Annotated in this window: 104 protein-coding genes and 2 pseudogenes (2 of these 106 running past the window's edge); 47 read left to right on the top strand and 59 right to left on the bottom strand. The window is 70.6% G+C overall.

Annotation, left to right across the window (positions count from 1 at the left end):
- Positions 1 to 275, top strand: partial view of a bifunctional GNAT family N-acetyltransferase/acetate--CoA ligase family protein gene (locus CLT74_RS14495; protein WP_099847019.1) — the 3' end only. It extends 2284 nt beyond the left edge of the window; the window shows 275 of its 2559 coding nt (coding positions 2285-2559); its start codon lies beyond the left edge, outside the window; it ends in the stop codon at positions 273 to 275.
- A 12-nt stretch (positions 276 to 287) separates the two neighbouring features.
- Here CLT74_RS14495 and CLT74_RS14490 read toward each other — a convergent pair whose 3' ends face one another.
- The 4 genes from CLT74_RS14490 to sigB form a co-directional block, all read right to left on the bottom strand.
- On the bottom strand, positions 288 to 695 hold the full coding sequence (locus CLT74_RS14490) for a VOC family protein (protein ID WP_099847018.1): 408 nt from the start codon (positions 693 to 695) through the stop codon (positions 288 to 290).
- A complete protein-coding gene (locus CLT74_RS14485; protein ID WP_099847017.1) occupies positions 692 to 1183 on the bottom strand; it encodes an SRPBCC family protein in 492 nt (163 codons plus the stop codon). The genes CLT74_RS14490 and CLT74_RS14485 overlap by 4 nt, the downstream gene beginning before the upstream one ends.
- The gene (locus tag CLT74_RS14480) at positions 1180 to 1548 is read right to left on the bottom strand and encodes a metalloregulator ArsR/SmtB family transcription factor (RefSeq protein ID WP_099847016.1); all 369 of its coding nucleotides are present in this window, start codon (positions 1546 to 1548) and stop codon (positions 1180 to 1182) included. Before CLT74_RS14480 ends, CLT74_RS14485 begins: the two co-directional genes overlap by 4 nt.
- A gap of 118 nt (positions 1549 to 1666) precedes the next feature.
- Positions 1667 to 2677, bottom strand: coding sequence for an RNA polymerase sigma factor SigB (gene sigB, locus CLT74_RS14475; RefSeq protein WP_486582308.1), 1011 nt, complete (start codon positions 2675 to 2677; stop codon positions 1667 to 1669).
- Positions 2678 to 2924: 247 nt separating this feature from the next.
- Between sigB and CLT74_RS14470 the strand changes: the two genes are divergently transcribed.
- Positions 2925 to 3713, top strand: coding sequence for a sporulation protein (locus CLT74_RS14470; RefSeq protein ID WP_099852001.1), 789 nt, complete (start codon positions 2925 to 2927; stop codon positions 3711 to 3713).
- Positions 3714 to 3737: 24 nt separating this feature from the next.
- Here the strand turns inward: CLT74_RS14470 and CLT74_RS14465 are convergent, their stop codons facing one another.
- The 5 genes from CLT74_RS14465 to CLT74_RS14445 all read right to left on the bottom strand — a co-directional run bounded on the left by CLT74_RS14465 (position 3738) and on the right by CLT74_RS14445 (position 7100).
- On the bottom strand, positions 3738 to 4178 hold the full coding sequence (locus tag CLT74_RS14465; protein ID WP_099847015.1) for an SRPBCC family protein: 441 nt from the start codon (positions 4176 to 4178) through the stop codon (positions 3738 to 3740).
- Between the two features lie 86 nt (positions 4179 to 4264).
- Positions 4265 to 4603, bottom strand: coding sequence for a metalloregulator ArsR/SmtB family transcription factor (locus CLT74_RS14460; protein WP_099847014.1), 339 nt, complete (start codon positions 4601 to 4603; stop codon positions 4265 to 4267).
- Positions 4600 to 5064: an SRPBCC family protein gene (locus CLT74_RS14455; RefSeq protein ID WP_099847013.1), complete on the bottom strand. Its 465-nt coding sequence runs from the start codon at positions 5062 to 5064 to the stop codon at positions 4600 to 4602. Before CLT74_RS14455 ends, CLT74_RS14460 begins: the two co-directional genes overlap by 4 nt.
- A gap of 76 nt (positions 5065 to 5140) precedes the next feature.
- Positions 5141 to 5563, bottom strand: a complete 423-nt coding sequence (gene dtd, locus CLT74_RS14450; RefSeq protein ID WP_099847012.1) for a D-aminoacyl-tRNA deacylase — start codon at positions 5561 to 5563, stop codon at positions 5141 to 5143.
- A gap of 52 nt (positions 5564 to 5615) precedes the next feature.
- Complete coding sequence (locus CLT74_RS14445) at positions 5616 to 7100, bottom strand: DUF7782 domain-containing protein (protein WP_199172384.1); 1485 nt, start codon at positions 7098 to 7100, stop codon at positions 5616 to 5618.
- A gap of 176 nt (positions 7101 to 7276) precedes the next feature.
- Here CLT74_RS14445 and CLT74_RS14440 point away from each other — a divergent pair, with 176 nt between their 5' ends.
- Positions 7277 to 8497 carry a S8 family peptidase gene (locus tag CLT74_RS14440; RefSeq protein ID WP_099847011.1) on the top strand — a complete coding sequence of 407 codons (1221 nt, stop codon included), beginning with the start codon at positions 7277 to 7279 and terminating at the stop codon, positions 8495 to 8497.
- Positions 8498 to 8598: 101 nt separating this feature from the next.
- Here CLT74_RS14440 and CLT74_RS14435 read toward each other — a convergent pair whose 3' ends face one another.
- From CLT74_RS14435 to CLT74_RS14425, 3 genes are all read right to left on the bottom strand, one after another.
- Positions 8599 to 9672, bottom strand: a complete 1074-nt coding sequence (locus CLT74_RS14435) for an ABC transporter ATP-binding protein (RefSeq protein WP_099847010.1) — start codon at positions 9670 to 9672, stop codon at positions 8599 to 8601.
- Between the two features lie 76 nt (positions 9673 to 9748).
- Positions 9749 to 11290 carry an ABC transporter permease gene (locus tag CLT74_RS14430; protein ID WP_099847009.1) on the bottom strand — a complete coding sequence of 514 codons (1542 nt, stop codon included), beginning with the start codon at positions 11288 to 11290 and terminating at the stop codon, positions 9749 to 9751.
- Positions 11291 to 11355: 65 nt separating this feature from the next.
- Complete coding sequence (locus CLT74_RS14425; RefSeq protein WP_099847008.1) at positions 11356 to 12411, bottom strand: iron ABC transporter substrate-binding protein; 1056 nt, start codon at positions 12409 to 12411, stop codon at positions 11356 to 11358.
- A gap of 118 nt (positions 12412 to 12529) precedes the next feature.
- Here CLT74_RS14425 and CLT74_RS14420 point away from each other — a divergent pair, with 118 nt between their 5' ends.
- Entirely contained in the window at positions 12530 to 13111 is a 582-nt protein-coding gene (locus CLT74_RS14420; protein WP_099847007.1) for an HhH-GPD-type base excision DNA repair protein, read from the top strand.
- Positions 13112 to 13145: 34 nt separating this feature from the next.
- On the top strand, positions 13146 to 14372 hold the full coding sequence (locus tag CLT74_RS14415) for a low temperature requirement protein A (RefSeq protein WP_099847006.1): 1227 nt from the start codon (positions 13146 to 13148) through the stop codon (positions 14370 to 14372).
- Positions 14373 to 14441: 69 nt separating this feature from the next.
- Here the strand turns inward: CLT74_RS14415 and CLT74_RS14410 are convergent, their stop codons facing one another.
- Positions 14442 to 14753 (bottom strand): hypothetical protein, encoded by a 312-nt coding sequence (locus CLT74_RS14410; RefSeq protein WP_099847005.1) that lies wholly within the window; start codon positions 14751 to 14753, stop codon positions 14442 to 14444.
- A 2-nt stretch (positions 14754 to 14755) separates the two neighbouring features.
- Positions 14756 to 15055, bottom strand: a complete 300-nt coding sequence (locus CLT74_RS14405; protein ID WP_099847004.1) for a hypothetical protein — start codon at positions 15053 to 15055, stop codon at positions 14756 to 14758.
- Between the two features lie 110 nt (positions 15056 to 15165).
- Here CLT74_RS14405 and CLT74_RS14400 point away from each other — a divergent pair, with 110 nt between their 5' ends.
- Positions 15166 to 15528, top strand: coding sequence for a DUF3099 domain-containing protein (locus tag CLT74_RS14400; protein ID WP_099851995.1), 363 nt, complete (start codon positions 15166 to 15168; stop codon positions 15526 to 15528).
- Between the two features lie 15 nt (positions 15529 to 15543).
- On the opposite strand, the gene CLT74_RS14395 is transcribed toward CLT74_RS14400, so the two are convergent.
- Both CLT74_RS14395 and CLT74_RS14390 read right to left on the bottom strand, forming a co-directional pair.
- Positions 15544 to 16446: a PfkB family carbohydrate kinase gene (locus tag CLT74_RS14395; protein WP_099851993.1), complete on the bottom strand. Its 903-nt coding sequence runs from the start codon at positions 16444 to 16446 to the stop codon at positions 15544 to 15546.
- 26 nt (positions 16447 to 16472) lie between these two features.
- Positions 16473 to 17408 (bottom strand): pseudouridine-5'-phosphate glycosidase, encoded by a 936-nt coding sequence (locus tag CLT74_RS14390; protein ID WP_099847003.1) that lies wholly within the window; start codon positions 17406 to 17408, stop codon positions 16473 to 16475.
- A gap of 88 nt (positions 17409 to 17496) precedes the next feature.
- Between CLT74_RS14390 and CLT74_RS14385 the strand changes: the two genes are divergently transcribed.
- From CLT74_RS14385 to CLT74_RS14375, 3 genes are all read left to right on the top strand, one after another.
- The gene (locus tag CLT74_RS14385; protein WP_099847002.1) at positions 17497 to 17715 is read left to right on the top strand and encodes a DUF3039 domain-containing protein; all 219 of its coding nucleotides are present in this window, start codon (positions 17497 to 17499) and stop codon (positions 17713 to 17715) included.
- Positions 17716 to 17755: 40 nt separating this feature from the next.
- The gene (locus CLT74_RS14380; protein WP_099847001.1) at positions 17756 to 18409 is read left to right on the top strand and encodes a trimeric intracellular cation channel family protein; all 654 of its coding nucleotides are present in this window, start codon (positions 17756 to 17758) and stop codon (positions 18407 to 18409) included.
- A gap of 192 nt (positions 18410 to 18601) precedes the next feature.
- Complete coding sequence (locus CLT74_RS14375) at positions 18602 to 20332, top strand: DEAD/DEAH box helicase (RefSeq protein WP_099847000.1); 1731 nt, start codon at positions 18602 to 18604, stop codon at positions 20330 to 20332.
- A 218-nt stretch (positions 20333 to 20550) separates the two neighbouring features.
- On the opposite strand, the gene CLT74_RS14370 is transcribed toward CLT74_RS14375, so the two are convergent.
- Together CLT74_RS14370 and CLT74_RS14365 are read right to left on the bottom strand one after the other, a co-directional pair.
- Positions 20551 to 20784: a DUF7455 domain-containing protein gene (locus CLT74_RS14370; protein WP_099846999.1), complete on the bottom strand. Its 234-nt coding sequence runs from the start codon at positions 20782 to 20784 to the stop codon at positions 20551 to 20553.
- Between the two features lie 244 nt (positions 20785 to 21028).
- Positions 21029 to 22630 carry an RNA polymerase sigma factor gene (locus tag CLT74_RS14365; RefSeq protein ID WP_099851991.1) on the bottom strand — a complete coding sequence of 534 codons (1602 nt, stop codon included), beginning with the start codon at positions 22628 to 22630 and terminating at the stop codon, positions 21029 to 21031.
- Positions 22631 to 22916: 286 nt separating this feature from the next.
- On the opposite strand from CLT74_RS14365, the gene CLT74_RS14360 reads away from it, so the two are divergent.
- Positions 22917 to 23738, top strand: coding sequence for an inositol monophosphatase family protein (locus CLT74_RS14360; protein ID WP_099846998.1), 822 nt, complete (start codon positions 22917 to 22919; stop codon positions 23736 to 23738).
- A gap of 223 nt (positions 23739 to 23961) precedes the next feature.
- On the opposite strand, the gene CLT74_RS14355 is transcribed toward CLT74_RS14360, so the two are convergent.
- Positions 23962 to 24477, bottom strand: a complete 516-nt coding sequence (locus tag CLT74_RS14355) for a LytR C-terminal domain-containing protein (RefSeq protein ID WP_199172383.1) — start codon at positions 24475 to 24477, stop codon at positions 23962 to 23964.
- Positions 24478 to 24904: 427 nt separating this feature from the next.
- On the opposite strand from CLT74_RS14355, the gene CLT74_RS14350 reads away from it, so the two are divergent.
- Together CLT74_RS14350 and CLT74_RS14345 are read left to right on the top strand one after the other, a co-directional pair.
- Positions 24905 to 25201, top strand: a complete 297-nt coding sequence (locus CLT74_RS14350; protein WP_007075406.1) for a DUF4193 domain-containing protein — start codon at positions 24905 to 24907, stop codon at positions 25199 to 25201.
- Positions 25202 to 25344: 143 nt separating this feature from the next.
- Positions 25345 to 26142, top strand: coding sequence for a hypothetical protein (locus CLT74_RS14345; protein WP_099846996.1), 798 nt, complete (start codon positions 25345 to 25347; stop codon positions 26140 to 26142).
- Between the two features lie 21 nt (positions 26143 to 26163).
- Here CLT74_RS14345 and CLT74_RS14340 read toward each other — a convergent pair whose 3' ends face one another.
- Positions 26164 to 26655: a DUF3093 domain-containing protein gene (locus tag CLT74_RS14340; RefSeq protein ID WP_199172188.1), complete on the bottom strand. Its 492-nt coding sequence runs from the start codon at positions 26653 to 26655 to the stop codon at positions 26164 to 26166.
- A gap of 86 nt (positions 26656 to 26741) precedes the next feature.
- Here CLT74_RS14340 and dut point away from each other — a divergent pair, with 86 nt between their 5' ends.
- The 4 genes from dut (at position 26742) to CLT74_RS14320 (ending at position 29260) form a co-directional block, all read left to right on the top strand.
- On the top strand, positions 26742 to 27269 hold the full coding sequence (dut, locus tag CLT74_RS14335) for a dUTP diphosphatase (RefSeq protein ID WP_099846995.1): 528 nt from the start codon (positions 26742 to 26744) through the stop codon (positions 27267 to 27269).
- Positions 27266 to 27952, top strand: a complete 687-nt coding sequence (locus tag CLT74_RS14330; RefSeq protein WP_099846994.1) for a DUF3710 domain-containing protein — start codon at positions 27266 to 27268, stop codon at positions 27950 to 27952. The genes dut and CLT74_RS14330 overlap by 4 nt, the downstream gene beginning before the upstream one ends.
- Before the next feature lie 173 nt (positions 27953 to 28125).
- Positions 28126 to 28506 carry an OB-fold nucleic acid binding domain-containing protein gene (locus tag CLT74_RS14325; RefSeq protein WP_099851986.1) on the top strand — a complete coding sequence of 127 codons (381 nt, stop codon included), beginning with the start codon at positions 28126 to 28128 and terminating at the stop codon, positions 28504 to 28506.
- A gap of 31 nt (positions 28507 to 28537) precedes the next feature.
- A complete protein-coding gene (locus CLT74_RS14320; protein WP_099846993.1) occupies positions 28538 to 29260 on the top strand; it encodes a DUF3159 domain-containing protein in 723 nt (240 codons plus the stop codon).
- An 80-nt stretch (positions 29261 to 29340) separates the two neighbouring features.
- On the opposite strand, the gene CLT74_RS14315 is transcribed toward CLT74_RS14320, so the two are convergent.
- Positions 29341 to 30030: a potassium channel family protein gene (locus tag CLT74_RS14315; RefSeq protein ID WP_199172187.1), complete on the bottom strand. Its 690-nt coding sequence runs from the start codon at positions 30028 to 30030 to the stop codon at positions 29341 to 29343.
- Between the two features lie 2 nt (positions 30031 to 30032).
- On the bottom strand, positions 30033 to 30695 hold the full coding sequence (locus CLT74_RS14310) for a potassium channel family protein (RefSeq protein WP_099846991.1): 663 nt from the start codon (positions 30693 to 30695) through the stop codon (positions 30033 to 30035).
- Positions 30696 to 30847: 152 nt separating this feature from the next.
- Between CLT74_RS14310 and CLT74_RS14305 the strand changes: the two genes are divergently transcribed.
- The 3 genes from CLT74_RS14305 to dxs all read left to right on the top strand — a co-directional run bounded on the left by CLT74_RS14305 (position 30848) and on the right by dxs (position 36219).
- Complete coding sequence (locus CLT74_RS14305; RefSeq protein WP_099846990.1) at positions 30848 to 32905, top strand: APC family permease; 2058 nt, start codon at positions 30848 to 30850, stop codon at positions 32903 to 32905.
- On the top strand, positions 32902 to 34122 hold the full coding sequence (locus tag CLT74_RS14300) for a TRAM domain-containing protein (protein WP_099846989.1): 1221 nt from the start codon (positions 32902 to 32904) through the stop codon (positions 34120 to 34122). Before CLT74_RS14305 ends, CLT74_RS14300 begins: the two co-directional genes overlap by 4 nt.
- A 150-nt stretch (positions 34123 to 34272) precedes the next feature.
- Complete coding sequence (gene dxs, locus CLT74_RS14295) at positions 34273 to 36219, top strand: 1-deoxy-D-xylulose-5-phosphate synthase (protein ID WP_099846988.1); 1947 nt, start codon at positions 34273 to 34275, stop codon at positions 36217 to 36219.
- A gap of 159 nt (positions 36220 to 36378) precedes the next feature.
- Here the strand turns inward: dxs and CLT74_RS14290 are convergent, their stop codons facing one another.
- Positions 36379 to 37578 carry a hypothetical protein gene (locus CLT74_RS14290; protein WP_099846987.1) on the bottom strand — a complete coding sequence of 400 codons (1200 nt, stop codon included), beginning with the start codon at positions 37576 to 37578 and terminating at the stop codon, positions 36379 to 36381.
- A gap of 298 nt (positions 37579 to 37876) precedes the next feature.
- Between CLT74_RS14290 and CLT74_RS14285 the strand changes: the two genes are divergently transcribed.
- From CLT74_RS14285 to CLT74_RS14250, 8 genes are all read left to right on the top strand, one after another.
- A complete protein-coding gene (locus CLT74_RS14285) occupies positions 37877 to 39853 on the top strand; it encodes a DUF6311 domain-containing protein (protein ID WP_486582730.1) in 1977 nt (658 codons plus the stop codon).
- Positions 39853 to 41673, top strand: coding sequence for a DUF6311 domain-containing protein (locus CLT74_RS14280; protein ID WP_486582307.1), 1821 nt, complete (start codon positions 39853 to 39855; stop codon positions 41671 to 41673). Before CLT74_RS14285 ends, CLT74_RS14280 begins: the two co-directional genes overlap by 1 nt.
- A 44-nt stretch (positions 41674 to 41717) precedes the next feature.
- The gene (locus tag CLT74_RS14275) at positions 41718 to 42383 is read left to right on the top strand and encodes a GntR family transcriptional regulator (RefSeq protein ID WP_099846985.1); all 666 of its coding nucleotides are present in this window, start codon (positions 41718 to 41720) and stop codon (positions 42381 to 42383) included.
- 75 nt (positions 42384 to 42458) lie between these two features.
- Entirely contained in the window at positions 42459 to 44279 is a 1821-nt protein-coding gene (gene atzF / locus CLT74_RS14270) for an allophanate hydrolase (protein ID WP_099846984.1), read from the top strand.
- An 18-nt stretch (positions 44280 to 44297) separates the two neighbouring features.
- On the top strand, positions 44298 to 44987 hold the full coding sequence (gene biuH, locus CLT74_RS14265; RefSeq protein WP_099846983.1) for a biuret amidohydrolase: 690 nt from the start codon (positions 44298 to 44300) through the stop codon (positions 44985 to 44987).
- An 8-nt stretch (positions 44988 to 44995) separates the two neighbouring features.
- Positions 44996 to 45688, top strand: coding sequence for a cysteine hydrolase family protein (locus CLT74_RS14260; RefSeq protein ID WP_099846982.1), 693 nt, complete (start codon positions 44996 to 44998; stop codon positions 45686 to 45688).
- 12 nt (positions 45689 to 45700) lie between these two features.
- Entirely contained in the window at positions 45701 to 47371 is a 1671-nt protein-coding gene (locus CLT74_RS14255) for a regulator (protein WP_099846981.1), read from the top strand.
- 104 nt (positions 47372 to 47475) lie between these two features.
- Entirely contained in the window at positions 47476 to 47880 is a 405-nt protein-coding gene (locus CLT74_RS14250; RefSeq protein WP_099846980.1) for an AtzH-like domain-containing protein, read from the top strand.
- Positions 47881 to 47932: 52 nt separating this feature from the next.
- Here the strand turns inward: CLT74_RS14250 and CLT74_RS14245 are convergent, their stop codons facing one another.
- Both CLT74_RS14245 and CLT74_RS14240 read right to left on the bottom strand, forming a co-directional pair.
- The gene (locus tag CLT74_RS14245; RefSeq protein WP_143697165.1) at positions 47933 to 48514 is read right to left on the bottom strand and encodes a hypothetical protein; all 582 of its coding nucleotides are present in this window, start codon (positions 48512 to 48514) and stop codon (positions 47933 to 47935) included.
- 121 nt (positions 48515 to 48635) lie between these two features.
- Positions 48636 to 50468, bottom strand: coding sequence for a DUF6311 domain-containing protein (locus CLT74_RS14240; protein WP_486582729.1), 1833 nt, complete (start codon positions 50466 to 50468; stop codon positions 48636 to 48638).
- Between the two features lie 85 nt (positions 50469 to 50553).
- On the opposite strand from CLT74_RS14240, the gene CLT74_RS14235 reads away from it, so the two are divergent.
- The 4 genes from CLT74_RS14235 (at position 50554) to CLT74_RS14215 (ending at position 54780) form a co-directional block, all read left to right on the top strand.
- Positions 50554 to 51849: an outer membrane protein assembly factor BamB family protein gene (locus CLT74_RS14235; protein ID WP_099846977.1), complete on the top strand. Its 1296-nt coding sequence runs from the start codon at positions 50554 to 50556 to the stop codon at positions 51847 to 51849.
- Positions 51850 to 51934: 85 nt separating this feature from the next.
- Positions 51935 to 52603, top strand: coding sequence for a response regulator transcription factor (locus CLT74_RS14230; protein ID WP_099846976.1), 669 nt, complete (start codon positions 51935 to 51937; stop codon positions 52601 to 52603).
- Between the two features lie 44 nt (positions 52604 to 52647).
- Positions 52648 to 53790, top strand: a complete 1143-nt coding sequence (locus tag CLT74_RS14225; RefSeq protein WP_099851984.1) for a sensor histidine kinase — start codon at positions 52648 to 52650, stop codon at positions 53788 to 53790.
- A gap of 576 nt (positions 53791 to 54366) precedes the next feature.
- Positions 54367 to 54780, top strand: a complete 414-nt coding sequence (locus CLT74_RS14215; RefSeq protein ID WP_099846974.1) for a VOC family protein — start codon at positions 54367 to 54369, stop codon at positions 54778 to 54780.
- A gap of 66 nt (positions 54781 to 54846) precedes the next feature.
- Here the strand turns inward: CLT74_RS14215 and CLT74_RS14210 are convergent, their stop codons facing one another.
- Positions 54847 to 55716, bottom strand: coding sequence for an aldo/keto reductase family oxidoreductase (locus CLT74_RS14210; RefSeq protein WP_099846973.1), 870 nt, complete (start codon positions 55714 to 55716; stop codon positions 54847 to 54849).
- A 139-nt stretch (positions 55717 to 55855) separates the two neighbouring features.
- On the opposite strand from CLT74_RS14210, the gene CLT74_RS14205 reads away from it, so the two are divergent.
- Entirely contained in the window at positions 55856 to 56284 is a 429-nt protein-coding gene (locus CLT74_RS14205) for a winged helix-turn-helix transcriptional regulator (RefSeq protein ID WP_486582728.1), read from the top strand.
- 94 nt (positions 56285 to 56378) lie between these two features.
- Here the strand turns inward: CLT74_RS14205 and CLT74_RS14200 are convergent, their stop codons facing one another.
- The 5 genes and pseudogenes from CLT74_RS14200 to CLT74_RS14180 all read right to left on the bottom strand — a co-directional run bounded on the left by CLT74_RS14200 (position 56379) and on the right by CLT74_RS14180 (position 62509).
- Complete coding sequence (locus CLT74_RS14200; protein ID WP_143697164.1) at positions 56379 to 56774, bottom strand: hypothetical protein; 396 nt, start codon at positions 56772 to 56774, stop codon at positions 56379 to 56381.
- A 99-nt stretch (positions 56775 to 56873) separates the two neighbouring features.
- Positions 56874 to 58940, bottom strand: a complete 2067-nt coding sequence (locus tag CLT74_RS14195; protein WP_099846970.1) for a 3-hydroxyacyl-CoA dehydrogenase NAD-binding domain-containing protein — start codon at positions 58938 to 58940, stop codon at positions 56874 to 56876.
- Positions 58941 to 58990: 50 nt separating this feature from the next.
- Positions 58991 to 60205 carry a thiolase family protein gene (locus CLT74_RS14190; RefSeq protein ID WP_099846969.1) on the bottom strand — a complete coding sequence of 405 codons (1215 nt, stop codon included), beginning with the start codon at positions 60203 to 60205 and terminating at the stop codon, positions 58991 to 58993.
- A gap of 312 nt (positions 60206 to 60517) precedes the next feature.
- Positions 60518 to 61834: pseudogene (locus CLT74_RS14185) on the bottom strand (ribonuclease D); the annotation flags it as partial.
- Positions 61835 to 61936: 102 nt separating this feature from the next.
- Positions 61937 to 62509, bottom strand: a complete 573-nt coding sequence (locus tag CLT74_RS14180; RefSeq protein WP_099846968.1) for a DUF3000 domain-containing protein — start codon at positions 62507 to 62509, stop codon at positions 61937 to 61939.
- Positions 62510 to 62641: 132 nt separating this feature from the next.
- On the opposite strand from CLT74_RS14180, the gene hemE reads away from it, so the two are divergent.
- From hemE to hemQ, 3 genes are read left to right on the top strand one after another with little or no spacing between them, the layout of a single operon-like run.
- The gene (hemE, locus tag CLT74_RS14175; RefSeq protein WP_099846967.1) at positions 62642 to 63739 is read left to right on the top strand and encodes a uroporphyrinogen decarboxylase; all 1098 of its coding nucleotides are present in this window, start codon (positions 62642 to 62644) and stop codon (positions 63737 to 63739) included.
- Between the two features lie 5 nt (positions 63740 to 63744).
- Positions 63745 to 65154, top strand: a complete 1410-nt coding sequence (gene hemG, locus CLT74_RS14170) for a protoporphyrinogen oxidase (RefSeq protein ID WP_099846966.1) — start codon at positions 63745 to 63747, stop codon at positions 65152 to 65154.
- Positions 65151 to 65852: a hydrogen peroxide-dependent heme synthase gene (gene hemQ / locus CLT74_RS14165; protein ID WP_099846965.1), complete on the top strand. Its 702-nt coding sequence runs from the start codon at positions 65151 to 65153 to the stop codon at positions 65850 to 65852. Before hemG ends, hemQ begins: the two co-directional genes overlap by 4 nt.
- Positions 65853 to 65938: 86 nt before the next feature.
- On the opposite strand, the gene CLT74_RS14160 is transcribed toward hemQ, so the two are convergent.
- The 4 genes from CLT74_RS14160 to CLT74_RS14145 all read right to left on the bottom strand — a co-directional run bounded on the left by CLT74_RS14160 (position 65939) and on the right by CLT74_RS14145 (position 69363).
- Positions 65939 to 67036, bottom strand: coding sequence for a lytic polysaccharide monooxygenase (locus CLT74_RS14160; RefSeq protein ID WP_099846964.1), 1098 nt, complete (start codon positions 67034 to 67036; stop codon positions 65939 to 65941).
- A 198-nt stretch (positions 67037 to 67234) separates the two neighbouring features.
- On the bottom strand, positions 67235 to 68329 hold the full coding sequence (locus tag CLT74_RS14155; RefSeq protein WP_099846963.1) for a lytic polysaccharide monooxygenase: 1095 nt from the start codon (positions 68327 to 68329) through the stop codon (positions 67235 to 67237).
- Positions 68330 to 68533: 204 nt separating this feature from the next.
- A complete protein-coding gene (locus CLT74_RS14150; protein WP_099846962.1) occupies positions 68534 to 68974 on the bottom strand; it encodes a GNAT family N-acetyltransferase in 441 nt (146 codons plus the stop codon).
- A gap of 128 nt (positions 68975 to 69102) precedes the next feature.
- Positions 69103 to 69363 carry a Prokaryotic metallothionein gene (locus CLT74_RS14145; protein WP_099851981.1) on the bottom strand — a complete coding sequence of 87 codons (261 nt, stop codon included), beginning with the start codon at positions 69361 to 69363 and terminating at the stop codon, positions 69103 to 69105.
- 152 nt (positions 69364 to 69515) lie between these two features.
- On the opposite strand from CLT74_RS14145, the gene CLT74_RS14140 reads away from it, so the two are divergent.
- A complete protein-coding gene (locus tag CLT74_RS14140; protein WP_099846961.1) occupies positions 69516 to 70265 on the top strand; it encodes a lytic polysaccharide monooxygenase in 750 nt (249 codons plus the stop codon).
- A gap of 86 nt (positions 70266 to 70351) precedes the next feature.
- Positions 70352 to 71059 carry a DUF305 domain-containing protein gene (locus CLT74_RS31360; protein WP_486582306.1) on the top strand — a complete coding sequence of 236 codons (708 nt, stop codon included), beginning with the start codon at positions 70352 to 70354 and terminating at the stop codon, positions 71057 to 71059.
- A 138-nt stretch (positions 71060 to 71197) separates the two neighbouring features.
- Here the strand turns inward: CLT74_RS31360 and msrB are convergent, their stop codons facing one another.
- Positions 71198 to 71608 (bottom strand): peptide-methionine (R)-S-oxide reductase MsrB, encoded by a 411-nt coding sequence (msrB, locus tag CLT74_RS14130; RefSeq protein ID WP_099846960.1) that lies wholly within the window; start codon positions 71606 to 71608, stop codon positions 71198 to 71200.
- A gap of 47 nt (positions 71609 to 71655) precedes the next feature.
- On the opposite strand from msrB, the gene ligD reads away from it, so the two are divergent.
- Positions 71656 to 72681 (top strand): non-homologous end-joining DNA ligase, encoded by a 1026-nt coding sequence (ligD, locus tag CLT74_RS14125; RefSeq protein WP_099846959.1) that lies wholly within the window; start codon positions 71656 to 71658, stop codon positions 72679 to 72681.
- Positions 72682 to 72684: 3 nt separating this feature from the next.
- Here ligD and CLT74_RS14120 read toward each other — a convergent pair whose 3' ends face one another.
- From CLT74_RS14120 to CLT74_RS14110, 3 genes are read right to left on the bottom strand one after another with little or no spacing between them, the layout of a single operon-like run.
- On the bottom strand, positions 72685 to 72978 hold the full coding sequence (locus CLT74_RS14120) for a hypothetical protein (protein ID WP_099846958.1): 294 nt from the start codon (positions 72976 to 72978) through the stop codon (positions 72685 to 72687).
- 58 nt (positions 72979 to 73036) lie between these two features.
- Positions 73037 to 73231, bottom strand: coding sequence for a DUF397 domain-containing protein (locus CLT74_RS14115; protein WP_099846957.1), 195 nt, complete (start codon positions 73229 to 73231; stop codon positions 73037 to 73039).
- The gene (locus tag CLT74_RS14110) at positions 73224 to 74102 is read right to left on the bottom strand and encodes a Scr1 family TA system antitoxin-like transcriptional regulator (RefSeq protein ID WP_099846956.1); all 879 of its coding nucleotides are present in this window, start codon (positions 74100 to 74102) and stop codon (positions 73224 to 73226) included. The genes CLT74_RS14115 and CLT74_RS14110 overlap by 8 nt, the downstream gene beginning before the upstream one ends.
- Positions 74103 to 74491: 389 nt before the next feature.
- Between CLT74_RS14110 and CLT74_RS14100 the strand changes: the two genes are divergently transcribed.
- A complete protein-coding gene (locus CLT74_RS14100; protein WP_143697163.1) occupies positions 74492 to 74776 on the top strand; it encodes a hypothetical protein in 285 nt (94 codons plus the stop codon).
- Here the strand turns inward: CLT74_RS14100 and CLT74_RS14095 are convergent.
- The 3 genes and pseudogenes from CLT74_RS14095 to CLT74_RS14085 all read right to left on the bottom strand — a co-directional run bounded on the left by CLT74_RS14095 (position 74766) and on the right by CLT74_RS14085 (position 76632).
- A pseudogene (locus CLT74_RS14095) lies at positions 74766 to 75217 on the bottom strand (GNAT family N-acetyltransferase). The gene CLT74_RS14100 and the pseudogene CLT74_RS14095 sit on opposite strands and share 11 nt — an antisense overlap.
- Positions 75218 to 75265: 48 nt before the next feature.
- Positions 75266 to 75634 carry a hypothetical protein gene (locus CLT74_RS14090; protein ID WP_099846953.1) on the bottom strand — a complete coding sequence of 123 codons (369 nt, stop codon included), beginning with the start codon at positions 75632 to 75634 and terminating at the stop codon, positions 75266 to 75268.
- Positions 75635 to 75906: 272 nt separating this feature from the next.
- A complete protein-coding gene (locus CLT74_RS14085; RefSeq protein ID WP_099846952.1) occupies positions 75907 to 76632 on the bottom strand; it encodes a DUF899 family protein in 726 nt (241 codons plus the stop codon).
- A 62-nt stretch (positions 76633 to 76694) separates the two neighbouring features.
- On the opposite strand from CLT74_RS14085, the gene CLT74_RS14080 reads away from it, so the two are divergent.
- From CLT74_RS14080 to CLT74_RS14065, 4 genes are all read left to right on the top strand, one after another.
- Entirely contained in the window at positions 76695 to 77366 is a 672-nt protein-coding gene (locus tag CLT74_RS14080) for a transcriptional regulator (protein WP_486582305.1), read from the top strand.
- A gap of 321 nt (positions 77367 to 77687) precedes the next feature.
- Positions 77688 to 81662 (top strand): LamG domain-containing protein, encoded by a 3975-nt coding sequence (locus CLT74_RS14075; RefSeq protein WP_158240269.1) that lies wholly within the window; start codon positions 77688 to 77690, stop codon positions 81660 to 81662.
- Between the two features lie 80 nt (positions 81663 to 81742).
- Positions 81743 to 88408, top strand: coding sequence for a polymorphic toxin-type HINT domain-containing protein (locus tag CLT74_RS14070; RefSeq protein ID WP_099846949.1), 6666 nt, complete (start codon positions 81743 to 81745; stop codon positions 88406 to 88408).
- Between the two features lie 2 nt (positions 88409 to 88410).
- On the top strand, positions 88411 to 88839 hold the full coding sequence (locus CLT74_RS14065) for an SUKH-3 domain-containing protein (RefSeq protein WP_158240268.1): 429 nt from the start codon (positions 88411 to 88413) through the stop codon (positions 88837 to 88839).
- 347 nt (positions 88840 to 89186) lie between these two features.
- On the opposite strand, the gene CLT74_RS14060 is transcribed toward CLT74_RS14065, so the two are convergent.
- Complete coding sequence (locus CLT74_RS14060; RefSeq protein WP_099846947.1) at positions 89187 to 90770, bottom strand: alpha/beta hydrolase; 1584 nt, start codon at positions 90768 to 90770, stop codon at positions 89187 to 89189.
- Between the two features lie 33 nt (positions 90771 to 90803).
- Positions 90804 to 91904: an ATP-dependent DNA ligase gene (locus tag CLT74_RS14055; protein WP_099846946.1), complete on the bottom strand. Its 1101-nt coding sequence runs from the start codon at positions 91902 to 91904 to the stop codon at positions 90804 to 90806.
- Positions 91905 to 92040: 136 nt separating this feature from the next.
- Between CLT74_RS14055 and CLT74_RS14050 the strand changes: the two genes are divergently transcribed.
- The gene (locus CLT74_RS14050) at positions 92041 to 92253 is read left to right on the top strand and encodes a hypothetical protein (RefSeq protein ID WP_099846945.1); all 213 of its coding nucleotides are present in this window, start codon (positions 92041 to 92043) and stop codon (positions 92251 to 92253) included.
- Positions 92254 to 92262: 9 nt separating this feature from the next.
- Here the strand turns inward: CLT74_RS14050 and CLT74_RS14045 are convergent, their stop codons facing one another.
- Positions 92263 to 93180 (bottom strand): DNA-3-methyladenine glycosylase family protein, encoded by a 918-nt coding sequence (locus CLT74_RS14045; RefSeq protein WP_486582304.1) that lies wholly within the window; start codon positions 93178 to 93180, stop codon positions 92263 to 92265.
- A gap of 449 nt (positions 93181 to 93629) precedes the next feature.
- On the opposite strand from CLT74_RS14045, the gene CLT74_RS14040 reads away from it, so the two are divergent.
- Entirely contained in the window at positions 93630 to 95429 is a 1800-nt protein-coding gene (locus CLT74_RS14040; protein ID WP_099846943.1) for a stealth family protein, read from the top strand.
- 108 nt (positions 95430 to 95537) lie between these two features.
- Here the strand turns inward: CLT74_RS14040 and CLT74_RS14035 are convergent, their stop codons facing one another.
- The 11 genes from CLT74_RS14035 to CLT74_RS13985 form a co-directional block, all read right to left on the bottom strand.
- A complete protein-coding gene (locus tag CLT74_RS14035) occupies positions 95538 to 98387 on the bottom strand; it encodes a stealth conserved region 3 domain-containing protein (protein WP_099846942.1) in 2850 nt (949 codons plus the stop codon).
- Positions 98384 to 99052 (bottom strand): hypothetical protein, encoded by a 669-nt coding sequence (locus tag CLT74_RS14030; protein ID WP_143697162.1) that lies wholly within the window; start codon positions 99050 to 99052, stop codon positions 98384 to 98386. Before CLT74_RS14030 ends, CLT74_RS14035 begins: the two co-directional genes overlap by 4 nt.
- 314 nt (positions 99053 to 99366) lie before the next feature.
- Positions 99367 to 100998, bottom strand: coding sequence for a stealth family protein (locus CLT74_RS14025; RefSeq protein ID WP_099851975.1), 1632 nt, complete (start codon positions 100996 to 100998; stop codon positions 99367 to 99369).
- Between the two features lie 573 nt (positions 100999 to 101571).
- Positions 101572 to 102240: a hypothetical protein gene (locus CLT74_RS14020; RefSeq protein ID WP_099846940.1), complete on the bottom strand. Its 669-nt coding sequence runs from the start codon at positions 102238 to 102240 to the stop codon at positions 101572 to 101574.
- A 216-nt stretch (positions 102241 to 102456) separates the two neighbouring features.
- Positions 102457 to 103233 (bottom strand): zf-HC2 domain-containing protein, encoded by a 777-nt coding sequence (locus CLT74_RS14015; protein WP_099846939.1) that lies wholly within the window; start codon positions 103231 to 103233, stop codon positions 102457 to 102459.
- A complete protein-coding gene (locus CLT74_RS14010; RefSeq protein ID WP_099846938.1) occupies positions 103230 to 103922 on the bottom strand; it encodes a sigma-70 family RNA polymerase sigma factor in 693 nt (230 codons plus the stop codon). Before CLT74_RS14010 ends, CLT74_RS14015 begins: the two co-directional genes overlap by 4 nt.
- An 83-nt stretch (positions 103923 to 104005) precedes the next feature.
- On the bottom strand, positions 104006 to 104863 hold the full coding sequence (locus tag CLT74_RS14005; RefSeq protein ID WP_099846937.1) for a fused MFS/spermidine synthase: 858 nt from the start codon (positions 104861 to 104863) through the stop codon (positions 104006 to 104008).
- Positions 104863 to 105831 carry a hypothetical protein gene (locus CLT74_RS14000; protein ID WP_099851972.1) on the bottom strand — a complete coding sequence of 323 codons (969 nt, stop codon included), beginning with the start codon at positions 105829 to 105831 and terminating at the stop codon, positions 104863 to 104865. Before CLT74_RS14000 ends, CLT74_RS14005 begins: the two co-directional genes overlap by 1 nt.
- Positions 105832 to 105856: 25 nt before the next feature.
- Complete coding sequence (locus CLT74_RS13995) at positions 105857 to 108331, bottom strand: AAA family ATPase (protein WP_099846936.1); 2475 nt, start codon at positions 108329 to 108331, stop codon at positions 105857 to 105859.
- A complete protein-coding gene (locus CLT74_RS13990; RefSeq protein WP_099846935.1) occupies positions 108331 to 109479 on the bottom strand; it encodes an exonuclease SbcCD subunit D in 1149 nt (382 codons plus the stop codon). The genes CLT74_RS13995 and CLT74_RS13990 overlap by 1 nt, the downstream gene beginning before the upstream one ends.
- 12 nt (positions 109480 to 109491) lie before the next feature.
- Positions 109492 to 111243 (bottom strand): ATP-binding protein, encoded by a 1752-nt coding sequence (locus CLT74_RS13985; protein ID WP_099846934.1) that lies wholly within the window; start codon positions 111241 to 111243, stop codon positions 109492 to 109494.
- A gap of 226 nt (positions 111244 to 111469) precedes the next feature.
- Here CLT74_RS13985 and CLT74_RS13980 point away from each other — a divergent pair, with 226 nt between their 5' ends.
- Positions 111470 to 113101 carry a hypothetical protein gene (locus tag CLT74_RS13980; RefSeq protein WP_099846933.1) on the top strand — a complete coding sequence of 544 codons (1632 nt, stop codon included), beginning with the start codon at positions 111470 to 111472 and terminating at the stop codon, positions 113099 to 113101.
- 1 nt (position 113102) lies between these two features.
- On the opposite strand, the gene CLT74_RS13975 is transcribed toward CLT74_RS13980, so the two are convergent.
- The 3 genes from CLT74_RS13975 to CLT74_RS13970 form a co-directional block, all read right to left on the bottom strand.
- Positions 113103 to 113519 (bottom strand): DUF7144 family membrane protein, encoded by a 417-nt coding sequence (locus tag CLT74_RS13975; protein ID WP_099846932.1) that lies wholly within the window; start codon positions 113517 to 113519, stop codon positions 113103 to 113105.
- A gap of 1 nt (position 113520) precedes the next feature.
- Positions 113521 to 113673, bottom strand: a complete 153-nt coding sequence (locus CLT74_RS30480; RefSeq protein ID WP_158240267.1) for a hypothetical protein — start codon at positions 113671 to 113673, stop codon at positions 113521 to 113523.
- Between the two features lie 106 nt (positions 113674 to 113779).
- On the bottom strand, positions 113780 to 114526 hold the full coding sequence (locus tag CLT74_RS13970) for a pyrimidine reductase family protein (RefSeq protein WP_099846931.1): 747 nt from the start codon (positions 114524 to 114526) through the stop codon (positions 113780 to 113782).
- Between the two features lie 151 nt (positions 114527 to 114677).
- Between CLT74_RS13970 and CLT74_RS13965 the strand changes: the two genes are divergently transcribed.
- A protein-coding gene (locus CLT74_RS13965; RefSeq protein ID WP_099846930.1) for a plasmid pRiA4b ORF-3 family protein crosses the window boundary here: on the top strand, positions 114678 to 114951 show its 5' portion. 272 nt of this gene lie beyond the right edge of the window; the window shows 274 of its 546 coding nt (coding positions 1-274); the start codon lies at positions 114678 to 114680; the stop codon falls past the right edge of the window.

Raw genomic sequence — 114951 nt, 5'->3', positions numbered from 1 at the left:
TGCCGTTGACCGACCGGGACGCGGCCGAGCTTGTCGACGCGCCCCGGGCGGCCCCGTTGCTCCGTGGTCACCGTGGGGCCGCGCCGGTGGATCGCGCCGCCCTGGCCGACCTGCTGCTGCGGGTCGGCCGCCTCGCCGACGACCAGCCCCGGGTACGGGCGTTGACGCTGAACCCGGTGCTCGCCCGGCCCGACGGTCTGTCCGTGCTGCACGCACACGTCCGCATCGGTTCCGCCGCCGTGTCGCGCCCCGACACCGGGCCGCGTCGGCTGTGACGGGGCAGGCGGTCAGGCCCGGCTGGAGATCTGCTGTACCGCCCAGGAGTTGCCGTCGGGGTCGGCGAAGAAGATAAAACCGACGTTGTCCAGCGGGTCCGGCACCGGACGCGGGTTCTCGCCGAGCACCTGGATCTCGCTCACCTCGACACCGCGTTCGAGCAGTTCGGCGCGGGCCTTGCCCAGGTCGGGCACGACGAGTTGCAGGCCCTTCAGCGACCCCGGCGGCATCTGCGGCACGGCGCCCCTGCCGATGACGATCGAGCAGCCCGAGCCGGGTGGGGTCAGCTGCACGATGCGGACGTCGTCGCTGATCACCGTGTCGTGGTCGACGGCGAATCCGAGCTGGTCGGCGTAGAACGCCTTGGCCCGATCCACGTCGGAGACCGGTACGACCACCACTTCCAGTGTCCAGTTCATTCTTGTTCTCCTGTTCTCATGGCCAGCAGTTCGGCGAGCCGGGTGAAGCTTTCGGTGATCCCACGGACCATCGGGTACCGCAGGGCGGTGTCGCGCCCCTCGGCGGTGGCGTAGCGCAGGGTGGTGGTGACGGTGGTCCGCCCGGCGAGTTCGGTGAACGTGTGGCTGACCAGGGTCTCGCCCGGGTAGGACTGGTCGTCGAAGTGTTCGGTGCAGACGATTCGGTGGGGCGCGTCGACCGTCCGGTAGACCCCGCGCTGGACCATCCGCTGCCCGTCGGGGCCCTGCGACTCGAACCGCCAGCGTCCGCCCACGCGCAGGTCCACCTCGCACCCGACGAGCTGCCAGCCGCGTGCGCCGTACCAGCGGACCAGCAGGTGAGGGCGGGTGAAGGCGGCGAACACGAGCCGCGCCGGGGCGTCGAAGAGCCGACTCAGCACGATCTCCCGATCGCCCGGCGTGTCAACCACCAGATGGTCGTCGATCACGGTGTCGCCCTGTCAGTCGCACCGGTGCCGCGTTGCCCCTCCTCGGCCGAGCGCAGCTCGTCGAGCAGGGCGTCGAGACGCTGGTAGCGCTCGGCCCAGTGGTCGCGGTACGCGGCGAGCCAGGCGGTGGCCTCCCGCAGCGGCGCGGCCTCCAGCCGGCACGGGCGTCGTTGGGCGTCTCGCCCCCGGCTGACCAGCCCGGCACGTTCCAGCACCCGCAGGTGTTTGGAGATGGCCGGCTGACTCATCGCGAAGGGCGCGGCGAGTTCGGTGACGGTGGCCTCGCCGGCCGCGAGCCGGGCCAGAATGGCCCGCCGAGTCGGGTCGGCGAGCGCGGCGAAGGTGGCGTCCAAGTCGGTGAGCACTCTATATAACCTTCCGGTTTGATAACCAAAAGGTTTCTACCGGTTGGGTGCCCGGGTCGTCAAGCGGGACACGCATCGGCCCCGGCGAACCGCCGGGGCCGATGGCCGTACGCTCAGCTCAGCAGGCGTACGCCTCCAGTCGCTGGGCCCGCTCCGGGGCCCGGAGCTTGAGCAGCGTCACCTTCTCGATCTGCCGGATCCGTTCCCGGGAGAGGCCGAACTCCCGGCCGACCTCGTCCAGGGTGCGCTGCCGGCCGTCGTCGAGGCCGAACCGCAGCCGGATCACGGCCTGCTCACGCTGCGAGAGCGTGGCCAGCACGATGCTCACCTCGTTGCGCAGTTCGCCGTGGGTGGCGGCGTCGCCGGGCCCGGCGGCCGGGTCGACGGCGGCGACGAAGTCACCGAGGGCGCTCTCGCCGTCCTCGCCGACAGCCTGGTCCAGACTCACCGGCTCCCGGTCGTACGAGATCAGCTCGATCACCTGGAACTCCGGCACGTCGAGCGCGCGGGCCACCTCGGCGACCGTGGGCTCCCGGCCCAGCGACACCGACAACTCCCGCCGGGCGCGAACCATCCGGTTCACCTGCTCGACCATGTGGACCGGGATGCGGATGGTGCGGGCCTGGTCGGCCATGGCGCGGGTGATGGCCTGGCGGATCCACCAGGTGGCGTAGGTGGAGAACTTGTAGCCCTTGGTGTAGTCGAACTTCTCGACGGCGCGGATGAGGCCGAGGTTGCCTTCCTGGATGAGGTCGAGGAAGGCCATGCCACGGCCGGTGTACCGCTTGGCGATGCTCACCACCAGCCGCAGGTTCGCCTCCAGCAGGTGGTTCTTCGCGGTCCGGCCCTGGCGCGCGACCAGTTCCAGGTCGGCGCGCAGCTCATCGGAGACCGGGATGCAGGTGTTCAGTTTCTCCTCGGCGAACAGGCCGGCCTCGATCCGCTTCGCCAGGTCCACCTCCTGTACGGCGGTGAGCAGCTTCGTCCGACCGATTCCGTTGAGGTATGCCCGGACCAGGTCGGTGGAGACGCCGCGCTCGTCGGTGGCGTCCAGGTCGGTCAGGGTGTCCGCGCCGTGCTCCGCCTCGGTGGCGATGTGCGTCCGGTGCTCCGTCATCTGCTGGGCCATCTCAGTCTCTCCCCGTGTCCACGTCCGTGCCGTGTCCGCCGGCCGGTTACGCCGGTGACAAACAGCTTGGCGGTAGGGGCGTAAAACGGGGGTGAGGCGATCGGGGAACCGACAGTGTCTGAGTGGGCACTCGGTGGCCCGGCGGTTCGGTCGGCTCGGCTTGTCGGCGCCGGTTACCGTGCCAGCGGTCGACCGACAGGTCGGCGTACCCCACCCGGATGCGGGCGATCAAACGACGGAGGCAATCGTGGTCTTCAAACGGCTCATGCAGGCGATGGGAGTCGGTGGCCCCTCGGTGGAGACGGTGCTGTCGAATTCGAACTGCCGGCCGGGCGGCCACCTGGAGGGAAGCATCGCGGTCACCGGCGGCGATCACGCGGTCGACGTGTCCTACGTGGCCCTGGGGCTGCTCACCCGGGTGGAGGTGGAGAGCGGCGACAACGAGTACGCCTCGAACCAGGAGTTCCAGCGCCAGCAGGTCACCGGTCCGTTCCGGCTGGAGGCGGGGCAGCGCTACGACATCCCGTTCCGGTTCGAGGTGCCGTGGGAAACCCCGCTCACCGAGCTGTACGGGCAGCACCTGCACGGGATGACCATGGGTCTGCGTACCGAGCTGGAGGTGGCCCGCGCCGTTGACAAGGGCGACCTGGACGCGGTGGCGGTGCACCCGTTGCCGGCCCAGGAGCGCCTGCTGGAGGCGCTGCTGCGGCTCGGTTTCCGGTTCGCCCGGGCCGACGTGGAGCGCGGGCACATCTACGGCGTGCACCAGACGCTGCCGTTCTACCAGGAGATCGAGTTCTATCCGCCGCCCCAGTACGCGGGCGCGATGAAGCAGTTGGAGGTCACCTTCGTCACCGACCCTCGGCAGGTGCAGGTGGTGCTGGAGTTGGACAAGCGGGGCGGGCTGTTCACCGAGGGCCGCGACGTCTTCGGTCGCTTCGCCGTCGAGCACGCCTCGGCGGCGAACACCGACTGGGCAGCCCAGCTCGACGGCTGGTTGCGTCAGTCGCTCCAACGTCGCGGCCTCTTCGGCTGACATCCGCAGACCCCGCGTCGTACCTCAGTGCCAGTTGCTGATCTGCACGTCGTGCGGCGCGGGCTCACCCTTACCGGTCTCGACAAGCCGCTTGAGGCTCATCAGGTAGGTCGCCCACTTGGTGCTGCAGTGGTACATGAACTCCACCGGCTCCCGCCAACCTTCGTGGCGGAACAGCACGATTGTGAAGTCGCCCTCCCGCTTCAACTCGAACCGGACCTGGGTACCGAGCCACTCCTCGGGACCGTCGACGACCTCCCAGAGCACCAGTTCGGCCGGCCGAGTCTCCAGGACCTTCATGTCGAAGCCGCCGGGTATGAAGCGGAACCGGAGCACTCCGCCGACGTCGCCGTCGCCGTCCGTCTCCTCGGTCCACCAGTTCGCCAGCCCGTCGACAGTGGTCAGGGCGGCGTAGACGTCCTCGGGAGCCGACGTGACGCCGACCCGGTGCAGAATGTTCAGCATCGTGATGCCTCGTCTCTGTTGCTGCCCGGATGCGGGCAGGATGGATCACGCCGCCACGGGACATGGCGGCGAGTGTCGTGGTGGGTTCAGCTCTGCTGGCCGCGCTGGACCGCCTCGGCGATCCGCTTGATCCGACGCAACCGGGCGTCCCAGGTGGCACCGACCGACGACAGCTGCGCGACGGCACGGGCGAGTTGCGCCTCGTCCACCTCGTAGCGACGTTCGCGGCCCGACGGCGTGCCGTGGACCAGCCCGACCCGGCCGAGTACGCCGAGGTGTTTGGCGACCGCCTGCCGGGTGACCGGCAGTTGCTCGCTCAACGTGGTCGCCGTGCCGCCGCCGTCACTGAGCAGCAGGTCGAGCATCCGCCGCCTGGTCGGGTCACCGACTGCGGACCAGAGGTCGTCGTCGACGGTGACGCTCATCGGGTCGACACCAGCCGCGCGACGTATGCCACGAGGCGGGGCAGGAAGTGGTCCCAGCCGCTGACGTGGTCGCGGTAGTGCGCCTCGAGCACGGCCGCCTCCCAGCCCCGCTCCCGGAAACCCGTCTCGGTGAGTCGCAGCAGCGTCCCGGCGCCCGACGGGACCAGTTCGAAGGTCACCAGGAAGGAGTTGGTGGGCGTCGCGACGGCGAGATCGTCGTACGCCCACCGGAACGAGAAGCGCCGGGGCGGGTCGGCCTCCACCACGGTGAGCGGCACGACCTGTGCGTTCGGCGTCGAGCTGTCGCCGAAGGTGACAGTCCCGGTGGCGCCGGGGACCGGCTCGAGATCCGCGTCGTCCGGCCACCACTGCCGCAGATGTTCGGGGGTCGTGACGACCTCGTAGACCACCTCGGGGGTGGCGTCGACGTGGATCTCCCGCTCGATGCTGCCGTACTCCATGCGCTCCTCCAGACATGCAACCGGTGGTTGCGTCTGACTGTAGGGGCTGGCGGGGGATGTGCAACTACTGGTTGCGCTACAGGTCGAGGAGGATCGTGCGGGGGCCGACGTTTACGCTCTCCACCAGCATGTGGGCGCGGAACCGGCCGGTCGCGACGGTGGCGCCACGCTGGCGCAGCGCCCGGATCGTCTCCTCGACAAGCGGTTCCGCCACCTCGGCCGGGGCTGCGGCCGTCCAGCTCGGGCGGCGGCCCTTGCGGGCGTCGCCGTAGAGGGTGAACTGGCTGACCACGAGGATCGGCGCGCCGACCTCCGCCGCCGATCGTTCGTCGTCCAGGATGCGCAGCTCGTGGACCTTGCGGGCCATCGTCCGGGCGATCTCGGCCGTGTCGCTGTGAGTGACTCCGAGCAGCACCAGCAGCCCGTCATCGACCGCGCCGACCACCTCGCCGTCGACGGTCACGCTGGCCCGGCCGACGGTCTGCACCACGGCCCGCATCAGGCGACCACCGGCGCGCGAACGCTTGCCGACGTCGTCGGCACCGGCGGCCTCACGGCTGCACCGGCGCGATGAATCCGCGCTCCACCAGGTGCGCCACGATCGGGCCGGCCGCCTCGGCCAGTTCGTCGACGGCCACGTCGTGCGCGACGGCGAGCAGCGCGAGCTGGTCACGCAGCGGCAACCGCCCGTCGGCCCCGCCCACCAGGGCCAGCACCAGTGGGTCGATCTCCTCGGTCCAGCGCAGCCCGTCCGGCATGGCGAGGACCTGCCGGTCCACCGCCCAACCGTCGGCGCTCATCGTCGCCTCCTGGCGCAGTTGGAGCCCGTCGGCGGCCCGGTAGCGTGCGGCCAGCAGCCCGTCGGTGCCGCGTCCGTGTAGCCAGTCCTGCCGGTCGAACCAGTCGGCGATCCGGTCGCCCATCGGTGGCTGCACCCGCTGGCGCAGATCCTCCACCCGTAGCACCGGGTCGTCGTGCCCGCTGCGGCGTAGCGAGACGATGCCGAAGCCGATCGCCTCCACCTTGTGCGCGTCGAACCAGTCCAGCCAGTCGGCCATCCGCTGCGGGTCGGCGGTCTCCCCGACATCGGTCAGCCACAGGTTCACGTACGCCATCGGGTCGGCGACCTCGCGCTGGATCACCCAGGCGTCCAGGCCGGTGCCGGCGAACCAGCCGGCGACCCGGTCCCCCCAGTCCTCGCCTGTCACATGCACCCAGTTGGCGAGGTACTGCATGGTGCCACCCTCGGTGAGCAGCGTCGGAGCGGCGGCGGCCAGTTCGGCGCCGATCGCGTCGCCGACCCGACCGGAGTCGCGGTAGACGTGGGTGGTGGTGCCCGGCCCGACCACGAAGGGTGGGTTGCTCACCACCAGGTCGAACCGTCGGCCGGCGACCGGGGCCACCAGGTCGCCGTGCAACAGCTCCCAGTCCTGGCCGTTGAGGGCGGCGGTGGTGGCGGCGAAGCGCAGCGCCCGCCGCGACACGTCGGTGGCGGTGACCCGCCGGGCGTGCGTGCCCAGGTGCAGCGCCTGCACGCCCGAACCGGTACCGAGGTCCAGGGCGGTGTCCACCGGCCGACGTACGGCGGCGCCGATCATCGTCTGGGTCGCCCCGCCGATGCCGAGGACGTGCTCGGCGTGCAGCGGGCGGCCGGGGCGAGCGCTGGCCGGCACGTCCGCGAGGACCCACCAGTCGTCGCCGTACGGCTCCAGGTCCAGTCCCATCCGCAGCCCGTCACCGTGCCGTTCGACAAGGCCCGCGTCGAGCGCGTCGGTGAGCGGCAGCGGCGCCAGCGCGGCGGCGACCGCGGCCTCCGGCTCGGTCTGCTCGCAGATGAACACCCGGATCAGGGTGGCCAGGGGATCCCGGTCGGCGGTGGCGCGCAGCGCGGCCCGGAAGTCGTTGCGGGCGACCCCGCCGGTCGCCTGCGGGCCGAGCCGACCCGCGATGCCGTTCGCGGTGAAGTCGGCCCCGGTCAACGCGGTCCGCAGCGCTTCGACGCCGGCGGGGGAGAGCAGCATGTCGTGTCCGTCCACACCGCCATCCTGCCTGGTGACGTCGTGGTTGGAGAGCGCCGCCCGTGACATCGGAAATAGATCGATGAACATCCCTGTCATATTTGTCGATCTAACGCTAGCATCTCTCCAACTCAGTCCAGGGTGCGGACCGCCCGGCCAGAAGCCCGGTCGGCCGCCCAGGTAAGGGAGGCAGCATGTCCTCAGGGTCCACCGCGCGACGGCAGCTCATCCGGGCGCTCGCCGTCGTCGCCACCGCGGCGGCCGTCTCGGCGGCCGGCACCACCGCGGCGGTCGCCGCACCCACCGGCGAGATCCGTGGTGCCGGCGCGTCGAACGCGGTAAGCGGCAGCTACCTCGTCGTCCTGCGGACCGACGCCGTCGGTGCCGCCGGTTCGTCGACGGCTCGTTCCGCAGTTCCGGACCGGGCCAGCGCCCTGGTCAAGCGGTACGGGGGCAGCGTCTCCGACACCTACAGCGCGGCACTCACCGGGTTCGCCGCGAAGATGAACGCGACCCAGGCGGCCCGGCTCGCGGCCAACCCGGCCGTGGCCTACGTGGAGCAGGACCAGGTGGTCACGATCCAGGCGACCCAGACCAACGCGACCTGGGGCCTGGACCGCATCGACCAGCGGAACCGGCCGCTGAGCACCACCTACACCTACCCGAACACCGCCTCGAACGTGCGGGCGTACATCATCGACACCGGTATCCGGACCAGCCACAGCCAGTTCGGCGGTCGGGCCACCTGGGGCACCAACACGGTGGACAGCAACAACACCGACTGCAACGGCCACGGCACCCACGTCGCCGGCACCGTCGGTGGTTCGACCCACGGCGTGGCCAAGGGTGTCCGCCTGGTCGCGGTGAAGGTGCTCAACTGCTCCGGCGGCGGCACCACGACCAGCGTGGTCAACGGGGTGAACTGGGTGACCGCCAACGCGGTGAAGCCGGCCGTGGCGAACATGAGCCTCGGTGGCGGCGCCAGCACCTCCATCGACAACGCGGTGCGCAACTCGATCGCCTCCGGCGTCAGCTACGCGGTCGCGGCGGGCAACTCCAACGCCAACGCCTGCAACTACTCCCCGGCCCGGACCTCGACGGCGATCACCGTCGGCTCGACCACCAGCACCGACGCCCGCTCCTCCTTCTCCAACTACGGCTCCTGCGTGCACATCTTCGCGCCGGGTTCGAGCATCACGTCGACCTGGCACACCAGCAACACCGCGACCAACACGATCAGCGGCACCTCGATGGCCTCGCCGCACGTGGCCGGTGCCGCCGCTCTCGTGCTCGGCGCCAACCCGTCCTACTCGCCGGCCCAGGTCAAGAGCTACCTGATCAACAACGCCACCACCGGCGTGGTGACCAGCCCGGGCAGCGGCTCCCCGAACCGTCTCCTGTTCGTGGTCAACTGACCCTGACGCAAACCGGCGTCAATTGACCCTGACGTGAACCGGCCCGGCGGACCGACATCGATCCGTCGGGCCGCTTCGCGTCGTCAGGGTGTGCGGTGGCCTCAGCCGGCCAGCCGCACCGGGGTGGGCGCCGGCCGGCCGGCCGAGGCGTCGGTGGGGAAGGCCCGGGCCGCGCCGTCCACGCGTACCGTCACCTCGCCGCCCAGGGCCACGGGGGCATCGCCGTCGAGGACCCGGGCGGTGATCCGGGTACCGTCGGGCAGCCCGAGACCGACAAGTGCGTCGTGGCCGTGGAAGTCGTGTCGCAGGACGGTCGCGGTGACCCCGCCTGGACCGGCCGTGAGGCGGACCTGCTCGGGGCGTACCAGCACGGTGACCGGACCGTCGGGCACGGCACCGGTGACCGGCACCAGGCCGAGCGCGGTCCGCGCGACACCCTGCTCGACGTCTGCCGGCAGCAGCACCGCGTCGCCGACGAATTCGGCTACCCAGGGACTGGCCGGCTCGCGGTACACCGTGGCCGGGGCGGCGGCCTGTACCACCCGCCCATCGCAGAGCACCACCACCTGGTCGGCCACCGACAGCGCCTCGCCCTGGTCGTGGGTGACAAGTACGGCTGTCGCGCCATCGGCCCGCAGCGCGTCGCGGACGTCATGGCGCAGCCCGGCGCGCAGGCCCGCGTCGAGGGCGCTGAACGGCTCGTCCAGCAGCACCACCGACGGCCTGGGTGCCAGGGCTCGGGCGACCGCCACCCGCTGTTGCTGCCCGCCGGAGAGCTGGTGCGGCATGCGGGCGCCGAACCCGGCCAGCCCGACCAGTGCCAGCACCTCCGCGATCCGATCGGAACGCCGAGTCGCCCGGTCAAGGCCGTAGCCGACGTTGTCCGCCACGCTCAGGTGCGGGAAGAGGGCGCCCTCCTGGGGCACCACTGCAATGTTGCGCCGGTGCGTCGGCAGGTGCCGCCCGCCGCCCGCCACCAGGGCGCCGTCGATGCGGATTTCCCCGGCGTCCAGCCGCTCGAAACCGGCCAGGCAGCGCAGCAGGGTGGTCTTACCGCAGCCGGACGGGCCGAGCACGGCGGTCAACCGGCCCGACGGTACGCGGAGGTCCACCCCGGCCAGGGCGGTCACCCGGCCGTACCGCTTGATCACGCCACTGACCACGACCTCGCTCATGCCGACTCTCCGCTCCGCCTCGTGCCGGCCTGAGGCACCAGCGCGCCGTGTCGATGATTCGTTCGCCGACGTTCGCTCATTGGTGCACCCACTTCTCCTTGTCGAGCAGACCGCTGCGGGCGACCAGCAGCCAGGTGGGCAGGGCCGAGATCACCACAAGCAACACGGCATAGGGTGCCGCTGCGGCGTACGCGCCGACGGAGGTGCTGGTCCACAACTCGGTCGCCAGGGTGTCCGTCCCGGTGGGACGCAGCAGCAGGGTGGCAGGAAGCTCTTTCATGCCGGTGAGAAACACAAGCGCCGCACCGGCGCCGATGCCCGGCAGAATCAGCGGCAGGGTCACCGTCCGCAGGACCGTCCACGGCCCGCGACCGAGGGAGCGTGCCACCTCCTCCAGCCGGGCGGGGGACTGTGCGGCTGCGCTGGCCACCGCTCCGACCGCAAGTGGCAGGAACAGCGTGGCGTAGGCCAGGGCCAGCAACCACCGCGTCTGATAGAGCGGGTACGCCACGTTGATGCCGAAGAAGATCAGAGAGAGCCCGATGACCACACCGGGCAGCGCGTGACCGAGGTACGCCAACCGGTCCAGCGCGGTCGTCAGTGGGCCCGGCGCACGAGCCGCGAGCAGGCCGAGGGGCAGCGCCAGCAGCATGGTCAACGCAGCACCGGCCAGCGACACGGTCAGGGAGTTCCCGGCGGCGGTGAGCACCTCGGGCAGCGCCCCCGGACGGGACGTGCCGGCGGCGAGTCGCCGCCCCAGGCTGGCCGCCGGCACACCGAGCGCCAGTACGGCGACAACTACCAGGGCTGCCATGGCCGGCCAGCGAGCCGGACCGAGCGACAGCCGGGACGCTGGACGGCGCGCGCCGGAAAGCCGCGCGTACCGGGCGCCGCGACGGCGGGTGGTGGTCTCGCCGCCCAGCAGGAGCACCGTCAGCACGACAAGCACGCCGGAGAGCACGAGCGCTCCGGTGCGGTCGAAGCCCAGATCGAAGGAGACGAAGATGGCCCGGGTGAAGGTGTCCGCACGCAGGATCGAGACCGCGCCGAAGTCGGAGAGCACGTAGAGCGCGACAAGCAACGCCCCGGCGGCGGTGGCCGGCCGGACCTGCCGCAATGTCACGGCGGTGAAGGTACGCCAGCCACTGCGCCCCAGCGACCGGGAGACCTCCTCCTGGGCCGGGTCCGCACCGCGCAGCGCGGCTGCCACCGGCAGCAGCACGTACGGGTAGGAGCAGAGCGTGAGCACCATGGCCGCCGGCCAGAAACCCTCCAGCCGGGGCGCTGTCGAAACCCAGGCGAAGGCGGCGATGTAGGTGGGGACCGCCAGCGGCAGCGCTGCCAGCACGGCGAAGAGTCGCCGTGCGGGCAGGTCGGTGCGAGTGACCAGGAAGGCGGTGCCGACCCCGAGCAGGACGCAGGCGACGGTGACCACGCCGGCCAGGCCGAGGCTGCGCAGGGCGAGTAGACCGACCCGCTCGGTCCAGAGTTCGGCGGCGATCCGGTCCGCACCGGCCTCCGCGGTGCGTACCGCGAGATAGACAAGCGGGATCAGGGCGACGGCCACCGCAGCGGTGGAGGCGGCCAGCAGCGTCGGGCGGGGGGCCAGTCTCCGCAGCCGGCCGGAGACGACCGGCAGGGCCGTCCCGGTGACGGGCGGCCCTGCGGTGGTCGGCGGAGCGGTCAGGGGACCAGCCCCGAGTTCTTGATCATGGTCACGGTGGCGTCCAGCGTGTCCAGGTCGTTCAGGTCGACCTCGGGCACTGACAGGTCGGCCAGCGGCGGCACGTACGCCGGCCCCGGCACACCGCCGATCACCGGGTATTCGAACGTCTGCTCGGCGAAGTAGGTCTGCGACTCCTGCCCGAGCAGGAAGTCCACGAACCGCTGCACGTCCGGGTCGGTGGCGGCGCGATTGAGCACACCGACGCCGGCCACGTTGACAAGCGCGCCGGTGTCGCCGCCGGGGAAGAAGTGCAGCTTGGCCTTGAGCGCTTCCGGAGTGGTGCCCTGTTCCTTGGCGATTTCCCCGAGGTAGTAGTGGTTGACCAGGCCGACGGCGACGGTGCCGCTGTTCACGTCCTCGACGATCTTGCCGTTGCCGTCGCGGATCTGCGGGTCGTTGGCCTGGAGCCCGGCCAGGAACTCCTCGGCCCGGGCGTCACCGTGCTGCACCCGGATCGCGGTGACGAACGCCTGGAAAGAGGCGTTCGTCGGAGCCAGGGCGACCTTTCCCTTCCAGGCCGGATCGACCAGGTCGAAGACGGACTTCGGCAACTGGTCGGCCGGGACCAGGTCTGGGTTGTAGATCAGGACCCGCGCCCGCGCGCTCACGCCGACCCATTGGCCAGTGCCGGCCCGGTAGTTCTGCGGCACCTGCGACGTGGTCGCCTCGGGCAGCGTGCTGAACATGCCGCGCTTGGCGACGGTGCCGAGGGCGCCGGCGTCCTGAGCAAAGAACACGTCGGCCGGAGACTTGTCGCCCTCCTCGACCAACTGGGCGGCGAGCTGCGCGGTGCTGGCGTACCGGGGCTGCACGGCGATGCCGGTCTGCGCGGTGAACTTCTCCAGCAACGGCTTGACCAACTGCTCACTGCGCCCGCTGTAGACGGTGATCTGCTTGTCGCCCTGATCGCCGGAACCGGCTTCGTCTTCCCCGCCGGATCCACAGGCGGCCAGGCCGAGAACGAGCAGGCTGGCGGTGAATAGCGCGCTGGTGGCGCGGCGGTTGCTTGGCACGGTGAACCCCTCTTCCGGTCTGCACGACCGGAGGGAAGTTAGCACAGCCTAACCTCACTTGGACATCGAGTGGGTGGCGGATCACTGTCAACCCTCGACGGACAGGCAGGATGTGGGGATGACGCTCGCACTGCCCATTGACCCGGAGGCGAACCGGCTGCTGACCCGTGATCCGCTGGCCCTGCTGATCGGCATGGTGCTCGACCAGCAGGTCTCGATGGAGAAGGCCTTCTCCTCGCCGTACGTGCTGGCCCAGCGGCTCGGACACGGCCTGGACGCCCGGGAGTTGGCCGGGTTCGATCCGGAGGCCCTGGTGGCGGTCTTCGCCCAACCACCCGCGCTGCACCGGTTCCCCAAGGCGATGGCGGCCCGGGTGCAGGAGGTGTGCCGAATGCTTGTCGAGCGCTACGACGGCGATGCCGCCCGGCTCTGGGCGGACCCCGCCGACGGTCGCGAACTGCTCGGGCGGATCACCGCCCTGCCCGGGTTCGGTCGGCAGAAGGGGCAGATCTTCCTGGCGCTGCTCGGCAAGCGGTTCGGGGTACGACCGCCGGGTTGGCAGGAGGCGGCCGGCGCCTACGGCGATCCGGATGCCCACCGGTCTGTCGCCGATGTCACCGATGCCGAGTCACTGCGCCTGGTACGGGAGTACAAACAGCAGATGAAGGCGGCGGCGAAGGCGAGCGCGGGCCGAGGCTGACCGGGCCGCCTCCGACGATGGCAGGGGGCGGTCGATGGGGCAGCGGGGCGGGGCGCTGCTGCGTGGCGAGACCGGATCGTCACGGGCGACCTTCCTGGAACTCTTCCTCGACCTGGCCTTCGTCTTCGCGCTGACCCGGGTGTCGGTGCGCTTCATCGACGAAATCGAGCACGGGCTGACCGTGCTGGGCTTCCTGGAGACCCTGATCCTGTTCCTCGCCCTGTGGCACGTCTGGACGTTGATCACCTGGGTCACCAGCCGGTACGACCCGGACGCCCTGACGATCCAGTTCGTCGTGGTCGCGACCATGTTCGGCAGCCTGGTGATGGCCGTCACCCTGCCCCGGGCGTTCGAGGAGCGGGCGCTGGCGTTCGTCATGGCCTACCTGGTGACGGTGATCGGCCGCCCGCTGCTGATCGCCGCCGTGCTGGGTCGACATCCGCGCCGTACCGTGCCGTGGCGGCTGGCCGCCTGGGCGGCGGTGTCGGGGGTGCTCTGGCTGGCCGGTGCGCTCGGGCCCGCCGGCCTGCGGCTCGGGCTGTGGGCGCTGGCCATCACCATCGACCTGGCCGGATACCTGCTGGGGTGGCCGGTGCCCGGGCTGGGACGGGCGCCGGTCTCGGCCTGGCGGATCGCCGGCGAGCACATGGCGGAGCGATACCAGCAGATCTTTCTCATTGCGCTGGGCGAGACGATCCTGGTCATCGGGATCACCTACAGCGGCGAGGGATTCGGCTGGCTGGCGGCGGCGGCCTTCACGGTCTCCTTCCTCACCACCGCGCTGCTCTGGCGGATCTACTTCCACCGGGCCGGTCACCTGCTCGTCGAGGCGCTGCGGATGGCCAGCTCGCCCGGTCGGCTCGGCGCGTCCGCCTCCACCACGCACCTGGTCATGGTGCTCGGCGTGCTGCTCACCGGGGTGGGTTACGAGTTGGTCGTCGTGAAGCCGTTCGACCGGGTCGAGCCGGCGTGGCTGATCTTCATCGTCGGAGGGCCGACCCTGTTCCTGCTGGGGCGGGCCCGTTTCGAGTACGAGATCTTCGCCCGGGTCTCCCGCCGACGGGTGCTGACGGTGCTGGCGCTGGTCGGGTCCGCTCCGCTGCTCCTGCTCGGAACGCCGATGCTCGCGCTGTCAGTCGTCGCCGGTGCGTTGGCCGTGATGGCCGTCGTGGACGGGTTGCATGCCCGTCACCAGCCCATGGAACCGTCGGCATCTCCGTTGGGCCGCGCGGAACCCGGTCAGGGCCGCTTCCCGACCTGACCCGCGCGCCTCACGCCCGCCGCGAGGGGCGGCCCGATCGCGGGTCGCCGGGCGCGGTCGGCGATCCCGTCAGGCGGCGCTGGGATGGGCCAGAGAGGCGATGGCCCGCCGGACGTCGGCAAGCGAGACGGTCGCCGAGTCGTCCAGGTCGGCCAGGCCAGCCTCGATCCACTGCCGCATCAGCGTCGTCACGCCGATGCCCCGGGCGTCGGCGGCGGCCCGGACCCGTTCGTACGTCTCCAGCGGCAGCCGGACCGACCGGCTGACCATCGGAGTCTCGGTGTCGGGGGTGGGCAACTCCACCGCCTGGCTCTCGTCGATCAGCTCGGCGATCCGGTCGCCGCCGCTGTGGAACTGCTTGGTCGCGTCGTGACGGTCCATCGTCACCGCCTCCTCGTCTCCGGAGATCTCCGCACGGCCTCGTCGTAGCGTTTGGTCTCGACGTCGCTCAGCTCGCGGGCGGAGAGGACGTCCCAGTCGTTGTCGGCCCCGTCGGCCTCGGCGAGCAGCACGGCCACCCGGCGTCCGTGGGTGGTGGTGGCGTAGACCACCATCACGTCGTCGCCGAGATGGCGGATCACCCGCCGGCCGCTGTGCAGCGCCTCCCAGACTTCCCTCGGCGTGACGTCGTAGACCCGCAGATTGGCCAGCGCCTCGTCGGTGAAGCTGAACCTGCTGCCCACGCGGGGGAGCGTACCACGGGCGTAACACGAATGTCGGCGGTGACGATCCTCGTCGCTCGCCCGGCCAGAGTGACAGGATGGAGGGCGACCCCTCCGGAGGAGGTACCACGGTGAAGCACCAGGCGTACCAGCCGATCCTCATCACCGACGCCGCACGCAGCCAGGACGATCAACTGACCAGCCGGCAGCGGCGTTACGTGGTGATGATGGGCGTCCGCGTCGCCTGCGTGATCGTCGGTGCGGTCCTGGTCGGCGTGGGGGCACCCCTGCTCTGGCTCTGGCTGCCGCTCGTCGCGCTGGGCATGGTGCTCATCCCGTGGCTCGCGGTACTGCTGGCCAACGACCGGCCGCCCAAGGAGCAGCACCGCCTCGCCAACCGCTTCTCGTCGCGCTCGGCCACCGAGGCGGCGCCGCCCCCGATGAGCCTCGCCGCCGAGGAGCGGCCACACAAGATCATCGACGCCGAGCCCTGATCCGTCCGGTGCGGCTCAGGCCGGTCGGGCACCGACCTGCGCCACTGCCGCGGCACCGAGATCGGCGGCCCGGGCCAGGGCCGCGTCGGGTGTCGCCCCGGCCAGCCAGGCACCCAGCAACCCCGCTGCGAAGGCGTCACCCGCCCCGGTCACGTCCCGTACCGCCACCCGATGCGCTGGCGAGGTGACGATCGTGGTGTCCCGGTCGACCCAGACCGCGCCGGCAGCGCCGCGCTTGACCACCACGCGGCGGGCGGCGGCGGTGAGTGCCCTGCCCTGTGCCGCCGGTTCGAGCCCACCGGCCAGCACCGTGGCCTCGTCGACGTTGACCAGCAGCAGGTCGACCTCCCGTACCCAGTCCAGGAAGGCTGCCGGACCGACCGCCCGCAGCGGTGCCGCCGAAGCCGCGTCGACGCTCGTGGTGAGGCCGCGCTGGCGAGCGCCGGCCAACGCCCGCAGGCCGGCCGGTCGGGAGTCCGCGTCCAGCAGGGTGTACCCGGACAGGTGCAGGTGCCTCGCGTCAGGCGTGCCGTCCAGCGCCGCGTCCACGTGCTCGGGAGCCAGCCGTACGTTCGCTCCGCGTTCGGTGACCATCGTGCGTTCGTCGCCGACCGTCAGCACGATCACCGTGCCGGTGGCGGACCCGGCGACCCGCTCGACCGCGCAGTCGACCCCGGCAGCCGTCAACTCGGCCACCCGGTCACGCCCGGCGCCGTCCTCGCCGACCGCGCCCACCAGGGTCACCGGTACGCCCTGGGCGGCCAGCCAGGAGGCGGTGTTGGCCGCCTGCCCGCCCCCGGTGGACCTGATCGCCGCCGGGGTGTCGGAGCCGGGCGCCAACGGGGCGGAGAGCACCGCCACCACGTCGGTGACCACGTCACCGACGACCAGGACGCGGCCGGTGTCGCCTCGACCCACCCCGCCCGACCCGCCGCCGTGCCCGTTCACACCGACGCGGCGGTCCGGCGCTGGGCGGCGGCGACCGCGATCCGGGCGGCCAGGTCGGCGTTGCGCAGGATGATCCGGACGTTTACCGCCAGGCTGGCGCCCTCGGTCGCGGAGTGGAAGTGGGCCAGCAGATACGGCGTGACGGCCTTGCCGCTCACCCCGTCGCGCTCCAGCCGGGCGAGACCATCGGCGAGGGTGCTGTCGTGCAGCTCCGGGTCGAGCTGCTCGTCGGTGGGCAGCGGGTTGGCGACGATCAGCCCGCCATGGTGTGCGCCGTGCTGCTCGCGGGCGGCCAGCACGTCGGCGACCTGCTCGGGGGAGTCGACCGACCAGTCCAGGTCGAATCCGCCGTCGGTGATGAAGAAGCCCGGAAACCGGCGGGTCCGATAGCCGACCACGGCCACCCCGAGGGTCTCCAGCCGCTCCAGGGTGGCGCCCACGTCGAGGATCGACTTCACCCCGGCACAGACCACAGCGATCGGAGTACGCGCCAGGGTGACCAGGTCCGCCGACTCGTCGAAGGTGTGCGCCGCCTCGCGGTGCACCCCGCCCAGCCCGCCGGTGGCGAACACCCCGATGCCCGCCGTGGCCGCCACGGCGCTTGTCGCGGCCACGGTGGTCGCGCCGTCCACGCCGGTCGCGGCGGCTACCGCGAGATCGCGTACGGAGAGCTTGGTCACGCCGTCGGCGGTGGCCAGCCGGGTCAGCTCGGCGTCGTCGAGCCCCACCACGAGTTCACCGGCGACCATGCCGATGGTGGCCGGGGTCGCGCCGGCGTCCCGGACGGCCTGTTCGATCTGCCGGGCCACCCGAAGATTGTCCGGCCGCGGCAGGCCGTGCGAGACGATCGTGCTCTCCAGAGCGACCACGGGACCCTGCTCGCGCAGTGCCCGGGCCACCTCGGTGCCGTAGCGAAGATGAAAGTCGGTCACAATCGCTCACCGTACGCCCGCCACACCTGTCACCTCAGGTGGACCGGGTGAGGGTGACCTGCCAGACTTGTCGGTTGGAGGTGCAGACGTGAATACACAGGTCCTCGAACGTCCCGAGCTCAAGGACGCCGACACCGGTCCGGAGATGTTCCACTACGTCCGGAAGGAAAAGATCGCCGAAAGTGCCGTCATGGGCACCTTCGTCGTGGCGCTGTGCGGGGAGAAGTTTCCGGTGACGAAGACGCCCAAACCGGGTTCGCCGGTCTGCCCGAAGTGCAAGGAGATCTACGACTCGTACCGCGAGTGAAGCCTTCGGCCCGCGTTTGTGGCCGGCGTAACCTGCGGCGGTGACCACCTCCACCGCCCTGCTCCTGGCTGACCTGGCCGGAGTCGCGGTCTTCGCCGCCTCGGGCGCCTCCGCGGCGGTGGCCAAACGGCTCGACCTCTTCGGCGTGGTCTTCGTGGGCTTCGTCGCCTCCCTCGGCGGCGGAATCGTCCGGGACCTGGTCATCGACGAGGTGCCGCCGCTGGCCTTCGCCGACTGGCGCTACGCGGGCACCGCCGCCGTGACCGCTGCGGCGATCTTCTGGCTGCATCCGCAGTTCGCCCGGCTGCGCACCACCGTCCTGGTGCTGGACGCGGCCGGGCTCGGCCTGTTCACCGTCGTGGGCACCCTCAAGGCCCTCGACGCCCAGGTTCCGGCGGTCGGTGCCTGCCTGATCGGCATGATCACCGCGATCGGCGGCGGACTCGTCCGCGACCTGCTCACCGGTGAGATTCCGGTGGTGCTGCGGCGGGAGATCTACGCCGTCGCGTCGCTCGTCGGTTCGATGGTGGTGGTGCTGCTGAACGGCCTCGGCCACACCGGGCCGGTCCCGCTCACCGCCGCCGCCATGCTGGTCTTCGGCATACGCCTGGTGGCCCTGCGGCGGCGCTGGTCGGCGCCGGTGGCGACGGTGCGGCCGCCGCGCACCGACCTGTCGGGGCCGCCGCCGGAGTGAGCCGCCAGTGGCCAACCGCACTGGGACTGGTGTGGCGTCGCGTGGGCAGCACAGCGCGTCCTGGTTATGCTGAGTCGGCCTTCGCGGCTCGGCTGCGCGGAGGCATTTTCGTGGGGTGACGCCGTGCCCCTCGGCCCGGGTCCGCCGGCCTGCGGCCGGGACATCCCCGTGCGGCCGGAGAGGAGCGAACGCGTGGCAGTCCGGACGCCGGCGCTCGAGACGTTTCCGCCCCTGCGTGCCTGGCAGCGCAAGGCTCTGGTGGAGTACCTGCGCCGTCGCGGCGAGGATTTCACTGCGGTCGCCACCCCGGGGGCCGGAAAGACCACGTTCGCCCTGCGGATCGCCGCCGAACTGCTCGCCGACGGCAGCGTCGAGGCGGTCACCGTGGTCGCGCCGACCGAGCACCTGAAAACCCAGTGGGCGGACGCCGCCGCCCGGGTGGGCATTCAGCTCGACGCCGCGTTCCGCAACGCCGACCTGCACTCCTCGGCGGACTTCCACGGTGCGGTGGTCACCTACGCGCAGGTCGGAATGGCGCCGCAGGTGCACCGGCGGCGCACCATGACCCGGCGGACCCTGGTCATCCTCGACGAGATCCACCATGCCGGTGACTCGCGTACCTGGGGTGACGGGGTGAAGGCGGCCTTCGAGCCCGCGGTACGCCGGCTGATGCTGACCGGAACCCCCTTCCGGTCCGACGACAACCCCATCCCGTTCGTCAGCTACGAGCGGGGCGGCGACGGCCTGCTGCGCTCCCGGGCCGACTCGGTGTACGGCTACAGCGACGCGCTGCGCGACGGCGTGGTGCGGCCGGTGCTCTTCCTGGCGTACTCGGGGGAGACCCGGTGGCGGACAAACGCCGGAGAGGAACTGGCGGCCCGGCTGGGTGAGCCGATGACACAGGATCTCGTCGCCCAGGCGTGGCGTACCGCACTGGATCCGGCCGGCGACTGGATGCCGCAGGTGCTGCGGGCCGCCGACGCCCGACTGACAGTGCTGCGGGAGGCGGGCATGCCGGACGCGGGCGGCCTGGTCATCGCCAGCGACCAGCAGGCCGCCCGCTCGTACGCCAAGCTCATCGAGCAGGTGACGGGGGAGCGGGCCGCCGTCGTGCTCTCCGACGACGTGGGCGCCTCGGCCCGGATCGCGACGTTCGCGGCGTCCGAGCAGCGGTGGCTGGTCGCGGTGCGGATGGTGTCCGAAGGCGTCGACATCCCCCGGCTGGCCGTCGGCGTGTACGCGACAAGTGCCAGCACCCCGCTGTACTTCGCGCAGGCGATCGGGCGTTTCGTCCGGGCCCGACGCCCGGGGGAGACCGCGTCGGTCTTCCTGCCCAGCGTGCCGCACCTGCTCGGACTGGCCAGCGAGATGGAGGTCGAGCGGGACCATGTGCTCGGCAAGCCCAAGGACCGGGAGGGCTTCGAAGACGACCTGCTGGACCGGGCACAACGCGATGAGCAGGCCAGCGGGGAGCTGGAGAAGCGCTTCGCCGCGCTGTCCGCCACCGCCGAACTGGACCAGGTGATCTTCGACGGCGCCTCGTTCGGTACGGCGGCCCAGGCCGGCACCCCCGAGGAGGAGGAGTACCTGGGCCTGCCGGGGCTGCTCACCTCGGAACAGGTGGCATCGTTGCTCGCCAAGCGGCAGGCCGATCAGCTCGCCGCCCAGCGGCGTCGGGCGACCGAGCGGCGGACGGAATCCGCAGCCCCCGTCTCCGCTCCGGCGGCACCGATGAGCGCCGCCCAGCGCCGGGTGGCGCTGCGTCGCCAGCTCAACGCCCTGGTCGCGGCCCAGCACCACCGTACCGGCCAGCCCCACGGCAAGATCCACGCCGAGCTGCGCCGCCGCTGCGGCGGCCCCCCCAGCGCCCAGGCCACCATCGAGCAACTAGAAGAACGCATAGCCACAGTCCAAACCCTCTAACCCACCCCCACCCCCACCCCTCCTCCCACCCCACCCCCACCCCACCGGCGCGTCGATCATGAAGTTATTGCGTGGGCAAGCGCTTTCCCGGAGCAATAACTTCATGATCGACGCACATGGGGAGGGGGTGGGGGTGGGAGGAGGGTGGGGGTGTGGAAAGCCGGCCGGAGACATCCTTGGGATGTCTCCGGCCGGCTTTATGTCGGGTTTGCTGGCCCTCAGTTGGCCATCAGGTCAGCGCCGCGCCAGGTGAACTCCGGGTCCGTCGCGTACCGAACCGTGATCTTGACGAGATCCTCGGCGTACTTGTTGGCGTGGTGCCCACAGAACACCAGCTCACTGCCACCCGACAGGGTGATCCGGAGCTTGCCGGCGGCATTGCAGCGGTCGCACCGTTCATCGGCGGCCGGGGGGCTCACCGTCTCGGGCGGCGGCGTGAGGGTCGGGGTCATCGCCTTCCTCCTCTGGTCGTCACCGATGAACACTCTCTTCGGTCTTGGTCACCTATCGTGCAACACCCTTGCGGGGCCTCGCCTTCCCTGTGTGCCCGCGGGGGACCGAGGTCACACATGGCACGGATAGTGTGCCGTGCACCAAGGGTGCCACGTCAACGATCACATTCGTGCAACCACCTGATCACCATCCGGCGTTGTACGCCAGGTGGTCAAACGGGCACGATCAGTTGACGAATGCTGATCAGTCGAGGTAGTCGCGGAGCACCTGCGAACGGGACGGATGCCGGAGCTTGGACATCGTCTTGGACTCGATCTGCCGGATCCGCTCGCGGGTCACGCCGTAGACCTGACCGATCTCGTCCAGGGTACGCGGCTGGCCGTCGGTGAGCCCGAACCGCAGGCGTACCACACCCGCCTCACGCTCGGACAACGTCTGCAGCACCTGCTGGAGCTGGTCCTGGAGCAGGGAGAAGGAGACCGCGTCGACGGCGACCACCGCCTCCGAGTCCTCGATGAAGTCGCCGAGCTGACTGTCACCCTCGTCACCGATGGTCTGGTCGAGCGAGATGGGCTCCCGGGCGTACTGCTGGATCTCCAGCACCTTCTCCGGTGTGATGTCCATCTCCTTGGCCAGTTCCTCCGGCGTGGGCTCACGGCCCAGATCCTGGAGCAGCTCGCGCTGAATCCGGCCCAGCTTGTTGATCACTTCGACCATGTGGACCGGGATGCGGATGGTGCGGGCCTGGTCGGCCATGGCGCGGGTGATGGCCTGGCGGATCCACCAGGTGGCGTAGGTGGAGAACTTGTAGCCCTTGGTGTAGTCGAACTTCTCGACGGCGCGGATGAGGCCGAGGTTGCCTTCCTGGATGAGGTCGAGGAAGGCCATGCCACGGCCGGTGTACCGTTTGGCCAGCGAAACGACCAGACGGAGGTTCGCCTCCAGCAGGTGGTTCTTGGCCCGCTCGCCGTCCCGGGAGATCCACAGCAGGTCGCGCTGCATGTCCCGGACGAGCTTCTCCTCACCCTCGTCGGCGGCCCGCAGACGCTCCGCGGCGTAGAGCCCGGCCTCGATCCGCTTGGCCAGCTCCACCTCCTGCTCGGCGTTGAGCAGCGGCACCTTGCCGATCTGCTTGAGGTACGCCCGGACCGAGTCCGCCGAGGCGGTCAGCTCGGCGTCCCGGCGGGCCTGCTTGAGCGCCTCGGACTCCTCGTCGTCCCACTCGAAGTCGTTGTCGGTGGCGGAGTTCGCCGCGTCGGCGGCGGCGGCCCGGGCCAGCTCCGCCGGCTCCTCGACCACCACGTCCTCGATCTCGGCGGCGAGTTCCTCGGGGTTGACCTCACCCTCGGCGGCCTCACCCTCGGCGGCCTTCGCCGGTTTCGCCGCGCCCGCCGCAGCGGCCACGGTGGCCTTGGTGGCCCGGGTGGACTTCTTGGCCGGCGTGGCGGCCTTGGCGGCCACCTCGGCGGTGGTGCCGGCCGCCTTGCGCGAGGTTGCCTTGCGCGGTGCCGGTGCCGGTGCCTCCTCGGCCGAGGGCGCCTGCTTCGGGGCGGGTGCGGCCGCCTTCTTGGTGGTCTTGGCGGTGGTGGCCCGGGACGCGGGGGTGGCGGACCGGGCGGCGGCGACCCGTCGGCGGGTGCTCGCCGAGCCGTCGACCACGACGGTCACCCCGGCCTCGGAGAGCGCCCGCAGGATCTTCTTGGCCTGGGCCGGAGTCACCTCGGCGGACTCGACGGTGCGCGCGAGCTGGGCCGACGTGAGCTGGCCGCCAGCGCTCTGCGCGTGGGCGATCAGGGTGTCGGTGAGCGAGCGAACGTCGGCGCCGGTCTGGCGGGGTTCTGTCACGAAGACCTTCCGGAGGCGAAGAGCGAGCACGGCCGGTTTTGTCCGACGCAGCGTGGGGCACCGCGCCGGGCGATGTGGTTGAGGAACCCCCGTGTTCCGGGCCGGCCGGCTGTCGGGCGGCCCGTGGCGCGTGGGCAGGGGTGAATTGTAACGCCGTCTGCGGCGATCATCCTGCGCCGCACGGCTGATCGGCGGTCGAGACCGCCGATTCGGTGCGCTTTTGAACTTTGTAAGGATGATACCCGTGCGAAAGCCGGATACCTGGCCGTGCGGGAAGGGACTGATGATGGAGCGCTCGGCGCCGCCACCACCGCAACTGCTGGAGATCGCGATCGGGGTGGCCCGTGACGCGGCGGCCACCGCGTACCGGATGCGTACCGAGGGTGTCTCGGTGGCGGCGACCAAGAGCACCGTCACCGACGTGGTGACCGCGGCCGACCGGGCCGTGGAGCGCCAGATCACCACCGACCTGCGCCGGCTACGACCGGACGACGCCGTCCTGGGCGAGGAGTACGGCGCGGCGACGGGTGGCGACGGCCCCCGACCCCCGGTGCGGTGGATCGTCGACCCGATCGACGGCACCGTCAACTACCTGTACGGCCTGACGCACTGCGCGGTGTCGATCGCCGCAGAGGTGGACGGCGAGGTGGTGGCGGGTGTGGTGCGCAACATCCACACCGGCGAGGAGTGGACCGCGACAGTGGGCGGGGGCGCCTGGCGCGAGGGCCGACGGTTGCGTTGCTCCACCGAGTCCGAGCTCGGCCAGGCGCTTGTGGTCACCGGCTTCGGCTACGACTCCGCCCGCCGGGCCCACCAGGCCCGGGTGCTCACCGAACTGATCTCGCAGGTGCGCGACATCCGCCGCCTCGGCGCCGCCGCCATCGATCTGTGCCTGGTCGCCGAGGGGCGGGCCGACGCCTACTACGAGAAGGGCCTGGCCGCCTGGGACCAGGCCGCCGGGGCACTGGTGGCCACCGAGGCCGGCGTGCGGGTCGGTGGGCTCAAGGGGCTGGACCCGGGCCCGGAGATGGTCATCGCCGCGCCGCCGGCGCTCTTCGACGCGTTGCACGACCGGCTGGCCGCGTTGGACGCCTCCGGCGGCCCCTGACGCCGCCGGGTGCCCGCCAGGGTCCCGGGTGTGGGGCGCGTGCCGTTGGACGCCGGCTGGTGCCCGTCAGGGCCCGGTGCGGGCTGCCCGTCAGGGCCCGGTGCCGGCGAGCTGGCTGGTTCCGCCAGGGCCCGGGGTGGCGGCGCGCCGCTTGGTGTGCGTCCGGGCCGGTACGGCGATGCGCGCGACCCGGGCCGACCGCCGAGCGGTACCGGCCCGACGGTCAGTTGTCGACGGGCAGCGGACAGGAACCCGGAGGGGCGACCGGGGCACCGAGGTCGCCCAGCGACTGGTTGACCTCGGTGATGGTGGCCAGCTGCTGGAAGCTGCTGCCCAGCACCACGTCGACGATGTCGTCCTCGCGCTTGGCGTTGTACTCCAGCTCGGCGTCGCCGAGGAAGTACGCCCGCAGCAGGTGCGCCGAGCCGACCCCCTTCGGGCCGTAGCGCAGGACCGCCACGTCGTCGATCTTCTTCTTCTGGGAGGTTTCCTTCTGCACCTGGAAGTCGCGGTTGCGGAAGTCGCCCCCGACATCGGCGGCCAGCCCGGGACGGTCCGTGCCGTTCACCACGTTGATCTTGACATCCTTGTGGTCCCGCAGGGTGACGTCCGCGCGCGGCCAGTCGTCCGGACAACCCTCGCCGGCACCGGCGCTACCCTGGGTGTCCCTGACCAGGGCCATGACCACGAAAACCAGGGCGACCACCGCCAGCACGCCGACGACAACGAGTGCTCGCACTCGCGCAAAGCTCATCAGGGCACTCCCGGGCAATGGTGGGTGGCAACGGCCGGCGATCGGCCGTCCGCCAGCCGTCGGGTACGCCGCTGAGGTTAACCGGTGTCCGACCGTCGCGTGGAAACAGTCCGACATGCCGGCGCGCCATCGGAGAACGGGGTAGTACTACCCCTATCTTCGTGTCGCCTGAGTCACATTGGGAACAACTTCCCGTGCAGGGGCGTACATCTCAGCCACGAGGGCGGTATACATGCCTCGCCCAAAGGGGGGGTAGGGTTCCGCGCTCGCCGGGGAGATCCTCTGGCGGTCTGGTCCGAGCGGTCGTCGGGTCAGGTGGCCGACACTAGCGGTGGCCGGCCAGCGGAACCGAAACAGCGTCGCCCGGCGTTACAACCGGAAGCGACAACATCGAAATGGGAGAGTGAAACCGATGGCCACCGACTACGACGCCCCGCGCCGCGACGAGGTCGACCTCGGCGAGGACAGCCTGGAAGAGCTCAAGGCCCGGCGTGTCGACTCGCAGTCGGGCGCCGTGGACGTCGACGAGGCCGAAGTGGCTGAGAGCTTCGAGTTGCCCGGCGCCGACCTTGCCGACGAGGAACTGACGGTCAAGGTGCTGCCGATGCAGCAGGACGAGTTCCGCTGCGCCCGGTGCTTCCTGGTGCACCACCGCAGTCAGCTGGCGGTGGAGCGGAACGGCGAGCTGATCTGCCGAGAGTGCGTCTGACCGCAGGGCGACGACCACGACCATGGCGGCGACTCCCGAGTGGAGTCGCCGCCGCCCGGCTCGACGAGCGCCACGCCGCACAACCTGGTTGACTCGTTAGCCATGAGCGAGCGAATCGGCGGGCTCGGCGCCGTGGTGCGGTCATGAGCGAGCACAGCGAGCGTGCCGAGGACGGCCCGGACGAGCTGGGGAAGACGGTCGCGGCCCTGACCGCCGACGAGATCGAGCCGGCGAAACGGCGTCAGCTGCTCGCCCGGCTGGTCGGGCAGGCTCGCGCCCGGGGGATCAGCGACCTGTTCAAGCCGAGGGCCGCGCTGCGCTGGATGGTGGACACGGTCGCGGAGATCGCACCCCACATACCCGTCCGCGACCTGGCCACCCTGCGTCGGCACTTTCCCGGCCTGACCGACGAGGAACTGGCCGATCGGCTGGTCCGCAACGCGTCCCGGGCGACGGCGGGGGTCGGCGCTGCCGGCGGTGGCGCGTCGGCGGTGCAGTGGACGGTCACCCCGAGCCTGCTGTCCGCTCCGGTGCTGCTCGCCGCCGAGACCGTCTCGGTGGTGGCGGTGGAGCTGAAACTGACAGGTGAGCTGCACGAGGTCTACGGGGTACCGCTGCCGCGCGGCGGCACCGAGCGCACGATCGCGTTGGTGCAGGCCTGGGCCAGTCAGCGCGGAGTCAATCCGATGATGCCGGGCGTCGGCGTGGGCGCGGTGCTGGGCACCGCCGCCCGGAACGAGCTGCGGGACACCCTGCTCAAGCGGTTCGGCCGTAACCTGACCACGCTGGGCCCCTTCCTGACCGGAGCCGCGGTGGCGAGCTACCTCAACCGGCGGGCCACCCGGACGTTGGCCGACCATCTTCGTGCCGACCTGCGCCGGCAGCGTCCCGGCCTGCCCGGCGTGCCGCCGGCTCCGCCCGCCCTGCCCGGCTCCTCCTGAGCCCGACGGGTGGCGGTCGGATCAGCGCGCCACGTCCCGCGCGGCCAGCAGGGCCTCGGCCAGCTCGACCGGGTGGCGGGAACTGACCACCCAGAACGGCGTAGGGTCGGCGGGATCGTTCAGGACCACCTGGACGGCACCGGAGATCCACGGTCGTTGGACGACGAACGCCAGCGGATCGGCACCGACACCGAGCACTTCACGCCGGCCCTCGGCGTCCAGCGCGACAGCGTCGGCGACGTACCGGACGGGCAGTCTGGCGTCATCGACCCGTAGCTCTCCATCGGCCACCGCGACCCGGATCCGGCTGAGCCACGCCAGCCCGGCCACGGTGGCCGGCAGCAGCACCGCGAACGGCAGCCAGGCGCGCAGACCTGGCGCGCCCATCCACACCTCCACCGCGAGCAGCGCGGCGGCTGCCAGCCCCGCGAGCCACAACCACCAGGGCAGACGCAGACGCTCGGCGTACGCCGGGGACGCCGAGACGGACGAGGGCGACGGTGATTGGCTCACTCGTGCCAGGGTACGGCGCGGCGGACCCCGGGTACCGGGCAGGATGACAGGGTCACCCCAGCGGATATGGACGAAAGAGGGACATCGTGACCGACGTGCCCGTGCCGGTCCGGCAGCTCGACCCCGAGCTGCCGATGCCGGCGTACGCCCATCCCGGTGACGCCGGTGCCGACCTGCTGGCGGCCACCGACGTGGAGTTGCCACCCGGTGGTCGGGCGCTGGTGCCGACCGGCGTGGCGATCGCGCTGCCGGAGGGGTATGTGGGCCTGGTCCATCCCCGATCGGGGCTCGCCGCCAGACTCGGCGTGACGGTGCTCAACGCGCCCGGTACGGTCGACGCCGGCTACCGGGGTGAGATCCTGGTCAACCTGATCAACCATGATCGGGCCGCGTCGGTGAAGATCTCCCGGGGTGACCGGATCGCGCAGCTTGTTGTGCAGCGGGTGGAACGGGCGATCTTCCAGCCGGTGGCCGAACTACCCGGGTCCGGACGTGGAACCGGCGGGCACGGCTCCACCGGCGGCCACGCCGGGCTGGTGCCGCCGCCGGCCATGGACGGCGCGAACGGACAAGATGGCACCGTGAGTGCGAACAGCGGAGGTTGGACGCAGTGATCTTCTCCCGAAAGCGGGCCGCGGGACGGCACGCCCTTGACGAGCGGGCCACGAACCTGCCCGAGACCGCCGAGGGCGCTCTGCCGACGCCGGTGGAGCCGGCACGTGGGCCGTACGACGTCACCGAGGCGCCGGCCGGGGTGCAGCGGCTCGACCTGGGCAGCCTGCAGATCCCGGCGGTGCCCGAGGTCGAGGTGCGGGTGCAGGCCGACCAGCAGGGGGTGGTCCAGCAGGTCGTGCTGGTGCACGGCCAGAGCGCCCTCCAGCTGGGTGTCTTCGCCGCTCCCCGGTCCGAGGGGATCTGGGACGAGGTGCGCGAGGAGATCCGCCAGTCGCTGTTCGCCGACGGCGCCGCCGCGCAGGAGGTCGAGGGTGAGTACGGCACCGAGTTGCACGCCCGGGTCCGCACCGAGGACGGCCTGACCGATCTACGGTTCGTCGGCGTCGACGGACCCCGCTGGATGGTCCGCGCGGTCTACCAGGGCGCGGCGGCCACCGACCCGGCCGCCGCCGGCCCGCTGGCCCACTGCCTGGACGGGCTGGTGGTCGACCGGGGGGTGGAGGCCAGGCCGGTACGTGAGCCGCTGCCGCTACGGTTGCCGCGCGAGGCGGGCGAGCAGGTGGCGGCGGGGGATCCGGCTGCCGGGCAGGCAGGTGCCGCGTCGGCGCCCGGAGGCCGCTGAGCGCTCCGCGACGGGCGGGTGCCGCCGGGGTCGTCCGGCCGGCCGTACGGGTGCTTCCGACGCGCCGGAAGCACCCGGTCCGGCGTACGCTGACGGGTGCCGTCCCGGCTGTCGTCCAGGGGCGGTGGCTTCCGGTGCCAGCCGGCCGGCGTGGAGAGGGTGACGCGGAGCTCATGACCACCGACGAGGGTCGGGGTTCGCTGCGGCGGATGTTGCGACGGCTGACCGCGAGCGAGGCCGAGATCGAGGCGCAGCAGTTGCAGCGGGAGAGTGCCCGCTGTGGCGCGGTGCCGGTGTTGCAGTGCGGGCGGGGGCAGGTGGTGTCGGTGAGCGGCCGGCTGCGTACCGTCGTCTACACTCCTCGGACGAATCTGCCGGCGCTGGAGGCGGATCTCTACGACGGCAGCGACGTGGTGACCCTTGTCTGGCTCGGCCGACGGCACATCGCCGGCATCGAACCGGGACGGCACCTGACCGCCCGGGGGCGGGTCGCCGTGCGCGATGACCGCAAGGTGATCTACAACCCGTACTACGAGCTGGAGCCGTCGAAGTGAACCTGCGGGCATTGCGGATGGGCGTCGGGCGATGACCACCGGACAGCACCCGGCGACCCAGCCGGAGACCGGCGCGGCGGACGAGGAGCGGCTGCCCACCGTCGCCGAACAGATGGCCGACCAGCTCGGCGGCTGGCGGGGGCTGGCCGAGTCCAGCATCCCGGTGGTGGTCTTCGTGATCGCCAACATCGTCACCGACCTGCGGCCGGCCGTGATCGCCTCGGTGGCGGTGGCGGTGCTGATCGGTGGTCTGCGGCTGGCGCAGCGCCGGCCGGTGCGGCACGCGGTCAACGGACTGTTCGGCATCGGGATCGGCGCCGCCATCGCCTGGCGTACCGGCGACGCGCGCGACTTCTACCTGCCGGGGATCCTCTACGGCATCGGCTACGGCCTGGCCCTGCTGCTCTCGGCGGTGATCCGGCAACCGCTGGTCGGCTGGATCTGGTCGGTGCTGGTGGCCAAGGGCAGCTCCGAGTGGCGCGACGATCCCCTGCTGGTCCGTACCTTCACCCGGCTGACCGTGCTCTGGGGTGTGGTCTGGCTGGCCAAGGTCGGCGTGCAGGCCGGCATCTACCTGGCGGCGCGCCGGTTCGACCAGCTCGGCGACGAGGCGGCCGCCGCCGACATGGAGACCGCGCTCGGGGTGGCGCGGCTGGCCCTGGGCTACCCGCCGTACGTGCTGCTGTTGCTGATCACGGTCTGGACGGTGCGGCGGGTGACCCGCGAGAGCCGGCCGGAGCCGCTGACGACCTGAGCCGTCACCAGCGGTCAGCCGCCCACCGGCCCGCCTCGGCCGGTGCTGTCGCGGTCATTGTCCGGCCGGGGCCGTCACGGTCAGCGTGACTCGCGGGTGCGCTCGACACTGTCCGGGCCGAGCACCACCGCCCGTACCGCGTCCTCCACCTCCGCGGTGCAGACGAAAACCAACTCGTCGCCGGCCTCGAGCGGGTCGTCCGGGCTGGGCACCAGGACCCGCTTGCCGCGCAGGATCGCCACCAGCGCCGAGTCCCGGGGCAGGGGCACCTCACGCAGCGGGTGCCCGACATAGGGCGCGGTCGGCGGCAACGTGATCTCGACCAGGTTCGCCTCACCCTGCCGGAACGTCATCAGACGGACCAGGTCGCCGACTGTCACCGCCTCCTCGACGAGGGCGGCCATCACCCGGGGCTTGCTGACCGCCACGTCCACGCCCCACTGCTCGGTGAACAGCCACTCGTTCTCGGCCCGGTTGACCCGGGCGACCACCCTCGGTACCGCGAACTCGGTCTTGGCCAGCAGCGAGACCACGAGATTGACCTTGTCGTCGCCGGTGGCCGCGACCACCACGTCGCAGCCGGCCAGCTCGGCCTCCTCCAGGCTGGACAGCTCGCAGGCGTCGGCCAGCACCCATTCCGCGTCCGGTACCCGGGCGGGCCGGAGCATCCGGGGCTGCCGCTCGATGAGCATCACCTGGTGGCCGTTCTCGATCAGCTCCTGGGCGATGGAGCGGCCCACGTTGCCGGCACCGGCGATGGCGACCCGCATGATCACTGCCCCCCTTCCGGCGTCGCGGCCACCGAGGTGACCGCCGCCACCATGTCGTCGGTGACCAGCATGAAGACCTGGTCGCCCTCCTGCACCACGCTGGACGCGGTGGGCAGCGTGCCGATCCCGAACCGGATCAGGTACGCCACCCGGGCACCTGTCGCCTCCTCCAGGGTCCGCACCTGGCGGCCGATCCAGTCCTTGTGCACCGGCACCTCGACGATCGAGACGGTGCTTGTCGGATCGCGGAAGATCTCCACGTTGCCCTCGGGCAGCAGGTGCCGCAGCATCCGGTCGGCCGTCCACCGGACGGTGGCCACGGTGGGGATGCCCAGCCGTTCGTAGACCTGCGCTCGGCGCTGGTCGTAGATGCGGGCCGCGACCCGGACCACGCCGAAGGTCTCGCGGGCCAGCCGGGCCGAGATGATGTTGGAGTTGTCGCCGCTGGAGACGGCGGCGAAGGCGTCGGCCCGCTCGATGCCGGCCTGCCGCAGCACGTCGCCGTCGAAGCCCGCCCCGGTGACCGTGACTCCGGCGAAGTCGGGCCGCAGCCGGCGGAAGGCGTCCGCGTCCTGGTCGATCACCGCTACCGAGTGCCCCCGGGACTCCAGGTTGTGCGCCAGGGTCGAGCCGACCCGGCCACAACCCATGATCACGACATGCACGCTGCCTCCCACGGTGCGTACCGCTGCGCCTCGTCGCCTGCGAGCCTGCCACGTCGGGGCTGCGGGCGGGGACCGACGGTACTCCCGCCCCGGACGGGACCGCAGCCGGCCACCCCACGCGCCCACCGACGATGGTCGTACGCTTTGCCGTTGTGGCCCGATCCACCTCCCTGCTGAAGCGGCTGCTCGTCGGCCGGCCGTTCCGGTCCGACCGGCTCAAGCACACCCTCCTGCCGAAGCGCATCGCCCTGCCCGTCTTCGCCTCGGACGCGCTGTCGAGCGTGGCGTACGCGCCGGACGAGATCCTGCTGATGCTCTCCATCGCCGGCGCCTCGGCGTTCGTGTTCTCGCCGTGGGTCGCCCTCGGGGTGGTCGTGGTCATGCTGACCGTGGTGGCCAGCTACCGGCAGAACGTGCACGCCTACCCCTCCGGCGGCGGCGACTACGAGGTGGCCACTGTCAACCTCGGCCCACGTGCCGGGGTGGGGGTGGCCAGCGCGCTGCTTGTCGACTACGTGCTCACCGTCGCCGTGTCGGTCTCCTCCGGGGTGGCCAACCTCGGCTCGGTGATCCCCTTCGTGGCCACCCACAAGGTGCTCATCGCGGTCTCCGCCGTGGTGCTGCTGACCGCTGTCAACCTGCGCGGGATCAAGGAGGCGGGCAACGCGTTCGCCATCCCCACGTACGGCTTCATGATCGTCATCATCGGGATGATCCTCACCGGGCTGGTCCGGATCGTCGTGCTCGGTGAGGACCTGCGGGCCCCCAGCGCCGACCTGGTCATCGCCGCCGAGTGGCACGACACCACCGGCTGGGCGATGGCGTTCCTGCTGTTGCGCAGCTTCTCCTCCGGCTGTGCCGCGCTCACCGGGGTGGAAGCGATCTCCAACGGGGTGCCGGCGTTCAAGGCGCCGAAGAGCCGCAACGCCGCCACCACGCTGCTGATGCTCGGCCTGGTCGCGGTGACGATGCTCGTCGGCATCGTCTGGCTGGCCCGGCTGACCGGGTTGCAGTTCGTCGAGAACCCGACCCTGCAGATCGTCGCCGGCCCGGAGGGGTACGTGCAGAAGACGGTCACCGCACAGCTCGGTGAGACGATCTTCGGGCCGGGTTCGGTGCTGCTGTTCCTGGTCGTCGGGGTGACCGCGACCATCCTGTTCGTGGCCGCCAACACCGCCTTCAGCGGCTTCCCGGTGCTCGGCTCGATCCTCGCCCAGGACCGCTACCTGCCCCGGCAACTGCACACCCGGGGCGACCGGCTCGCCTTCTCCAACGGAATTCTCTTCCTGGCCGGCTTCGCGATCCTGCTGATCATCGGCTTCCAGGCTGAGGTGACTAAGCTCATCCAGCTCTACATCGTCGGTGTCTTCGTCTCGTTCACCCTCTCCCAGGCCGGGATGATCAGGCACTGGAACCGGTTGCTGCGTACCGAGCGGGACCCGCAGGCGCGCCGCCGGATGGTCCGGTCCCGGGCGATCAACACCTTCGGCATGGCGATGACCGCCGTGGTGCTGGTGATCGTGCTGATCACCAAGTTCCTGCTCGGCGCCTGGATCGCGATCGTCGCGATGGGTCTGATCTACGTGTTGATGCTTGCCATCCGGCGGCACTACGACCGGGTGGCCGTCGAACTCGCCCCGGACGACGGACGGCCGGTGCTGCCGGCCCGCAACCACGCCATCGTGCTGGTCAGCAAGCTGCACCAACCCACCCTGCGGGCGGTGGCGTACGCGCAGGCCACCCGGCCGGACACGATCACCGCGGTGACGGTGAACGTCGACGACCACGACACCCGGCAGTTGCAGGCCGACTGGGAGCGGCGGGACGTGCCGATCCCGCTGACCGTGATCGACTCGCCGTACCGGGAGATCACCCGACCGATCCTGAACTACGTGGCCGGGGTCCGCCGGGAGTCGCCGCGCGACGTGGTCACGGTCTTCATCCCCGAGTACGTGGTGGGCCGCTGGTGGGAGAACCTGCTGCACAACCAGAGCGCGCTGCGGCTCAAGGGCCGGCTGCTGTTCGAGCCGGGGGTGATGGTGACGAGCGTGCCGTGGCAGCTCGCCTCCACGGCCGGCAAGGATCTGGACCGGATGGACGCCACGCTCGCCCGTGGGCCGGTGCGTGGCCCCCGGGTGGCCCCGCGCGGCACCCTGCCGCCGGCCCCGCCGCCACCGGAGCTCGAACCGACGGAGGGGGAACCGCGATGAGCGGGCTGGAGGAGGCGGAGCGGGTCGAGCTGACCGTGGCGGCGGTCGCCCCCGGCGGGCACTGCGTGGCCCGGGTGGACGGCCAGGTGGTCTTCGTCCGGCACGCCCTGCCCGGCGAGCGGGTACTTGCCGAGGTGACCGAGGTGCACCGGGGCTTCGTCCGGGCCGACGCGGTGCGCGTGCTGGAGGCGGCCCCGGACCGGGTCGCCCCACCCTGCCCGTACGCCCGACCGGGGCGCTGTGGCGGCTGCGACCTGCAACACGTCGCCCCGGACGCCCAACTGCGCTGGAAGGCCGCGGTGGTCCGGGAGCAGCTCGTCCGCCTCGGCGGGCTGACCGAGGCCGACTGCGACGCGCTGGGCGTACGGGTGACGGCGCTGCCGGGTGGTCCGCTGGGCTGGCGCTCCCGGGTCCGGTACGCGGTCGACGCGGCGGGTCGCGCCGGGCTGCTCAAGCACCGCTCCCACGAGGTGGTGCCGGTCGACCGCTGCCTGATCGCCCATCCGGCCATCCAGGAGCTGCCGGTGCTCGCCGTCACCGGGGCGAACTGGCCGGACGCCGAGGCGGTGGAAACCGTCGCCTCCACCGGCGGGGACGTGGCGGTGACCGCCGTCGCGGCCGGGTCCAATCGCCGGGTCAGTGGCCCGGAACGGGTCCGGGAGCGGGCCGCCGGCCGGGAGTGGGTGCTGCCCACCTCATCGTTCTGGCAGGTCCATCCCGCCGCCGCGGACACCCTCGTCGACGCGGTGCTGGAGCTGACCGACCCCCGACCGGGGGAGCGGGCCTGGGATCTCTACGGCGGTGCCGGCCTGTTCGCCGCCGCGCTGGCCGGTCGGATCGGCGGGACCGGGCGGGTCACGGTGGTCGAGGCGGCCGGTGACGGCGTCGCGGCGGCCCGGGAGAACCTGCGCGACCTGCCCACCGTCGAGGTGGTCGCGGCCCGGGTGGAGACCGCCCTGGCTCGTCGTCGGGTCACCGGCCCGGTCGACGTGGTGGTGCTCGACCCGCCCCGGACCGGGGCCGGGAAGCGGGTGGTACGCGACGTGGTGGCCGCCGGCCCGCGCGCGGTGACGTACGTCGCCTGTGATCCCGCCGCGTTCGCCCGGGACGTACGGGTCTTCGCCGAGCTGGGGTGGCGGCTGGTGGCGCTGCGTGGGTACGACCTGTTTCCGATGACCCGGCACGTGGAGCTGGTCGGGCTGCTGACGCCGGCCTGATCGGCCATCTCCGGCCGGCGTCCTCGACCCGGTCCGTCAACCGGGCGGGCCGCCACGCCGGCTACGGGTGCGGAGCTGACCAGGTACTCAGTCCCGGTGGTCGCCGCGCCCGAGCTGCGGGGTGCGCGAGGGCCGATAGACTCTGCGGTCATGAGTGTTGAAGAGGACACGGCCAACCACGGCCGGCTGCTGGCCACGGTGCACGGTCCCCAGGACGTCAAGCGGATGTCCGCCACCGAACTGGACATCCTCGCCGCGGAGATCCGTGACTTCCTGATCGCCAAGGTGTCGCGTACCGGTGGGCACATCGGGCCCAACCTGGGCGTGGTGGAACTCACCCTGGCCATGCACCGGGTCTTCGACTCTCCCCGGGACCGGCTGCTGTTCGACACCGGCCACCAGGCGTACGTGCACAAGATCGTCACCGGCCGGCAGGGCGGGTTCGACCAGCTGCGCCAGCGGGGCGGGCTCTCCGGCTACCCCAACCAGGCCGAGAGCGAACACGACCTCATCGAGAACTCGCACGCCTCGACCGCCCTGTCGTACGCCGACGGGCTCGCCAAGGCGTACGCGCTGCGCGGCGAGTCCCGCAGCGTCGTCGCCGTGGTGGGCGACGGGGCGCTGACCGGCGGCATGTGCTGGGAGGCGCTCAACAACATCGCCGCCACCGACAACCCGCTCGTCATCGTGGTCAACGACAACGGCCGCTCGTACGCGCCGACGATCGGCGGCCTGGCCCACCACCTCTCGACGCTGCGCCTCAACCCCGGCTACGAGAAGGTCCTGGACGCCGTCAAGGACGCCCTCGGCTCGACTCCGCTCGTCGGCAAGCCGATGTACGAGGTGCTGCACGCGGTCAAGAAGGGCATCAAGGACGCGGTCGCGCCACAGGCGATGTTCGAGGATCTCGGCATCAAGTACGTCGGCCCGGTCGACGGGCACGACATCGCCGCCGTCGAGACGGCGTTGCGGGCGGCGAAGAACTTCGGCGGCCCGGTGATCGTGCACGCGGTGACCCGCAAGGGCTACGGCTACCGCCCCGCCGAGGAGGACGAGGCGGACTGCTTCCACAGCCCCGGCGCCTTCGACGTCACCGACGGCAAGGCCACCGCCGCACCGTCGGTGAAGTGGACCCACGTATTCGCCGACGAGCTTGTCGCGATCGCCGACGAGCGGCCCGACGTGGTGGGCATCACCGCGGCGATGGCCGAGCCGACAGGCATCGCGAAGCTGGCCCGCAAGTACCCGGAGCGCACCTACGACGTGGGCATCGCCGAGCAGCACGCGGCCACCTCGGCGGCCGGCCTGGCGCTCGGTGGGCTGCACCCGGTGGTGGCGGTCTACGCGACCTTCCTCAACCGGGCGTTCGACCAGGTCCTGCTGGACGTGGCGATGCACCGGCTGCCGGTCACCTTCGTGCTCGACCGGGCCGGGATCACCGGCCCCGACGGGCCGAGCCACTACGGCATCTGGGACATGTCGGTCTTCGGGGTGGTGCCGGGCCTGCGGATCGCGGCCCCCCGGGACGCCGCCACGCTGCGCGAGGAGCTGCGCGAGGCGGTCGCCGTCGACGACGGCCCGACGGTGGTCCGCTTCCCGACCGGCGCGGTCGCCGCGGACCTGCCCGCCGTCCGGCGCGTCGGTCCGGTCGACGTGCTGGCGGAGTCGGCACGGACCGACGTGCTGCTGGTCGCGGTGGGTGCCTTCGGCCAGCTCGGCATGGAGGTCGCCGCCCGGGTCGCCGAGCAGGGTTACGGGGTCACCGTGGTGGACCCGCGCTGGGTGCGTCCGATCCCGGCGGAGCTGGTCGAGCTGGCCACCGAGCACCGGCTGGTGGTCACGGTCGAGGACGGCGTACGGTCCGGCGGGGTGGGCGACGCGCTCGCCCAGGCCATGCGCGACGCCGACGTCCGGGTGCCGCTGCGGGACCTGGGCGTGCCGCCCGGGTGGTACCCGCACGGTTCCCGCAACCAGCTCCTGACCGACCTCGGCCTGACCGCTCAGGACGTGGCCCGCGACATCACCGGCTGGATCTCCCGCCTCGACACCGAGCCAGTCGACCCTTCCCCCCTCACCCCCAACCTCCCCCGCACCTAACCAACCTCCCCCTCCCCTCCCCTCCCCGAGCCCTGCGCTGGCCCGCTGCGCCGATCTTGCAGTTGTGGTCGCCGATCCACCCCTTCCACGGCTTTTGCCGGGACGGAAAGTGCAAGATCGCGAGGGAGGGTGGGGTGGGGAGGGGGAGGCCGGGGTCGGTCAGCGGCGGGGGGAGCCGGCGGAGCGGTAGTGGGTCTTCTCGTCGGCGGCGAGGCTGAAGGTCTCGCGGCGCTCGGGAAGCGGGGCCACCACCAGGCCGGGACGGTCGACCAGGCGGGTCGTGTTCGGCGGCACGGACAGCGTGGTGTCCTTGGTGGCGCGCCAGCTCAGCACGACAAGCGGCTGATCCGGTACCGGCAGTTCGTAGACCTGCAACGGGTTCGTCCGGTCGGCGGGGGAGAGCACCACCGGACCGTCGTCGGCGGACCGGTACACCACCGCGCTCATCGTCCCTTCGGCGCTCTCCCAGGTGAGTTGCTCCAACTCGCCCGGCTCGCCACCGTCGAGCGTGAGCTCGCCGAGGGTACGCACGGCGAGTTTCGCCATCGGCCAGGACGCCGGCACCGACTGCGGGACGTCCCGGTCGCCGACGCGTCGGAGGATGCTGCCGAACGGGCCGTCCTCGCCGGCCAGCAGGCAGGTGTCGAGGCCGGTCAGGGCCCGCCGGCCGGAGCCGCTCTCGTCACGGACCAGCGGATAGCGGGGTGCGGTGGTGCCGGTGCCGAGGTCGAGCAGCCGGTCGGTGGCCCGGCCCCGGGGCAGCGACTTGGTGGAGCGCAGCGTCGCGGTGACGGTGACCGCCCGGCACCGGGGTACCGACACCGGATCGGTCAGGCCGTCGGTGGCGGAGAGGGTGCGGCCGTTCGGTCCGGCCAACCGTCGGACCCGTTCGGAGGTCAGGTAGCGCCGCCCGGCGGGGGACTGGACCGGCAGCACGTCGGAGTAGACCAGGTAGCCGGGATCGGTGTACTCGGTGGCGTGACTGACCGTGTACCGTGCGCCGTCACCGGTGAGCTGGAGCAGCCAGGATGCGGCCTCACCGGGTACCGACGCGGCGACCAGGGCCAGCGCCAGGCCGTCCACCTCACCGGAGTAGAGAATCCCGGACGACGGTAGGTGTACCCGGTCGTCCACGGGTGAGCGCCAGTCGCGCACCGCCTCGGTGACGGCGGCCGTCACGGCGCTGTCCTCGGCGAGTGACCCGCGCGGAGGCCACACCGTCAGCGAACCGTCCATGCTGTCGTAGCCGACCCGCAGGTCCCGTGGCTGACGCTCAGCAACCGGCCCGCAGGCAGTGACGGCGATCAGCAGGGTGGACAAGCCGGTGGCGGTCAAGCCGCGCCAACGGGCTGGAGCCACCTGTCACGCCCCCGATCGCATCGCGTCGTCGTGTCGGAGGGCAATAGTACGAGATGTCCCGCCGGCGCTTCGTGTCGCCATACGCTGCGTCGCGCGGTCACCACACCGGCCACAGGGGACACCGCGTTGACTTGGGGCATTTTCCCCACTCGGGTAGACTCCGCCGACTGTGACGCCTGCCGAGACCCGCGCCGCCGCGCTGCCGAGATCCGCCGACGTCGCCGACTCTCCGTCCGAAGCCGTCACCGTGGGTGATGGGGTGCGCGGTGCTGCCGCTACCGCTCGGACCGCCGCCGGCATGAACATCCAGTCAGCGCCCAGCACCGAGGCGCCGACGACCGAGGCATCGACGACCGCGACCGAGGCACCGACGACCGAGGCCCCGGCTCCCGCGACCGAGGCACCGCCTCCCGCGACCGAGGCCCCGGTTCCCGCGAACGGGGTCGGGACGACCCGGCGGCTCGCGGAGACCGGACCGGCCGGCGGTACGCGGGGAGCCGACACCGGCGATGCCGCTCCGGCCCGCCGACGCCGCTTCCGGTGGACGCCTCGCCGTCGGGACCTCGCGATCTTCGGCGGGTTCCTGCTGACCGCGCTCTGGGTGACCAGTCAGATCTGGATGGATCCGGCCGGTCGGGTGGCGTCGCTCTACAGCAGTGACCCGGCCCAGGTGCAGTTCTTCCTCGCCCACTCGGTACGGGTGGTGTTGCACGGGGAGTTCCCGTTCTTCACCGAGCAGTTCAACTACCCCGACGGGGTCAACCTGATGGCCAACACGGCCATCCTCGCCCTGGGCATCCCGATGGTGCCGGTGACCCTGCTCTTCGGGCCGGCGGTGACCTTCGTGCTGCTGGTCACGCTCGGCCTCGCCGGCACCGCCTCGGCCTGGTACTTCGTGTTGTCCCGGCACGTGGTGAACAACCGGCTCGCCGCGGTGGTGGGCGGCTGGTTCTGTGGCTTCTCCCCGGCGATGCTGTCGCACGCCAGTTGGCACCCGAACATCATCAGCCAGTTCCTGCTGCCGTTCATCGTCTGGCGGGTCATGGTGATCACCAGGTCGACCCGGCCGTACCGGGACGGCGCGTTGCTGGCTCTGCTGGTCACCGCCCAGGCGTTCATCAACGAGGAGATTCTGCTCTTCACCGCGATGGGCTGCGGGATCTTCCTGATCGCGGTGGTGGTCCAGCGGCCCGGGCTCTGGTCGGCGTCCTGGCGACCGTTGGCCAAGGCGCTGGCCACCTGCACGGTGGTCGCCGGCTCGCTGCTGGCGTACCCGCTGTACATCCAGTTCGCCGGCCCGATGGCGTACCACGGGCTCAGCGACGCCGTGCGCGACTACGGCAACGACATCGCCGCGTACTTCGCCCCCGGCTCGCCCACCATCGGCGGCAACCAGCGGGCGAACGTCAACCTCGCGCCGAACTACTCCGAGGAGAACGCCTTCTTCGGCTGGAGTCTGGCGCTGATCGCGGTCGGGATCGTGCTCTGGCTCCGGCGGGAGGTGCTGGTCCGGGCGCTCGCCGCGACCGCCGCCTTCTACACCATCCTCTCGCTCGGCGAGCGGATCAGCTGGTGGGACCGGGAGCTGATCGTCGGCCCGTGGGAGTGGCTGGTCCGGCTGCCGCTGCTCGACGCGGTGGTGCCGACCCGGTTCGGCATGATCACCAGCGTGGTGGTGGCGGTCCTGCTGGCCCTGGCCATCGAGCGGACCAGCACGCTGTCCATGGACCGGCGGACGGTGCGTACGCTCACCGTCGCCGGTCTGGTGCTCGCGCTGCTGCCGATCACCCCCATGCCGTTGCCGATGACCTCCCGCCCCCCGGTGCCGGACTTCATCACCTCCGACCGGTGGCGCGCGTACGTCGGGCCGGACCAGACGCTGGTGCCGATCCCGGTGCCGAGCATGGGCAACACCCACGGCATGCGCTGGGCCGCCTCCACGAACCTCGACTTCAAGATCCCCGGCGGCTACTTCCTCGCCCCACGCAACGGCAACACCGGTGACCCGGGCCGCTTCGGGGGACGGCCGAGCGGTGTCGGGAAACTGCTGGAGGAGGTCGCCACCACCGGCCGGACGCCGGAACTGAACGACCGTCAGCGGCGCCGGTCCCTGGACGAGTTGCGGCACTGGCGGGCGGCGATCCTGGTGCTGCCGGTCCGGCAACCGCACTCCGAGCCGCTGCGGCAGACCGTCGAGCAACTGGTCGGCCCGGCCCGGCTCGAACTGGACGTCTGGGTGTGGGACGTACGGTCCCTCACCGACCCCCGGGTCTGATGTCGGTCGGTACTGTCGAGCGGGAAGTCGAGGTCCGCACCGGTCGCCGTTGGCGGCTGCGCCCGCGTACGCCCGACGTGGCGGTGGTGGTCGGCTACCTGGCGCTGGCCAGCTGGCTGACCAGCGGGCAGTGGGCCCGACCGGACCGGCTCTTCCATCAGGCCGGCGACCAGATCCTCTTCGAATGGATGCTGGCCCGGGCCGCCCGCGCCGTGGTCGCCCTGGAGAACCCGCTGTGGAGCGACGCGCTCAACGCGCCCGGCGGGGTGAACCTGATGGCCAACACCTCGGTGCTCGGCCTGGGTGTCCCGCTGGCCCCGGTCACGCTGCTCCTCGGCTCGCAGGTGGCGTTCGAGGTGGCGGTGATCGGGTGCCTCGCCGGCACGGCCACCGCCTGGTACGTGCTGCTGCGCCGCCGCCTCGTCGAGTCCCGGCTGGCCGCCGCGGTCGGTGGGCTGATCTGCGGGTTCGCCCCCGGCATGGTCGCCCAGGCCGGGTCGCACCTGCACATGGCCGCCCAGTTCCTGGTGCCGGTGATCCTGGCGTTGGTGTTCGTGCCCCATCCCGGCGACCCGGGGCGCGCACCGGGCACCTGGTCACAGGTGTGGCGACCCGGCGTCCTGCTCGGTCTCGTCGTGACGTACCAGGTCTTCCTCGGCGAGGAGGTGCTGCTCCTCGTGGCGCTCGCCGCCGGTGTCTTCGTGCTCGGGTACGCCCTCGCCGACCGGGTCACCGCGCGCCGGCTCGCCCCGGTCACGGCCGGCCGGATCGCGGTAGGTGCGGTGGTGGCGGGGGCCCTGCTGGCCTATCCGCTGTGGTTCCAGTTCTTCGGCCCCGGCCACTACCGGGGAATGCCGTTCCACGCGATCGCCTACCAGTTGGACGCCGCCTCGTTCACCGCCACGGCCCGGCAGACCGTCTTCGGCGACCATCGTCTGCCCGCCCTGCTGGCCCCGAACGCCACCGAGGAGAACTCCTTCTTCGGGCCGGGCCTGCTGGTGCTGGCGCTCGTCGTGACGGTGTGGCTGTGGCGTCGCCCGCTGGTCCGGGCGCTCGCCGCCTGCGGGGTGGTGTTCGCGCTGCTCTCGCTCGGTGCCCGGGTACGCCTCGACGGCGCGTTGACGGACCTGCCCGGCCCGTACCGGCTGATCGCCGAGCTGCCGCTGCTCGACCATGTGGTGCCGGCCCGGTTCTCGCTGGTCTGCGTGCCGGTGCTCGGCACCCTGCTGGCCCTCTCGGTGGATCGGGTACGGCGGTGCCCGGCCACCGCTGGGGCATCCTCGGACCCGGTGCCGGTGCGGCTGCTCTGGGCCGGCGCGGTGGCCGCCGCGCTGCTGCCGCTGGTGCCGACACCGATCCGCACCGTGCCGACCTGGCCGGTGCCCGCGTTCGTGGCGGAGGGGACCTGGCGGGCGTACGTGCCGGCCGGTCGGACGCTGGTGTCGGTCCCGCCGGTGACGAACGCGGGCCAGAGCCCGGCGATGCTCTGGTCCGCCCGGACCGGGCTGGCCTTCACCGCCCCGGGTGGCTTCTTCATCGGCCCCCGATCCCCGGACGACCCGGCGGCGCGCTGGGGTGCGCCGGACCGGCCCACCTCGCTGCTGTTGCGTCGGGTGGCCGACACCGGCGAGGTGCCACAGATCAGTGCTGCCGACCGCCGGCAGGCAGTGGCTGACCTGCGGCACTGGCGCGCCGCAGTGGTGGTCCAGGGTGGACTGCACCACGGTGACCCGGTGCGCCGGACGGTCGAGGCGTTGCTCGGCCCGGCCCGGGAGGTCGACGGTGCGCTGGTCTGGGACGTCCGGCCCCTGGTGGGCTGACGCGTCCGGCGAGGGCTGCGGCGGCAGGTGGCACACTCGTCGGGGTGAGCGACGTGGCCGCATCGCCGGCGGAGGGCGAGCTGGAGAGTGTCAGTCTGGTGGAACTCGCCGTCTCCCGGTTGACCCGGGAGATCCTCAGCGGCCGGAGTGATCCTGGTGAACGGCTGGTGGAGGAGCAGCTGACCCGGCGGCTCGGCATCAGCCGGGCGCCGCTGCGCGAGGCGCTGCGGCTGCTGGCGCAGCGGGGGCTTGTCGAACACGTACCCCGGCGGGGGGTCCGGGTCGCCACGCTGTCGGATCGTGACGTACGGGAGCTGTACGAGCTGCGCGACGTGCTGGAACGCTTCGCGGTGCGGTCGGCGATCCCGGTGCAGCGGGGGAGCGACCTGGCCGGGCTGCGGGCGGCGTTGGACCAGATGCGGAAGGCCACCCGGGACGTCGACCGGCTCGCCGTGGCCGAGTCGCACCGGGCGTTCCACGTCGCGCTCGTGGCGTTGGCCGGCAACCGGCAGCTTTCCGCGGTGTACGACTCGATCCTGGTGAAGTTGCAGCTCTACATGGCGATCAACCTGCGCCGCGAGGCAGAGGTGGCGCAGCCGCACGACGGTGTGCACCGGCACGAGCGGCTCTTCGAGGCGGTTGCCGCCGGGGATCCGGAGCTGGTCCTGGCCGTGCTCTCCGAACACGGGGCCCGGTCGTATCTCGGGTAGCGTCACCGGCCGCCCGTCATGCCGTCGTTACGTTCGGCGCTGTTCGCCGTAACAGAACTGTCGACAATCGACAGTATGCCAGAGCGGATCGGATCGATCTCAGAGCTGCGGTGGGCGTACCGCCACGGCGGCCTGACCCCCACCGAACTGGCGGAACGTGTCCTGGCCGGGCTGTCCGGCGCGGACGGCGGACCGGTGTGGATCAGCACCGTACCGGCCGGCCAGTTCCTCGCCCGCGCCGAGCGGCTGGCCGCCACGGCCGACCCCACGACCCTGCCGCTGTACGGAATCCCGTTCGCGGTCAAGGACAACATCGACGTCGCCGGCATGATCACCACGGCCGGCTGCCCCGACTTCGGGTACCTTGCCGCCGAGGACGCGCCGGTGGTACGCCGGTTGCTCGACGCCGGTGCCCTGCTCGTCGGCAAGACCAACCTGGACCAGTTCGCCACCGGGCTGACCGGGGCGCGATCCCCGTACGGAAGCTGCGAGAGCGTCTTCGGTGGTGGGCTGATCTCCGGTGGTTCCAGCTCCGGGTCGGCCGTCGCGGTCGCCGCCGGCCAGGTCAGCTTCGCCCTGGGTACGGACACCGCGGGCTCCGGCCGGGTGCCGGCGGCGCTGAACGGCATCATCGGCCTCAAGCCCAGCCGGGGCCTGCTCAGCACCGCAGGTGTGGTGCCGGCCTGCCGCTCGCTCGACTGCGTCTCGGTCTTCGCCACCGACGTCACGGACACGATGGACGTGCTGCACGCCGCGCGCGGCGTCTCGGCGGCCGACCCGTGGGGGCGTCCGCTGCCGGCGGAGCGGGTCGCGGCCGGCCTGCCCGGGACGCTACGCCTCGGGGTGCCCCGCGCCGAAGACCTGGAGTTCTTCGGCGACGCGGGACAGACGGTCCGGTTCGCAGCGGGCGTGCAGGCGTTGCGCGGTCTGGTCGGCCAGGTCGGTGCGGTGCCGTTGCGGAGTTTCTTCGAGGCGGGAGAGCTGCTCTACCAGGGGCCATGGGTGGCCGAGCGGCTCGCCGCGCTCGATGGCTTCCTGCGGGAACATCCCGAGGCCGTCCTGCCGGTCACCCGGCGCGTGCTGGAGACCGGCCGACGCTACGACGCGATCGACGTCTTCCGGGGCCAGCACCGGTTGCGCGAGTTGCGGGCCCGGGTCGACAAGCTGTGGGGCGAGGTCGACGTGCTCGTGGTGCCGACAGTCGGTACGACCTTCACGCTCGACGAGATCGCCGAGGACCCGATCGGCCGTAACACGACGCTCGGCCGCTACACCCAGTTCGCCAACCTGCTCGACCTGGCGGCGGTGACGGTGCCCAACGGGTTCACCGCCGCCGGCCGGCCGGCGAGCCTGACCCTGCTCGGCCCCGCGTTCAGCGACACCACCCTGGCCCAGCTCGCCACTGCCTTCACCGCCGCGACCCGGCCCACCCCGGAAGCCACCGCGACCCGGCCCACCCCCGATGTCGCGGTGCTCGGGCCGGCGCAGACGCTCATCGCCGTCGTCGGCCGGCATCTGGCCGGCGAGTCCCGCAACGCGGAGCTGACCGAGCGGGGTGCCACCCTCGCCGGTGCCGCACGCACCACGCCGCGCTACCGGCTCTACCGGCTGGAGACAGCCGACGGTGACGGGCTGCCCGGCCTGGTCCGGATCGCCCCCACGGACCCGGACGGCCATCCGATCGAGGTGGAGCTGTGGCGGCTGCCGGTGACTGCCGTCGGCGAGCTGCTGGCCGGGGTACCGGCCCCGCTCTCGCTCGGCTGGGTCCGGTTGCACGACGGGCGGGACGTGCTCGGCTTCCTCTGCGAGGCGTACGCCGTCGGCCCGCCGGCCGAGGACATCAGCGCTGCCGGCGGCTGGCGGGCCTACCGCCGGGCCGCGGCACACCGGAGTTGAAAACCGGAGGAGGAGACGATGGGCAGGATCGGGCCGGTCACGGCGAATCCCTACCCGTGGCCGTACGACGGCTCGGCCGACACCGCGCGAACCGCACTGCTCTGCATCGACTGGCAGACCGACTTCTGCGGCCCGGGCGGCTACGTCGACGCGATGGGCTACGACATCGGCCTCACCCGGGCCGGCCTGCCGGCCACCGCCCGGTTGCTGGATCACGTCCGGTCGCTCGGCATGCTCGTCGTGCACACCCGGGAGGGCCACGACCCCGACCTGTCCGACCTGCCGGCGAACAAGCGTTGGCGCTCGGCGCAGATCGGCGCGGAGATCGGCGCGGCCGGACCGTGCGGGCGAATCCTGATCAAGGGCGAGCCCGGCTGGGAGATCGTGCCCGAGGTCGCGCCGGTGCCCGGTGAGGTGGTCGTCGACAAGCCCGGCAAGGGCGCCTTCTACGCCACGAATCTCGACCTGGTGCTGCGTACCCGGGGTATCACCCACCTGATCCTCACCGGCATCACCACCGACGTCTGCGTGCACACCACCATGCGCGAGGCGAACGACAGGGGCTACGAGTGCCTGATCCTCTCCGACTGCACCGGAGCCACCGACAAGGACAACCACGACGCCGCCCTGCACATGGTGACCATGCAGGGCGGCGTCTTCGGCTGCGTCGCCACCTCCGACGACGTCATCGCCGCCACGACCAGGTGAGGTGAGCCATGTTGACAGTTGCCGCAGCGCGGCCCTTCCCGTACACCTTCGACCTTTCGACCACCGCGCTGCTCGTCATCGACATGCAGCGCGACTTTCTGGAGCCCGGCGGCTTCGGCGAGAGCCTGGGCAACGACGTCAGCCAGCTACGGCGGACCATCGCGCCGCTGACGGCGCTGCTCGCCGGTGCCCGCGCCGCCGGGCTGACGATCGTGCACACCCGGGAGGGGCACCTGCCCGACCTCTCCGACTGCCCACCGGCCAAGCTCAACCGGGGTCTGCCGAGCAAGCGGATCGGCGACCCCGGGCCCAAGGGCCGGATCCTCGTCCGGGGCGAGTACGGCCACGACATCGTCGACGAGCTGTCGCCGCTGCCCGGCGAAGCGGTCATCGACAAGCCGGGCAAGGGCGCCTTCCACGCCACCGGGCTGGACACCCTGCTCGCCCAGCGGAAGATCCGGAGTCTGCTGGTCACCGGGGTCACCACCGAGGTGTGCGTGCACACCACGGTCCGGGAGGCAAACGACCGTGGGTACGAGTGCCTCGTGCTCGCTGACTGCGTCGGGTCCTACTTCCCGGAGTTCCACCGGGTGGGACTCGACATGATCGCCGCCCAGGGCGGCATCTTCGGGTGGGTCGCCGACTCGACGGACGTGCTCGCCGTGCTGCCCACCACCCCCGTGTTGCAACCCTCCTCCTGACCGGGAGCAGCCATGGTCCCCACCAGAACCCCAGCCGTGCCGCTGCCGTACTGGGTGCGCGGCGACACAAACGCGTTCTTCGGTTTCGGCGTCAACGTCCTGGTCAACGTGCTCACCCTGACCGGGCTCTGCCTCTTCGTGGTGAACCTGCCCGAGCGGGAGGTGTTCGGCACGATCCTGCCGGCCCTCGGTATCGCCCTGGTCGCCGGCAACATCTACTACACGCACCTGGCTCGTCGGTTGGCCCGGCGGGAGAACCGCTCCGACGTGACAGCCCTGCCGTACGGGCCGAGCGTGCCGCACATGTTCATCGTCATCTTCGTCATCATGCTGCCCATCTACCTCAGCACCGGTGACGCGGTGCGCGCCTGGGAAGCGGGGCTGGCCTGGGCCTTCATCATCGGCGTGATCGTGCTGATCGGCGCGTTCGTCGGCCCGTACATCCGTCGCTACACGCCGCGTGCGGCGCTGCTCGGCACCCTCGCCGGCATCTCCATCACCTTCATCTCGATGAACCCGGCGGGCCAGATGTGGCGGCTGGCCTGGATCGCCCTGCCGGTCCTGGCGCTGCTGCTGATCGGCCTGCTGACCGACGTGAAGCTGCCGTTCAACTTCCCGATCGGGCTGGCCGCCCTGCTGCTCGGCACGGCGATCGGCTGGCTCGGCGGGGCGATGTCGGTGCCGGACGTCACCTCGGCGGCCCGGGACATCGCGTTCGCCTTCCCCACCTTCCAGCTCGACCTGCTGCTGCGTGGGCTCTCCGACATGGCGCCGCTGCTGGCGACCGCGATCCCGCTGGGTGTCTACAACTTCACCGAGGCGATGACCAACGTGGAGAGCGCGGCCACCGCCGGGGACAACTACAACCTGCGCAGTGTGCTGCTCGCCGACGGGGCCGGCGCGGTCATCGGCTCCGCCCTCGGCTCGCCGTTCCCTCCTGCGGTCTACGTCGGCCACCCGGGTTGGAAGGCGGCCGGTGGGCGTACCGGTTACTCGATGGCGACCGGCATCGTCATCGCACTGCTCTGCTTCCTCGGCATGTTCTCCCTGCTCGGCGCGATCTTCCCGACCGCGGCGATCGTGCCGATCCTGCTCTACATCGGGCTGCTGATCGGTGCCCAGGCGTTCCAGGCGACACCCCGGGCGCACGCCGCGGCGGTGGTCGCGGCCCTGATCCCCAACATCGCGGCGTGGGCCACCGGGCAGATGAACAATGCCCTGGCGGCGGCCGGCACCACCGCCGCCGAGGTGGGCGACGAGGCCCTGGCCGGCGCCGGGGTGGTCTACGACGGCCTGCGCATCCTCGGCGAGGGCGCCATCCTCGCCGGTCTGGTGCTCGGCGCGATCGTCGCCTTCATCATCGACAAACGCTTCGTCCAGGCGGCCATCTTCGCCGCCTCCGGCGCGGTGCTCGCCTTCATCGGCCTGATCCATGGCGAGGAGGTGCAGTGGAACGCCAACGGTCAGGTGGCGCTCGGCTACCTCTTCGTGGCGGTGATCTGCGCGATCTTCGCGCTCGGCAAGTACCCACCCCGGGTGCCCGAGCCGGAGGAGGCCGAACTGGACCGCCTGCACGGCGGCGACTCCGCGACGCCCCCAGCCACGCCGGAAGCCGCCGCCGCACCGGCCGCCAGCGGGGAGCCGACCGGCGGCGAGAAGCGCGAGCCAGCGGTGAACAGCTGAGCCGAAGTCGCCCGGCCGGGCGGCGGTGCGGCGCGCACCCGTCCGCCGCCGCCCGGCCGGGTGCGCCAGACTGCCGCCCCAGCCGTCCAGAAAGGACTCGCCGGATGGAGATCGACCGGACCGACGTGGTCGCCGAGGTGACGGCGGCCTTCGTCGGCTACGAGCAGGCGTTGACGGACGGGGACGCCGATCGGATCTGCGGATACTTCTGGGACTCCGAGGCCACCGTGCGTTTCGGCCTCGCCGACCACCAGTACGGCCTCGACGAGCAGCGCAAGTGGCGGGCCGAACAACCACCACTGCCGCCCGGTCGCCGGCTTGTCGACACGGTGATCACCGCCTTCGGCGCGGACCTCGCGGTCGTCACGACCCGGTTCGGGTACGCCGGTGGCGCCACCACCGGCCGGCAGACCCAGACCTGGGTACGCCTACCGGAGGGCTGGCGCATCGTCACCGCCCACGTCTCCGAGCCGCTGCCCGGCCCGCACCACCCCACCGAGTCGGAATGACGGCTCGCTCAGCCGCCCGTCCCGACCAGCAACTCCGGCACGGCACCCGTCGTCAGCGGTGCGGGGCACCGCCGTCAGCGGATCCGGCAGCCAGGAACGCTCTCGCCCGGTCCGCGTCACGGACGACCGAGACGGCCGCCACCGCGAACGTCCCGGTGATGACGGCGGCGAGGATGACGAAGGCCGGTGCCCACTGGAAGAGGGCCTGCCCGACCTGCGCCACGGCCAGGGCGGCCAGGGGCAGCAGCATCCTGGTCTGATCGACCATCTGCTCCGCGACCCGACGCAGCAGCAGCCGGTCCTCGTCCTGGCGCGGGGCGTCGCCGCGCACCTGCCGAACCAACTGCCGACGGCGGGACCAGCTCTGCGCCCACAGGGGGGAGCTGGCGTTGCGGCGGTGGTAACCGCTGCGTACCAGCCGCCAGAAGCCGGCCACCGAGACGACCAACCCGCCGGCGATGAGCACGGCACCGAGGATTCTCGCCCAGCCCGGCGCGGCACCGCTCCAGAACTCCGAATCCACGGCGACGACACCGGACAGCGCGAGCACCGCGCCCACGACCCAGCAGACGACTACCGCCACAGCCGCCACCAGCAGGTGGCGTCGGCGTCCGCGCCGCACCTGCTGCTCCATCGACCCATCCTGGCCCATGCCGCGCCCCCGTCCACTCTCGACGGTCAATACCCGGGCGGTGGTGCCGGCAATCTCCGAAGTCGGCGGTGCCGGCGCACACCGACGACCCCGCCCGGTCGCGTCACACCCGGTCGCGTACGTCCCAGAGCCAGACGTCGTCGACGCGCTGCGGGTCACCGAGCAGGGCGGTCAGCAGGTCCCGCAGCACCGGCTCGCGGGGATGCGCGCCGAGCACCACCACCGACGCCCGCCAGAAGCGCAGGTCCTCGATGGCCTGCCGGCGGTTCTCGTCGCTGATCTCGGGCAGTGCGCCCGCGTCCATGGTCTGGTAGATGAGGGTGCTGGTGGGCCGGTTCGGCGCGCCGAAGACGCCCTCGCCGTGCTCGTTGGGGCCGATGAAGTACCCGGCCGGGATCGGGAACTCGTGTCCGGTCAGCGCGCTCCACCGCAGCGTGGGCAGGCCGTGCACGTTGCTGGGGATGGGCACCGGCACCAGCGTGCGGCCGTCCGGCACGTACGGTCGCCAGGCGCCGGAGGTGATGAAGGCCGGCGGCGGGTCGACCGGCTCGGCCGGCAGCGGCGTGGGTAGCAGCGGAAGCACGGCGAGGGTGATCGCGGCGTACCCGACGAGGTGCTGCCAGCGGGGTCGCCGCCGGTCGGTCGCGGCGCCCTCCGGAGCGCGCGGCGCCGGCACCGGCGAGCGGTGGCCGGCCACCGCGTCCCAGGCCAACGCCAGCAGTACGCCGAGCGCGGCGGTGGTCACCAGGGTCAGCCGGGTCGGCATCATCATCTCGACAAGCGGCAGATCCGCCGGGATGTACGACCACGGGCCGGCGATGCCGGTCAGCTCGCCGTTGAACCGGATCTCCGGGCCCAACGCGGCGGCCGAGAAGAGCACCACGAGCACGGCCAGGATCCGGGCGACCAACGAGCGGCGGACCAGCAGGACCAGAGCCACCACCGACAGCAGCACCAGCGGCCAGCCGAACCAGGTGTTCTGCTCGGTCATACCGATCGTCGCCTCCACCGCCTCGGTGCCGGCGATGGTGTCGCGGGGGAAGGTTACGAAGGCGACGACGTCCTCGCCCCAACTGTGGAACACCCCGCCCTGGAGCCCCCGGTAGGACTGCGGACCGTTGAACTGGAACCAGATCGGGTAGGCGGTCAACAGCAGCGCCAGCGCCCCGCCGGTGCCGAGCCCCGCCGCGAACGTCCCGGCCCGCGCCCACGCCAGGCGGGGACGCATCGCCGCGTACGCGATCACGATGACCAGGCAGGCCATCGCCGTGAGCAGCAGCATCTCCTCGTTGATGAAGATCTGGTACGCCACCAGCAGCCCCAGCACCAGTCCGTTGCGCCGCCACCGGCCCGGCTCGGTCAGCCGGAACACCCGCACCACGATCAGTGGCAGCAGGAAGTTGGAGACGAAGTTGGGCTGGCCGTTGGCGTGGTGCACGATGCCGGGGGCGAAACCGAGGAACGCGCCACCGACGAAGGCCGCCGCCCGGGAGCGCACCAGGTGCCGCGACAGCATCCAGTACGAGGTGCCGGCGGTGGCGGCCAGCGCCCCGCCGAGGTAGAGCGCATAGACCACCTGGGGGCCGAGCAGCAGGGTGAGCGGCGCCAACGGCAGGGTCACCCCGAGCAGCGAGGTGTTGGCCATCATGTTCACCCCGTCCGGCGCGTTCTGCCGAGCGGTGAAGAGGGGGTTCTCCAGGTGCTGGACCGAGTACGCACCGTGCGCGAAGAGCCACTCGAACCAGCTGTGGTCGGTGGGCAGGTGGGACGAGACCCGGTTGTTCACGTCGGCCCAGTAGTTCAAGCAGACGACGACGCCGAGCAGCACGTAGGCTCCGATGGCCAGTGCGTCGGCGCGCGTCGGCCGCCGCCGGGGACGTGTTGTCGTTGATCGCGTCTCGACGCTCTCGGAGACGGAGTTCAGCGAGGGATTCACCACCGGCGCAGCCACGACGGGCCATCGTACAGGCGGAACCCCGCCCGCCCGCCGCGTGTCTGGTGTGTGTCAGGGGAGGACGAGCGTGACGTTGATCGACCTCGGTGAGCTGACCGAGCTGACCGATCCGCCGGCGCCGCACCGACGTCCCACACCGGCTGCCCGCCGGGTGGCGGTGATGGCGATGGCGCTGGTAGCGCTGCTCACGTTGGCGGGTGCGGCACCGCCGGCCCGGCGGGTCCACGCGATAGTGCCCGCTTTCCTGGGCAGCGACCTGTTCCTCGCCGGGGACCAGATCTTCACAGTCGTTCCGTTGCCCGGGGTCACCGACGGCAGCCAGGAACTCATCGCCTACCCGCGCCCCGACCGGGCCACCACGACACCGCAACGGCTGGTGCCGCAGTGGCGGACACCCGTGCCACCGCAGACCCGGGTCTACCGGGCGCAACCCGTGCCCGACGGCGGGCTCCTGATCGCCACGGCCCGGCGGGACACCGGTACCAGCGAGACCGTACGACTCGACGCGCGTACCGGCGAGGAACGCTGGCGGGTGCCCGGGATCGCGATCATCGAGATGCCCGACCGGGCGCTGCTGCGCACGTACAGCGACAGCACGCCGAACGTGCTCCGGATGATCGACCTGGTGACCGCCCGCGAGCTGTGGTCCATGCCGTTGTCGGCGGCCAACGTCGACCTCCGGCAGCGCGACGACGGTGGGCTCGACGCCATCGTCGTGGCCACGCTCGACGGCGAGGTCCAGGTGATCGACCCGACGTCCGGGACGGTACGACACCGCCTTCCCCCGCCCGCCGACCCCCTGAGCGGCTACCAGCAGGCGTGGGTGGCCGGCGACCTGGTGACAGTGGTGCGCAACTCCAACGAGGTCGTCGCGCTCAGCGTCGACGGTCTGGTCCAGCGCTGGCAGACGACGGTGCCGACGGCCACCTACGTCACCGCCTGCGGACCACTGCTCTGCGCGGGGCTGGCCGGCGGTGGTGTGCAGGTCCTCGACCCGGCCACCGGGGCGGAACGGTGGCGCAGCGAGGAGATCCTCGACATCGCGCTCGTCGGCGAACGCAACGTTCTCGCGGTGGCCCCGAACAACAACGAGATCGTCACGATCGTCCTGGACTCCGGTGCGGTGCTGACCGAGCACGGGTCGTGGAACATGGTCGCCCGCTACGAGTACGCCCCGCAGGTGTTCGCGGTGCGCGCCGTGCCCGAGGTGGGAGTGGTGCTGGCCCGGCTGGACCCGACGGGCGCACCGGCCCGCCGGATCGATGTGCTGCCGGACGCCGGCGGGGACTGCCAGAACCGGGACGACCTCGTCGCCTGCCGCCTGGTCGACGGCGACTTCGGCATCTGGCAACTGCCCGGCTGACCCGTCGCGTCCCCGGCACCCGTCACGGGCGGCTTGGTCGGCGACGTTACGTTGTCGGTGGTCGGCGGGCGGAAAAGGGGCGGGCATGCGGGTACTGGTGGTCGAGGACGAGCGCAACCTCGCCGACGCGATAGCGCGGGGCCTGCGCAAACGCGGCATGGCGGTGGACGTCGCGTACGACGGTGACAGCGGTCACGAGATGGCCTTCGTGACCCGGTACGACGTGGTGGTGCTCGACCGGGACCTGCCTGGCATGCACGGTGACCAGATCTGCGCGGAACTGGCCGCGTCCGGCGCACTGACCCGGGTGCTGATGCTGACCGCCAGCGGCACTGTCGCCGACCGGGTCGAGGGCCTGCAACTCGGTGCCGACGACTACCTGCCCAAGCCGTTCGCCTTCGACGAACTGGTCGCCCGGGTGCAGGCGCTGGGCCGGCGGGCCACCCCGGCGGCACCGCCGGTGCTGGAACTCGCCGACCTGGTGGTCGACCCGGCCCGCCGCACGGCCACCCGGGGCGGGACGACGGTGGAGCTGACGAACAAGGAGTTCGGCGTGCTCTGCGAGCTGCTCAAGGCCCGGGGCGCGGTGGTCTCCAGCGAGGAACTGCTGGAACGCGTCTGGGACGCCAACACCGACCCGTTCACCACAATCGTCCGGGTCACCGTTATGACGCTGCGCCGCAAACTCGGTGACCCGCCGCTCATCGAGACCGTGGTCGGTGCCGGCTACCGGACGGCCGAGGTGGTGGCGTGAGCCGCCCGTCGAACCGGCGGCTGCCCGCGCTGCGGCGGCCCGACCTGCGGCTACGTCCCACGCTGCGGCTGCGACTGACCCTGCTCAACGGCGTGCTGCTGGTCGGCGCCGGAGCGATCCTGGTCCTGCTGGCCTGGCTGCTGGTGCGCGACGCGCTGCGCCCCACCGACGAGCTGCTGCCCGGCACCACGGTGGTGCTCGCCGACGGGAGCACCCTGGAGGCTGCCGCGTGGCAGCAGCGGCTCGTCGAGTCGGCCTCCGGGGAACTGCTGGCCAAGGGGTTGGCCGCGCTGCTCGCGATCGGCATGGTCGGCGTGGTCGGGGCGTACGCCGTCGCCGGGCGCGCGCTGCGTCCACTGCACCAGGTCACCGCCACCGCACGTCGGCTCGGCGAGACCACGCTTGACCAGCGGATCGGCTACTCCGGCGCGAACGACGAGGTGGCCGAGCTGGCCGACACGTTCGACGCCATGCTGGACCGCATCGCCGCCGCGTTCGAGGCGCAGAAACGGTTCGTGGCCAACGCCTCCCACGAGCTGCGTACGCCGCTGGCGGTGATGCGTACCGAGATCGACGTGACGCTCAGCGACGACGAGGCGGACACGGCCGAGTACCGCCGGATGGCGACGGTTGTCCGCGACGCCTCCGAGCGGGCCAACGGGCTTGTCGACGCGTTGCTGGTGCTGGCGCGCAGCGAGGCGCAGACCGGCCAACGGCTCGGTCGGCGCAGCGAGTTCGACCTGGCCGCCGGCACCGTCAACGCGCTCTCCGCCGTACGCCGGGAGGTGGAGCGGATCAAGCTGACCGTCCAGACGTCGCTGGAGCCGGCGCCGGTGGTGGGCGATCCGGGGCTGCTGGACCGGCTGGCCGGCAACCTGATCGAGAACGCGGTCCGCTACAACCACCTGCACGGCCGGCTCTGGGTGCGGACCGGATCGGACGGGCAACGATCCTGGCTGGTGGTCGGCAACACCGGCTTCGAGGTGGACCCGGCCGACGTACCGGGACTGTTCGAGCCCTTCCGGCGGGGCGGCCGGGAGCGGACCGGGGCGCGCGGGTCGGGCCTCGGCCTGTCCATCGTGCGGGCGGTCTGCGGCGCGCACTGCGGCACGGTGACAGCCATCGCGCAGCCCGGTGGCGGCCTGGAGGTGACCGTCAGCCTGCCGGCTGCGGAAGCCGCCCGGTGACAGGTGATCGCCTCAGGTGCGCTGCGGACGCTGCTGAGAGGCCGCCAGGATGCCGCAGGATATTCCGGTGGTCGCCGTCGGACACGAGCCGCTTTTCCGGGAGGCCACCCGCAGTTCGCCAATGGATGACTCTCCGTGCTGCTGACGTTGTGTAGAGCAAAGGGTTGGGACACCACAGGACAGGACAGGCTGGATGGACACGGAAGGTGACGTCCCAGGGTTTGCTGCCCGTGGATCAGGTCCTGACTGGTTGCCCTCGGCGGCGTGGCAATGCGATGATCACGACGTCAGCCCGATCAAGGAGGGGGGTGCGTCGATGTTCACCATGATGCTGTCCGCGCCCCGCCTTGCCGGCTGAAGCTCATCCTCGCGGGGCACCTGTAGCGGGATCGTTGTCCCGTAACTCAGCGGACCAGACACGCCAGTTCTGACTGCCCCGACGTCCGTGCCCGCAGGGCCGCCTCCGACCCCGCCGTGCCGTGCCGCGCCTCTCGTAGGCTCTCCGGTCCCGGCGGCCCGTCGGTCGAAAGCCAGCAGGGCCGTGATGCCGGTGGCGAACACCACGAGGGACGACACATGAGCGCACGGATCCACAACATCGGAATCGACTGTCACGACACGTACGCCCTGGCCGGTTTCTGGGCCCAGGTCTTCGAGTGCCCCCGCCAGCCGGACGACTTCCCGGGTGACCCGGAGGCCATGCTGCTGCCGCCGGGCGGTCCGGAGGTGCTCTTCCTGGCGGTACCCGAGGGCAAGACGGTGAAGAACCGGCTGCACCTCGACCTGGAACCCACCGACCGGACCCGGGACGAGGAGGTCGAGCGGCTGCTCGGCATCGGGGCGCGGCACATCGCCGACCACATCGGGCCGACCGGTGCCGGTTGGGTGGTGCTCGCCGATCCGGAGGGCAACGAGTTCTGCGTACTGCGGAGCGCCGCCGAGAAGGCGGCGGCCCGGCAGGCGGCGGAGGGAACCGTGACGGACGGCTGAGCGGAGCGACGCCGTAACATCGGAGCGGCGGGGTGCCGCCGCTCCGATGTCAGTCCTGCGTACCGGTCAGCGGCCGATGCCGTCCAACGCGGCGATGTCCTCGGCGGACAACGACAGTCCCGCACCGACGATGTTCTCGCGCAGGTGCGCCACCTTCGACGTGCCCGGAATCAGCAGGATGTTCGGTGCGCGCTGCACCAGCCAGGCGAGGGCGACGGACATCGGTGTCGACCCCGCCCGGACGGCGACGGCCGAGAGCGCCTCGGACTGCACAGGCGAGAAGCCACCCAGCGGGAAGAACGGCACGTAGGCGATGCCGTCGGCGGCGAGCTGCTCGATGAGGTAGTCGTCGTGGCGGTGGGCGAGGTTGTACATGTTCTGCACGCACACCACAGGAGCCACGGCCCGGGCCTCGGCGACCTGCTCGGCGGTGACGTTGCTGACGCCGAGGTGACGGATCAGGCCCTCCTGCTGAAGCGCGGCGAGCGTCTCGAACGCCTCGGTGATCGAGCCGGACTGGGGGCCTTCGGCGTCACCCATGCGCATGTTGACCAGATCGAGGGTCTCGACCCCGAGGGATCGCAGATTCTGGTGGACCTGCTCGCGCAGCTCCTCCGGTCGGCGGGCCGTCGGCCAGCCGCCCTGTGCGTCGCGGTTCGCCCCCACCTTCGTGGCGATGACAAGTGACTCCGGGTAGGGATGCAGTGCTTCGCGGATCAGCTCGTTCGTGACCCGCGGTCCGTAGGCGTCGCTCGTGTCGATGTGGGTGATTCCCCGGTCGACCGCTTCGCGCAGCACGGCCAGGGCACCGTCGCGGTCGGCGGGCGGTCCCATCACCCAGGAGCCGGCGAGTTGCATGGCGCCGTACCCGAATCGGGTGACGGTCCGATCGCCGAGTGTCCAGGTGCCGCCGGGAAGAGAGGGAGTAGTGCTCATCGTGTCGCTTTCCTCGCTGGTGACAGGGTGGCGCGTTTCGCTTGCCCACGTCAGTCTTGGAGAGAAACTTTCCAACGGGAAGTAGGCACTCGGAAGTGCGTAACCCACCCAGCAGCAAGAGGGGCGCTCAGTGACGACGATGAAGGCGGCTCAGCGGCAGGCGCAGGCCCGGGAGGAGTACAACGCGTTCCTCGCGGTGTGCCCCAGCCGTCAGCTGCTCGACCGGATCTCGGACAAGTGGGTCGTGCTCATCCTGTGCGCGTTGGGCGGCGACGCCACTCAGCGACCTGACGCGTCGGACGGGCCGAGAGCGATGCGCTACTCCGAGCTTGCCCGCCTGCTGGCCGGCGTCAGCCAGAAGATGCTGACCCAGACGCTGCGAGCGCTGGAGCGGGACGGCCTGCTCACCCGTACCGTGACGCCTACCGTCCCGGTCACCGTCACGTACGAGCTGACCGATCTCGGTCTGTCGCTGCACCGCACGACACGCGAGATGAGGTACTGGGCCCAGGCCCACATGGGCGAGGTCCTCGCCAACCGCGACGACTACGACGGTTCCGTCTCCTGACCCGGCACCGGCCCGACTCCAGCCCGGCACGCGACCCGCAGCGACCGGCAACAGGGCTGGCGGGTCGCGTCCGCCGCCCTGTTGCCGGCCCTGCTCACTCGCGTTGCTGGACCTGGCTGCGGATGGTGACGAACTCGGCCTGAGCGTCGGCGCAGGACGAGAAGAACATCACGATCAGGCCGACGCTGCCCCGGTCGGCCCAGGTGCAGATGCCCAGCGGGACACCTTCCGACCCGCCGTCGCCGCACCTCGCCTCGCCGCCGAGCGGCCCCGGATCGACAGCTGTCATGTTTGTGAGGTCCAGTTCGGCGGAGAGTCCCTGGACCGCCGCGTCGAGTTCCTGCTTCGGGTCGGACATCAGGCCGGACGCGCCCGCGATCATGATCAGGTCCTGGTCGGCCGGGTCACCGTAGAACGCGCCCACCGCGCTCGTCTCGTTGCTCACCGTCGACTCGATGTTGCGGACCATGTCGTCGGCCGCTCGCTGCAACTCCGGATCGGTTGGTTCATTCGTACCGTCGGCACCGAAAGCGAATCGCGGTGGCCACCCTCGTCGGGTGACCACCGCGATCGGTGTCGTCGGGCCGGGTCAGCCGGCCAGGCTGGCCGCGCCGCGCGGCAGGAACCGCTTACCGGTGACCCGCTCGCTGGTGCCGGTCCGGTCCAGGTACGGCGTGACGCCGCCCAGGTGGAACGGCCAACCGGCACCGAGGATCATGCACAGGTCGATGTCCTGCGCCTCGGCCACGACGCCCTCGTCGAGCATCAGCCGGATCTCCTGCGCCAGCGCGTCCAGCGCGTTCTGGCGTACCTGCTCCTCGGTGAGCGGCTGATCGCCGACCACCAGCAGCTTCGCCACCTCGACGTTGATCTCGTCATCGACGACGATCGGCTGGCCGGAGTCGGCGATCCGCTTGAGGTTCTCGCTGACACCGAACCGGTCCGGGAACGCCGCGTGCAGGGTGCCGCCCACGTGGTACGCGACGGCCGGCCCGACCAACTGGAGCAGGGCGAGGGGGCGCATCGGCAGACCCAGCGGGTCCAGCGCCCGGTTCGCGACCTCCAGCGGGGTGCCGGCGTCGACGGCGGCGAACACGGTGCCCAGGAAGCGGGTGAGCAGCCGGTTGACCACGAACGCCGGGGCGTCCTTCACCAGCACACTCGACTTCTTGAGCTGCTTGCCGACGGCGAACGCGGTGGCCAGGGTGGCGTCGTCGGTCCGCTCGCCCCGCACGATCTCCAGCAGCGGCAGTACCGCTACCGGGTTGAAGAAGTGGAAGCCGACGACCCGCTCCGGGTGCTCCAGCTCCGCGGCCATCTCGGTGATCGACAACGAGGAGGTGTTCGTGGCGAGCACCGCCTCCGGCTTGACGATCTTCTCCAGTTCGGCCCAGACCTGCTTCTTGACGCCCAGGTCCTCGAAGACCGCCTCGATGACGAAGTCGGCGTCGGCGAAGACGGACTTGTCGACCGAGCCGGACACCAGGCCGTACAGCTTCGCGGCCGTGCCCTTGTCCATCCGGCCCTTGCTCACCGCCTTCTCGATCTGGGTGTGCACGTAGCCGACGCCCTTGTCGACCCGCGACTGGTCCAGGTCGGTGAGCACGACCGGGACCTGGAGGCGGCGGGCGAACAGCAGCGCCAACTGGCTGGCCATCAGACCGGCGCCAACGATGCCGACCTTCGTCACCGGCCGGGCCAGGCCCTTGTCCGGCGCGCCGGCCGGCCGCTTGGCCCGCCGCTGCACCAGGTCGAAGGCGTACAGGCCGCTGCGCAGTTCCTCGGAGAAGACCAGGTCGGCCAGGGCCTCGTCCTCCGCGGCGGTGCCGGTGGCGAAGTCGGCGTCCTTCGCCGTCTCCAGCAGGTCGAGCGCCTGGTACGCGGCCGGGACCGCGCCGTGCAGCCGCTGGTCCAGCGTCTGCCGGGCGAAGTAGAGCACGCCCGCCCACATGTCCTTGTCGACCTCGGGCCGGGTCACCTCGACCTGGCCCCGGACGACACCGGCGGCCCACTCCAGGGACCGCTCCAGGAAGTCGGCCGGTTCCAGCAGCACGTCGGCGATGCCCAGCTCGGCGGCCTGCTTCGGCTTGAGCATCTTGTTCTGCATCAACGGGTTTTGGATGATCACCTGGGTGGCCGCCGGGATGCCGATCAGGTTCGGCAGCAGTTGGGTGCCGCCCCAGCCCGGGATCAGACCGAGGGAGACCTCCGGCAGCGCCAGCGCCGCCGCGCCGGCCGACAGGGTCCGGTAGTGGCAGTGCAGGGCCAGTTCCAGACCGCCGCCCATCGCCGCGCCGTTGACGAAGGCGAAGGTCGGTACGGAGCTGTCCTTGAGCCGGGCGAAGACCCGGTGACCCAGCCGGCCGATCTCCAACGCCTGCTCGCGGTCCGCGAGCTGCGGCAGACCGGTGATGTCCGCGCCGACACAGAAGATGTACGGCTTTCCGGTGACCGCGATGAACGCCGGTTCGGCCGCGAGCGCGGCGCTTATCGCCTCGTCCAGGCTGGTCAGACCGGCCGGGCCGAAGGTGTTCGGCTTGGTGTGGTCGAAGCCGTTGTCCAGGGTGATCAGGGCGGCCGGGCGGTCCAGCCCCGGCACGTTCACCTGCCGCAGCAGGGCCTTGGTGACCACCTCGTTCGGTGCGGTGAGGCTCACTGAGTCTCCTTCGTTCCCGACTGCGGGGCTCGCAAGCTCACTCCTCGCGCTCACTTGTCTCCACCCTCCGCCTGCGCGGACCCGGTCCAGTGCGGGTTCTCCCAGATCACGGTGCCGCCCATGCCGATGCCGATGCACATGGCGGTGAGGCCGTAGCGGACCTCCGGGTGCTCGGCGAACTGCCGGGCGAGCTGGGTCATCAGCCGTACGCCGGAGGAGGCGAGCGGGTGACCGATGGCGATGGCGCCGCCCCACGGGTTGACCCGCGGGTCGTCGTCGGCGATGCCGAAGTGGTCGAGGAAGGCCAGCACCTGCACGGCGAACGCCTCGTTCAGCTCGAACAGGCCGATGTCGTCGATGGTCAGCCCGGCGATCCGCAGCGCCTTCTCGGTCGACGGGATCGGGCCGACGCCCATCACCTCGGGCTCGACACCGACGAAGCCGTACGACACCAGCCGCATCGCCACCGGCAGGCCCAGCTCGCGGGCGGTGGCCTCGTCGGCGAGCAGGCTGGCGGTGGCGCCGTCGTTGAGACCGGCGGCATTGCCCGCGGTGACCTTGCCGTGCGGGCGGAACGGGGTCTTGAGGGTGGCGAGCTTCTCCATCGAGGTGTCCCGGGGCGCCTCGTCCACAGTGGCCAGGCCCCAGCCGTTCTCCTCATCGCGGATCGCCACCGGCACCAGGTCGTCTTGGAGCTTGCCGTTGGCGTACGCCTTCGCGGTCTTCTGCTGGGAGGCGAGGGCGAACGCGTCGGTGCGCTGCTTGGTGATGTGCGGAACCCGGTCGTGCAGGTTCTCCGCGGTGGAGCCCATCACCAGCGCGGACGGGTCGACAAGCTTCTCGGCGATGATGCGCGGGTTCGGGTCGACGCCCTCGCCCATCGGGTGCCGGCCCATGTGCTCGACGCCACCGGCGATCGCGATGTCGTACGCGCCCACGGCGATGCCGCTGGCGACGGTGGTCACCGCGGTCATGGCCCCGGCACACATCCGGTCGATGGCGAAACCAGGAACGGTCTTGGGCAGGCCGGCCAGCAGCGCGGCGGTGCGGCCGATCGTCAGGCCCTGGTCACCGATCTGGGTGGTGGCGGCGATGGCCACCTCCTCGACCCGCTCCGGCGGCAGTTGAGGGTTACGGCGCAGCAGCTCGCGGATACAACGGATCACCAGGTCGTCGGCGCGGGTGTTGGCGTACATGCCACCCGCCTTGCCGAAGGGGGTGCGGACACCGTCGACGAAGACGACATCCCGGACTTCACGGGGCACGATGAGCCTCCTATTCGACCACGATCCGGTTCGTCGCGCCGCAGGCGCATGACGGACCGAACAAAGGTCGCCAGCACTGGCGTTTCCCCGATGCTACTCGCCAGTAATAACCCCCGCGCCACCTCCCCCTGTAACCCACCCCACACTCCGCCCCACACCACCCACCTCGTTGATCATGAAGTTGTTGTCGCGCCACGCCGACCCGGGCGACAACAACTTCATGATCAACGGCCCGGGGTCCGGGGTCCGGAGCGGGGGTGGGGGTGGGGGTGGGGGTGGGGTGGGGGTGGGGGGGTCAGGGGGTGGGGGGTCAGGGGGTGGGGGTAGGGCGGTGGCCAGGTGGGGGAGGAGGAGGGTGATCTGCCATTCGCGGGCGTGGTGGGCGCGCAGGGCGTCGGCGACGCTGGCTTCGGTGATCTCCTCGGGGGGCTGCCAGGCGATCCGTCGAATGGTGTCGGGGGAGATCAGATTCTCCGCCGGCAGGTTGTGCTCACCGGCCACCCGCAACACCACCTCCCGGCAGCGGGCCAGGCGGGCGGCGGCGGCCGGGTCCCGCTCCGCCCACCGGTGCGGCGGCGGCGGGCCCTCCACCGTCGGTGCCACCGGCAGGGCGTCGTCCGGCAGTTGCCGGGCGTCGTCGAGCGCCGCCAGCCAGGTACGGGCCAGACGTCGCACCGACCGACCGCCGAAGCCGGGCAGGGTGAGCAGGGTCTTCTCGTCCTTCGGGTCCAGCTCGGCCGCCGCGACGATCGCCGAGTCGGGCAGCACCCGGCCCGGTGCCGTGTCCCGCCGGGCGGCGATCTGGTCCCGGGCGTACCACAGGGAACGGACCCGGGCCTGCGCCCGCGCGCCCCGGACCCGGTGGATCCCGGAGGTCCGTCGCCACGGCTCGGCGCGTACCCGGGGCGGCCGGTCGCCGCTGCGTACGAGCGCGGCGAACTCCTCCGCCGCCCACTCGGACTTGCCCTGCCGGGCCAGCTCAGCGTCGAGCGCGTCGCGCAGATCGGTAAGCAACTCAACGTCCAGGGCGGCGTAGGTCAGCCACGACTCGGGCAACGGCCGGCTCGACCAGTCCGCCGCGGAGTGGTGCTTCTCCAGGCTGAAGCCGAGCAACTGCTCGGTCAGCGCCGCGAGCCCGACCCGCTCGAAACCTGCCAGCCGCGCCGCCAGCTCGGTGTCGAACAGGCGGCGGGGACGCAGCCCGAGCTCCGCCAGGCAGGGCAGATCCTGGTTCGCCGCGTGCAGCACCCACTCCGTCTCGGCGAGTACGGCGTCCAGGGCACTCAGGTCGGGCAGCGGCAACGGGTCGATCAGCACGGTGCCGGCACCGGCGCGACGCAGCTGTACGAGGTACGCGCGCTGGCTGTACCGGTAGCCGGAGGCGCGTTCGGCGTCCAGAGCCACCGGCCCGGCACCGTTGGCGAAGCGGGCCACGACCTCGGCCAGCTGATCCGGGGCGGCGACTGGCTCGGGGGTGCCCTCGCGGGGTGCGGTAAGCGGCACGGACTGGCCGCCGGTGGGCTCGGTCCCCGCGTCCGAGGGCTCCGACCGCGCCGATGGCGGGTGCTGCGTGTCGTTTCCCGTACGGCTTGCGGCGGCCCGACGGCGCAGGGGTGGTTCGTCGGTCACCTGACAACCCTAGTGCGCGAGTGGATCGAGTGCCGCGCACCCGCCCTGCCGCGTGTCGGCGGCCCGGGGTGGGAAGGCTCGCCGGTGCCGGGACGGGCAGGCTCAGCCGGTGGCGGCTGGCCGGCGCTCCGGCAGGGCGGTGACGCCGGGCGGCGGCAGGCCGGCGGTGGAGGCGAGCAGGGTGCACCAGGCGTCCAGGTGCGCGGCGAGGTCGCCACCGGTAGGTGTCCAGGAGGCGCGGATCTCCACGTCGCCGGCCGCGGGCGGGCCGGCCAGCTCGCCGAACCGGGTCGACATCGTCTGCGTGATCGTCCCGCCGATGGCCCGGTACCCCGCGTCCTGGGCGTCGAGAGCATCGGTGAGCCAGGTCCACCCCACCCCGGGCAGCAGCGGGTCGGCGGCCAGGTCGACCTCCAACTCGGCGGTCACGTAGGTGACCAGCCGCAGCGTGCCCTGCCACGCCTCGTGCCCGGCCGGGTCGTGCAGCAGGATCAGCCGCCCGCTCGCCACCTCGTCACCGTCGCGCAGCACCGACGCGGAGAGCGCGAAGGAGTAGGGGGCGAGTCGCTGCGGCGCCCCCACCTCCTCCAGCAGGATCTCCGGCCGGGGCGTCGCCGACCGGAGCCCCGCGACCGCGCGGGCGAACGTGTCGGGAAGCGCGATCGGGGGGGCCATGCCCGCAGCCTATTCCGCCGCCCCGGTCCCGATCGTGAGGCGCGCCGACGATCACCGAGGGCTTACCCGCCTACGTCACAAAGGCGGCGGTGGGCGCGGGACGGCGATCGGTCGCGTGGCACGATTGCCGCGATGAGCACCGACACCACGGGCACCGCCGCCCGAGACGACGAACCCCGCCCCGGCGGGCCCGCCGATTCGCCCTTCGTGCGGGCGTGTCGCCGTCTGCCCGTCCCGCACACCCCGGTCTGGTTCATGCGCCAGGCGGGCCGGTCGCTGCCGGAGTACCGCGAGATCCGGGCCAACGTGGCGATGCTGGAGTCGTGCCGCCGCCCCGATCTGGTCACCGAGATCACCCTCCAGCCGGTACGCCGGCACGGGGTGGACGCCGCGATCCTCTTCAGCGACATCGTGGTGCCGGTGGCCGCCGCCGGGGTCGACCTGGACATCGTGCCCGGCACCGGGCCGGTGGTGGCCGAGCCGGTGCGTACCGCCGCCGACATCGACCGGATCCGGCTGATCGACCGCGACGACGTCGACTATGTCGACGAGGCGGTGCGGATGCTCGTCAAGGAACTGGGCGACACCCCGCTCATCGGCTTCGCCGGGGCCCCGTTCACGCTTGCCAGCTACCTGGTGGAGGGGGGCCCGTCGCGTACCCACGCCAAGACCAAGGCGCTGATGTACGGCGAGCCGGAACTGTGGCACACCCTCGCGGGCCGGCTGGCCGAGGTGACCCTGGCGTTCCTGCGGGTGCAGGTCGAGGCCGGCGTGTCGGCGGTGCAACTGTTCGACTCGTGGGCCGGTGCGCTCTCCGAGGCCGACTACCGCCGCTTCGTGCTGCCCCACTCGACGAAGGTGCTCGCCGGGCTCGCCGACGCCGGTGTGCCCCGGATCCACTTCGGGGTGGGCACCGCCGAACTGCTCGGCGCGATGGGCGAGGCCGGGGCCGACGTGGTCGGCGTCGACTGGCGTACCCCGCTGGACGTCGCGACCCGCCGGATCGGACCGGAGCGGGCCGTGCAGGGCAACCTCGACCCGACCCTGCTGCTGGCCCCGTGGCCGGCGGTGGAGACCGAGGTACGCCGCATCCTGGAGCAGGGCCGGGCCGCGCCGGGGCACGTGTTCAACCTCGGCCACGGTGTGCTGCCGGAGACCGACCCGGAGGTGCTGACCCGGGTGGTCGCCCTGGTGCACGAGCTGTCCGGCCGGCCGGTCGAGCGGGGCTGACCGCCATGGCGACGCGGCGGCGGGTGGCGGTGGTCGGCGGCGGCATCGCCGGCCTGGCCGCCGCGGTCCGGCTGCGTGACCGGGGCCCCGCCGACCTCGACATCACCGTGTACGAGCAGTCCGGCGCGCTCGGCGGCAAGCTGCGCACCGGCGAGCTGGCCGGTGGGCCCGTCGAGTTCGGCGCCGAGTCGTTCCTGATGCGTGACCCGGCCGGCGGGGAATCCGCAGCTGTCGCCCTGATCCGCCGGCTCGGCCTGGCGGGACGGATCGTGCACCCCACGACCGGGCAGGCGGCGCTCGCCGTCGACGGCGGGCTACGCCCGATCCCCGGCGGCACGCTTGTCGGCGTACCCGGTGATCTGGACAAGGTGTCGGCGGTGGCCCGGCCCACACCGGAGGCGGACCGCGACGGTGGTGGGCCGCTGCTCGGCCCCGGGGACGACGTCTCCGTGGGCGCGCTGGTCCGGTCGCGGTTCGGCGACGAGGTGGTCGACCGGCTGGTCGACCCGATGCTCGGCGGCGTCTACGCCGGCCGCGCCGACGACCTGTCCCTGGTCACCACCATGCCGGCGCTGGCCCGGGCCGCCCGGGTGGAGCACACGCTGCTGGGCGCGGTCCGCGCGGCGCAGGCCGCCGCCCCCCGCGCCCCCGGCGAGCCGGTCTTCGGCACCCTCGACGGCGGCCTCAGCACCCTCGTCGACGCGGCCGTGGCCGCCAGCGGTGCGACGATCCGCAGCAACGCGGCGGTGCGCGAACTCATCCCGACCGGCACCGGCTGGCGGTTGACTGTCGGCCCGACCCGCGACGCCGAGCACGTCGACGTGGACGCGGTGGTGCTCGCGGTGCCGGCCCGGCCGGCCGCCCGGCTGCTCGCCGACGTCGCCCCGGAGACGGCCGAGGTGGTCGGTGGGCTGGACTACGCGAGCGTCGCGCTTGTCACCCTCGCGCTGCCCGAACCGGCGCTGCCCGACCTCTCCGGCTTCCTGGTGCCCGCCACCGAAGGGCTGCTGGTCAAGGCGGCCACCTTCTTCACCACCAAGTGGGGGCACCTGCGCCGGCCGGACGGGTTGGCCCTGGTGCGCGCCTCGGTGGGCCGGTACGGCGACGAGGAGCAACTCCAACGTCCCGACGAGGATCTCGCCGCCACCGTGCACCGGGAGCTGTCCGCGGTGCTGGGAGCGCCGTTGCCCGCCCCGGTCGCCGGGCACGTGCAGCGCTGGGGCGGCGCGCTGCCGCAGTACACCCTCGGCCATCTCGACCGGGTCGTCGCCGCCCGGTCGGCGCTGCGGGCGGCACATCCGACGCTGCGGCTGGCCGGCGCCGGCTACGACGGGGTCGGCATCCCGGTCTGCGTCCGCTCCGGCGAGACGGCGGCCGAGGAGATCATCACCGCATGGGAAGGATCGGGGAGATGACCGAGCAGAGCAACGCCGCCCGACTGAAGGAACTCAACGACACGATCCGCTACACCATGTGGTCGGTGTTCCGGGCCAGCGCGCCGCTGCCGTCGCTGCGCGACAACGTCACAGGCGAGGTCGAGTCGCTGATCGAGGAACTGGCCGGCAAGGACGTGGTGGTGCGCGGCACCTACGACGTGTCCGGGCTGCGCGCCGACGCCGACCTGATGGTCTGGTGGCACTCCTCGTCCAGCGACGACCTCCAGGACGCGTACCTGCGGTTGCGGCGGACCGCCCTGGGTCGGGCGATGACCCCGGTCTGGTCGCAGATGGCGCTGCACCGGCCGGCCGAGTTCAACAAGAGCCACATCCCGGCGTTCCTGGCCGGCGAGGAGGCCCGCGCCTACCTCTGCGTCTACCCGTTCGTCCGCTCGTACGACTGGTATCTACTGCCCGACGCCGAGCGGCGGGAACTGCTCGCCGAGCACGGCAAGATGGCCCGTGGCTACCCGGACGTCCGGGCCAACACGGTCGCCTCGTTCGCGCTCGGCGACTACGAGTGGATGCTCGCCTTCGAGGCCGACGAACTGCACCGGATCGTCGACCTGATGCGTGACCTGCGGGCCTCTCGCGCCCGGCTGCACGTCCGCGAGGAGGTTCCCTTCTACACCGGCCGCCGCCGCTCCATCGCGGACATCGTCTCCGCCCTGGCCTGAGCCGGCCCGCCGGGTCGTCCGCCCGGCTCGTCCACTGAGCCGGGCGGGGCCGCGCCTGAGGGAGTGTGGCGCGGCCCCGGCCGGGGTCAGGTGGTCGCGGTGCAGGTGACCGTCGGTGTGTTCGTGCTGCTGCCGGAGGCCAGGAAGCCGAAGCTGGTGCTGGCGCCGGCACCGAGGTTGCCGTTGTAGCTGACGTTGGTGGCGGTCACCGTGGAGCCGCTGGAACTGACTGTGGCGTTCCACGCCTGGCTGACCTGTTGGCCGCTGCCGTTCGTCCAGCTCACCCGCCAGCCGCGGATGGCCGCGTTGCCGGCGGTCACCTGCACCTCACCCTGGAATCCGCCGGACCAGGTCGAGGTGACCCGGTACGTCGCCGAGCAGGCACCCGTCACCGGCGGGTTGGTGGTGGGCGGGGTAGTGGTCGGCGGGGTGGTGGTGGGTGGCGTGGTGGTCGGCGGCGTGGTCGTGGGCGGGGTGGTGGTCGGCGGGGTGGTGCCGCCACCGAACTGCACGTCGCTGCAGTGGTAGTACGACTGGTCGAAGTGGCTGGCCTGCCAGACGGTGAAGATGATGTGCCGGCCGGTGCGGCCCGGCGCGTTCACCGGAATCTGGATCGACACCCCGTCGACCTCCCGCTGCCACTGCGACGCCGGCGTGTAGCCGATCTGGCCGACCAGTTCCAGGTCGGACCAGGCCAGTGGCTTGGTGAGCGTGTCCACGCCCTGCCGGGTCGCGTACACCCGGAGGTAGTCGGCACCGTGGCTGGCCTGGTCGAAGAACTTCAACTGGAAGCTGTTGGGGACCGGGGTGGTCCGCCAGGCACCCAAGGTGTCGAGGGCGTTGTAGCGACCGCCCTCGGCACGCCCGCCCGAGCAGAGCTGGCCGTTCGGTACGGCCGCCTGGTGGTTGCCGCCCACACCCTCGCGGAGTTGGCCGTTCCAGTTCCACATGGCGTTCGGGTTGGCCTGCCAGGCCTGCCAACACATCGGGTCCTCGGTGGCCATCCGCGGGTTCATGTGGTCACCACCCCAGCGCTCCCAGCAGCCGTAGGCGCGGGACCCGGGGTTGACCGTGGCGCCGTGCGCGGAGACGGGGTTGGTCAGCGCGGTGCTGAGCAGCAGCAGGGCGACGGCCGCGACGGCCAGCAGCCAGGCAGCGCGTGGTGATCTGAGTACGTTCGACATGGAGCTCCCCAAGGGAATTGTCAGTTCGCGAAAGCGCCCGGACGCTCGGGAGTTGCCTCTCCCGTGGTCGACCTGCGTTGCCCCTGTGGTCTTGGCTCCGAGGGAAGCGTGCCATGGAGCATCGGCGTACGTCAACGCGAGAAGCGCTCTCCGGAGCGGGGCCGCGCCTGAGGGAGTGTGGCGCGGCCCCGGCCGGGGTCAGGTGGTCGCGGTGCAGGTGACCGTCGGTGTGTTCGTGCTGCTGCCGGAGGCCAGGAAGCCGAAGCTGGTGCTGGCGCCGGCACCGAGGTTGCCGTTGTAGCTGACGTTGGTGGCGGTCACCGTGGAGCCGCTGGAGCTGACTGTGGCGTTCCAGGCCTGGTTGACCTGTTGGCCGCTGCCGTTCGTCCAGCTCACCCGCCAGCCGCGGATGGCCGCGTTGCCGGCGGTCACCTGGACCTCACCCTGGAATCCGCCGGACCAGGTCGAGGTGACCCGGTACGTCGCCGAGCAGGCACCCGCCGGAGGCGGGTTGGTGGGCGGCGGCGTGGTGGGCGGCGGCGTGGTCGGCGGGGGAGTGGTGGGCGGTGGGGTGGTCGGCGGCGGCGTGGTCGGCGGGGTGGTGCCGCCACCGAACTGCACGTCGCTGCAGATGTAGTACGACTGGTCGGAGTGGCTGGCCTGCCAGATCGTGTAGATGACGTGCCGGCCGGTGCGGCCCGGGGCGTTGACCGGGATCTCGATGGAGACCCCGCCCGGCTCCTGCTGCCACTGCGAGGCCGGCGTGTTGCCGATCTGGCCGACCAGTTCCAGGTGCGACCAGGCCAGCGGCGTGGTCAGCGCGTCGTAGCCCTGGCGGGTGGCGTACACCCGGATGTAGTCGGCACCGTGACTGGCCTGGTCGTAGAACTTCAGCCGGAAGTTGTTGCCGACCGAGGTGGTCCGCCAGGCACCTGGCACGTCCATCGCCCGGTAGCGCCCGTTCTCGGTGCGTCCACCGGAGCAGAGCTGACCGTTCGGGATGGCGCCCTGGTGGTTGCCGGCCACGCCCTCGCGGTAGAGACCGTTCCAGTTCCACATGGCGTTGGTGTCGGTCTGCCACGCCTGCCAGCACATCGGGTCCTCGGTGGCCATCCGTGGGTTCTGGAAGTCACCGCCCCAACGTTGCCAACAGCCGTAGTTGCGGGAGACGGGATTGGCCACCGAGCCGTGCGCGGAGGCGGATTGCACGAATGCGGTGCTCAGCAGCAGGGTGGCGACGGCCGCGACGGCCAGCAGCCAGAGCGCCCGCGATGATCTCAGTGAATTGGACATGGAGCCCCCAGGGGGAGTCGTTGGATCTCGACATCGCCCGGACGCTCGGGAGTTGCCCTCTCCCGCGCTTTCAGCGTGGCCCTCGTGTGCTGACTCGACCGGAAGGATGGCACGTTCGATCGTCACACGTCAATGAGGAAAGCGATTTCCAGCACCTGCTGCACGGGCTCGTCGAAGCGCTTCCAGCACTGGTTTTCCGGCCGGTCACCGCTTCCGGCGCATCGGCGTGTGCGGGATGCCGTCCTCGACGTACTCCGGCCCGCTGACGGTGAAGCCGTGCCGGGTGTAGAAGTCGACAAGATGCGACTGCGCGTCCAGCACGCACGGCCGGTCGCCGATCTCCGCGAGGGCCGCCGTCATCAGCCGGCTCGCGTGCCCGGCACCCCGGGCCTCCGGTGCCACCACCACCCGCCCGATCCTGGCCACCCCGCCGGGGTCGGCCAGGATCCGCAGGTACGCCACCGCAGCGCCGTCGTGGGCAAGCCACAGGTGCCGGGTGCCGGGTTCGACGTCGCGTCCGTCGACCTCCGGGTACGCGCACTCCTGCTCGACCACGAAGACGTCGACGCGCAGCCGTACCAGGTCATGGAAGGTGCGGGCGTCCAACTCGGCGAAACTGGCGACCCGTAGCTGTGTAGTCGACATCCCGCCAGGCTAGTGCGGTGTCCCAGGAGTCTTGCCGGTGCCGGTGCCGGTGCCGGTGTTGGCGGCCTGGTCTGCGGTGCTGGTGGGCGCTGGTGGCGGTGCCGGCAGTGCGGGCGGGTGTGGGACGGTCAGGCGGGGCGGGCGCCGACGGCGTCGCGGATCTCGGCGCCGCGCTCGGCCTCCACCGAGCGGGCACAGTGACCGCAGCAGAAGAAGCGACCGGAGACCTCGACCCCGTGGCCAGAGATCTTGATGCCGCAGTGCTCGCAGATCGGTGCCAGGCGGTGGATCGCGCACTCGAAGCTGTCGAAGGTGTGCACGTCGCCGCTGACCGTACGCACCTCGAACGAGAGCCAGTATTCGTTGCCGCAGACTTCGCAGGTAGCCACGCCCCGTACCTCCATCGGAAGACCTTTTGTCCCATCTTGCGGCATGGCGCCGAGCGGCTCGTCTTTTATCGACAGTGGTCTTTACTGTTAACAAGGTTTAAATTATGTTGGTGGCACCTCACCAGGCATCACGCCGACAAGGAGCTGCCGCCATGCGCCGAAGAATCACCCTTCCGCTCGTCGCGACGGGCGCCATGGTCTCCACCCTGGCCGTCGCCACCCCCGCCCAGGCACACGGCTACGTCTCGTCGCCGCCGAGCCGCCAGGCGCTCTGCGCCCAGAACCGGGTGCCCGACTGCGGGCAGATCAGGTGGGAGCCGCAGAGCGTCGAGGGCCCCAAGGGGCTGCGCAACTGCCACGCCAACATCTCGCACTTCGCCGTGCTCAATGACGACAACCGGGGCTGGCCAGCCACCTCGGTCGGCACCACTGTGACGTTCACCTGGGTCAACACGGCCATGCACGCCACCCGCGACTGGGAGTACTTCATCGGCAACACCCGGGTCGCGGTCTTCTCCGGTGGTGGACGCCAGCCCGGCGCGACCGTCTCGCACACCGTCAACCTGTCCGGCTACCCGGGCCGGCAGAAGCTGCTCGCGGTGTGGAACATCTCCGACACCGCAAACGCCTTCTACTCCTGCGTCGACCTCCAGGTCGGCGGTGGCGGCGGCAACCCGACGCCCAGCCCGAGCCCGACCACCAACCCGCCCGCCCCGTCGCCCACCCCGACGGTCGCCCCGACCACCAACCCGCCGACCGGCGGCACCTGGACAGCCGGTCGCGCGTACGCCGTCGGGGACCAGGTCACCTACGGCGGCCGTACGTACAGGTGCCGGCAGGCGCACACCGCCATCGCCGGTTGGGAGCCGCCGAACGTACCGGCGCTGTGGAGCCAGATCTGACCAGCGGGAGGTGCGGCCGGAGCTGGCCGCACCTCCCGCCCGCCGTACCGTCGCTCCTTCGTGCCCTGCTGTGGGCGGGAGCTGGTGTGCTGTCGGCCGGAGCCGCCGTGTCGCGGGCCGGAGCCGGCGTGCTGGGGGCCCGAGTCGTCGGGTCGTCGGCCCGGCCGCCCGAAGGGCGCGCCGTGGTGCGGGCGCGGCGTGCCACGCTGCGGGTGCTGCCGCTACACCTGTTCGTGGCGCTGCTGGTTGCCGGCTGCGGCGGCTCGCCCGCGCCGTCCGGGCGGCCCGCGCCCACCGACGCCACCCCTCCGGTGGCCGCCACCCCCGCCGCGACGCCTGGCGTCACCAGCGAGATGACCGGTATCGACAGGCTGTTCCTGTCGATGATGGCCGGGCACACCGAACAGACCCTCCAGATCGTCCGGCTGGTCCGGGATCGACTGACCGACGGCGAGCTGCGCACCCTTGTCGCCGCCGTCGAGGCGACCGAGTCCGACGAACTGGCCACCGCGCGCGGCTGGCTGGCGCAGGCCGGGCGCAGCGCCCGTGCCGACGACCACGCCGGGCACGGCACCGGCCCCGAACAGTTGGCGCGGCTGCGCGACGCCCCGGACGCCGAGGTCGACACGGTGCTGATCGAGGTGTTCAGCGCGCACCAGCAGGCCGCCGCCGACCTGGCCCGGGCGCATCTGGCCGCGGGTACCGACGCGCGGGTGCTCGACCTGGCCCGGCGCGTCGAGCAGTCGCGTACCGCTCAGGTCGCGTTGATGGCCGGCCGGCCCGCATCCGGTTGACCGCCCGGCCGCGCGGACCCCGGCCGGTGCGGACGCGGGTCGGCGCGGGCCGGACCTGGCGTGCGTGGGCCGGGCCGGCGCGGCGCGGGCCGGCACCGGCTTGCGCGGGCCGGAGTGGCCGCGGGCGGGGTGCGCTGGTCAGGCGTCGTTCGGGTCCAGGCGGATGGAGAGCGAGTTCACGCAGTGCCGGGTGTCCTTCGGGGTGAAGCCCTCACCACGGAAGACGTGCCCGAGGTGGCTGTCGCAGCGGGCACAGCGGATCTCGGTGCGGCTCATGCCGAGAGAATTGTCCTCGATCTCCTTGATCGCGCCGGGGATGGCGTCGTCGAAGCTCGGCCAGCCACAGTGCGAGTCGAACTTGGTGTCGCTCGGGTACAGCTCGACGCCGCAGGCCCGACACCTGTACATGCCGGGCGTCTTGGTGTCGACGTACTCGCCGGTCCAGGCCGGTTCGGTGCCGTGCTCGCGCAACACCCGGAACTCGGCGGGGCTGAGCCGGACCCGCCACTCGTCCTCGGTGCGGGGCAGTTCGCTGTCGGGAAGAGTCACAGGTCAACGGTACGCCGAAGGTCGGACCCATCGCATATGGTCGCGCAATGGGTGGCACGAAGGCTGCGGCCGAGCAGATCGAGGTGGCCGGGTACAGCGTACGACTGTCGAGTCCCGATCGGGTGATCTTCCCGGAGCGGGGCTTCACCAAGGCCGACGTCTTCCACTACTACGTCAGCGTCGGCGACGGCATCATGCGGGCGCTGGGCGACCGACCCACCACGTTGCAGCGCTTCCCCGACGGCATCGAGGGGGAGATGTTCTTCCAGAAGCGGGTGCCCACCCGGGGCGTGCCGCCCTGGGTGCAGACTGCCGAGATCAGCTTCCCCAGTGGCCGCAAGGCCGCCGAGCTGTGCCCGGCGGACCTGGCCCACGTGGCCTGGGCAGCGCAGATGGGCACCGTGGTGTTCCACCCGTGGCCGGTCCGGTCCGCCGACGTCGACCAGCCCGACGAGCTGCGGGTCGACCTCGATCCGCAGCCCGGCACCGACTTCGCCCACGCCGCGACGGCCGCCGCCGAGCTGCGCGCGATCCTCGACGAGCTCGGCGTACCGGGCTGGCCGAAGACCTCCGGCGGTCGGGGCGTGCACGTCTACCTGCGCATCCAGCCGCGCTGGACATTCGTCGAGGTACGCCGGGCCACCATCGCGCTGGCCCGGGAACTGGCCCGCCGCCGGCCCGACCTGGTCACCACCGCCTGGTGGAAGGAGGAACGCGGCGAGCGGGTCTTCGTGGACTACAACCAGATGGCGCGGGACCGCACCATCGCCTGCGCGTACTCCCTGCGCGCCAACGCCCGGGCGACCGTCTCCACCCCGGTCACCTGGGACGAGCTGGCCGACGTCGACCCGGACGACTTCGACCTGCGTACCGTGCCGGAACGGCTGGCCCAGCGCGGCGACCCGCACGCCGGCATCGACGACGCCGCGTGGGACATCACCACGCTGCTGGAGTGGGCCGAGCGGGACGCCGCCGCCGGAGAGGGTGACCTGCCCTACCCGCCCGACCACCCGAAGATGCCAGGCGAACCGAAACGGGTCCAACCGTCCAAGGACCGCGACCGCCCCCGCTGACCGTCACCGGCGCGTGTCGCCCGCCTCCACCACGGTCTTGGCGGTCAGCAGGTCCGCGCCGGTGATCTTCCGGTACTCCGCGATCGCCTTGATCTTGTTACCGCGGGCTAGGTGCTCCCGGACGACCGGGGGCAGCGGGTCGGTGTCGGCGACGCCGAGGTGATCCATCACCAGGGTCAGCCGCCGCTCCAGCTCGGTCAGCCGGTACGCGGTGCGGGCCACCTCGCGACGGCTCGGCACCTGCGCGAGCAGCAGGCCGACGACCAGGGCGAGGAGTGTGGCCAGAATGATCTCCATGCCGGTGATCGAACCAGCCGCACGCCACTGCGGGCAACGCGCCCACGCCGATCGAGCGTCAGCTCGGGGTGCCACCCTTCAAACCGTTCACGAAGGAGCGCCACTGGCAGGCGTCGAACCGCAGCACCGGCCCGCCGACGTCCTTGCTGTCCCGCACCCCGACCGCGCCGGCCAGATCGTCGGCCACCTCGACGCACTCGCCCTCACCGCTCCGGCTGCTCTTGCGCCACCTGGCGTTGGTCAGGTCATTCATCGAAGGTCTCCTTGATAACCGTCCCGATCAGATCTTCAGACTCGCGCACGCCCAGTGAAAGGTCCAGAAGGGTGGACCAGGCGTCAGCGTACGCCGCCACTTCTGTCGGCTTGTCCAGGTAAAGGCTGCCGGTCAGCGACTCGCTGTAGACGGTCGACGGCTCTGCGGGCCGCGTGCCGACCGCTGGAAAGTCCAGCATGATGAACGACCCGGCAACGGATGCCGCGTGGGGGCCGCTGCCCAGCGGCAGCACCCGGACCGAGACGTTCGGTCGCTGTGCGGCGTTCACCAGATGTGCGAGTTGGCTGCGCCAGGCGTCCAGGTCGGTAATGGGGCGGCGGATCACGGCCTCGTCGATGATGGCTTCGAAGCTGGGAGCCTTTGGGCTGCGGCGAGCGAGCAGCTTCTGACGCTCCATGCGTAGTGCGACCTTCTGCGCAATCTCATCCTGGCTCCGGCCAGCCTTGGCGCTGAAGATGACCGCAGCGTATTCGGCGGTCTGGAGCAACCCAGGGATCAGCGTCGGCTCGTACTGACGCACGCGGCGGGCCGCCGCCTCCAGCCCGACGTACAGCTCGAACCACGCCGGGATTGCCTCACCGTAGGCGTGCCACCAACCCCGACTCTTGCTTTCCCGGGCCAGGCTGACCATGACCTCGGTCAGCTCGGCGGAGGTGCCGTAGTGCTGGCACATCAGCGTCACATCGTGGGTACGCAGAGAGGTCTGTCCGCTCTCCAGGCGGTACATCTTGGCGCGCGACCATTCGAGGGCCTCGGCGGCAGCCTCCAGGTTGATGCCGGCTTCCTCTCTGGCCTGGCGCAGCAACCTGCCCAGTTGTCGCCGTGGCACCGAAGACCCAACGTCGCTCATGTCACCCCGTCTCAAATCGGTGCTGCCAGTGTCTCGTTTGGAACAGCATCGAGGCCCAGATGACACACCGTAAATTTTTCTTCCCGAATCTCCGGATGAGACGTTGCAGATTGGCGAAGCGCGGGCCGATGGTGACGGGCATCGGCAATATCGGTGCGTGTTCGCGGGAGGCTCGTGGTGGCTCGGTGGAAGTGGTTTCAACGGCAGGACGAACCGATCGACGTGATACAGCGGTCCGCGTACCACGAGCGAGCCGGTGCGTACCGCGCCGATCAACCGGAGCGGAACGTCTCGACGGCGGTCCAGCCGCAGCAGCGGCCGTTGCTGCGGCTGGCCCGGCTGTGGCGGTCCCGCCACGTCGTGCGGCGATGCCACAGGCGGAGCTACCGGTGAGCGGGGAACAGGGGATGCGGTCCGTCGAGGTGGCGGACCTGCCCGAGATCGAGGTCGACAGCAAGCCGGAACTGCTGGTGCTCGTGGCGGAGAACGACACCCCGATCGGCTGGGCGATCGTCCTGCCCGACGGGGACTTCTGGCTGATCCGGAAGTCCACCCGATCCTTGACCCACGGGTCGAGTCTGGCGACGCTGACGACCTTCTGGGCCACCGTCCTCCGTTGCGACGTGGGGCGACCCAGGCTGGCAGGGCCCCCGTCAGCCGGTGTCAGAGACTGAGCTTCATACCCTCGTGGCTCGCGACGAAGCCGAGACCGAGATAGAAGCGGTGCGCGTCGTGGCGGGCCTTGTCGGTGGTGAGCTGCACCAGGCCGCAGCCGCGTTGCCGTGCCGCGTCGATCGCCCACGTCATCATCTGCCGGCCCAGGCCCCGTCCGCGCTGGTCCGAGCGGACCCGGACCGATTCGATCAACTGCCGCTCGGTGCCGTGCCGGCCGAGCCCAGGAATGTAGGTGAGCTGCATGCAGCCGAGCAGCTCACCCCCGCCTCGGCGACCACGAGCTGGTTGCGCGGGTCGGCGGTGATGTCCGCGAACGCCTTCTCGTACCTGGCGTCGACCTCACCGACGTCACGGGTACGCCCCAGCATGTCGTCGGCGAGCAGGTCGAGGATGGCCGGCAGATCGGCCCGAACCGCGTCACGGAAGATCACCTCACTCATCCCGCGAGCGTCCCACAACGGCGCGCCCCGATGCGCGGCAGAGCACCGTCAACTGTCGCTGTGCCGGGTGACGCTTCCGATCACCGCTACGGCGGTGCCAGCGGATCCGCACCCGGCGGGCATGGGCGGCAGGTGTCCCGGCGGGTCGTCCTCGGTGAACGGAGCCTCGAAGAATCCGCCGCCGCCGTCGACCCGATCACCCACGACGATCTCCCCGACCCCGGGTACGTGCACGCCCGTCCGGCCGTGCGGAAGCAACGTGGTGCCCGGCGGCCAGACCACCACTGCGGCGACCCTTCCTTCGTCCCGCAGGGTCAGACAGCCGCCTTCACCGACGGCCACTCGACCGTGCATCGCCGCGAGAAAGTCGTACGTCGCGCCGGCGACCAGGGTCCGGTAACCGTTACCGTCCAGCACCCGGCCGCTCCCGACCGCCGGGGCAGGCGCCGGTTCCGGCGCCTGCCCCGGCGAGATACCAGGGGCCTTCTCGGTGCTGGTAGGTGTCCGAGGGCTACCGGTGCAGCCGGTCAATGCCAGCAACAACCCGGCACCAACGACATCGATCCTTAGCACCGACCCATTAAATCCGTAATGTCCGCGTCCATCCCTTAGCGACATGCCGGTCGGTGTGGCGTGGTGTCTGCCGCCGATGGCCCCGGGGTAGGTGGGCAAGCGCTCGGCTCAGGTCTTTAGTGGCAGTGGTGCTGGTCCGACTGGACGGGCGTGGCGCCGGGGCGGGTCCACTGGGCTACCGGGCGGCCGTCCTTGCGCCACCAGCTGTACGTCGGGTCGGCCTGCGGCCAGCCGTCGGGGGAGTCCTCCCAGGCTTCCTGTCGTCCGTAGGCGGTCATGTCGAGCAGCTTGAGCGAGCCCATGATCGCCTCGACGCCGCGTCCGGTCGTCTCGTAGGTGAGGAACACCCGGTCACCCCGGCGCAGGTAGCAGGCGATGTTGCCGCCGCCGGCGACCGCGGGCTCGTCGATGCCGTACGTCGAGTACCACGGGTGGAGGTAGCCCATGAACTCGCGGAACGGTGCGATCTCCTCGTACGGTCCCTCGGCGAAGACCGCGAACCTGATGCCCCGTGCCTCCAGGTAGCTAGCCTCGTGGAAGTTCCAGATGCTGATGGTGCAGCCTTCGCACTGCTCCTCGAACGGCTTGCCGAGGTGCCACATGTGCTTGTAGACCACGAGCTGGTCACGCCCGTCGAAGAGGTCGAGCAACGAGACCGGACCCTGCTCGCCGACCAGTTTGACCGGGTTGACCTCGGTCATCGGAAGGCGCCGCCGGGCAGCGGCGATGGCATCACCCGCCCGGGTGTGCTCCTTTTCCCGGACGAGCAGTGCGTTTCGCTCTCGGAGCCAGGTGTCGCGGTCGACCACCGGAGGCGCTGGCGGTGTATCCATACTCTGCATACCGCTACTATAAACATAGCGTCCACTCGTGTGAAAGAAGTTGATCGGGATTGCCTGTCAAGTTGACCTACGCGCACCACGGCGACGCCTGCCGGGCCGCCAACGCCCTCGACCTGGTGGGCGACAGGTGGACGCTCATCGTCGTCCGTGAACTGCTCCTCGGCCCCAAGCGATTCGCCGACCTTCAGGAGTCCGTCCGTGGCATCACCCCGGCAGTCCTCAGTGACCGGCTCAGATCCCTGCGGCAGGTCGGCATCCTTGAGCAGGTGACCCTGCCCGACGTGGCCCGCACCCGCGCGTACGCCGTCACCGAGTGGGGTCGGGGCCTGGAGTCGGTTCTCGCCTCGCTCGGCCGGTGGTACTCGTCCGGCCCAGACCCCCGCACCAGCGGTGGCATGACCCCCGACGCCATGGTCCTCGCCATGCGCACCATGGCGCCCCCCGTCCCCGAGGGCCTGCCGCCGACCGCCCTGCGCCTCTACGACGCCCGCCAGCCCGACCCACCCGTACGTGAGAACCGGTTGACCGCCGTCGACGGGCTGCTGGACGTCCGGCCCGGCGCCGCCGTCGACCCGGTGGCGACCGTGACCGCCGACTCGACGGCCTGGAGCGAGGTGCTCTTCGGCGGCCTGCCGCTCACCGAAGCCGAACGCGCCGGCACCGTACGCGTCGAGGGCGACCGTGGCACCGTCACCCGCGTGGTACGCCATTACCTCACGGACGCCCGCCCATAGCGAGACCCAGGTGATCGGGCTGCTGTCGGTGGTGCCCGTCCATACCGAAGGATGCGGCGAGCATCGGCCAGCTCGCCGCAGCGAAGTCAGCGCAACCCGAGTCCGGCCGCCAGGAGTGGACGGCGGCAGTCACTGTCAGCTACTGGCGGCGCTAAAACCGACGATTGCACCGTAAGGGGTGCGCGGAGAGTATCGGCCCAGATTCGCTCTGGTGCTGGGTTTCATCTATCTGTACGTTGTGCCGCAAGCTTGATCACGTTTGCTTCACGGGGGTGCGGCTTGTCGGTTCGTCCTGCCTGGATTCGGTCCACTGTGGCCCTTGTGGTGCTGGCTGGCTCCATCGCCACGCTACCGCCGGCTACCCGCGCCAACGCCAACCTCGCCGACCCGTGCTCGGGCGATGTGCGATCCGGAGTGGCTTCGGAGCACGCGGCTCAGGCTCTGGCCGAGAAGTGCGACGCTCCTGTGGAAGTGCTGGAAGCGGCCTCGGAGACGACGAAGGTCTTTGCCCAGCCCTCCGGTGACTTCACCTTCGAGTCGTGGGCCGAGCCACAATGGACCAGGCAGGAGGGCAACTGGACAACGATCGACACCACGTTGACGGTAGGGCCCGACGGCCTGGTGCGACCGGTGGCTTCGAGCGCCGACGTGGTCTTCTCGCCGGGCGGGAAGGGTGCCTTCGCCACGATGACCGGGGGTGGTGCCAGCTTCTCACTCGGCTGGGCGGACCCACTCCCGCCGGGTGTGATAGCCGGAGACAGCATCACCTATCCGAACGTGTACCCGGACGTTGACCTCGTGGTGCGCGCCGAGCGCGGTGGCTTCTCCCACCTCCTCGTGGTGAAGAGCGCAGCGGCGGCAGCCAATCCGCTGGTCCGCGAGACGGATTACGTCGTGGGCGGCACAGCGACCGTGTCTGCCGTTGGTGGAGGTGTAACCGTGTCTGGTCCGGAGGGCCTGCTGGCGGCAGCCCCGCCGGCCAGAGCATGGGACTCGACACCCAAGGACGCCGGTTCGCGGTCCGGGTTCCTGGTCGACGGTGCGCCGTCCCCTCGGAATCTGAATCAATCGACCACTCGCGGTCCGGCAGACTCGGCCAGGACCGCGCCCGTCGATGTACGGGTCAGCGATGGGCTGCTGAGCGTTTCCGTCGCTCCCGCGTTGCTCGACGCCGGCCGGTTCCCGATCTTCATCGACCCGACCTACGACAAGAAGTGGGCCAGCTGGGCTCCGGTGAACGACTCCAGGCCGAGCACTCAGTGGACCTCCGGCAGCGAATGGCCCAGGGAGGTCGCCCGCGTCGGATCGAACCATGACGACCACGGCGACATTTGGCGATCACACTTCTACTTCGACACGTCAGCGCTGGCCGGCAAGCGGTTGATCGACAGAGCGAGCCTGGACGCCTACGTCGTACACACCGCCGACTGCGACGGTGAGTCGATCTCCGTCTGGCAGACGAACTCTCTGGCCGCCAACACACCCACCTGGAACGGCATGAAGGACAAGTGGCTGCACGGCGAGCCGCTGCAGACCAAGCTGGGCAAGGCGAACGCCGGGTGCGGCCAAGCTGCTGACTGGATGACCTTCAACGGCACGCAGATTGGCCACCATGTTCAACGTCACGCAGACGAAGGCTACACCTCGATCACCTTTGGTCTGCGGATGGCAACCGAGAGCGGTGGACGATGGGCCAAGTTCGACCCGGCCAAGGTAAAGCTGATCACGGAGTACCAGCACAAGCCGCATTCACCGGTGGCGGTCCGGACCACCCCTGGCGGTGCCTGCGCCAAGACGTCGCCGGGGCCGTGGATCACCAACCGCACGCCGACGTTGTGGGGCAAGGCCAGCGACGGCGACGGCACCGTTAAGATCCGGTTCGACCTCAACGGTCCGACCAGTCCCGCCGAAAGCACCTCGGGTTCGACCAAAACGGGTGCCGAGCGATCCTGGCCCGCACCCACGCTGGCCGAGGGGAACTACAACTGGCGGATCCGGGGCACCGACGGAGTGGACGACACCGACTGGACAAGCCTCTGTTACTTCCGGCTGGATCACACCCCACCCACCGCACCGGTGGTCACCCGTACCTCCGGCACCCCGATCGAGGGTCAGCCGGTGACGCTCTCCTTCAGATCCACCGACGCTCGCTCGGGCATGAAGCAGTTCGCGTACGGCATCGGGGTCGACGCCCAGCAGAACTTCAAGGCGTCGACGGGTACGACCACCCTCACGTTCACACCGGAGGTCGGACGTACGGTCGTCTACGTCTGGGCCCAGGACATCGCCGGCAACTACTCGGTGCGTACCGCCTACAACTTCTTCACCGGCCGCATCACAGAGGCCCAGTCACAGGGTGCCTGGCGCTTCGACGGCGACGCCCTCGACGACTCCGGCCAGGGCCATGACCTGACACTGGGCAATGGGGCAGGGTACGGTGCCGACCGGAGAGGTAACGCCAACGCTGCGTTGACCTTCGACGGCACGGGTTGCGCCCAGACGTCGCCAGTGATTCGCACCGACGCCGAGTACACAGTGGCCGGCTGGGTGAAACTGAACGACAAATCCACTTATAGGGCTTTGGTGACCCAGGCGGGTGCAGTTCGCCCATCCTTCTATCTCCAGTATCACGGGCTTCATGACCGCTGGGAGTTGGCACTGACCAGCGGCGACGTCAACACCCCAACCTTTGCCACCGTCCTGGCGCCAGCGTCATCTGCGCTCGGCGTGTGGCAGCACCTTGCGGCGACTGTAGACCCGGTTGCGCGAGTCATGCGCCTCTATGTCGGTGGTCAGCTTGCCGGCGAAGGAACGATCCCGTTCGCTCCTTGGAATGCGCAAGGCCGACTTTTGGTCGGTTGTGCCGGCGGCGCGACCACTGACTGGCACCAGCTGATAGGTTCAGTTGATCACCTTGGCATGTGGCAGGGCCTGCTCTCCGATGCGCAAATCGCGCGCGCGGCCACCGAACTGCCCGCCGGTGAAGTCGGAAACTGGCAGCTGCGTGGCAGCGGGAGCGAGTCCACGGGCCGATCCACCGATCTGGTGCCGCCGGACACCGCATCCTGGGAAGACGATCAGTACGGCCGGGCCGAGTCGGCAATGGTGCTCAACGGCACGCAGTGCGCAACCACGGACGGTCCGGTGCTGCGTACCGACGAGTCGTTCTCCGTGTCGGCTTGGGTCAAGTTGGCCACGCTGGGCGCGCTCGACCAGAACGTGCTTGGACAGGATGGCAATCGGGTTAGTGGCTGGTACCTCGGCGTTCGGCATTCGGCCGGCATCCCGTACTGGGCGTTGATGATGAAGGTCTCGGACGATGAGAACTCAACCTCCCAGTGGAGCGGGTCTCTTACTCCGATGAGCGCCGACGTTGGTAGGTGGACCCATTTGACCGGCGTCTACGACGCCGGAAACCAACGGATGAGTTTGTATATCAACGGTGTGTTGAGATCGTCGATCACGCGCACTGGGGGGCCCTGGAAAGCGAGCGGAGCAATGACCGTCGGCTGCACCTTGTACGCCGGTGCTCATCGCGATTACGTCGACGGGGCGATCTCCGGGGTTCGTGCTTGGCGGGGTGTGCTGAGCGCGGCTGAGGTGGCTGCGGCACATGGGGGCAATCCAGCAGTGAAGCTGGAGGGGATGTGGCCGCTGGACGGCCCAGCGAGCGATACCCCTACCTATCTGACGGACTGGTCAGGTAACGGTCGCGACCTGACCATCACTGGACCGTATGCCTGGGCGCGTGACAGGGGTTTCGGCCGTGACGGTGCACTTGGCCTGGAACTCTCCGACAACTCCTGCGCGGAGTCGGCCGGTCCGGCAGTACGAACCGATGCCTCCTTCACCGTGGCCGCATGGGTGCTACTGGAACAGACGAGCGACCACCACACCGTGATCTCACAGGTCGGCAATGTGCACGGTGGCTTCTATCTGAAGTACAACCCGACCCACGATCGCTGGCATTTCGGCATCCCGTCGACCGGGAACAGTACCTCCGCCATCTGGCACACGGCTGAATCGCAGCAGCCGCCAGAGTTGGGTACGTGGACGCACCTGGCCGGTGTCTACGACGTTGCGGCCGGCAAGCTTCGGCTCTACGTCAACGGTGAGTTGCAGGGAGAGGCAGACGGCCCCACGGCGCCCTGGATGGCTGCCGGACCGACGCTTATCGGATGCAACGGTGCAGCCGACGGGCGCCGCTGGGCACCTCTGGGTGGCGTCGTCGACGACGTACGCATCTGGACCTCCACGGTCGATCCGGATCGGATCGCCGACCTCGCTGCTCTCTGAGCCGTGGGTTGGGGTGGCCCCAAGCCGCCCCAACCCCGCCCACCTGACTTTCCCCAACCCCTCTGCGTCAGGAAGGTGTCATGTCGCAGCCTCGCACCGTCCCCTCCCGTTCCCGACGACTCGTCACGTTCGGCACCGTCGCGGTGCTGGTGGCTTCGACCCTCGCCGCGACGCAGCCAGCCCAGGCGGCCGAGGTGCCCTCCGGCGATCGCGAGGTCAAGACGATCGCGGCCGAATCGCTCCGACGAGCGCCGATCGACCGGACGCCGCTGCCCGACGACGGTGGCCGATGGACCGGAGCGGGGCGGGCGACGTGGCCAGCGGCGGGCGAGACCAGCCTTGCGGTCGCGGAGGCTCGGCCGGACCGACGCTTCGACGGCGACCGGCAGTCCGGACGGACGGTGCGGGGAATCGCTGGCGGCCTGCCCGTCACGGCTTCAGCCGTGGCCGGTAAACGTGCTCCTGACCAGGCACGGGTACAGGTCTTGGCCGAGCATCACTCGCGTCGGCTAGGTGTCAGTGGCCCGGTTGTCGTCGTCGACGGCAGTGCCGGCGCCATCGAAGCCGCCTTCGACTACGCCGGGATCCGCGAACTCTACGGTGCCGGGTGGGGTGAGCGGCTGACCCTCAAGCGGCTGCCGGCCTGCGCGGCGACCACCCCGCAGCGGCCCGAGTGCCAGGAGATCGAGGCGGTCGAGGCCACAAACAACCCGGTCACCAGTACGGTCTCGACTCAGATCACGCTCTCCGGAGCGGCACCGATGGTCTTCGCCATCACGGCCGACGAGTCCTCGGAGGAGGGCGACTACAAGGCTACCGACCTGAAGGCATCGGGCTCGTGGACGGCGGGAGACAGCTCCGGTGCGTTCTCGTACTCGAACCCGCTACGGCTGCCGCCGGCGGAGGGCCCGCTGCCAGAGGTGTCGTTGGACTACTCGTCGCAGGTGGTGGACGGCCGGATGGCCGGTGCCAACAACCAGGCGTCGTGGGTCGGGGACGGCTGGGAGTACGCGCCCGGATTCATCGAGCGCTCCTACGTCACCTGCACGGACGACCGCGACGCGGTCGACGGCAAGGACCCGAACAACAAGGACAAGAAGACCTACGACCAGTGCTGGAAGGGTGACTCCCACAACGTCACCGTCTCGCTCAACGGCACCAATGCCTCGTTGATCAGGGACGACAGCAGCGGTACCTGGCGGGTCCAGAACGACAGCAACTGGCGGATCCGCCTGGAGGGCGCCGCGGCCACATCGGGCAACGCCACGACCGAACGGTGGACGATCACCACGCCGGATGGCACTCAGTACTTCTTCGCCAGCGAGGTCACCTCGGCGAACTCCCGATGGACGATCCCCGTCTTCGGCAACCACGCCGGCGAGAAATGCCACGCCACCGCCTTCAAGGACTCGTCGTGCAAGCAGGCGTGGCGATGGTTGCTGGACAAGGCCGTGGACGTGCACGGCAACACGGTCCGCTACTACTACGAGACCGAAACCGGTTACTACGGCGCGGCCGATGACAAGGACAACCGGCAGCCGTTCCACCGCGGCGGCCACCTGAGGAAGATCGAGTACGGCCTGCACGCGGATCACCCGAGCGTCGCGGCCACCGGGCGAGTGGTGTTCGACGTCGCCGACCGGTGCCTGGCCACCGAGTGCCACAAGGACGGCAAGCCGGTCAAGGCGAACTGGCCGGACGTACCGTGGGACAAGTACTGCGACGCGGCTCCCTGCACCGACAAGCTGGCTCCGGTCTTCTTCACCACCAAGCGGCTCACGAAGATCACGACTCAGGTGCGGAACGGCAGCGACTTCTCGGACGTCGAGTCGTGGGCGCTGACCCACGAGTTCAAGGCACCGAAGGTGGCCGGCTCGGCGTCGCTGTGGCTGAAGGAGATCGTGCACGCCGGGCACGTCGGTGGCACCGTCACCGAGCCGGCGGTGCGGTTCACCGGAGTGGAACTGTCCAACCGAGCCAACGTGCTCGCCGGGGCGCCCTTGTTCTCCAGGTGGCGGATCCAGAACATCCGCACCGAGTCGGGCGCCGACATCCACGTCACGTACTCCGAGCCGGACTGCGACTACAACGACGTGCCGGCCGCGCCGGAGAACAACTCCCGGCTCTGCTTCCCGGTGTACTGGACGCCGGACGGCTACGCCTCGCCGAAGCTGGACTGGTTCCGCAAGTACGTGGTCACCGAGATCTCCGAAATCGACCGCACCGCCGACCAGCCCGCCATCACCACCACCTACGACTACTCCACCACCGGCGGTGGCACGGGGACCCTGTGGGGTTACGACGACAGCGAGTTCACCAAGAAGAAGCACCGCACGTACGGGCAGTGGCGCGGCTACTCCCAGGTGGTCACCAAGGTCGGTGAGCCCGGCCAGGGCGTACCACTGACCACCCGGAAGCGGTTCCACCGTGGCCTGCACGACCAGCCGTTGCCCGGCGGAGGGCGACGCGACGTGCAGGTTTCGGACTCCGAGGGCAACACCTTCGCCGACCACCCGGCGCTGGCCGGTATGCCTCTGGAGGAGGCGACCCTCGACAACACGACAGTGGTCGAGGCGTCCACCACGCAGTACTGGACCCGCCAGACCGCCGAGCGTGACCACGACGGAGGTACCGCCCGCGCATACCTGAGTGGTCCATCGGTGCAGAAGACCCGGAAGCTCCTCGCGCCGAACAAGTGGGCGCGCACCGAGTCCCGGACGACGTACACCTCGGAGGGCCTGCCGGAGACGGTGTCCGATCTGGGGGACACCGTGAAGAGCGGCGACGAGACCTGCACCCGCACCACGTACGTCAGCAACGACACCGCATGGATCCGGGCTGCCGTGTCCCGGGTGGAGACCGTTTCCAAGGCGTGCGGTGCGACGATCTCCCGCCCGGACGACGTCGTCTCCGACGTCCGGACCTATCACGACGGCTCGGAAACTCACGGTGCCACCCCGAGCGACGGGTTGGTAACCCGCGAGGACACCCTCGACACCTGGAACGGTGGGCCGGTCTACGCCACCACCTCCCGTACCAGCTACGACGATCTGGGTCGGGTCGAGAGCGTGACGGACGCCCGTGGTGGCGTCACCACCACCGCGTACACCCCGGCGGGACCGGGTCCGGTGACTCAGACGGTCACCCTCAACCCCCTCCAACACAAGGTCACCACCTATCAGCAGCCGGCCTGGGCCGAGCCGACTGCCGTGGTCGACGCGAACAACAAGCGCACCGACCTGGCGCACGACCCGCTGGGCCGACTCACCAAGGTGTGGCTGCCCGGCCGGGCCAAGGCGACCCAGACGCCGAACCTGGAGTTCGGTTACCTGGTACGCGCCGACGGGCCGTTGGCCGTCACCACGAAGCGGCTCGGCCCCAACGGCAACTACATCACCGAGATCGGGCTCTTCGACTCCCTCTACCGGCCCGTGCAGACCCAGGAGGACGCCCTCGACGGCCGACGCCTGGTGTCCTCGACCGGCTACAACGACCGAGGTCTGGAGGCGTACCAGGCAGGTCCGGCATACGTCACAGGCCAACCCGGCACCGGGCTGCTGGAGCTGAACCCGGGCGCCGACCGGGTGCGGACGGTGTTCAGCCACGACGCGGTCGGTCGGGTGATCAACGAAGGGCTGTGGTCGGGGGACAGTCAGCTCTGGGCAACTGTCACCGGTTACGGCGGTAACCCGGACGGCTGGCAGGTGACGGTCACCCCGCCGCTCGGCGGCACCGCAACTGCCACTCTCAGTGACGTCCACGACCGGACGATCGAGCTGCGTCAGTTCCACGGACGCACCCCCACCGGTGGGTTCGACACCACGACGTACTCGTACACCCCGCGCGACGACCTGAAAACCGTGACCGGCCCGACCGGCAAGGTGTGGCAGTACGAGTACGACCTGCGGGGACGGGAGCGACGCACCACCGACCCGGACAAGGGCGTCACCACCCTGACGTACGACAACAGCGATGACGTAACCTCCTCGACCGACGCGCGGGGCGAGGTGATCTCCACCGAGTACGACCTGCTCGGGCGGCAATACAAGCGGCTGGTCAACGGACAACTCGCCGCCGAGTGGACCTACGACACCGTCGCCAAGGGGCACCTGACCAAGCAGCTGTCGATCGTCGACGGCTACCACTTCACGCGTCAGATCTTCGACTACAACGACGCCTACCAGGTCCGCGACGAGGAGTCGGTCGTGCCGGCCATGCCTGGCCTGGCCGGTGCCGCGGGCACCTACGTCTCCACCTTCTCGTTCAAGGTCGACGGCTCGCCCGAACGGGTCACTATGCCCAGGGTGGGTGGTCTTGAGCGGGAAATGCTCAACTACACCTACGACGACCTGGGCAACGTGAAACGGCTGCTGGGCGAGTTGCTGTCGTCCCGCACGGTGACCGTCTACGTCGACGACGCCACCTACTCGCCCTACGGTGAACTGCTGAAACGCAAGCTCGGCATTGACAACAAGCCGCAGGCGTACCAGACCTACGTCTACGACGACGTGACCCGGCGGCTGACCGAGTTCTACTTCGACCGCGACGCCAGCATCACGAACGTCGCCGCCCTGAACTACAAGTACGATCCGGCGGGCAACGTGCTGTCGATGGCCAACCGGCCGCAGGACAACGACGGCAACGCCCGGCCCGGTGACAGCGACGTCCAGTGCTTCCAGTACGACCAGTTGCGTCGGCTGACCCAGGCATGGACGCAGAGCACGAGCACGTGTGCCGGCACCCCGCAGTCGAGCGATGTGGGTGGAGTGTCGCCGTACTGGAAGTCGTACGCCTATGACAGGGCCGGCTCTCGCGAGTCGGTGACCGACAAGCGCACCGGCGTGACCTCGACCTACGGGTACGCCGCCACCGGCGGGCAGCCGCACGCGGTGCGGACGGTCACCACTGGTGAGCGGGTCGACCACTACGACTGGGACGCCATCGGCAACCTGACCTACCGACGGGTCGGCGGGGTCACCGAAACCCTCGACTGGAACGCCCAGGGCAAGCTCAGCGAGATCACCGGACCCGACGGCACCACCCGGATGCACTACGACGTGGACGGCAACCGGATCGCCCGAATCGACCCGAACGGCGACGCCACCGTCTTCGTGGCCGGCCATGAGCTGACCGTCTCCGGCCAGAACAAGACGGCAACCCGCTACTACGAGCACGCCGGTGATGTCATCGCTTCACGTACGGCGTCCACCGCCAGCGGTGCGAAGGATCTGATCTGGCTGGCGTCGGATCAGCACGACTCGGCCCACTGGGCGGTCAACTCGGTGACCCGGGTCGACACGGTCCGCTACTCCGACCCGTACGGCAACAAGCGTTCCGGCGGCGCTGGTGGCACCTGGCCTTCGGGGCAGCGCGGCTTCGTCGGCGGTATCGAGGATCCGACGGGCTTGTCGTTGCTGGGTGCCCGGTTCTACGACGCGGCGTTGGGCACCTTCATCTCCGTCGACCCGCAGACCGACGAGTACGACCCGCAAAGGATGCACCCGTTCGCGTACGCGAACAACAACCCGATCACCTTCGCCGACCCGGACGGGCTCTTCTGGGGTGCGGCCAAGAAACTCGGCGGTGGAATCGCCAACGCAGCTACGTCGGTCGCCAAGACGGTGGTCAACAACGCCGGCACCATCTCCGCGGTCGCCGGCACTGTGGCGATGGTGTCCGCCGTGCTGCCGCCGCCAGCGCAGGTGGTAGCAGCGGCTGCGGGTGCGGTAGCCGCAGTCGCCGGAGCGATCGACACGATCAAAACCTGTGCGGGCGGCAGCGGGGTTGACTGCGCTATGGGCGTGGCGGGCATGGTCCCCGGCGTCCGCCAGGCCAAGACCGCCGCCCGCGGTGCCGGGGCAGTCAAGAGTGCGGTGAAGGGTAAACCGCGAGGATGTAACAGCTTCCTTCCCGGTACTCCGGTACTAATGGCGGACGGTAGTTACAAGGCCATCGAGGAAATTCAACTCAATGATGTGGTCTGGTCCGCCGAGCCGGAAACAGGGAAAGGAGGTTCCCGTCCGGTAACCGCGCTGATCGCGGATGAGGGTGACAAGACTCTCATTGACATCAGCATTGACGCCAACGGCGATGGTGTAGCGGACGGATCGGTCACCGCCACCGACGGGCACCCGTTCTGGGCCGACACTCGGCAGCAATGGTTGCGCGCTGAACATCTGAAACTGGGCGATACGCTACTTACCCCGGATGGCTCCCGGGTCGCGGTTATTGACGTTGTCGCGTATGGCGCGATCGCGACAGTTCACAACTTGACTGTTGACGAGATTCACACTTACTTCATTCTGATTGGTGAATCGAACGTTCTTGTCCACAACGTCGGTGGCGATCCGGAGGCGTGCAGTCTCGACGAATATGCGGATAAGCTTCGTGGAAGTAAGGGCGAAACACCGACGGTAGCTGCCGAATATGTGTCCCCTTCTGGTGCTAGATATTTCGGCAGGTCGGGCTGGAAGTCCCTTGGAATAAAGCTCCCAGTTCCTCTCAAAAGGCTACTGAGGGAGGCGAATCCACGGCAGCACATGGGATGCGCTGAGGTGCATTGTCTGATCAAGGCATATCGGGCGGAGGGGTTTCGAGGTATTATCGGGGGAGTCTTCCGGGCCGTTCGTTTGCGTCCAAAGAACTCGCCAAAGAAGCCAAACGCCATTCCTCCATGCCCTGACCGGTGCCAACCCCGGATGAAGGCGCTGCGTCACAGATGGACGGATGGGGCTGGAGGTATCTAACGATGGAGTTTCCGGCTTGGCTGGAAGGTGGCAGTGAGTGTGTGTGGAGGGAACTGGGGCGCTGTGGATGGAATCCGGATCGCCGCATCGATATTACTTCTTGGCTAGAGGAGATTACGCAGGACGGATTCAGCTTGAATGATCTTGCCGTTTCTCTGTGGAGTTCGCTCGGTGGGCTTGAGCTCTTCAATATTGACCACTCGAACAGTATCTTGATCGATCCGACCGATGTTCAGGGGTATTCGACGGCGCCGTTTGAAGAATGGCCGACGCGCTATGGGCAACAATTCTGCCCCATCGGCACTTGGAATGTTGTAGATAGCGTTTTTGTAGGGAGTGGCGGCATGGTGCTCGTAAGCTTGGATGCATCTGACTCAAAGGTCATCGCACCTACTCCCGCCGAAGCGCTTCATGTGATGCTGTGTGAGTGAAGTCTTATGAGAGGTATCGACGAGAATGCTACGGATTGCCGCTCATCCGCTGCTGGTTCTTGCACAGCTTCCGGCCGGGCCTGATCGCACGGCCTCTCCTATGTCTACCTGATACGCCGACTCGTGGATCGCGCCAGATCTGGGCCGAGCGCGTTCAGCGGGGATTCGCTCTCCGTCTTGGCCGGCCCTCCGGTCGTCTCACCCCAGTTGCGATGGCCCACAAACGATCGCGCAGCCTGGCCGCACGGGCTGCGAGTTGCCACAGGTACTGGAGCGACTTGTTCGCGATGCCGCCAGCGAGATCCGCAGCCTCTACGCTCACTACTGAGCAAACCTAACGTCCTCAGCTAGCGCGCGGGGCAGCGCTTGCCCTCGGGCGGGACGGTCAGGTCGATCAGGTACGCGTTGACGGCCTCGGTGATGCAGGTCGTCTGCGGGTAGGCGGTGTGGCCCTCGCCCTCCCAGGTGAGCACCCGGCCGACACCCAGCATCTCGGCCAGCGCCGGGGTCTGCTCGTATGGCGTCGCCGGGTCGCCTGTGGTGCCGACGACAAGGATCGGCGGGGCACCCTCGGCGCGGCCGGTCGGGTAGGGGTCGCTGCCGCCCGGCCACTCGGTGCAGGAGACCAGACCGGAGGCGAGTGGTGCGCCGAAGAGCGGGTACCGGCTCCGCCACTCGGACTGGAGTTGGCGGATCCGCTCCAGGTCGGGGCGTTCCTCCTCGTCGGCGCAGTTGATGGCCAGGTTGGCGTCGAACAGGTTGCTGTAGCGGCCGTCTGAGTCGCGGTCGGTGTAGTTGTCGGCGAGCCGGAACACCTCTGTCGGGTTGCCCTTGTTCAGCCTGTCGATGGCTTGGGCGAGTTGCTGCCAGCCGGGCTCGGAGTACAACGACGAGACAATCGCGTAGAAGACCCAGCCGGCGGTGGCTTCCCGCCCGTCGGCGGAGCGGACGGGGGAGACCTCGGCCTTGTCGATCGCGGAGGTGACGGCCGCCCGGGCGTCGGGGGCGATGGGGCAGCGGCCCGCGTTCGCCGCGCACCAGCGGGTGAAGTTGTCGAAGGCGCGTTCGAAGCCCCTTGCCTGGCTCTCCGAACCTTCGATAAGCCCCTGCCGGGGGTCGACCGCGCCGTCGAGCACAAGCGCCCGCACCCGCTGCGGGAACAACTGGGCGTACGTGGCCCCCAGCAGGGTGCCGTAGGAGTAGCCGAGGTAGGTCAGCTTCTCGTCGCCGACGGCGGCCCGGATCGCGTCGATGTCGCGGGCGGCCTGCTCGGTGCCGTACAGCGGCAGCTGGTCGCCGTACTTGGCGCCGCAGCCCTGACCGATCTGCTTGTTGAGCGCGACGAAGTCGTCGAACGACGCCTGGCTCTCCGGGTCGGGGTTGTAACCGAAGACGGCGTCGAGGTCGGCGTCCGGGATGCATTCGACAGGGCTGGACCGGGCCACGCCGCGTGGGTCGAAGCCGACGATGTCGAAGCGTTCGAGGATGGCGTCGGGCAGGCCGCCGTACTGCTCGCCGAAGGTGAGGTAGACGGCGGTGTCGACGCCCGATCCGCCGGGGCCGCCCGGGTTGATCAGCAGGGAGCCGATCCGGTCGCGCTGGTTCGTGGAGCGGGCCCGGAGCAGGGCGATCTCGAAGGTCTCACCGGCACCGGGACCGGTCGTGGCGGCGCTGCCGCCCGCCCAGTCACGCGGCACCTGGATGCGGGTGCACTCGTACCTGATGTCCGGTGCCTGCCGCCCGACCACCTCGTCGGCCACCTCGGGGCAGGACTGCCAGGTGGGCGCGGCTCCCGGTGCCGCGGCCTCGCCGTCGACGTCGGTGCGCGGCGCGAACGCCGGCAGGGTGCAGCCGGCGGTGACCACGACGGCGGCGGTCAGGCCGGCCACGGTGAGCCGGAAACGGCGGATCCGGTCGGGCGTACGGGTCACGAACGAGCCTCCGTGATCAGGTCGACGGCCAAGCTATGCGGACCCGGTCGACACCGCCGGGTCACCCCGCAGCACCTGGTCCACGTCGAACCGGACCGGCCGGTCAAGTTGATCGTATCGGCAGGAGAGCGGGTCGCGGTCGGGTCGCCAGCGAACGAAGCGCGCGGTGTGCCGGAACCGGTCACCCTCCATCGCGTCGTACGCGACCTCGACCACGAGTTGCGGGCGCAGCGGTTCCCATTCGAGGTTCTTCGTGCCGGTCCACCGACTGACTCCGCCCGGGATGCGTTGCCCGCGCTCGTGGTCGCCGTGCACCCACGGGTGCTCGTCCCCGGCGTCGCGGTAGGGGGCCAGCTCCTCCAGCAGCTCGGCGCGGCGGGCCATGGTGAACGAGGCGCTCACCCCGACGTGGTGCAGCACCCCCGCGTCGTCGTGCAGGCCGAGCAGCAGCGAACCGACCACCGGGCCGGACTTGTGCCAGCGGAACCCGGCCACCACCACGTCGGCGGTGCGGGCGTGTTTGACCTTGGACATGAGCCGCTTGCCCGGCTCGTACGGCAGGTCGGCGGGCTTGGCGATCAGCCCGTCCAGGCCGGCGCCCTCGAAGACGTCGAACCAGCGGCGCGCCACCTCGGCGTCGGTGGTGATCTGGGTGACGTGCACCGGGGGTCGCACCCCGGACAGCGCCTGCTCCAGTCGGGCCCGGCGGGTCGGGTAGGGGGCGTCGAGCAGGCTCTCGTCGTCGAGCGCGAGCAGGTCGAAGGCGACGAAGTCGGCGGGGGTCGTCTCGGCGAGCAGCTTCACCCGGGACGCCGCCGGGTGGATGCGCTGGGCCAGCAGCTCGAAGTCGAGCCGGGGCTGCCCGCCCGGGCCGTCGCGGCGGATCACGATCAGCTCACCGTCGACCGCGCAGCGCGGCGGCAGTTGCCGGCGGGCCTGCTCCACCACCTCGGGGAAGTAGCGGGTCATCATCTTGCCGCCCCGGCTGGCCAGCTCCACCTCGTCACCGTCGCGGAAGACGATGCAGCGGAAGCCGTCCCACTTGGGCTCGTAGGTCATCCCCGGGCTGGTGGGGATCGAGCTGACACTGCGGGCGAGCATCGGCTCCACCGGCGGGTTGATCGGCAGGTCCACGCCGATCAGTCAACCAGACGGTGCCGACAGTGGTGACCCGGATCACGGCCGCCCGGTGGGCGGCGTGTCCGCCTCAGGCCCGTGACGTCCCACCCGGGCGAATCGGAAAAGCGCAGGTCAGAGCTACTTTCGCGAGGTGGTGGAGTGGGTGTGCAGGTGCTGCGGACGGTGGCGGGTGAGCGTCGAGCTGATCCACGGCCGGTACGTGTACCGGTTGGTGCACCACTACCCCCGGCGCTTCGGTGGCGGCAAGAACGTGCTCGGCGAGGTGGGTTCGGTGGACGAGTTGGCGGAGCTGCTGCGTCGGCGTACCCCTGTCGACCTGGCTGACCTGCGCGAGGCCGCCTGATACCGGCGGTCAGTAGTGGGCGAAGGAGCGGATCGGGGCGCGTGGGCCGTACTTCGGCGCCTGCACGGCGGCGGCCTCCAGCAGCCGGCAGACCCGGCCCCGGTGGCCCCGAAACGGCGCCAGCAGCGCCAGCATCCGGGCGTCGTCGCCGCGCGGCTCGCCGGCCAACGCCCAGGCGACCGTGTTGGGCACGTGATAGTCACCGACGCTCACCGCGTCCGCGTCGCCGTAGGCCACCCGGACGACCTCGGCGGCGGTCCACGGCCCGACGCCCGGGATCGACAGCAACAGCCGGGTGGCCTCGGTCGAGTCGGCGCATCGTTGCAGCCGGTCCGCCACCCGCGCGGCCCGCGTCAACGTCTCGGCCCGGCGCTGTTCCACCCCGAACGGATGGAAGACCCAGTACGGGGCGGCGGCGATCGCCGCCGGGTCGGGTGGCAGCAGTAGCCGCACCGGACCCGGGGCCGGCTCGGCGAAATGGCGCACCGTCGCCGCGTACCCCCGATAGGCCTCCTTGCCGGTGACCTTCTGCTCCAGCACGGCCCGCAACACCCGGGGGAAGACCAGCCCGCTGGCCGGCATCCGTAGCCCCGCCTGCTGACTGGCGAGCCGGGCCACCACGGGGTGGGCGGCGGCGAGTTCCGCGAATCCGGTCAGGTCGTCGCGGAGCCCGGCCACCGCGTCGGCGTGCTCGACCATCCAGCCGGCGCCCGGGCCGTGCCCCTCGGCGACCAGATCGGCGCCGTCGGGGCGCAGGGCGAGGGTGGCCGGTCCGTCGGGCGTGCGCGCCGCCCACCAGAAGACGCCCGCGACCAGCCGCGCACACGGGTCGTACGGACTGAAGGTGAGCGGGCGCACCGAAGCGGCGAAGCGGTAGCCGGCTGGTGTGCGCAGCACCCGGCGCAGGTTCGGTCCCTTCCCGGTCACCAGGTCACTGTGCCACCTCATGCGGGCGGGTCGTCGTGGACCCACCTCGACGTGATGGACAGACGTGGCTCGGTTGATTCTCGGTAGCCATCCGTGTGGTTTTCGGACCGCCTGATCGGCCAGGATTCTTGGGGCAAATCCCCGCATCAACGGATCTATCTGTCCGGCCGGGTGTCGACACGGTTACCAACCACAGGAGCGCGGCTGTCTCAGGGGTGAACACGCTGCTATGGTCCGACCTGCGCAGGGTCAGATCCGTCCGGAAACGGGACGGTGAGTCGGATGTTCCATCGACCGATCGCCCTTCGCGCATCACGGGGAGCTGTGCAGAAGGGTGACGGGGATGGCTGCCGCTGCGGTTGTTCACAGAGCGCCTGGCGCACGGTATCGACTTCAGCGCGCCTGCGTGCTGATCGTGCCGTGACCGTCCACACTGAACGGCTCGCCTGATGATTGCGCTGCGCGTCTACCGTCTCCTGCCGCCCGCCCTTCGGCGGCGACTCCTCGATCTGCTCCCCGAGCACCGGCGGCTCGGAATGGTGCGTACCTTCACCCGGCCGCGTGGCAGTGACTCCCTGCACCCGGTCGGCACGCGGGTGCCGGTGACCGACGACGGTTCCCGTGCCGAGGCAGAGGTGGTGGCCACGGCGACGCCGCTGGAGATGTGGCACCGCAACCTGACGGCTGTCACCGCGGCCCTGGAGAACGCCGGAATCGAGTACCACTGCCTGCGTAACGACGACTACCTGCGTAGTTCGGTGGCGATCCTGGTGGACCAGCGGGAGTCCGTCCGCCGGCTGGTGCGTTCGGCGCCGGGGCTGTCGGGCGCGCATGTACGCACCGTCGAGGTACGCCCCGGGCGCAACCAGCCGGACCTGGAACCGACCGAGGTCATCCAGGTGTGGTTCCCGGTGACCGACGTCCGGGCCGGGGTGGTGCTCGGTGCCCAGTTCGCCTGCGAGATCGAGTTCTGGAGCCGGGTCGGCGACGTGGTCCGCGCCCCCCGGCACAACGCGGTGATCGACGAGGCGCCGGCCCGGGCCGAGCGGGTCCGGGTCGCCGCGGCGCTGCTCAGCCACTTCGTGCCGGAGGCAGACGACCACACCTACGGCACCCGCCGCGACCTCACGGTCCGCGCCCCGGACCGGGTCGGCTTCCCGATCGACGCGGTCTACACCTGGGTGGACGGCTCGGATCCGGAGTGGCTGGAACGCAAGCGGGCCGCGCTGGGTGCCCCGGGTGGTGGGCTGCACGCGATCGCGGCCAACTCGTCGCGCTATCACAACCGGGACGAGCTGCGGTACTCGATGCGTTCGCTGCACAGCTTCGCCCCCTGGCTGCGGAAGATCTTCCTCGTCACCGACGGCCAGCTGCCAAGCTGGCTCGATCCGAGCCACCCGATGATCACCGTCGTGTCGCACGCCGAACTCTTCGCCGACCTCGGCGGGCTGTCGTCGTTCAACTCGCACGCCATCGAGTCCCGGCTGCACCGCATCGACGGGCTGGCGGAGCACTTCCTCTACCTCAACGACGACGTCTTCCTGGGTCGCCCGTTGCTGCCGACCCACTTCTTCCACGCCAACGGAATCGCCAAGTTCTTCCTCTCACCGGCCCAGTTCGGGCTCGGCGAGGCGAAGCCCACCGACCCGCCGGTGAACGCCGCCGGGAAGAACAACCGCCGGCACATCCAACGGCAGTTCGGTGTGACCATCACGCAGAAGATGAAGCACACACCGTTCGCCCTGCGCCGCAGCATCATGCACCAGATCGAGGCGGTGTTGCAGGCCGACGTGACGGCCACCGCGCAGCACCGCTTCCGCCACCACGAGGACCTGTCGATCCCGTCGTCGTTGCACCAGTACTGGGCTTACCTGACCGCGCAGGCGGTGCCGGCCGACATCGAGTACGAGTACGCGGACCTCGGCCATCCCTCGACCCCGGCCCGCCTCGCCGAGCTGCTGGCCCGACGCCACCGCGACGTGTTCTGCCTTAACGACACCGACTCCGATCCTCGCGCGCTGGCGGAACAGGAACGGATGCTCGCCGACTTCCTGCCCCGCTACCTGCCCTTCCCGGCACCGTTCGAGCTGCCCGATGAGGCGGTGGCCGAACGCCGCAAGCAGGGTGCCAGCGCCCTGTGGCGCCGCTCCCGGCAGACCGTCCCGACGAGCCGGCGGTCCAACCAAATCGATGCACCGACCCTGCCGAATTCCCGCTTCAACAGGATCGGCGACAGCAGGACGCCCTGACTCTGCCTCAATCGTTCGACTATCGCTTGAGGCGTCAGGGCATGCGCCGCTGCTGTTGTTCAAGAAGCTTCCGTGCCGGCGGGAACGCGTCCCGCCGGCACGGATGATTTACAACCGCGCCCGAAGGGCTCGGTTCCGCACGCTGTCGCGCTCGAACTGGCTGGCGACCGGGAAATAGCTCTCCAGGAAGCCGGAGACAACTCGGTTCTGCTCCGTCTCGTCGAGGTTCCCGTGGTGGGTGTCGTTCAGACAGAACGCGTCGTAGCCGCGGGTAACGAGGATCTGCGTCAACTGCGGGTGCTGGCTCGGATCGCCAGTGTTCACATAGCCGACCCGGATGTGTCCCTGTACGGAGCGCCCGGTCAGGTAACCGTAGTAATGGTGCAGCGAGGAGGCGATCGAGACGTCGGTGAAGTCGCGTAGCCTGTTCGCCGCAGTCTGGTTGACCTCCTCGGCGAATGCCTCATCGAGGTCGTACGCCACACTGCGACGCATTGGGTGCGGCACATGCAGTAGTCCGTGCGTGAGCGTACGCCCGAATGCCTCCTGGATTAGCCGCCGGTTGTTTTTCGCCGCGCTGAAGTTGAAGTCATCCTCCGCGCTGACGTCGACCATTGGAATGGGGGTCGGGGAAAGGAAGAAGTGCGCTAGACCGTTGCTCTTGAAGAACGTAGTCGGCTGGACCGACCGCCCCAGGAAGACATCATCGTTGAAGTAGAGGAAATGCTCAGACAGCCCATCGATCTGGTGCAGTTGCGATTCGATGGCGTGCGAGTTGAAGGTCGGTAGCGCACCCCGAGAACCGAACACGTCTCGATGGTCGACAACGGTTACTTGCGGATGGTCGGTGTCCAACCATGCCGGAGTCTGCCCAGCGGTGACCAGATAGATGTTTCGCACCCAGGGTGCGTACATGTCGATAGAGCGCAGCGAATAACGCAACTCAGAACGGTCCCGGAAACGAGCGATGCTCTCCGCAGCGTCGATCAGCGTCCGCCCCGAAGCCGCCAGGGTGCTGTTCTTACTCGCCAACCACGCCGGATCAGCGCCATCGACCCATGTGTAGACGACATCGATGGGGAAGTCCACGTCGGAGACGAGTCGGCGGGTGAACGGTTCGATCGTGGGGTGTCGCCGGTCGCGGATTGTGACTGTTGCCGGGACCATCGCCGCGACCGGCACGGTGTCACCCAGCAGTGTGCGACGGGTAGCGGTGAGCGAGTCGCCGTCCTCTGTGGGGCTCCAGAATTCGACATCGCAGCCGACGGCGGGGCCGTAACGCAGAGTGCGGGAGGTCGAAACGATCGGCTGGAACATGCGTAGACCGGCCGCATCTACCGCCCGTGCCTCCGTGGACAGGCACGCTGCCAGCGTCACCGATGTCACTTTAGCGCCGGCGGCCAGAGTCTCGGCGTAGCAGGGAACGGTGGCGAAGGCGGTGGCGAAGGCTTCCAGAGCCACGTCACGCTGGTCGAAAGGAACGACAACCCGGTACCGGACGCCCGGGTCGCGGGCGAGCCAGTACGTAATGCTGCGCTGCTCCAACGCGTCGACCACGGCAGCGAAATTGACGTACGCGACATCGGCGGGTGTCAGGTCGTCGCGGACGACGCTAAGCCTGCCGCCGCTGCGGACCAACCCGGGCACCGCTTCGTTGATTTGCTGCTCCAGCGACTCCAAGTCTGGACCGGTCGTGACATGGCCGGGTCGGGGAGCGACGGGTGCGAAACCAGACCCACCGGCTCGCGCCAGCCAGGTCGCGAGCCGGTCAGCGCGGGTCTGCTCGTTGCTTGCGTGTTCGGCGACTAGCTCAGCGAAGAGGTTCTCCCACCGCTGCATGATCGGCTCGATGCGGTAGCGCTCGGAGGCGACGAGGGCATTCGCCCCGAAACTGCGGCGCAACTCGTCGTCGGCGACGAGTCGAGTCAGCGCCTGCGCGAGCTGATCCTCATCGCCGGCACTGACCAGTAGGCCATCAACACCGTGGGTGATGATCTCCGCCGGACCGGTCTGAATGTCGTAGCTAACCGCTGGGACACCTGCTGCGAACGCCTCAAGCAGCACCAGCGGCAGCGCCTCGCCGTCTCTTGACGAGAGCAGCGCGACGCTCGCCTTCGCCCACTCCTCAGTCATCCGGTCGGTCGCACCAACGAGCTGAACATTGTTGTGTAGACCGAGGTCGGCGGCGAGCCGGCGCATTTCCGGCAGCAACGGGCCGTCACCGTAGACCCTCAGCGTCCAATCTGGGTGGGCGGCGGCGACCTTGCCAAAGGCGCGAATTGCGTGGTCGATCCGCTTCTCCGGCACCATGCGTCCGGCGATGGCCACCACAGGGTTGCGTAGGTCGGAGCGAGGTCGGAAGCCGTCGGGAATACTGTTAGGGATGACCTCTAGCCGGGGGGCGGAGGCGCCGAAGGTGTCGACGAACCAGTCCTTTGTCCGGTCAGTGAGGACGACCAGGGCATCAAGCCGTGGGGTGAACTCGAACAGAGGTCGTCCGGTTCCGCCGCGCAGCTGCGATGGCCGGTGCTCCTGGTGCACGGTCACCACTCCAGGAGGCGCCAACGTGGTCGCCAGGGACATCAGCGCGGGTGACGAGGAGACCAGGACATCGGTGTCGAGGGTTCGGAGTGCCCGTTCGACCTCTAGGTCGGCCAGCCGGTTGAACTGCTTCTCCCAATGCGGCGAGATTAGCCGGCTGGTGCCGCGTACCAGGGCGTCGTAGGTGGCGTCGTCGACCGGCGTCGATCGGTGTGGCCGGGCGGTCGGTCCGGTGAGGTCGACCAGGTAGCGCATACGCACTCGCTCGTCGATGGCGAAGAAGCTCGTCCCGCTGGTGCGGAGGACGCTGATCACCTCGACATCGTGCCGCCGCGCCAGGTAGTCGGCCTGAGTCAGGATGGCCCGTTCAGTTCCACCTAGCTCATCGGCCGTGGTCAGAAGGAATGTGATCTTCATGTTGGTGTCCCCGTGAAGTGCAGGCAGGCCACGGCCAGGTTGCCGGCCTTGGTGTAGTAGGGCCGGTATCCCACAAAGCGTCGGTCGTCGACCGTCACGGTGGTCCGGCTGACCCGTAAGACGGTCCGCGGGTCACGTAGGTCATGCAGGTAGCGGCCTAGGCGGATCATGCGAGCGGGTGCGGTGCGTACCCAGGCGTCCCAGATCACCTCGGTGCCGGGCGCTCCAACGGACAACTCGGCCAACGGGACCGAGAACTCGAACCGCCCGCCGGTCGGGTCGATCGGTACCGTTAGGTCTGGTCCGCCACCGCGCGGTGTGAACACGATTACCGGATCTTGCAGGGATCCCACACCGACCAGCCGCGCGTGAATCCGTGCTTCGGTCGGCCCGGTTTCCAGTCTGATGACTTCGGCTCGGGACTTCGCAGCCATCACGGTGAGTTGTGCCAGACCTTGGTTGCCACAGCCGGGTTCGTATCGCCAGCCGGAGACCGGATGTGGCGGATTCGATACCGTTGGCCCGTCGTGATCTGTCAGCTCCGTGGTCTGCAACGCAAACTTTCGTTCACCGGCTGCCTCCAACACCGCGAGCGCAAGCGACCAGATGCCCTTGCTCAGCGAAATCTCGTCAGGGGCAGCTCCGAACGTGACCCTGACCGTCACCGAGACCCTGTCGCCGACCGCTCCGACGGACGCTGGGCACGACACCACTCGCTGCCCCTGCATAAGCTGCAAAGTCACCCGCTTGACGTGCACAGTGGAGGCGGGTAGCAGGGCGTGTAGATGCATAGTTCGTCCATCGAGCACTGCGAAGTAGTCGCAGGTGGCTCGGGCGAGTTCGGAGACGGGCTCCCGGCGCAAACGGGCGGTTCGCTGGGCGAACCGATCCGCCACCACGCCTGCCCGTCGGCGAGCGCCATACACCACCTGAAGGAGCCGTAGCGGGGGACGGGAAGACCTCCGCCGATCATTCGGGCTCATCGAACCGGCTCGCGACCGTTGACACTGGCAGTTGCCTGGCTGTTCCCGGAGCTCGGACGGGTCTGGCCGATCGCGCGCTCCAGCGGCAGGCTCGCCGCAGCGAGCGCAGTCGCGGTGTGGCGGGCTCGCTCCACCTCTAGGTGGGCAGGCAGCTCGAATGGCGTACGGAACGGGAAGTACGCCGAGAGGAACTCGCTGAGCATGGCGTGTTGTTGGGAAAGTGAGACCTCGGCCGAGTCGGTGTCGTTCAGGCAGAAGGCGTCACGATCACGACGGGTGAGCAGCCTCGCCAGCTGAATCGGCGCGGAGGGATGACCCAGATCGGCGTAGGAGTAGGCGATCGATCCAGGTGCCGCCTTCCCCGACAGGTACGACCAGTAGTGCTGCAACGACGAGGGGATGGACAGGTCAGCCGGGTGCCGGAACTGGTGTTCGGCCGTCGCGAGCACCTCGTCGGTGAGCTCCCGCTCGATGTCTTCCAAGACGCTCTTGCGGAGCGGGTAGGGCACGTGGCGCATCTTCTGCGTGATCGTGCGTCCAAAACGTTCCTGGATGTGTCGGCGGTTGTTCTTGCCAGCTGCGGTCACTGGTGCGTCATAGATCGTCGCTGGTCCGACATCGAGCTGGGCTGGAGACGGGAAGAACTTCGCGAGGCCGTTGGCGTGGAAGAACTTGGTCGGCAGGAGCGGGCGACCGAAGAACATGTCGTCGTTGATGTAGATGAAGTGCTCGCTGAGGCCAGTGATTCGGTGCAATCGCGACTCGATGGCGTGAGAGTTGAAGCTCGGGAGCCGGCCGGTGTCCTCAAATATGTCTCGGTGGGGTACTACCTTGATCATGGGATGTGCGACATCCAACCAGGGCGGCACCTGGTCATCCGTCACAAGGTAGATCATTCGGATCCAGGGCAGGAAGGCCACAAGCGAGCGGAGCGAGTAGCGGAGTTCGTCCCGGCTGACATAGCGGGAGGCGTTCGCGGCAACATCGCTGATCTCAGAGCCGGGCTGCTGCTCACGTAGCGCCAGATTCTTTCGCTGCATCCAGTCGGCATCGTTGCCGTCCACCCAGGTGTAGACGGCGTCTATTGGGAAAGTTATGTGCTCATAGCCCAGGCCCGCGAACTCCGCCCGACTCCGGTACCGACCAGGCTCGCCGCGTTCTGGAGCGAGTCGGGTCAGGCGTGAGGTGGGCACGGCGACGGTTTGACCCTGGGCCGGCAGGGAACTGGCGACCTGGTTGCCACGCGGTGCGACGACCTCTGTGATTGGTCGGTCGGTCGGTGTTGTCACCTGCCAGAATTCGACCTCGCAGGCGAATTCGCTACCGAGGACGGTGACGCTGTCAGGATCTGACACGGAGCTGAACACTTGCACGACTGCGGCACGCTGCTTGGCGCTTGCGCGCTTTCCCTCACCGTTGGTCAGGCGTACCGTGACCTGCGGCTGTTGGGCGAGTTGTTGGAGCGCCCGGAGCGCCTCGCCCTTGCGGGCCAGTGGGACGGCGACCGCACTTTGCAGGTCGTTCTTGTGGCGAACGCAAAAGTAGTCGATGCCCGCCCCGTCGAGCGCGTTTGTCACCAGATCGAGGTTGCGTTGCCACATGGCGAGCGGGGTCGCCTGCTCAGCCACCTCTGCGACCACCCAGCTACCGCGATCGCGGACCCGGTGTACCCGTCCGACAGGGGTGTGGGCCCGAGGTGGTGCCAGTCTGGTCAACCGCCGGACGAGCCACAGCTGCCGCTGCGGTGGAAGGAGTTGGACGAGCCGGACACGATAGCGCCGAGGCAGGGCCCGGTAGATACGCAGTGCGATCATCACCGGTCCGCTTCTTGCAGGGCCGAGCCGTGCTGATCGTGTTGCCGGAAAGGTTCAGCAGACAAGCCGAGATCCCAACATTTATCACTCCGGTGGCGCCGGAGACTCCCCGATTAGTTCGTCGATCGCGGAGCTGTGTCAGGCTCGGCATGCCGTGGCCGGACGCGCCGGCGCGCGACGTGTGGCAATGTATCAGCCTGGAGATCGTGAGGATACTTGCCGTTCGTCCAGGCGTTGCCGACTGTTCAGCCTATCGGTGATCTTCAACCAATCGAGCGCGGCGGCAGTGGCCGCGTCCTGCGTGCAATGGCTGGAGCGCGGCTGACAGACGCCGGTGGCCGGCCGCGCCATTGCTGGCTGCGGCCGGCCACCCGGCGTGCTGATGGATCAGTAGTCGTAGTCGGAGTCCGAGTCGTTCGACTCGGTCTTCGACGGCGGGGCTACCGCCTTCGGGGTGCCCTTGGGCAGGCACTCCAGATTCTTGCTGCCGTCCGGGTTGACCACGAACCAGGTGCCGCCGACGCCCTGGCCCTTCCAGGCGCCCGGCTTCTTGTCACCGATGTAGGTGTAGAGCGGCCAACCGTCGAGGGTGATCTGGCGGGTGCCGTCCTCCCGGGTGATGGTGCCGACGGCATCGTCGGAGACACCCTTCAGGTCCGGGGCACCGTCGGTGAGTGCCGGCGGCCACACCTCGGCGCACTGGCCGTCGCAGTTGGACGACGGCGGGTCGTTGGTGTCGCGGTCAAAGCGGTACAGGATGAATCCGTCCTGGTTGACCACGGCGCTACCCATCCGGGGGAACTTCTTGCCGGTCAGGCTGTCGGTCAGTTCGACACCCTCGGGCAGGGGAGCGTCGGTCTCGGCCTCCGCGCCCGGTGACGCCGACGCGCCCGGCTCGGCGCTGGCCTCGGGGTCGGCGGTCACGGTGGGCTCGGCCGCGGCGACGGCGACCGGCTCGGCCGCGCCCGCGTCCGCCCCGCCGTAACCCGCGGGAGCGCAGGCCGTAAGTGCGAACATGGCGCCCACGGCGATGACGGTCCGCTTCATCTGTGCCACGTGCCCTCCTCATACTTGACAAGTTCACCGGGAAATACGGGGCGGGCGCTGTCAAGGTTGAATCCGAAAGCGTGGGCAAGTTCACAAGAATCAGTTGAACCGTCTGGGCTCTCTGTCCGTGTGAGTCCGTATCCCCAGGTCGGTGGCGTGCCAGCCCGGTCAACCCGAGGATGACGAAGGCCCGCCTCGACCGAGGCGGGCCTTCATCGATGCGGATCAGGCCGTGGGGACGGTCACCAGAGTGTCGGTGGCTCCCCGCGAGTCGATCTCCTGCACCTCGAAGTGCTTGATGTCGTCCAGCTTCGTCGACGTGGCCGCCGACAGCGCCAGCAACTGCGGGTTGGCGTTGGTGCCGTACCCACCGTCCGGCACCGACCAGGTGGAGACGACCTCGGTGGAGCCGTCCTCGCGGACCACCACCAGGCGGCAGGTGCGCGGCCCGGGCAGCTTGCTCAGGCTGAAGTCCATCTTCGTGCCGAAGTCCTTCGAGATCAGCCAGAACGTCGCGCCGACGCCGGTGGTCGGGTCGGTGACGTCGACCTGCGCACCCTCCTGCTCGTTGCCACCCACGTTCGGGCCGCTCGGGTTGCCGGGGCGGTTGCTCGGCGGGTCGAACGGTGCCGTGGTCGGCCCGGCGAACGGCGGTGCGGTGCTGCTGTCGGTGAGATTGCTGAACACGACGCCGGTCAGCCCACCGAAGACCACCACGGCCGCCGCGGTCGCCAGGACCTGCCGGAACCTGGCCCGCCGACGGTGCGTACGCAGCGCCACCAACGTCCGGTCCAGCAGGACCGGGTCCGAGTGCGTCTGCTCCAGCGCCGTGATCGACTCCTCGTCGATGTCGGAGAGCATCCCGACCACCGGCACCATCGTTTCCAACTCGCCGGCACAGGCCCAGCAGGTCGCGAGGTGTTCCTCGAACCGCTCCATGTCCTGTTCGTCAAGCACGCCGAGCGCGTACGCGGCGACGTCCATGTGGTCAACCCGGCTCATTCCGTCACCCCCCTCTCCTGCAGAGCTGTGCGCAGCGCGCGCAGCGCGTAGTAGACCCGCGACTTCGCGGTGCCCAGTGGCAGTCCGAGTTCCTCGGCCGCCTCCGGCACCGTCCGGCCCCGGAAGTACGTCGCCACCAGGATCTCCCGGTGCGACTGACTCAACGTTCGCAGCGCGTCCGCCACAGTCATCGACCGCAGCACCCGGTCGGTGCTGTCGGCCTCGGCGAACGCGGTCAGGTCCCGGTCGTACGTCTCGGCCGGCCGGGCCTGCTCGCTGCGGTGCTCGTCGATGGCGATCCGGCGCGCCACCGTCACCAGCCACGGCCGTAGCGACCCCTGTCCCTGCGTGCCCAGCCGATGAGCGTTGCGCCAGGCCCGCAGCAGCGTCTCCTGGACGATGTCCTCGGCCCGTTGCCGGTCACCGCCGGTCAACCGCATCACGAACATCAGCAGCGGTCCGGCGTGTTCCGCGTAGAGCGTGCGGACCAACTGATCGGAGTGGGCGGCTTCGGTGGTGGAAGCCTGGTGGCGGCCAGGGGTGGGTCGCGGCGTCACCGGGCTATTCTGGCGAGACGCCGCGCGAGAGTCGACCCCACGGGTGGACGTGGTTGGCCGCGACTGGGACCGGGCGGACATCCAGTCCACCCGCACCCGGTCGCCCTGCCAACCGACCGCCAGTGCGTGCATGCAGACCTCCGACGTCCATGGACAGAAAGCCGTCCCCCCACGGGCATGGCTGCTGACTGGTACGGACGGCGGCACCGAACGGATCAACGCCGGACGGAAAAAATCCCCGGCGGAGGTGGCGTCGAGTCGATGGCGTCGGCGTCGTGCACCACTGCGGCGCCACCGGTGAAGCGGTCGAGTTCCGCCTCGGCCAGCACCCGGCCCGGAAACCAGTCACCTGCGGCACGGCGGGCCAGCGCGGCCACCGGCGGATCCTGGCGGCCGGCGACGAGCACCAGGTTGCCGTAGCGTCGGCCGCGCAGCACGGCGGCGTCGGCGACCAGGCAGGCCCGGGGCAGCACCGTCCGCACGGTGGCCACCTGGCCGCGAGCGTGGCGCAGCGGCGGACCGTCGGCGACGTTCGCCAGGTACCAGCCCGCCGGGTGCAGCACCCGGGCAGCCTCGGCGGCGTACTCGACGGAGGTGAGCCGGGCCGGTGTCCGGGAACCCGCGAACACGTCGGCGACCACCAGGTCGTAGCTGGCGTCGCGGCTCGTGGCGAGCACCGCCCGAGCGTCACCCACCCGCACCTTCAGGCGCGGATCGGCCCGCCACGGCAACGTGCGTCGAACCAGATCGACGAGCGCCCCGTCCACCTCGACCACCCGCTGCGTCGAGCCCGGGCGGGTGGCGGCGACGTACCGGGGCAGGGTCAGCGCCCCGCCGCCCAGATGCAGCACCCGCAGCGGGGCACCCTCGGGTGCCACCAGGTCGATGGCGGCGGCCAGCCGGCGGACGTACTCGAACTCCAGATGCGTCGGGTCGGCCAGGTCCACATGCGACTGCGGTGCGCCGTCGAGCAGCAACGTCCACGAGCCGGACCGGTCCGGATCCGGCACCACCTCGGCGAGCCCCGTGTCGACAGGCTCGCTGATCCGGTCGGTGTCGCGCCGCCGGCCCATCAGCGGCCGGCCCGGGCGGCGGCGTTGCGGGCGGCGACGGTGAGCGCGCGATGCAGCAGTCGCGCGTCACCCAGCCGGGAACGCAGCAGCCGCTCCAGCCCGGCGATCGGGACCAGGTTCTGCGGGGCCCGGGGATCCTTGTACGGGCTGGAGGCGAACCGGGGGAGGGTGACGAGCGACAGGTCGGCCAGCCGTACCGCCTCGGCGATCTCCAGGTCGGCGGAGCACTCCAGCCGGACGATCCCCGCCCACGGCGCGCCCGCCGCCACCGGCAGCCGCAGATACCACGACCAGCCGCCCCATGCGGTGCCGAGCCGGAACACCGGCGAGCGGTGACCCGGCGGCAGGCCGGTCACCACCGCGGTGAGTCGGGCGTCGAGGTACTGGCTGTGCTGGGTCTTGATGTAGCCGAGCGTGCGGGGCAGCTGCCGCCGGTTCCGCAACGGCCCGTCCACCACCAGCAGGTCGTCGTCGGTACGCGCGGCGGCCGACACCTGCACCTCCAGGGCGGTGAGCGGACCCTGCACCGCCGCCGGCAGCTTGGCCAGCTCACCGGTGCCGCTGACCCGGTGCACCGGGTAGCGGACATTGCCGGCCACCACGTCGGTGGCCGACGGGCTGGCGGTGAACAGGCCGCGCTCCACCGTGGCGCCGGCCAGTTGCGCGGCACCGCGATCCAGGTCGCACCGCACCACTCCGGCGGCGTACGAGGCGGCCAGCCCGGGAAACGAGCCGCCGTCCTCCTCGGCCGTCCAGATGCTGGCGTCGATCCGGCGTACTCCGTCGACGAGCAGCACCACGTCGGGCGCGCGCACGCCCGGGCGGGGCCCGATGGCTCGCCAGTCCACCACCGGCAGTTCGTGCTCCGCCTCGACCTGCGCGCTGCTGGGCGCGGCCGGGCCGGCCGGCGCGGCCTCGAACGACGCCCCGTAGCCCGGATCCCAGGCGTCGACGAAGAACCGGTTCACGTCGGCATCACCGGCCCCGTTCCGCTCACCGGCCGGTCCGTTCCACCCGGGCCGAGCGGGCATCCTTGCGCACCTCGAAGCGGACCGGGATGCGCTCGGCCAGCGCCGGCACGTGGGTGACCACGCCGACCATCCGGTCGCCCCGGGCGGCCAGATTTTCCAGCGTGGCGGCGACGGTGTCGAGGGTGGCCGCGTCGAGGGTGCCGAACCCCTCGTCCAGCACTATCGACTCCAGGCTGGCCGCGGTGGTGGACATGCCGGCCAACTGCTCCGACAGGGCCAGCGCCAACGCCAGGGACGCCTGGAACGTCTCACCGCCGGAGAGCGTCCGCACCCCCCGACGCAGCCCGGCGTCGTGGTGGTCGACCACGAAGAACTCGCCCTTGTCGTGGACCAGGTCGTACTGGCCGCCGGAGAGTTCCCGCAGGATCCCCGACGCGCCGTCGACAAGCAGATCCAGCGCCTCGGCCAGCAACCACCGTTCGAAGTTGTTGGCCCGCAGGTGCCCGGCCAACGCCCGCGCCACCTGCGCCTCGCGTTCGTGCCCTGCCCGCTGCTCCCGCAGCGCCCCGGCCTGCTCGCGCCGCTCGGTCAGCCGCCGCCTGTCGGCCTCGGCCCGCTCCACCGCCACTGTCGCGGCGCGGACCGGGTCGTCCGGCGCGGGCAGCCCGGCGTCGGCGAAGATGCCGGCGATGCGGTTCGCCGCCGCGCCGGCCGCCGTCTCGGCCTCGGCCACTGCGGTGGCCAGCCCGGCCCGCTCCGACCGGCGGCGCCGCGCCTGATCCTGTGCCCACTCGGCCAACGTGGCCCAGGCAGCGGCCACATCGTCGCGGTCGGTGGCCGGCGGCCCGAACCGGGCCACCGCGTCTCGGGCACCGTCGAATCGTCGCCACGCCGCCCGGAGCCGGTCCTGCGCCGCCTCCACCGCTGCCCGGGCCTGCCGGGCGGTGTCCCGGCCGGCGCGGACCGCCGTGGTCGCCTCGTCCAGCCCCTGCCGCAGCCGGGCCAGCTCCGCCAGCCGCGCCCGCAGCGCCTCGGCGGTGGCCGCACCGGCGAGCTGGTCGTCCAGGTCGGCCAGGCGGGCCCGGAGCCCGTCATGTTCGGTACGGGCACGCACCAGCACCCGTTCCAGGTCCCGCGCGGCAGCGTCCCGCTCGGCGACGACCTTCCTCGCCGCCTCACTCGCGGCGCGGGCCGCCTTGCCGGCCGCCACCGCCCTGGACACCGCCGAGCCGGCGGGGATCGCTGGGACGCGGGCCACCGTCTGCTCGCAGACCGGGCAGGCGTCCCCGTCGGTCAGGTGGGCCCGCAACGCGGTCGCCTGGTCGGCGGTCTTCGCCTCCTCGTGCGCCTGGAACGCCGCCGCCAGCTCCGCCTCGGCGCGCTCGGCCGCCGCCTGCGCCCCGGTCAGTGCCCGGACCGCCGCGTCGTGCTCGACGCCGGCCGCCTCCATCCCGGCCCGCACCCGCTCCGCCTGGTCGGAGAGCTGCTCCCGGTCGGTGTAGGCCCGTAGCAGCATCCGCAGGGCGCTCTCGTCGCCGGCGGCGGTCAACTCGCCGCGCAGCTTCTCCTCGCGTTCCTCGGCGAGCGACACGGCAGCCGCCGCCGCGTCGGCCTCGGCCCGCGCCGCCGCCACCGCCCGGGCGATCTCGGCGACGCCGTCCGGCGCGCGAACCTCGTCCAACGCGGCCAGTTCGGCGTCGAGTGTGGCCAGCGCCGCGTTGGCTTCCCGCACCGTCGTGCGCGCCGCCTCCAGTTCAGGTACGGCGGCGGTCACCGCCCCGGCCAGCTCCCGCATCCGGTCGACCTGACCGGTGGCCTGCTCCAGTGCGGCGTCGTCGACGTCGGCCAGCCCGGCCAGGAGTTGGTCGACCGCCTCCAGCTTCGCCTCCGCCTGCCCGGCCCGGCTCGTGGCCCGCTGCTGCACCTGCTCGTACACGCCGAGACCGAGCAGGTTGACCAGGATCTGCTGCCGGGTGGCCGGGCGGGCGTGCAGGAAGTCGGCGAACTGGCCCTGCGGCAGCACCACGCAGCTGGTGAACTGTTCGTACGGCAGGCCGACCGCGGCCAGCACGGCGGCGTCCATCTCCGCCGGGGTGCCGGCCACCACCTCGCCCAGATCCTCCGGACTGAGCCCGGTGTCCAGCTTCGTGACGTCGAATCCGTCCGGCATCAGCTGCAACCCGGCACCGGCGGTCTTGACGTTGCCCCGGCTGTCCCGGCGCACCACCCGGGTGGCGACGTAGCGGGCCCCGCCGGACTCGAAGACCAGCCGGACCCGCGCCTCGGTCGCCGACGGAGCGAGCGCGTTGCCCAGCCCTCGGGTGCCGCCCCACCGGGGCACCGTGCCGTAGAGGGCGAAACAGATCGCGTCGAGCACCGTGGACTTGCCCGAACCTGTCGGCCCGACCAGGGCGAAGAAGTCGGCGTCGGTGAAGTCGATCGTGGTCTCGTCGCGGAAGACGGTGAAGCCCGCCAGGTCCAGCCGCATCGGCCGCATCAGTGGTCGACCTCCTCGATCAGCTCGTCGAAGAGTTCCCGGACCCCGTCGTCGGCATGCCCCCGGCTGTCCAGGTAGTCGGCGAACAACTGCCGGGGCGACCGACCGGACCGTTGGGCCACCCGGGTGCCGGTGCCCGGTGCCGGCACCAGCTCCGGATCGATCCGGATCTCCAAGGCCCGGGGAAGCAACTGCTGCACCTCCTCGCGCAGGCCGGCGCGGGGCTGCTCGCGTACGTACACCCGCAGCCAACCCTCGGGTGCGGTGATCTCGGCGAGCTGGGCGAGGGTGCCGCGTACGGTGCGCAACGCGGTCGCCGCGGTCACCGGTTCCTCGCGGATCCGCGCCGCCGTGGTCGCGGTGACCTCGACCAGGGTCACCGCCGGGACGTTCTCCTGCTCGCCGAAGTCGACAGCGAGGGGGGCGCCGCTGTAGCGGATCGGGCACGGCCCCTGCACCCGCTGGGCGCGGTGCAGGTGCCCGAGCGCCACGTAGTGCGCGGTGCCGGGGAAGACCGAGGCGGGGACCGCGTAACCCATGATGGTGTGCGCGTCCCGCTCCCCGCCGCCGGTGGCCGCGCCGACCACCGTGAGATGGGCGGTGACCAGGTGCACCCGGTCCGGCTCGTCGAAACCTTCGGTCAGCCGGCTGATGATGCGGCCCAGATGGTCGGCGTACGTCTGGGTGGTCTCGGCGGCGGTCAGCTCGTACATCTCCACCGCGCGTACCGCGTACCGCTGGGACAGGAACGGCAGCGCGGCCAGCCGCCAGCGCTCCCCGTCGGCGGTGGTGCCGTCGATGACGTGCTCGGCCGGATCCTCCCGTACGCCGCCGCGCAGGGTGATGCCGGCGGCCTCGGCCCACGGGCGCAGCGCGTCCAGGGCCGGACCGTTGTCGTGGTTGCCGCCGATCGCCACCACGTCCGCGCCGGTGCGGCGCAGCGCGGTCAACGCCCGGGTGACCAGGCGGGTCGCCTCCGGGGTCGGTGCCGCCGTGTCGTAGAGGTCACCGGCGATGATGACCAGGTCCGGCTGTTCCCGCCGGGCGATCTCGATGACCCCGGCCAGCACCTGCTTGTGCTCCTCGGCCCGCGACTGCCCCTTGAGGACCTTGCCCACGTGCCAGTCGGAGGTGTGCAGGATCTTCACTGGACTGGCCTCTCAGAAGGGAATGTCGTCGTCGGTGCCGCCACCGGACCCGACCACCGCGAACGGATCGGCGGACTGGGTGATCGAGCGCAGGGTCTGCGACGGCGCGGCCCCCGCCTCGGAGACCCGGGTGGCCCAGGCCGGGAACGGGAACTCCAGACAGAGCGGCACCGGGATGTCCGGCTGGTTGACGAACATCGTGCCTGGCTTGGCCAGCAGCGCGCGTTGCCGCTGGGCCGGTGGGAGGAAACCGTACTCCGGGCGGGACGCCTCGGCCGGGTCGAGCCGGCCCACCACCCGGATGGCCGAGTTGGTGACGATGCGTCGCTCCACCTCGCTGGCGGTCTGCTGCGCGCCGATCAGGATCACCCCGAGCGAGCGGCCCCGCTCGGCGATGTCGAGCAGCACCTCCTTGATGGGGGAGGAGCCCTCGCGCGGGGCGTACTTGTTCAACTCGTCGAGCACCACGAACAGCAGCGGCTTGGCGGTGCCGGACTTCTCCTTACGCTCGAACTCGCTCTTGAGCGTCACGCCGACCACGAAGCGCTGCGCCCGGTCCGGCAGGTTGTGCAGGTCGACGACTGTGACCTGGGCACTCTCGGAGGTGTTGATGCTGTGCGGGCGGCGGGTGGCCAGGTCGCCGCGGATCAGCCGGGACAGGTCCTTCTTGCTGCCGATCAGCCGGCGGGCGAAGGCGTTCACCGTGCCCAGACCGACCGCGCTGCCCGCCCAGTCGCCGCGGGTCTCGTCGTCGCTGAGCTGCTCGACGATGTGGTCGACAAGGTCGCCGTAGCTGCCCAGGCGGACCCCGTCGATGCTGACCCCACCGTCGGCGGGCTGGGCGTAGCGGGCCAGGTGGGCGGCGACGGAGTGGACCACCATCGTGTACTGCTGCCGTTCGTCGTCGGCGTCGGCGAAGACGTACGGCAGCAGGCGGTCGGCGCAGAACTCGGTGAGCGTCCAGTAGAAGCTGTCCACGCCGGTGAGCCGGCTGCTCACGTCCGGCGTGCCCGAGGAGTCACCGACCCGGGGCGGGGCGTAGACCCGTACGTCGGGGAAGGCGTCCGCGACCAGGCCGAGCCGGGCGTACGCGGCCCGGGTCGGGTCGTCGAGCCGGGCGTTCGGGTGGTCGAGGAAGAGCAGGTCCTCGCCCTTCACGTTGAAGATCAGCGCCTTGGCGTTCACCGCGTCGCCGCCGAGCTGGCCGCTGCGGAACACCGAGTAGAGAAGAAAGGTGGCGAAGCTGGTCTTGGTGGCGACCCCGGAGATGCCGGAGATCGACACGTGCGCGCCCCGGCTGCCGTCGAGGAAGTCGGCGTTCAGGTAGACAGGCACCCCGTCGCGGCCGGTGCCCATCGGGATCCGCCGTTCCATCCGGTCGAAGTGCAGGGCGCGGGCCCTGGCGTCGCCCTCTGCCCGGTGCACCACGGCACCCGGCTGCGGCGGCACGTAGAACTCCGGGTCGACCCGGGTGGTGGTGATCTCGGCGGCCTCCTGCACCATCGCCGGCAGCGTGCCGTCGGCGATGGCGAAGACGTCGGAGTCGAACTGCGCGCCCTCGTGCCGCGCCCGGACCTGGGTGACCACCCCGGCGATGGTCACCGGCTCCCGGTCGGGCAGCTCCCGCCGGGTGACCACCACGTCATCGAGCTGGAGATAGCTGCCCGGGGCGACCGCCGTCCAGAACTGCAGGGGAGTGGCGTCGGCGGTGCCCAGCACCCGGCCCACCCCCTCGCCTGGGCCGTCGAACCCCTGGTCGGTCATCGGGCAACTCCGCTCGGCTGGTCGTCGCGGTCGGCACACACGCCCTGCATCCTGCCGGAGGAGTACGACAGGCCGCCACGCGACGCGGCGCAGACCACGTAACGACACCGCGCCGAACGCGTACGGCGACCGCTTTCTGACCCGGCGTGCGGGTGGTGTGGAGTGGAACGGCGACGGCGCTCCGCCGATCCGGGGGATCCTGCGGTTAGCGAGAACGGGAGGGGCCGTGGAGGAGAAGCGCAGACTGACCCGGCTGCTCGTGCTGGCCACCGTCCCGGCGGTCGCGGAAGCGGCGCTCCTGGTCGGGGTGGGCCTCCAGTCCGCCCGACCGCTCGCGCCGCAGGTCACCGCCGTCTGGCCGTACGACTCGTACCACGATCTGCGGTGGCTGCTGGTCTACCACGACTCGTGGTCGACCTTCCTGGTCGGGCTCGTGGCGGTGGTGGCGTTGCGCGGGGTGCTCTCCGCCGGCCTGACCGCCCTGGCCTGGCCGGCCGAGGTGCCCCGACCGTCATGGCGCTGGCTGGTCCGGCGCAACGTGGAGGTCGCGGCGCTCGCCGCGGTGATCATCTCGCCGTGGGCGGCGCTGTCGGTGGCGTTCTCCGTGGTGGCGCTTTCCTGGTACCTGCTCGCCTCGCTGCTGCCGATGCTGCTCGTGGCGCCGTTCCTGCAACGCGCGGGCGTGGCGGAGCACTGGTGGCGCGGCCTGCCCTCGGCGGCGCTGCTCGGCTGGTCCTCGCTGAACTTCGTCGTGCTCACCCTCACCGCCGCACTGATCGCGGCGACCCCCGGCTGGGCGGACATCATCCTCGCCGGTCTCGCCGGAGCGGTGAACGGGCTGCTGTGGCGGCAGACCGTACGCGCGGCGACGCTGCCGGTCCGGATCCGGTGGGCGCGGGTGCCGGTGGCCCCGTTGATGATCGTCCTCGTGGTCTTCGGGTCGGTGGCGGCGCAGGGCGCGGTCGGCCTGGCGGTGGGCGGTCACCGGCAGTGGGACCCGCCAGTGGTCACCCAACGGCTGCCCGACCGGGTCCGACACTCGGTGATCGTCCTCGCCGGTCACGATTCGAGCTGGGACGGTACGCCGCCGGTCGACCCCCGGGTGGTGCGCTTCTCCTACCTCGGGCTCGATGAGCGGGGCCGGCCCCGGCCGTACGGGCCGCAGGCCACTCACCGCACGCTGGGCTCCAGCGCGGCGTTGCTGGCCGCCCAGATCGACGAGGTGCACCGCCGTACCCGTCAGAGGGTGGCGCTGGTCGGGCAGAGCGAGGGCGCGATGGTGATCCGGACGTACCTGGAGAAGTGGCCGCAGCCGTCGCCCGTCGACACCGCACTGCTGTTCAGTCCGCTGATCCGCCCGGGGCGGGCCTACTATCCACCACCCGGGCACTCCGGGTGGGGCGTGGCGGCCGGCTGGGAGCTGCGTCTGCTCTTCGGCGCGTCGAACCTCCTCCGCGAGATCGACAGCAACCCGGATGAACCGTTCGTCCGCTCGGTGCTGACCGAGGCGCCCTTCTACCGCAACCGCACCCTCTGCCCGGTGTCCGGCGTGCGGATGATCGCCTTCCTGCCGACGGTCAGCGCTGTCGAGGCGCCACCCGGTGAGTACGCGCAGATCCCCGTCTTCGAACAGCCCGCCTTCCACGGCGGGCTGCTCGGCCGGCAGTCCGTGCAGGACCGGCTTGTCGACTTCATCGCCGGTGACCCGGTGGACGAGCCGCGACGCGAGTACGACGTCCTGCAACGGATGGGCGCGGCCTGGCAGGCGCCCGAGCTGCTGCTGTCGCTGAACCCGATCTGGTCCACCAACCGGGAGGCAGATCCGGCCCGCACCGGCCGGATCTGCGAGGGCCGCTGAGTCACGGCCGGATGGCGGCCGGGTCCGGTCCGGGCTGCCGCGACCGGCCGTGGCGCACCAGCAGCCGGACGGCTGTCGCGTACAGCGCCACCGCGAGCAGCGCCCGGACCGGCAGGTACGGCAGGACGACGACGGCTGTGACGATCCCGGCGACGGCGCAACCGATGCCGACCAGCCGCCAGCGCCGCCGCCCGGTCAGCACCGCCAACCCGGCCAGCAGCGCGGCGCTGCCGACGGCCAGGTGCACCCAGGCCCACCCGGTGATGTCGAGGTGGTGACTGCCCTCCTCCGTGATGACCACGTAGGGGTCGGTCACCGTGTTGCCGTACGCCACGATCACGTCGACCAGACCGGCGCCGGCCAGCAGGCTGCCGGCCACCCATGGTCGTGCCGTCCGCGTACCCGCATCCGCCCGCATGTCACGCACCTCGTGTCGACGCGCCGGCGACCCGGATCACGACAGGATGGTCCAGCAGCGTTTCGGCGGCGGCTCCGGAGACCCCGTGGACCCGTAGCTCGACCACCTCGTACGCCACGTCCCCGCCCTCCGGCAGTCGCCGACACCGGTCCACGGTAATAAGCTGACCTGCGGTTTTGTGGCCTTTCGGGCAACTGGCGGCGACCGCCGAAGGGTCGTGGCGGCCGGCCGTTCAGTGCCGGTCGTGGCGGATCGGCCGTTCAGTGCCGGGTGTGGCGTAGCAGCAGAGTGCCGTCGTCGGCGAGCAGCACGTGGTGCAGCGGCAGGCGCCGGGCGGGACTCGGATGGCCGGCGGTGATCCGACCGGGTCCGGGCCCGGCGAGCAGGGGCGCGACCGAGAGGCACACCTCGTCGACCAGGTCGGCGGCGGTGAGGGCACCGAACAGCTGCGGACCGCCCTCGCAGAGCAGTTGACCGAGTCCGCGACGGCGCAGTTCGGCCAGCCCGGCGACCAGGTCGACCCGGTCGTCACCGTGGCGCACCAGGTCGGCCACGGCGGACAGGCCGGGGGGTGCCGCCGCGTTCCGGTGGGTGAGCACCACGGGGCGTACCGGTGCGTCGGCGAAGGCGGCCTGGGCCGGGTCGAGGTCCAGCGAGCCGGAGACCACGACCAGGGTCGGGTACTCGGTCAGCCCGTGCGCGCGTCGCCAGGCCCGACGACGCTCGTCGAGCCGGATCGCCCGGTAACCCTCGTGGCGCAGCGTGCCGGCGGCCACCAGCAGCGCGTCGCAGAGCATCCGGAGCAGACCGAAGACCCGCTTGTCGGGTGCGCCGGACAGCCCGGCCGAGTAGCCGTCGACGCTCACCGCGCCGTCGACACTTGTCACGAAGTTCATTCGTAGGTGCGGCCGGTCGGCACGGCCGTACCGGGCGATGAGCGTGTCGTCGTCCACCGGGCCGGCGGACGGATCCGGCCAGAGGACGGAAATCGGCGCTCCGTCGCTCATTCGCCGGCCGGACCGGTGACGGGAGGGGTGGGTCGGGGGGTACGGTGCTGGCAGTCGCACCAGTTCCGGCCCGGGCAGTCGTCGTGCCGCCGCGCCCGGCACGCTCGGCAGATCATGCTCGCAGCCTATGCCGAGGGAGGATGGGACACCCATGCCGCGTCAGATCTTCCAGCTCAGGATGTCCCTGTCCGGGGTTCGTCCGGCGATCTGGCGCCGGGTGCTGGTACCCGGCGGCTACACCCTGGATCGGCTGCACCGGGTGGTGCAGCACGCGATGGGCTGGCGTGACTGCCACCTGCACTCGTTCGAGATCGACGGGATTCAGTACGGCGAACCGGATCCCGACGGCGAGCTGGCGTTGCACGACGAACTGGACGTCCGGTTGGACGCGGTGGTCGGCAAGGGCAGCCGGTTCCACTACACGT

It is taken from the genome of Verrucosispora sp. CNZ293 (genome assembly GCF_002754655.1).
The sequence above is the reverse complement of the archived record's forward strand: the minus strand, read 5'-3'. Positions and strand labels throughout refer to the sequence as shown.

Excerpts from the sequence above, each read along its gene's own strand:
- CLT74_RS14490 (WP_099847018.1), bottom strand. The coding sequence starts at position 695 with ATGAACTGGACACTGGAAGTGGTGGTCGTACCGGTCTCCGACGTGGAT.
- sigB (WP_486582308.1), bottom strand. The coding sequence starts at position 2,677 with ATGGCCCAGCAGATGACGGAGCACCGGACGCACATCGCCACCGAGGCG.
- CLT74_RS14465 (WP_099847015.1), bottom strand. The coding sequence starts at position 4,178 with ATGCTGAACATTCTGCACCGGGTCGGCGTCACGTCGGCTCCCGAGGAC.
- CLT74_RS14460 (WP_099847014.1), bottom strand. The coding sequence starts at position 4,603 with ATGAGCGTCACCGTCGACGACGACCTCTGGTCCGCAGTCGGTGACCCG.
- CLT74_RS14455 (WP_099847013.1), bottom strand. The coding sequence starts at position 5,064 with ATGGAGTACGGCAGCATCGAGCGGGAGATCCACGTCGACGCCACCCCC.
- dtd (WP_099847012.1), bottom strand. The coding sequence starts at position 5,563 with ATGCGGGCCGTGGTGCAGACCGTCGGCCGGGCCAGCGTGACCGTCGAC.
- CLT74_RS14440 (WP_099847011.1), top strand. The coding sequence starts at position 7,277 with ATGTCCTCAGGGTCCACCGCGCGACGGCAGCTCATCCGGGCGCTCGCC.
- CLT74_RS14435 (WP_099847010.1), bottom strand. The coding sequence starts at position 9,672 with ATGAGCGAGGTCGTGGTCAGTGGCGTGATCAAGCGGTACGGCCGGGTG.
- CLT74_RS14420 (WP_099847007.1), top strand. The coding sequence starts at position 12,530 with ATGACGCTCGCACTGCCCATTGACCCGGAGGCGAACCGGCTGCTGACC.
- CLT74_RS14415 (WP_099847006.1), top strand. The coding sequence starts at position 13,146 with ATGGGGCAGCGGGGCGGGGCGCTGCTGCGTGGCGAGACCGGATCGTCA.
- CLT74_RS14410 (WP_099847005.1), bottom strand. The coding sequence starts at position 14,753 with ATGGACCGTCACGACGCGACCAAGCAGTTCCACAGCGGCGGCGACCGG.
- CLT74_RS14370 (WP_099846999.1), bottom strand. The coding sequence starts at position 20,784 with ATGACCCCGACCCTCACGCCGCCGCCCGAGACGGTGAGCCCCCCGGCC.
- CLT74_RS14360 (WP_099846998.1), top strand. The coding sequence starts at position 22,917 with ATGGAGCGCTCGGCGCCGCCACCACCGCAACTGCTGGAGATCGCGATC.
- CLT74_RS14350 (WP_007075406.1), top strand. The coding sequence starts at position 24,905 with ATGGCCACCGACTACGACGCCCCGCGCCGCGACGAGGTCGACCTCGGC.
- CLT74_RS14345 (WP_099846996.1), top strand. The coding sequence starts at position 25,345 with ATGAGCGAGCACAGCGAGCGTGCCGAGGACGGCCCGGACGAGCTGGGG.
- CLT74_RS14325 (WP_099851986.1), top strand. The coding sequence starts at position 28,126 with ATGACCACCGACGAGGGTCGGGGTTCGCTGCGGCGGATGTTGCGACGG.
- CLT74_RS14320 (WP_099846993.1), top strand. The coding sequence starts at position 28,538 with ATGACCACCGGACAGCACCCGGCGACCCAGCCGGAGACCGGCGCGGCG.
- CLT74_RS14315 (WP_199172187.1), bottom strand. The coding sequence starts at position 30,030 with ATGCGGGTCGCCATCGCCGGTGCCGGCAACGTGGGCCGCTCCATCGCC.
- CLT74_RS14300 (WP_099846989.1), top strand. The coding sequence starts at position 32,902 with ATGAGCGGGCTGGAGGAGGCGGAGCGGGTCGAGCTGACCGTGGCGGCG.
- dxs (WP_099846988.1), top strand. The coding sequence starts at position 34,273 with ATGAGTGTTGAAGAGGACACGGCCAACCACGGCCGGCTGCTGGCCACG.
- CLT74_RS14285 (WP_486582730.1), top strand. The coding sequence starts at position 37,877 with ATGAACATCCAGTCAGCGCCCAGCACCGAGGCGCCGACGACCGAGGCA.
- CLT74_RS14280 (WP_486582307.1), top strand. The coding sequence starts at position 39,853 with ATGTCGGTCGGTACTGTCGAGCGGGAAGTCGAGGTCCGCACCGGTCGC.
- atzF (WP_099846984.1), top strand. The coding sequence starts at position 42,459 with ATGCCAGAGCGGATCGGATCGATCTCAGAGCTGCGGTGGGCGTACCGC.
- biuH (WP_099846983.1), top strand. The coding sequence starts at position 44,298 with ATGGGCAGGATCGGGCCGGTCACGGCGAATCCCTACCCGTGGCCGTAC.
- CLT74_RS14260 (WP_099846982.1), top strand. The coding sequence starts at position 44,996 with ATGTTGACAGTTGCCGCAGCGCGGCCCTTCCCGTACACCTTCGACCTT.
- CLT74_RS14255 (WP_099846981.1), top strand. The coding sequence starts at position 45,701 with ATGGTCCCCACCAGAACCCCAGCCGTGCCGCTGCCGTACTGGGTGCGC.
- CLT74_RS14250 (WP_099846980.1), top strand. The coding sequence starts at position 47,476 with ATGGAGATCGACCGGACCGACGTGGTCGCCGAGGTGACGGCGGCCTTC.
- CLT74_RS14245 (WP_143697165.1), bottom strand. The coding sequence starts at position 48,514 with ATGGAGCAGCAGGTGCGGCGCGGACGCCGACGCCACCTGCTGGTGGCG.
- CLT74_RS14230 (WP_099846976.1), top strand. The coding sequence starts at position 51,935 with ATGCGGGTACTGGTGGTCGAGGACGAGCGCAACCTCGCCGACGCGATA.
- CLT74_RS14215 (WP_099846974.1), top strand. The coding sequence starts at position 54,367 with ATGAGCGCACGGATCCACAACATCGGAATCGACTGTCACGACACGTAC.
- CLT74_RS14210 (WP_099846973.1), bottom strand. The coding sequence starts at position 55,716 with ATGAGCACTACTCCCTCTCTTCCCGGCGGCACCTGGACACTCGGCGAT.
- CLT74_RS14205 (WP_486582728.1), top strand. The coding sequence starts at position 55,856 with ATGAAGGCGGCTCAGCGGCAGGCGCAGGCCCGGGAGGAGTACAACGCG.
- CLT74_RS14180 (WP_099846968.1), bottom strand. The coding sequence starts at position 62,509 with ATGGCCCCCCCGATCGCGCTTCCCGACACGTTCGCCCGCGCGGTCGCG.
- hemE (WP_099846967.1), top strand. The coding sequence starts at position 62,642 with ATGAGCACCGACACCACGGGCACCGCCGCCCGAGACGACGAACCCCGC.
- hemG (WP_099846966.1), top strand. The coding sequence starts at position 63,745 with ATGGCGACGCGGCGGCGGGTGGCGGTGGTCGGCGGCGGCATCGCCGGC.
- hemQ (WP_099846965.1), top strand. The coding sequence starts at position 65,151 with ATGACCGAGCAGAGCAACGCCGCCCGACTGAAGGAACTCAACGACACG.
- CLT74_RS14160 (WP_099846964.1), bottom strand. The coding sequence starts at position 67,036 with ATGTCGAACGTACTCAGATCACCACGCGCTGCCTGGCTGCTGGCCGTC.
- CLT74_RS14155 (WP_099846963.1), bottom strand. The coding sequence starts at position 68,329 with ATGTCCAATTCACTGAGATCATCGCGGGCGCTCTGGCTGCTGGCCGTC.
- CLT74_RS14150 (WP_099846962.1), bottom strand. The coding sequence starts at position 68,974 with ATGTCGACTACACAGCTACGGGTCGCCAGTTTCGCCGAGTTGGACGCC.
- CLT74_RS14140 (WP_099846961.1), top strand. The coding sequence starts at position 69,516 with ATGCGCCGAAGAATCACCCTTCCGCTCGTCGCGACGGGCGCCATGGTC.
- ligD (WP_099846959.1), top strand. The coding sequence starts at position 71,656 with ATGGGTGGCACGAAGGCTGCGGCCGAGCAGATCGAGGTGGCCGGGTAC.
- CLT74_RS14120 (WP_099846958.1), bottom strand. The coding sequence starts at position 72,978 with ATGGAGATCATTCTGGCCACACTCCTCGCCCTGGTCGTCGGCCTGCTG.
- CLT74_RS14115 (WP_099846957.1), bottom strand. The coding sequence starts at position 73,231 with ATGAATGACCTGACCAACGCCAGGTGGCGCAAGAGCAGCCGGAGCGGT.
- CLT74_RS14110 (WP_099846956.1), bottom strand. The coding sequence starts at position 74,102 with ATGAGCGACGTTGGGTCTTCGGTGCCACGGCGACAACTGGGCAGGTTG.
- CLT74_RS14085 (WP_099846952.1), bottom strand. The coding sequence starts at position 76,632 with ATGCAGAGTATGGATACACCGCCAGCGCCTCCGGTGGTCGACCGCGAC.
- CLT74_RS14070 (WP_099846949.1), top strand. The coding sequence starts at position 81,743 with ATGTCGCAGCCTCGCACCGTCCCCTCCCGTTCCCGACGACTCGTCACG.
- CLT74_RS14065 (WP_158240268.1), top strand. The coding sequence starts at position 88,411 with ATGGAGTTTCCGGCTTGGCTGGAAGGTGGCAGTGAGTGTGTGTGGAGG.
- CLT74_RS14040 (WP_099846943.1), top strand. The coding sequence starts at position 93,630 with ATGATTGCGCTGCGCGTCTACCGTCTCCTGCCGCCCGCCCTTCGGCGG.
- CLT74_RS14035 (WP_099846942.1), bottom strand. The coding sequence starts at position 98,387 with ATGAAGATCACATTCCTTCTGACCACGGCCGATGAGCTAGGTGGAACT.
- CLT74_RS14015 (WP_099846939.1), bottom strand. The coding sequence starts at position 103,233 with ATGAGCCGGGTTGACCACATGGACGTCGCCGCGTACGCGCTCGGCGTG.
- CLT74_RS14010 (WP_099846938.1), bottom strand. The coding sequence starts at position 103,922 with ATGCACGCACTGGCGGTCGGTTGGCAGGGCGACCGGGTGCGGGTGGAC.
- CLT74_RS14005 (WP_099846937.1), bottom strand. The coding sequence starts at position 104,863 with ATGGGCCGGCGGCGCGACACCGACCGGATCAGCGAGCCTGTCGACACG.
- CLT74_RS13995 (WP_099846936.1), bottom strand. The coding sequence starts at position 108,331 with ATGCGGCCGATGCGGCTGGACCTGGCGGGCTTCACCGTCTTCCGCGAC.
- CLT74_RS13985 (WP_099846934.1), bottom strand. The coding sequence starts at position 111,243 with ATGACCGACCAGGGGTTCGACGGCCCAGGCGAGGGGGTGGGCCGGGTG.
- CLT74_RS13975 (WP_099846932.1), bottom strand. The coding sequence starts at position 113,519 with ATGCGGGCGGATGCGGGTACGCGGACGGCACGACCATGGGTGGCCGGC.
- CLT74_RS13970 (WP_099846931.1), bottom strand. The coding sequence starts at position 114,526 with ATGAGCGACGGAGCGCCGATTTCCGTCCTCTGGCCGGATCCGTCCGCC.